Source organism: Crocinitomix algicola, assembly GCF_001661595.2.
GTDB lineage: Bacteria > Bacteroidota > Bacteroidia > Flavobacteriales_D > Crocinitomicaceae > Crocinitomix > Crocinitomix algicola.
Map to the genome: position 1 here is coordinate 230,685 of NZ_LYPF02000001.1, position 115,343 is coordinate 346,027.

The following is a 115,343-nucleotide window of genomic DNA, read 5'->3' on the forward strand; positions in this document are numbered from 1 at the left end:
TTATTGCCGTTTTTTTTGTTGGGAAAAAACTGGCTAAAAATCGTGGTTGCAAATTTAAATAAGAAGCTTCTGCATTCGTAAAATTCGTCAACCTCACGCCTAAATTTAAATACCATTTCTTTGTTTTTATATGGTCTTCAAGATAAATAGCAGATTGATGTGCAATAATCTCAGGGATATCTTTATTGTCATAATAATTTTCAAAATCAAAATTATTTGTCCCTAATCCATCTCCTTGAATTTCAACCGTAGTATTTTGCTGAAAATAAAAACGTGGATTAAAATTCCTGTAATTGTACTTTAAGCCAAATCTTAGGTTGTGCGTTTTTGATGCAGTAAAATCAAAATCCGCCTTAAATCCATAATCGTAGTTGTCAGAACGGTTATCAATAACGAACAAATCGTTGTTATAATTTTCATCATCCCTGAACTCAAATTCATCGAGCGAAGAGAAGCGATGTTTATAGTCACTGTAGTTTAAGGTGATGTTCATGAATAAATTTGTTCCAAACAAATGGTTCCAACGAATAGAGGCAAGTGTGTTTTCCCAACCTAAATCAAACTTAGAGTAGGTACTGTTATATTGGTCAATATTTCTCAGAGCAGATTGATAAACGATATCTTTTCCATTAAAAAAACTCAGGTATAAACGATCTTTTTTGGAGAATTTATAGTTCGTCTTGATGTTTAAATCATAAAATTTAGTTACTAAATCATCGACTGTATTTTCAAAATACATTCGGCTAAAAACTGGATTAAAAAAATAAGCAATCGGTGAATATCTGCCGGCTATTAAAAAAGAACTTTTTCCTTTGTTTAATGGCCCTTCAATTGATATTGCCGCATTTAAAAGATTAGCTTCCGCTGTTCCTCTATAATTATTAAGATCCCCTTCCCGCGTTTGAACATCCAATATGGATGAAACAGCTCCACCGTATCGCGCTGGGAAATTCCCTTTGACCAGTTTCACTGTCTTAACAGTTTCTGGATTGTAAGTAGAATATAGTCCTAATAAATGATAGGGAATGTATATTGGAGATCCATCCAGCAGCATTAAGTTTTGGCCGGATTCATTGCCTCTTACATTAATTCCTCCAAATCCATCGGATTGAGCTTGAATACCAGGTAGCATTTGTATCGTCCTTACATAATCGGTCTGACCATTTAAACTAGGGGAGAATTGCGCTAAACGTTCTGAGATTTCGATTATATTATCTTGATCCATTGAAACAGAAGAATATTCTAAAAATTCAGTACTATCTTTGAAGTCTATAACTACGATTGGAAGATTATCAACTGGTTCTAAATGTATTCCAAAAGGTCCGAAAGGCAAGTCTTGAGTTGTTAACGATTTTGTCTTATAGCCAACCGAGCTAATGTAGATTTTCTGTGAAGAAACTGGAATTTTTAAACTGAAAAATCCGAACTCATTTGTAATTGCGCCAATTTTTCTATTCGGTGTGTAAATTCGAGCTGCAACAAGACGTTCACCTGTTTCAACATCTTCAATATATCCTGAAATTGATTTTAATTTGGTTTCGTCTATAAACAACAAAACTCGGTTATCACCGAGCATCTTATAGGAAATAGTTGTTTCTTGTAGTATTTTATCGAGTACGTGCCGAATAGGTTTGTCTTCCAACCTTAGATTCACTGGCCTAGCGTTAGCGAAGAATGATGGGCTATATGCTATATCTAAATCTGTTTGTTGGGCGAGTTGGTCAAGCGCTATTGGAATAACCACTTCGTTGACTGAGAAACTGATTCTTTTATCGAGTTGATTTTGACTACTTGAAGTGATCGCAATCCCCAGAAAAAAAAGAAAACTTAAATACTTAACTATTGACATCCTCCTCCTACTAGTACATAATTATCTTTCGATTCTTCTTGAATTGAAACATCTAGTACAGTGGAGATAGTGTTTAATACGGTGATTAATTTTTCATCCTCGAAATTAGCAGTGAAAGGACAATTGACCAAACTTGGATTATCTACTTTAAAATTAACATTATAATACACTTCCAAATCCTCTAGCACATCTGAAAGCAATGTGTTTGAGAAAGAAAGTTTTTTAGTTAACCAAGAAGATTCATTTGGACTTGAATTCTGATCTTCCTTGAGTAGGTTTCCGTTATCACGATTAACGCGAACTTTTTCGTTCATTTCAAGTTCAGACTGATTTGATTCTGATTCAACACGAACTTTTCCACTAATTACAGCAACTTCTGTATATGTTTCATTTTCTAATGCTCGAACATTAAAACTTGTTCCTAAAACAGTGATGTCTTCGTACTGGGTACGAACAACAAAAGGGTGATTAGCATCTTTTGCAATTTCAAAAAATCCTTCACCTCGCAGTCTCACCTCTCTGGTGTCATCAGAAAATGATGTAGGGTAGGTGAGTGTACTGTTTGCATTCAGGTGGATTACAGAACCATCAGCTAAAACTATATTTTCCGGTTGATTACCTGTCTTAAATTCGACTAATTGATTGGATGAAAATCCATCATAAAAAAACCAGGTCGACGCCAATCCAACAACCATCGCAAATCCGGCAGCAATTCTCCAGGCTTTTCTTTTCAATGGAACAACCGGTGTTTCGTCGTGCTCGTCCAATGATTGAATGCGATCTTGTAAAAATTTGAATTCTTGATTCACATCAATATTTCCAGCTAAACCTTCAAGGTCTTCATCTGATATATCCGATAAATTCCAAACTGCTCGAATTGTTTCAGCTGTGAATTTATTTTCTTCATCTTGCTGAATCCAAGCGTTTAAGGCCTGCAATTCATCCGAACTAATCTCTTGAGATAGTTCTTTGTGAATTAATTCTATGTAATCAAATTGGCTCATTATAGCTTTACGCTTTTTCTTTATAACAATATAGGAGGCGTAATCCCCTAAACCTCATTGAGTTTTTTTAAATATGGTTCTAGCTCTGCCTTTAACAGTTTTACTGCGCGAGTAATTTGGTTTTCTACCGTTTTTGGAGAAATATCCAATTTTTCAGCAATTTCTTTTAAAGACATACCTTCTTGCCTTTTTAATATAAATATCAATCTTGCTTTTTCTGGTAAATTATTTAAAGCAAGATCAATTCTCTTTTTTAATTCTTCCGTTTCAAACGCTTTATCTGGCGTCAATTGAGTCCCTTCAGTTTCTTCGAGAATTTCATCTGACGTAAATTTCGAATTGTATTTTATTTGATTTAAACAGCGGTTGATAACTGCTCTTTTCAAATAATTACGAATAGAGATTTCCGTACTTAACGTTTCTCTATTTTTCCAAAATTGAAAGAACACTTCTTGTACAACTTCTTTAGCTGTGTCGACATCTTTTGTAATATTAATGCCTACACCCAACATCAACTTATAATGGGTATCATAAATCTTTCGGAACGCTTTTTCCGACCCCTTACTCACGGCTAATATTAACTCCTTATCTTCCAAAAAAATGGCTAATTTCAGCGAAGATAAAGCAAATATGCAACTTCTACAAAAACCTAAGATACATTTCTATCGAATATATACAGGTCCTAATGTTTAAAACTTATTTCTTTTCTTCAAAATATCCACGCAAACTTCCCTTTAACCTCGAAAATAGTATTTTGATGTGGTAATGGATCCAAGCCGTGTTTGTTACGTGATTTCCATTCTTTTTTTGTTAAATCATAACCTAAACCAATCTCTCCTCCAACAATAAGACGTTTGTAAAGAATAAAGCGTGGCTCTATTTTTAATCTTAAATTTAAAAAAAAATTCCTAGAGCTATTTTCTGCTTGTCTTAAAAAAAGCCAACCGGCGTCTGTGCCAATACAGATAGGTGTTCCAAAAATTAAATTTCCATTGTTTTTACTTCCATCAATCCACCTTATACGAAATGATTGCCATGGAATTCCTAAATATCCGCCATACAATTTTGCACGAATCTCTTTATTCGATAAAATGACACGAGGTAGGTAAAAGCCAAGGTCAAAAAAGAGTTCACGTTTCCCTGATACCGGTCCAAAAGTTTGTAAATTAATCGTCCATAATTCTCCCTTAAAGTCTAAATAACCTGAGCTGAAACTCGAGGTCAAAAACCGTGACTGACCTAAAGAAAATCCGGCCGCCCACCAATTGTCTTCTGTCATTTGAGCTTTCACATCAGCGTGATTCAGTAACGCGATATAAAAAACAAGTTTAATTAGTCTTACAATTGACATTTTACGAGGTTTCATAAATCTTCAACCATTTTTTAGCTTTGCTAATATCTGAAAACACTTTCATTGGATGTTTATTCTTTGAACTTAATAAGTGAAAGCGAACCAATAATCGTTGTGCTAAGGAATTAAATATAAATGCTTCGGCTTTTGCTTTTACCGGTACTGTTAAAGCATATTTTCTAGCATCTAGGGTTGCGCTGCAATAGGGTCTAAATTCGTGTATAACTAATTTTGATATTCCTTTTGACCATTCTTCATATTGTTCAAAATTCTGACTTAAATCTTCAATTGTTAAGACGGCCTCCTCTTTATAAATAACATGAAAAATAGAATTATCTATTATATGGATTGTAGAATTTTTATTTTTGATAATGGAATTCAACAGCAGTATTATTAGTAGGACTCGAAAATAAAAAGTTTGGTCCAATTACCCCAAAAAGACTTGACGGAATAATATTTTTTTAGTTAACATGTAACTTTTAAAGGTTAATTGACACTTACAGAGTAACGTCTTAAAATTTAAATGTCAAAAACAAAACAAATAGCTTTTCTTAAATTGTACGAACCGGTTCATGAACGGTTTGAACGTTTTTGTAGAGTTCGAGTTTATGGTGATGGTGATTATCGAGATTTGATGCATGAAACATTGCTCAAAGCGTTTGAGAAATTTGAAACTCTGAGATCGGAAAAGGCATTTCTTTCATTCTTATTCAGTATAGCAATTAGAATTTTATCAAATCAAAATAGAAAACGCAAAGTTGGACGTTGGGATAGTGATGAAGAAGCTAATCGAATTATTGATTGCAATGCCGATTCTTCTCAAAGACTTGAATTAACTGTGTTTTATGAGATTCTCGGTAAGCTTCCAGATGATCAAAGAGAATCATTGATTTTGTTCGAAATAAGCGGTTTCTCTATACGTGAAGTGGCAGAACTACAAAACTCTTCAGAATCAGCTGTAAAACAACGATTGCGGAGAGGACGATTAAAGTTGAAAGAACTCTATTCAACTAAATATTTAACAATAGATAGCGAATGAAGATGGACGATGAATTGAAAAATATTGAAGATTTATTTAAAGATAGTAAGGGAGATGCTACGGAATATCACTTCCAAGAGCTGCGTGGCGCTTTTATGGAGATGACAGATAAAAAAGACAGTAAAAAGAAATTTTCTAAAAAAATTAAAATTTTAATTATGCTAAATGTATTTATCGGGACAGTCATTTTGGTTGGAAGTTTGGGACTTTCTTCAGAGTCAAATGGAGCTAAAAGTAAAATTGGTGCACAGGTCTATAAAAATAAAGACACCCAAATCAAACATCCTGTTTTAACAATTGAAGAGTACTCACAAGAATCGGAGTTGTACGAACCAAGTACTCAGCCGCTTTTTATTGATAAAATAGCTTCTAAGCCAATACCTAATCTACAACAAACTAAAAAAGCTGTTGGTTTTAAACAGAAAAGACCAGGGATTATTGCTTATAGTCAGCGTTTTAAAATAAGTCGACAAACGAGATTAACAGAACTTGAACAAATTAAACTTGATGCATGGAGCAAAGGCATTTTATTCGATTATCATGCTTTTATAGAGAATGATGAGTTAGTCAAGTTGAACTATAGCCTAATAAAAGCTCAGTCAACAAATTCAATTCCATTACCTAAACAAACCATAGACTTGCAAAAAGGGGTTGAGCATTCATTCGGTTGGCTCGTAAAAGAGGACGGAATAGTGGAGTTGAATCATGATGTTGATCATGTCACAGCAATTGAAGACAGTCTTAAAATTCAACCCGTTTTACCTTACGCTCAAAAATTTCAATTTTATAAAAATACGAGTGAGAAGGAATTAGAGCGGATTAAAAATATCGCTTTGAAATCGGGAATAAATTTCAAGTATAAACGGAAATTCGAAAATGACAGTTTGACTTATGCACTAATTGAAATGAGTTTGAAAACTGTTGAAATTAGTACCGTTACTAAAATTGAATTCGAGTATCCACAGGATGATCATGATACCACTATATTTGGTTGGTGCAATGATGAAAATGGAAAATTTGTCGAATTCAGGGTTGGAGGCGATGAGGAGTATAAACAACAAAAGAAACACTTTACAGTAGATAGCGAAGATTTTCCTATTAAGCACTATATCACCATAAATACGACCAAGTCTGAAATTGAGGAGATTATGGAATTGGCGAGGTTGGCGGGATTAGATTTGAAAATTGATGCAAAATATCGATTTAACAAAATGAATTCAATCAATATTGTAATGAAGAGAGGCGAAAGCTTAAATAATAAATCCAGGTATAAACGAATAGTCTCAGGGATGAAGGAAGAAGATTGTTTCGTGATAATGTGGAAAGAAAACCGGCAACGAAAAGCAACTGATTTTCATATTGATTTATGTGAAAACTTAAAATAAAATGATTAATCCATACGAATAGAATTCAACCAATTTTTGGCTTCATCCACAGACGAAAATGCTTTCAAAGGGTGAGTGTTTTTCCTTAATTTTACAAACATGTTGAACATGATGCGCTGTGCTAAACCTGAGAAAACATGTGCCTCCATATCTGCAGGTAACATTTTTGACTCCAAGGTTTTTCTGGCATCAGCGTCAATCGAAAAGTACTTTCCGGCAACGATTAATTTTTTGAAATGTTTACGTTTTCCTAAAAGCAATTCTTGATCAGCAATCATCTCCAAAACATCCTCACTGTTAAGATGTTGATTATCGGGTATTTCGAATGTGATAAGTTTTAGTTCTTTATCATATTCTACAATGTACTTGTCCCGTACCCATTTATTTTCCGCTTTAAGAATCATAGTTGTAATTCTTTGAAAATAATAAAAAGTCTCAACATAAACAAAACATTTAATAGAATAGGAGAGGGGGGCACTTTATGAATGAACGGGGAAAAGTCATTTAATTTTAGTTAAATACAAAAGGGAGATTCATTTGAACCTCCCTTTATAGTTTAAAATATCGTAAGGCTTAACGCATGAATAAAGCAGCAATAAACCCTCCAATAAAGGCGACTATGTAAATAGAGAGAAATACTATTAAAAAGATTCCCAAAAACTTATAATGAGATTTCAAGTTTTCAAAGCTTTCAGTTAAGCTAGTGTTACTTTTTGATTTTAACGCGAACTTCATTTTGGTTCCAAATTTATACAAGTACATCACCGGAAAGAAATAAATTCCTGCCATAATGATATATATAAATCCAATAGAAGTAGGACTTAAACCACCTCCGAATGTTTTCATACGAAAATTAACGTTACCCACTACAAAAAATAAGGCGATCAACAACATAAGTCCTATACCTACAAATCCCAGAATTGCAATAAAATTGGCCCATTTAGCCGTTTCTTTTAAATAATTAACAGCGCTATTTGATAAGCTTAATTCGGTTTGTATTTGTTGTTCGTCAATTAAATCATTTTCCATAAATCTTGTTTTAGTTTTGGCCGAATATAATAAAAGTAAGTTGAACAGAATAAGACACTTCGTAATTCAGCAAGCAGGCATTTGAAATTAGAAGTCAATGTAATCTTTGGATGTTATATTTTATAAGGTGTTAGTTTGGAGGTGTATTCTGATATGATAATTAATCTTGTTATGTTACTTAGCTTGGGTTGTGTGTTGGGAGTGTACGGACAACTGCCGACCTCGTTGTCGGGCAGTAGTATTTCAGATTTATTTGTATTTTGGTGGGATGATAAAAGGGGATACTTACGAAGTGCTTATTCAAAAATTATTAGACCAATGCAAAAAATGGTCTAAAGGAGACAGGGTAGGTCGTCTATATGAAATAGGTCAATTTGAATTTGCTAAAGATTACACAGATATAGAATGTGAAATACTGTTTGATATAGCGATATCATCTGAGATGTTTGAAACTTATAAAAAGGAAACTAAATACCGTAACTCATTAATTAAACTAACAAAAGAAGGGTATAAATGTATTTCAAAAAACGACTGGAACTATCGTAAATATTTAAAATCTTTAAAAAATGAAAAAAGGGATATATACCATAAATTGTTACTATTGTTTATTGGTTTGTTAGCTGGAATAGCTACCAAAGTAGGAACAGAGTATGTATCAGAATTAATAAAACACAAAAAGGAAACACCAAGAGAATACAAAAAAAAGTGTTCCTTTCAGTATAATGAAGTTCACGATACCACTTATATAAATTCCGAACCCAAGCAATCGGATTCAGTTTCTTATTAATTTATAAGAGGGTAGCTGACAAGATGTAACGCTTTGTAATCTATTGCCAATAGCATACCCTTAGTGCGCTTGGAAGTAGGTCTATTTAACATAATATCGCATTATATTTGTGTTTCGTAGAAATGAATATAATGGCTTATTATGTTACTTAGCTTAGGTTGTGCGGTGGGAGTGTACGGGCAACTGCCGACCTCGTTGTCGGGCAGTAGTCAATTGCTTTTGTTTTGTTGTAATTGCTATATTTAGGGTATGGAAAGAAAATCAAAAATAGTTAGGGTTAAGCATATTCATGGACATGATGACAAGAATAGTTATTACGAATATGAATTAATGCCGTTTAGTGAATGGATACGTTTGGATTCTAGTACTACTTATGGATTGAAATCTATAAGATACCCATATAAATGGTATTCCATAAAAGTTCTATGGGAAATACCAACTTATCTACTTCTACGGTATTCTACAAAGCAAACCAAACAGATTACTAACAAGCAACCTTTTATTATCATAAAAGCTATGTTTTCTATCATGGAAATTGTTTTAACAATTGTTGGCGTATACCAATTATTTCAATAGGACAATTAAACTCTTCACCCTTAGTGCGCTTGGAAGTGGGGCTATTTAACATAATATATATTATAAGATTCAATTCAATTTCAAAAATCTCTAAGATCCATCATTCTAATTTGATATTTAACACTTTTATTCAACATTACCTATTATGGCTATAAACCAATTCCTAATTTAACAGAACTAAGAATCATTTAATATTCTTTTTAAATAGTTAGTAGCATTAAGCGGACCAATAATATCTGAATAAATAAGGAGTTAAAAATACGAGATAATTATTGAAACAACTTCCTTATTTTCTTAAACTGTTTTATATCAATTTTTTACTATCTTGTTTTAAAATAAAGCTATGAAACGAATATTACTAATATTGGCTATGCTAAATTTCATTTGTCAAAGTCAAACCTCATTACACTGTTATGTTTACGGCAACCCGTCGAATGTTTTTGAAGCTTCTAATACAAAATTTTTAGTCAATGAAAGTTTATTTGGGGGTGAATACAATGCTTGTGGTACTTCACCTGCAATAATTGTTGCGGTAATTGAACCTAGTCTATCATTTGAGGAGTGTTTGACATGGGGAACATATTATGAGAGTGATTCAGTTATTTATAACATCGAACATAACTTTGGAAATTCCAATAATAACGGTGGTTGCAGAGCAAGAGTGGAGAATCACTTTGTATTTTATCAAGATGATCATGTACAGATGGATTCTTTGATAAGCTTGTTAAAAACTAAGATACCTAATGCGGCTCATGTTTTAGTCTATTCATGGTATAATTTGGACCCTGAGACAATTGAAGAATTATCACCAGAACTTATTGATACCTTCCACGAACTTGGCTGGACTGATTTCAATTATGACCTAGGTAATATTCCATTTATCTTGTATTCAGAAATTGGCAGTCCCCTATTCGCTCAATCAATTTATGGTGTAGATGCAGAAGATGAAGTTTCACTGGATATAGATTTTGAATGTGATCTTATTTCTTATTCAGATACTATTGGTGTTGATGAGCCATCTGATGATGATTCTACAGTTACAGATTTAGGATTTAAAGATAATGTGTTAGACTTTAAATTCTTTTGTGATGAACAGACCATTTTTATTAAAGGTGTTGAAGCAGGACAATTAGAGGTTTTGAATTTACATACGTTGCAAGGCAAAGAAATATCTTTTACCACCATAGTCAATACAAACTCTATTCAAATATTTCCTTTAGAAGAAATTCCAAACTACGTAATTATAAGTCTAATGAATATGGAAGGAAGTCCAATCCGAAAATTAGTGACCAAGTTATAAATGATATTTAGTGATTTTGGTTCAAAGCTCCACTAAATTGAAGCTTGTTTAAAGATTTTTAGTTAAGAAATTCATTCTTAGCTAAAAATCAATTAATTAGAATTAAACTTAAGACTATCGTATAAATTTCAGCTTATTCTATGAAGATATGGATTTGAAATATTTTAAACGAATCTCGTGGCTTACATTATGTTAAATAGAAGTTTTAGAATAAAAGGATAAAGTGTATCAAAAATAATTATAAATTTATAGGCAAGTAAAAAGACGATTTGATATGAAAAGGATTTTTTTCCTAGTAACAGTTGGTGTTTTTGGACTGACTGCCTGTAAAACTGAAGGATGTACAAATCCATTAGCTTCTAACTTCAATGCTGATGCGGAAAAAGATAATGGCTCATGTACCTATGAAAGTGATATATTAGTTTATTTAGATGAAACGGACGCAAGTTTGTATCAGGGCGATCATCCAGACATGGATCATATTAAAATATTCTTGGATGGCGCCGAAATAGGTAAACAATCAATATTTAAATCGAAAACCCTTTTTCCAGAATGTGGGGATACTGCTTGCTTTAATCATAAAGTTCAACTTAAAGATGTAACAGAAACTGGATTTAGAATTGACTTTGTTGATAACTTAGATAACGAGCGTGGAGGAATTACCTTTAATTTAGAAGCCTCGGAATGTAAAGTGTTTCGAATCAATTACGTAGATTAAATTTTGACTTATTAACATGAAATAATTGTTAATCTTTAAATAATAAGTTGCGCCCTCGAATTAATAACTATCTTTGCGGGCTGAAAAATACGTAACTTATTAAAAATGAATAGATTTTTCTTCATTAACCTCATACTATTCTTTTCACTTTTATCGTGTAATAAAGATCAAAAAGTCACCCATCGCTTGGAAGGATTATGGAATATTACCTCAATTGAAAAACGAACTTTTGATTCGAATCATACTTCCGTAAATTTAATGGAACGGCAAAAAATGAGTATTACACTTGAATTTGGACCTTGTCATCAAAATGATCATCAAGATTGTCAAAGTTTTTATCGCGTTGTAGACTCATCGGGTTATGTTCAAGAGATGAACTACAATTATTTCGTGAGTGAAAGTGGTAAATATTTAAGTTTTAATCATGAGTTAGAGGAATTCGATCATAATTATCATATTATTTATTTGAAGGATGACTTATTAAGACTGGAGGAAGAGAAAGAAAATGAAAAACTTTTTATGGAATTGGTTAAAATGTAAAATTTAATCAATAGAAGGTTTCTTCCTTAACTCTTTTTTTACACTGTTTTTTTGTTTTGATCCTTTTCTTTTTGCGATAGATCCTTTACTCGGTTTAGTAGGTTTCCGAATCTTTTTTACTTGAATCGCTTCATTAATAATTGATAAAAACCGGTCTTGAACAATTGTCTTATTTTTCAATTGACTTCGAGATTCATCACAATTTAAAATTAAATCTCCTTGTAGATTAATTAGGTTTTTAAGCTTCTCTTCTACTCTACTTTTTTCATTTTCAGTTAGACCAAGGGAGTTCCTCACATTAAAAAATAGATAAACTTTAGATTCAATTTTGTTCACATTTTGACCACCAGGGCCTGAACTCCTCGCTGTTTTATATTTTAATTCTGTCAATAAAACCTCCTTTCGCATACTTAGCAAACGGTTAATTATCAAAAAGGTTGTGAAAATAAAGGTCGAGATTTATAAATTGAATTTCAATAAACAATCTCGACCTTATTTTAACGAACATCATAAGGTTTAAATCCTATAGATAGCACCAAAATTTCTTCGAACAATTTCTCTTTTAATTTCCCTGAGCACTAGCATAATAAGTAGAAGCGATAAAAGTCCAATTATTAGAACTCTTTTTATGTGATCATTTGGATTTGAATAAGTCGGAAAAATAGGCAAACCTTCATTCCTTTGTGGGTCAGCCTCTACTCTATTCATAAGACTCGGATCATCTAATTTATTGTAATACTCTTTGACATAAGGCTTATATTCAGATGCATTCCAAGCTGTCAAATCTTCGAGGTTTTCTAATTCATCTACTCTTCTTTTTACTACTTTCACACAATATTTTTGACCTTCTTCGCAGGTAACATCACCTTTATAGGCATTAGTGATAATATATCTTCCTTGAAAATGCTCTTTGTTGGGGGTAACATGGAATAAAAGATCTTGAGGATGAGTTTCACGGGCATAACGAAGATGTAAACGTGTAAAAAACACATCATTACTTGCTTGGTTGGTTCGATTTAGTGCCCAATCTACTCCAGCTTCTTTTAAATCAGTAAAAATTGGTGGTGGCCCAACACAAGGATCACATTTCATTCCTGTAAATTGAGGGCTAACATTCCATGCATACTCTAAGAATATCGCTTCTTTTTTCTCTTCCTTATGCGCTTTTTCGAATAAATCGACGTAAAATGAACCAAATTTTTGACGCACAAATTCAGGAATCATTTTATTGGAAGGAATTTTAGTTGTTCGATAATTAGTACTTTCCACTCTACCTTCTTTCGTAAAAGCATATACTACCATATCTTGTTCACCCGTTGAATTCGCCATGCCTAAACGAATTGGCAACATAAATTTGTCAGAATTATAGGTGATTTGCAACGGTCTTAAGTCTTTAACATCATCCATATTAGGATCATCAATATACTTCTTCACTTTATTCATACCTGACATTTGTGCCATTTTATCAGCATTTACTTTCACCACGAAAAACTTCATATTATTCTTGATATAAGGCTCTAAAACTTCATCAGCTGCAGTTGGAATTTTATAATCGTTTTGAATTAACCAATCACGTAGCCCCGTTGATTCTTTTGCGGACAAAATCAAAACATCATACTCTTCAATTTCATATTTCGCTTCAATTTTAACCCCGTAATCCTGCATTGTAGGCATTGCGGTTAACTTTTCACTAGTGAAATCGGCCCTTGTTGTTACAGATTCTGCATAATTATAGAACACTTCAGGTTGATAACATGGTGCTTGGTCGTGATATTCTACTAGCCGTGGTCCGGAATAAGCATCAAGTTTAGAGAATAGTGAGCTTGGAACAACACGAATATCTTCTTGACTCAATACTTCAGGAACTGGTATTACCATAGCAAAATCTTTTACATTTCCTTTAAAATCATTTGACATGGTCACTGTTGTTTTCTGGCCATCTCTTACTAAAATTACCTGAGAAGTTTTATTAAAAAGTTTGGTGTCAGCTTTTGCTACATAAAAACCACAAAAACTCAATCCCACACTCGACATTCCTGCGAGCACGAGAACGGATAAAAATTGTTTCATCATTGTTTAAATTTTAATTATTAATTATTGATTTTTTCAACCATTCAAATTTCTTTGCTGGATACACTTTATCCAATAGAACAGTTAATGGCGTCATAAAAAAGAGTACCCAAATTGGTGCAGTATAGATTTGCATGAAATTGCTTAAACTAAAAGTGAGGAGCGCTAAAATTATTGCCCAAATAACCCTAGATTTTTTGGCATTGGGTATTGTCATGGGGTCAGTAATCATGAAAAAAGAGAATAACAATAGAGTACCATTTGAGAATTTGTGAAGTAAGACATCCATCTCCCACCCCTGATAAAGGTACATTCTACCAAATTCGAATAGAAATAATGTTCCTAAAAAGACCACTGATGTTTCCAATCGTCCTACTTTATGAAGAACAATTCCTCCCAATACGGATAAAGTAAATAGGAACACCGCATTGCTACCCCATTGTCCCGGAGAAATCCATGCATCACCTATAAATAGAAGGCTAAAAATAATGCCAAAATTTGCAGGATTAAATAGGTGTTTTCCTTTTATTCTAATCAAAAATTTACTCGATATCGCAATAACCACTGCAAGGGCAAGCGTTAGAATTGAGGCCGATTTAAGTATTAAACAAATTCCTAAAGCAGTTATCAAAGCACTTTTTAAACTATGTAAAGGTTTTTCACACCATTTCAACCATAAGAATTGAGTGATAAGTGCCAAACCAATTACAACAATTAATTGAAGATTGGAAATTTCCCAATTTAATTGAGTGATACCAAAAATTAAAAAACTTGCTAAATATAAAATTTGATAATTACGAGCATCTTTAAACACTCGCCATCGACTAATATTTATACCAATTTTAAAAGAAGGTTTCATAATCTTGTTTCGGATCATAATCTTATTTTTTTTGAACTGTACAATGACATCCTGAAAAGGTTCATTATTTTTGATTAGCAGAATTATCCAAAGAATATGAATAGATGCCTTATTTTCACTTTGACTTTGAATTTGATTTTTACACTCAGTTGCACTGAAGGTGAAGGACCTACCTCTCAAGAGTTGGTTTCAACAAAAAAAGAAGAAGCGAAAAAGCTTTTCGAATCATTTTACGCATGCTACGAGATAGCTAAAGACACTCCTCCATTTCAAACTGATTTTATAGATTACCCTGCGCAGGATGTTATTGTAAATTATCCAGAGAGTAATGTTTATCAAATTGGTTTTGAAAGTTTTAAAGATTTATCTCTTCCATTATTGATTGAGCTCGATGGAACGAGACGAAGGGAGCATGCCGATATGGCGCAATTGTTTAAAATTGATTTATCTGGATATAAAGAACCGCATAATTATCCTCTTAATGAAGGCTATTCTTATCATTCACATGACCTAGATGGTGAAACGATTTGCAAAAATGCTATTCTTCATTTTTTAAACACAAAGTACTTACTTATCAATCGTGTTCAAGAAAGTTTAATTCCACATGTATTCAATGACAATCAGTATGTTCAGGGATATTCAATCGGCGATGTTTTAGTTTTTAACCTTGAGACAATTGATCTCATAGGAGGTTTTACATTTGACGTGAAAAGTCCTGAGAGTTATAGCTTGAAGGAAGGACTTGATGCAGGCTCTAATCTAAAGGCAGAATTAACGATGAGTGTGTATAATAAAATTAAGTCGAAATTTAAAAAGCTGACACCATGTATACCAAGTAATCAAGGATTCGAATTTTAATTTCTATGCACGCAATAAAACATATTCTCATTTTTCTTCTTGCAGGGGTTACTTTTGGACAAAATGCTAATGAATTATTGGATGAAGGAATATTACTGAGAAAATCAAATAAACGGCAAAAAGCGATTCAAAAAATAGAAGAAGCATTGGAAGTAGCAATGGAAACAAAAGCAATTGATATTGCCATGGAATGTCACGTAAATTTGGCAGAATTAAAGGATAATTTGGTTAATTACAAAGAAGCGATGGATCATTATCGTTCTTATTTTAAACTCTTCAAACAACAATCCGATCAAAACCAAAAGGAATTAGTGACTTCTGTTAACGCATTGGAAAACTCCGTAAAAGATCACCAACAAGTAATTGCGAACAAAGAATTTGTTCTCGACTCATTAACCAATGAAAACCTAAAATCAGAATTAGAAATAAGAAAATTAGAACTCGATAATCAGCGAAAAAAGTTTGCTGCTGAACAAGATGAAAATCGTCGGAAAATCCTCTTGTTTACAGTTTTATTATTCGCAATTGTAGCTGGTTTTATGGCGAGAAGTTACCTCAGAAAAAGGAGAACAAGTATTTTATTGAGTGAGAAGAATAAAATTATTAGCGAGGCAAAAGAAAAGTCGGATGAGCTTCTTTTAAATATTTTACCAAAAAAAGTAGCGGAAGAATTAAAAAATAGCGGAAAGACAAGTTCATCTTTTTATGAAAATGCAACAGTAATGTTCACTGATTTTAGCGGGTTTACTAAATTTTCTGAGCAACATAGTCCAGAAGAACTTGTTTCAATTGTTGACTTTTACTTCAGTCATTTTGATAAAATAATTCAAGAGCATGGAATTGAAAAAATTAAAACTATCGGTGATGCCTATTTATGCGTGAGTGGCATCCCTACAGAGTTGGATAATCATGCGCATAAAATGCTTGATGCGGCCAAAACGATAATTGCTTTTGTAAACGATACGAAGAATGAAAAGGAAAAAAAGGGAGAGCCATTTTTAGAATTAAGAATAGGAATTCACTCAGGGCCTTTGGTAGCAGGTGTAGTTGGTTCTATAAAATTTGCTTATGATGTTTGGGGAGACACTGTTAATATCGCCGCTAGAATGGAACAAAGTGGACAAGTCGGTCGAATTAATGTATCGCAAAGTGTATACAACATGACAAAAGATGCTTTTGAGTATGAAAACCGTGGAAAATTAGAAGTTAAGAGTAAAGGAAAAATGGCGATGTATTTTCTACGGTAAACAACAGTAATGCATTAAATTACGTTAAAATATAAAAATCAATAAAAAAATGTTAGATATTCGTAAAAATGATATGACTTAATTAACCTATGCCGACACAAAATTTAACGCAACCTTTTTCATGTACTTATAGTCCAAACGTACCTGAGTTACTCCAGAAGCTGGACTGTTCAATTGCTATTTCGACATATCAAGCGGGTAAACTGGTGTTTATTTCACCGGTTGACGATGAAAAATTAGTTCAATTGCCTAGAACTTTTGAAAAACCCATGGGGATAGCTTATGATTCGATCAATCAAAAAATAGGATTAGCCTGTAAAAGTACAGTTGAAATTTTTAGAAATTCGGATGAGTTAGCGAAGTATTATCCTAAAGCACCTAACCGATACGATGCACTTTTTGTACCACGTTCAACTTTTTATTCAGGAGCGATAGACATTCACGACTTACGATTTGGAAAATCGGGCACAATATTTGGTGTCAACACCTTGTTTTCTTGTTTAGTAAAAATTGATGATGATTATAGTTTTACTCCTTATTGGACTCCTCCATTTATCGATGATATGGTATCAGAAGATCGATGTCATTTAAATGGAATGGCTATGGAGAATGGCTTACCTAAATATGTTACGATGTTTAATCAAGGTAATAAAAAGCAAAGTTGGAGAACTCGGATTACCGAGACCGGTACTTTGATGGATATAACAACAAATAAAGTCTTAAATGAAGATTTAGGTATGCCTCACTCCCCATTGATAGTTGGAGACAAGCTATTTTTATTGCAATCTGCTAAAGGAAATCTTGTTGAAGTTGATCGGAAAACAGGTGAAATCACAGAAATTGTAAATTTGAAAGGCTTTGTAAGAGGCATGGCCTATTATAAAGACTATTTGTTTATCGGTTTATCTAAACTTCGAAAAAACTCGAGCACATTTGCTAAGCTACCAATTGCAGATTTAGCCAACCATTCAGGCATTGCAATTGTACATGTTCCAACAGGGGCATTCTGCGGAGAAATAAAATACCACACATCTGTCGATGAAATTTTTGATATTGAAATATTCCCCGGTTTTAAACGCCCGAATATTTTGAATAAAAATAGAGAAGAAAGTCAATTAGGAATATCCATACCCCAAAAAACATTTTGGGCCGTAAAACAATAAATATGAAAAAGAATAACCAAATCGCCATGAATGATTTCAAAGCTGTTGCTAAAGAAATCAATCTTCACATTAGAACGGGAACGTGGAAGGAGCTTTCCAACACTGTAAAAGACAGACTTTCAAGTCGTCTTTCAAATTTATACTACCGTCTTAAGCACTACTTTTCAAAAGAAACCTTATTCAAAACACTAGGTGCTGCAATTTTCTTGATTTCTGGCAATTTAAATGCCCAAACTTTTGCTCCGCATATTGCCAATCCATTTGGTATCGAAGAGGTCTCGGCGTATTTTCATCAACCTGAATTTGTTGATTTAGATGGTGATGGTGATTTGGATATATTAACTTCAACTGCAGAATCAGAATCCTTTTTATACCAGGAAAATATTGGAGATAATTTAAATCCTGAATATGCAGAAGGCGTTTTAAATCCATTCGGACTTTTACCTTCTTACTACACTTATACTCCTAGAGCGGTTGATATTGACGGAGATGGAGATCTCGATATATTTTCAACCGGAGATTATGGTGAGTATACTTTCTATGAAAATATCGGTACAGCGACTGAACCAGAATTTGCAGCAGAAGAGTTGTCCCCATTTGGAATGAGCGATACGTATAGTTTTTTAGTTGGTATTGTTGATATGGATAATGATGGAGATTACGATATTGTATCTACAATGATAGAAATTGAAGGGTATGCTTATGATTTTGGTGTTAAGTATTATGAGAACACAGGATCAGCTACTGCACCAATTTTCGGGGAGATAGAAGGTGTTATGGATGCTTTTGGTTTAACCCCTACTCCTTCTGAATATATGTTGACTTTTGGAGATTTAGTTGATTTTGATGGAGATGGTGATTTTGATTTAATGCGTGTTGATTTTTATGGTGACAAAATCTATTACCATGAAAACATTGGCACTGCTGAAGAAGCTGAATTTGAAGGTGGGGATGGTATAGAGGATCCTTTTGGTTTAGATGTTGATTTACCTGAATCGTATACTTCAGGTGTAACAATGGTAGACATTGACGATGATAGCGATCTTGATGTGTTTTTTACGGACTACTATGGTGGAACTCACTTTTTTGAGAATAAATCAATAAATATTGGAATTGATGAAAGTCCTGAGTCACTGAATTTGACAATATTTCCGAATCCTGCAACTCACACAATACAAATCGATGGAGATATTAATAGTCAATCTATAGAACTAATCAATGTAATGGATTTAAATGGCCGTACTATTCTAACATTTGACAATAAGTCGCCTTTAGTAAATGTATCAAGCTTAAATTCCGGAACCTATATTCTTGAAGTTCAAACAATAAACGGAAGAACTATCACTGAAAAATTCAATAAGCAATAAAACTAATTCATTACGGAATTGGTTCAACCGATTCCGTAATGATTTCTGATAATAATTTTAAACTATCCTTCTCAAATAATAAAGGTAATTCAGCTAAGGGTTTGCCAATTGGAGCTTCATAATTTAAGTAGTCTTGAAATCTCATTTTACCAATCATGCGCGAATTAAAAGCTGATCGGAATCTCACCCCTCCTCCATTCGTACTGTATTTGTAGGCGATAAAATCAACCTGATTTGTATTCTGGTTGATCCAATAATAAAACACATCATCGAAATCAGTTCCGCCACCCTCTTCATCAAAATGTACACTAATCGTAGCATAAACAGATTCATTTATTATACAATCATCCAATTTAGTTTTATTCGCTGCGGGATCTTTAAGTTTTAATGGAAGACAAACAAAGTAAATCACAGAATTTAAGGATTCAGCATATTTTGCTTCCTCTTCTTTTGACAAAATTAGTCTAGCTCCATCTGCATAACGAACAAATCCATTATTCGTAAGCGTATCTCTTAACAACTTACCCGACTTATTTGATGATTTCGAATATATATAATTACCCTCATTGAATTGGAAACTATATTGATCACCCCTAAAAACAAACCTATAATTGCCTAACTCACCATGAGCGTGATAAACGCTATCCAATAATGAATCTACTGGTTCAACTGTGTGGTTGTTTCCAACCGTTTTTTCACCATTAATACCAGAATTACAAGCACTAAATACACTTAAGGCCAATGTCAATCCAATTATTATTCTCATATCCTCTTGATTTGACCGATGGGTCAAAAAGTTTATCATTAAGCCTTATCAACCTTGACAGCAACAAATCCTTTAGGTCCTGATTCTATCTCAAAGCTAACTTTATCACCTTCTGCAATCGGTTCGTTTGTATTATTGACGTGCACAAAGTAACTTTCTTGCGAATTAGAATCTTTTATAAAGCCATAACCTTTCTCATCATTAAAAAAGCTTACTTTACCTTGATGGATTGGATCCTCTTCAATATCCTTTTTTTTAGGAACTCCAAGGACTATATTTGAAGCATCAATTTCTTTCTTCTTTTTTGTTGGATCCGGTGGAGTATCTGTAATCATTCCATTTTCATCAACGTAAGCAATCATATCGTCAAGGCTATTGCCTCCCGATTTTTCTTTTCTGGCTTCTTTCTTTGCTTGTTTCTCCTTACGCTTTTGGATTTTTTTCTTCTCTTTTTCTTTTTTGTTAAATGTTTCGTTTGATCTTCCCATTAAAATATTTTCATTAATAATTCAGTCTATTACACGGAGCGGTTGCTATTGTGTTAAAAGAAAGACTTGAATTAGGAAGCGCACACCCCACTTCAATCAAAGATTTGCTAGAAACAATAACGACTGTCTTAACCCTGCAAGACTTTACAAAGTTAGGGCATTTAAATCCTAATCCCTAAAAAAAATGAATAAGTTCTGAACAAAACTGTTTTTCGTTTGAATCTGAATCAAAAGCGAATGGACACTGAAAATTCTGAATAGACATATTTGCCCTGATGTTTTGCCGGGAACCAATTGGGCATTTCTTCAATAACGCGAACAGCAGCTTGATCTAAATCTGGGTGAATTGAATTAGAAATTTTTACCTCTTCTACTTCACCTTTAGGGTTAATAAGAAAAGAGACCATAACAGTTGGGTCACCAATATCATTAGCAACATTAGGTATTTCTAAATTTGAATTAATGTAGTTACCAAGCTTATTTGATGCTTTCACATCGTTGTATTTATGTCCAAATCGTGACATTCGTTTGGCTATTGAATAAACCTTTTTACCTGACTCGCTGAAATAGTACTGTGCAAGCATTCCCTTTCTAGGATGGTAAAATTCGGCTCGTTGAAACTCATTTCCAATATCGTAAAATTCAATCCATCCATCTAGTTTTCCTTTTTTTAAAGATCCTGATTGATATTTTGCTCCATTATCATGATAAACTTCAAAAGGACCACTGAGTTTATTTTTGGTTAATTCGATTCCTCCGCATTTTTTTAATGAATTCAAACTTATTATTTCAACAGTCAATTCTTTTTTTGACTGCGGAATGATAATATAATATTCCGCTAATTCCGATGATGGGACAATGTTCATTTCCTGTGAAAAATAGACGGTATCCTTTTGGGCATTACCGTGGAAATTATGAACTAAAAAGAAAGTTAAAAACAATAAATATCGCACAAAAAGTAGTTTGTCAGAGAGTAGTTCCATTTGAATAACGTTATACATCTATTTAAGTCACAAGAATATTTCTTTAAAACTTTGATTTTACAAAGATAAATATCATATTGAAGAACTATGATTACAAAAGAATTATTCATTTACCTTTCTAAACTAGAAAAAAACAATAATCGTGATTGGTTTAACAAAAACAAAGCGAGTTATCTTCAATATCATGCAGAAGTTAAGAATCTCTTTCAAGACGTGCACGATCAATTAGCCAAACAAGATCAAATAGAAAGTCATAAGTTGATGCGAATTTATAGGGATATTCGTTTTTCAAAGGATAAGACTCCCTTTAAGCCTCGTTTTGCGGGTAGTTTTAAACGAGCAACACCTGCTTTAAGAGGTGGGTATTTTTTAAACATCCAGCCTGGAGCCTCTATTGCCGGTGGCGGATTTTATGGCCCAAATCCTAAAGATTTAAAAAGAATTCGTGAAGAATTAGAGATGGATGCAACACCTCTCAGACAAATCATCAATGAGCCTAAATTCTCTCATGTTTTTGGATCATTACTTGGAGAAGAGGTAAAAACTGCTCCTAGAGGATTCAGTGCAGACCACGATGCTATTGATTTGATTCGTAAAAAACAATTCTATGTAATGCACCAATTCACGGATGAAGAGGTCATGTCGCCTGATTTCAGTAGTAAAGTTGTAGAAGTATATAAAACGATTCTCCCTTTTTTCGATTATATGAGCGAAGTGCTTACAACGGATTTAAACGGAGAATCGATTCTTTAACTTACCTAGTACCAAAAGAGATTTCTGTGATTAGTTCTTCTTTAGAAACCTGCGATGGGTCATTCATGTATCGCTCGAATGGAAAGTACTTTTTATCCGCTTTAAATTCTTTGTTTCTACTCATCATTTGTTGTAATGTCCATGCATTTCCCAAATGATCATAAGGTCCAGTATGGCGAACAGTATGTAAAGTAGATTTTGGCAATTCTCCAATATAGAATGGTGCGTCAATTTCAGTTTTGCTGTCTACAATTACTCCAACGGCATATCCCACTTGTCTATTTTTAATATCCCATTTATGGTACACAGAAACAACCTCCCCTGCTGGTTTGATATTTTGTTCATGAATATAACGCATCAATTTTTCAATGTTTTGAGACATATCCTCTCCCATATTATCAATACTTGCAGACCCTTTTAAGCCAATAAAATTTTCGCCTTCAAACTGTTGCTTACCAAGTATATCGAGTTTCGAATTTACGTGACCTACTTCTACATATTCTTTTAAGAGTTTAAGACCTCTTTCAAAATCCATTCCAATGAAAGCCGACATTGCTTTTTTCATCCAGAACATAAAAAATGGTAAGCTACTTTCCATTTTCCAGGCTACCGAAGTCCCGTCATGTTGTTCGGTTAGCATTAAACTCACCTTTGCTTTCGATTTGTAAGGCTTGAGAAAAGTTAAGTCAATATCTACTTGTTTATCCTCAATTTCATTGGTAATCTGCATGGTACCAGAACCTATCCTATTCCCCTCCCAACTTTGAAATTTTCCATTATCCTTTACCTCTACTTTAACACCATCTTCTAATATCATCCATGGCGACCAACTCCCCCATTCCCCTAGATTATTGATTTTTGGAAATATATCAATTGGTTTCGCATCAATGTGTATTGTGCGTAAAACTGTCATTTTTGGCATAATCAATCGTTTAAGTTCAATAAAAAATAGTGAAAATATCGATTTTCGACTATATATTAAGATTAAATCTTTTAAAAAGAGAAGTATTCCAACATGACCGAACGAGAAGTTTTCGTTTGATACTCTTCAAGCAATTGCTGAACAATAGGTTTTTGAATGATATGGTCAAATGAATGAACTACCTGATTTAAGTTGCGATCCTTAAACCTACAACACTTTTGATAAGTTTTTAGTATATCAATAAACTCAGGTTTGTTTTGTTTCTTTAAACGATTATCTAAGGTTAAAAAGAAACTAGTGCCACCCCAATAAAATGAACTGTATTTATGATGCGTCATTAAACTATCTGAAACTTCAATAAAGGTTTTCGTTGTAGATTCATAATACGGTTGAGTTTCTTTTATTTTAGCTCTGTACAACGAATCAAATGACTTCTCAGTGATATATCCCATATTCATGAGTATTTTTCGACTCAAATAGGTCGCAAAACCTTCTGTGAACCACTTATCTTGTTTTCCAATAAATGGCATTGCTAAATGACTAAATTCATGCGGCGCTGTCCAATCTTGTTTTAATTCTTCTAGTGTCGCATTTGGATTAACATATAGTTTAATGCTACTTTTCTTATTCTTTCGACTAGCTAAACCAAAAGAAACAGGTGTTGAACCTTGATCTGATCTTAAAAAGTTTACATGTACTTCAAAAGGATACCTTCCAAGCGTATTTTCTGTGGCACTGTAAACGGTTTTTATCCATGTTTCTAATTTTTCTTTTTCTGATTCGGAAAATGAATCTTTCCAGTTAAAAATAAGTCCTTTTTTTGAAAGAATTGGCGCTTTATTATTCATGGTTTGATCAGTCATATTCTTCTGATCATTTTTACAGGAGAAAAATAATATAACAAAGAATAAAAATATCATTGAATGACCAATGTTTTTCATACCCATATCCATATGTTCGAATTTAGACAATTGGAATGAATTGTTGGGATGGAAATTAAACTTATTTTATATTTAACAGTCAAAGGATTAAAACTGAAAATTTTATGCGAACACTTTTTACTTGTTTTTATTTGAGCATGACGATGGGGTTTTCTCAATCATACTATTTTCCGCCTATCGATTCGGAAGAATGGGAAACAATAACCCCTTCTGACTTGGGCTGGTGCACGGAAGGATTTGAACCCTTGCGTGATTATCTTCAAGAGAAAAATACAAAAGCGTTTCTCATTCTTAAAGATGGGAAAATGGTTTTTGAAGAATATTACGAAGGATTTCATTCAGACAGCCTTTGGTATTGGGCATCCGCAGGTAAATGTATAACAGCTAGTTTAGTTGGTATTGCTGAGCAAGAAGGAGATTTAACGTTAAGTGATAAAAGTACGGATTATCTGGGGGCTGGATGGACGGATCTTTCATTAGAAGAAGAAGAAATGATTACAATTTATCATCAACTGACAATGACAACGGGATTGAACGATTCAGATGATTTGGATTGTACTGATCCAGAATGTTTAACTTATTTAGCTGATCCGGGAACTAGATGGTCTTACCACAACGCTCCCTATACTCTATTGGATGAAGTTTTGAATTCTGCTACAGGATTAAGTTTAAACCTTTATGCTAACTTGAAATTGGAGGCTATAACTGGAATGGATGGATTATTTATACCACTTGGTTATAATAATGTATATTTTAGTGTACCTAGAGACATGGCTAGATTCGGTATACTCATTAATAATAATGGGACATGGGAAGATTCTGAGGTTATTAATTCAGGTTATGTAGATGAGATGACCAACACCAGCCAAGAACTGAATAAGTCTTATGGTTATCTATGGTGGCTAAATGGTAAAGAGTCTTTTATGATTCCACAAACCGAAGTGGTATTTGACGGTCCAATTGCGCCAAATGCACCTGATGATATGATTTCTGCACTAGGAAAAAATGGTCAAATATTAAATATTGTTCCTTCTCAAAACTTAATTGTCGTTCGTATGGGAGAGGAACCCGGAGGTATTGAAAGTTTGGTACCTACAATTCTAAATGATAAGATTTGGGAATATTTAAATGAAATAATATGTGAAACCGCTTCTATCAATGACAATGATTCTTTTGACTTAGATGTTTATCCAAATCCTACCAACGGTAAAATTCAAGTTAACCACAATAGTCCAAACACTTTAAATTATGAGTTATTCGATCAATACGGAAGACTATTAATGCACGGTGTTTTGAATGAATCGAATACAATCGATTTAACGTTATATGCAAAGGGAAGTTATTATATCCGATATACTGATGGGCAATCCATTCATACATCTTCTATTGTTCTAAACTAACAAGAAAATAGGTTCATAAAAAAACCCAGTCACAAGTGACTGGGTTTTTAATTTTAAAATTGTTTGCTGTTATTGGATAGCAACTTTTTTGCTTTCAACAATACCATCAACTTCGATAGCAACAACATAGATTCCAGGAGCTAAATCATTAATAGCAACTGAAGAAGTTCCTTGAGCCATTACTAAATTTTCAGTTTGAACAGTTTGACCGTTCATGTTAATGATAGAAACATTTGCCATTTCTGAACCGTTTGTTCCTTCGTTTACAATTACTAATTCATCTCCTGAAGTGTAAACTTGAGAAAGTGATAATCCTAACTCTTCAACACCTGTGTGAACTGGTAATTCAGCAGTAAAACAATCTAAGTTGTTTGAAGTATCATCATCACCAACAATAATATCTTCGATTGTCTCACCATCTCCTGAGAAAGAAGCGATTCCGATTCCGTAAACAACCACACAAATTTCATAAGAAGTTGCAGCGTCAACACCAACCCAATCAATTCCAACAGTAGGAACAGTGAATGTACCTCCTGGAGCGATATCATCAGCAAGGATGTATCCATTAACACCACCAGCAGCTAAATCTAAACCTACAATAGAACCTTCAATTCCAAGGCTGAACCATAAAGTATCTCCAGCAGAATAAGTATTATCACTCATGTTCTCAGCTTCGAAATCGATCATTAAAGGATCTGAAGTTGAAGTAGAACCTGAAGTTGGGGTAATTAAGTTAGCAGCCCAATCATTTTGTGCACCTGCAGAGAAAACCATTGCTGTAGCAGCAATTAAAGTGTAAATTTTTTTCATACTTGTTTTTTATAAAATTATTAATGAACCAAATGTAGTAAAAAAAAAGCGGAATTCTTTGGGCGTTTTTAATTATAAGAGGGAAAAGGTGTTAAAAATGTAGCAATTTATTAACACTAAAATGTGATTTTTTAGTTATTGTCCAAAACATAAAAAATCAGAAAACTAACTTTGACGTAAATGTTCGACCATTAACACTTATACTCACAATGTACAACCCTTTGGTTGAAGTCGGAATTTCGTACCAAAGGACAGAGTTTTGAACCATTAATTCGGTTTTAACAATTGATTTACCTTGCAAATCATAAACCTCAATATTAACGAGACCTAACGATTCATGATCATTTGAAGAAAGTTTGATTCTATTTTCGAAATTAATCATTTCAACAGATTCTATTGAAACCTCTTCAAGAGAAGTTGTATAATCAGGTAAAACAGCTGTAAGACAAGTTTTATTATTGAATGAATTATAGTCACCAGTATAGAAATCTACCAAATATGACTCTATTCCTACCCCATACACTACTGCACAAACGTCAATAACTTTACCAGAGCCCCATAAGGGCCATTCAAAAACATTTCCTATTACAATTTCTTCTCCAGAATTTAGGGGTTCGGTAAGAATCATTCCGGTATAATATCCAACATTTAATCCGATATCATAAGATAAATCATCAATTATATATCCGTACCATATGGTGTCATTCTCAGGAATTGTATAATCACCTTCGTTAATAATGGTAAACGATCCATTAAACGGAGAGTCTTCTATGTAAGTCCCCTCTTCATAAGCGTTCCAAGTTGCGGAAAGATCATATTGTGCTTTAGTATACTTAAAGCAAAAAAGCAAAATCAGAAAGATGTAAAAGCTATTTCTGTTCATTTTTTTTATATAAACTGCAAAGTTAAAATTAATTCAGTTAACATCATTTAATTAATTGATAGAAAGCAATTTTCCCGCCTTTTCCTGTTAAAATCATATTTGTTTCTGAAATAGAACACGTATAATAACCTTCAATGGTTAGGCGTATCCATTCTTTCCCTTGATTTTGGGAATAAAAAGTTCCATTTCTTCCTGTTGCAACGATTAGCGAACCGTCATTATTTGAATGGATGTTCGAACAATACCCGGCTAATCCTTTGGATCTATTTTTCCAGGATTTTCCATAATCATCAGTGAAATAACAAATTTTCTTATTGTAGGTAGAATCTTGATAACTTCCACCGATTATCATTCCTGTAGAATCATTCCAAAAATCTATTGAATATATACCAAAACTTTCATCGCCAGAACGCACAGGAGTCTCTATAGATTTCCATGAGTCGCCACGATCTTTGCTAAAAAACAATCGAGCTGTTTCACCTAATCCACTTGCAAAATATACGATAGAATCCGAAACTGTTACAATTCCTGAACCAGAAGCAGCAAACCCCGCTTCATTTTTCAATACTTTCGGTCCATTTATATAAGTCCAATTACTACCACCATCACTTGTTCTTGCTAACATGAATCTATCTGATACAGGATCACCATAAACAATCCCATTCTGCTGATCCCAAAACGCGAAGCCATCCCAGAAAACGTTAGCTGTATCTACAACAATTTTGTTAACTCTACCATCATATTTGTAGATCTTACCTTGATTCCCTGCATTCATGAAAAGAATTGATTTTTCGTCCAAAATTTCTAAATCCCTGATATCTTCTACTCCTCTAATTTTGGATGACTCTCCTGTAATTAATTGACAATTCTCAATTTTGAAAACGGAAAAGTAACCTTCCAAACCTCCCATTACAATGGTTTTATTTTTAATCTGAACAGCTCTAGAACTTTTGCTATTTGAACCAACACCGTTATAAGTTTCGGAAAAAACCCTTGAATGGTCTTGGCTGCATCCATTTATCAAGAATAAAGATGTGAACAAAAAAATACTAGAAAAGACTTCCTTGACTATCGTCTTCGTCATCTTTAATAGGTTTTGATTTTTTTGTCTTTTTTTCTTCATTGATATCCCATTCCATTTCAACTGGACTGTCATCTGCTACACCTGTGTCGACAGGTTCGTCCGTTTCAACCTTTTCTTTAACTTCTGGTTTTGGCCAAGGTTGATCTCCTTCTATTGGGTGCATCAACTCTATCTCTTTTACTTTCAGTTTTGTTAACTGATTACCTTGAGTTTTCATACCTTTAACATCAATGAATTCATTTAAATTCACTTCCTTATCCGGCAAGTTCTTCGTCTCTTTTAATCGTTTATTGTAAACGATTTTAGCCATTGGTTGATAAGCTGTTGAAACGACTTCTAACCTCGAGTTTTCAGCTTCTGAAATAAAGGACGTTTTTTTATCCGATTTTATATCAACTAAGAAGCGTTTGACAAAATACAGCTCTTTTTCACCATCATAATAAATTGTGCTAATCGGATGATCAGGGTGCCATTTTTCAATATGAATTAAATCATCGGCGAAACGATTGGAAATATCAAAATTCGTTAAGCGTAACTCCCCAGAATTATATAGGGTTAATAGCTTATCATCTCCTTTAAAAGAACCTAAGAATTTTCCGCGCCCTTCAACATTTAGACGACTTACAGTGTCATCCCACCATATTTTTCGTGCAGCAAGAGTTGATTCTCCAACTTCTTTTTGAACAATTTTGGATACAATTTCTTTTGTTGCAATATTTCCGCCTGCTCCACGACCTTTAATAATTAATTCTCCAAAGTCAATATCAAATCTGACTCTTTTTAAATGAGGACGTGGCCTTAATTGAACATTCACAATTTCTCGCTCGCCATTCGGATGAACAGAAAAGTAATAAACTTTAGAACCTTTGGTGTTTTTAGTAATTGGGTATTCCTTATCTCTTGTTACGCTCTTGACAGCGAACCTTTTCATATAGGTTGGTCCACCTTCTGGGCCATCGCGGTATATTAGATGATAAATTGTACGAACATCTCCTTTTTTCCATATTCCGCAGTACATGATGTTTTTACCAACGAATTTCTTATCTGCAATTCGTGTAACCATAAATTTACCCGATTTAAAAAAGATAATCACATCATCTAAATCACTACAATCCGCAATGTATTCAGCTTTTTTCAAGTTGTAACCGATAAATCCTTCTTTCTTATCAACATACAATTTTTTATTTGCTACTACTACCTTTTTCGCAGATATCGTATCAAATGCTTTAATTTCAGTCTTTCGTTCTTTTCCTTCTCCAAACTTCTTTTTTAAATCTTTAAAATAATCGATTGCGAACTCGATTAGGTTAGCCAAATTCTCTCGAATTTCTGCCATTTCATCCTCTAAGGAAGCAATGTGATTATCAGCCTTGTCCGCATCATGTTTAGTGATACGGCGCATTCTAATTTCTAGAAGTTTCTTTACGTCATCATCTGTCACCTCTCGACGTAAATGCTTGATATGGGGTTTTAGTAATTTGTGGGTAACATCAATTGCTTCATCATATGTTTTTCCGTCAAATTCGATATAAATTTTATTCTCTATAAATATTTTCTCAAGTGAAGCGAAGTGCCAAGATTCTAATAATTCATTCAAACGAATCTCCAATTCCAATTTTAATAATTGAACGGTATCGTTAGTATTGATTTTTAAAATCTCATTGACACTTAAAAAGTGAGGTTTATCATCTAAAATCACCGAACTATTTGGTGAAATAGACATTTCGCAATTCGTAAACGCATACAAAGCATCTATTGACTTATCAGGTGACACACCAGTCGCAAGATAAACCATGATTTCAACTTCAGCGGCGGTATTATCTTCAACCCTTTTAATTTTAATTTTACCTTTATCGTTTGCCTTTAATATTGAATCAATCAAAGAAGAAGTTGTTGTACCAAATGGAATCTCAACAATTTTTAAGGTTTTGGAGTCGACTTTTTCAATTTTGGCTCTTACTCTAACCTTTCCACCTCTTAATCCTTCATTGTATCCAGAAAAATCAGCTAGTCCACCATTTTGAAAATCGGGCAAAATATTTACGCTTTTCCCTCTTAATACATCAATTGACGCATCAATTAGTTCATTAAAATTATGAGGAAGAATCTTGCATGCCATTCCAACCGCTATACCCTCTGCTCCTTGTGCTAATAAGAGCGGAAACTTCACTGGTAGCATAACTGGCTCATTATTCCTACCATCATAAGAAGGAATCCATTTCGTTGTTTTTGGGTTAAACACAACGTGGCTTGCGAACTTAGAAAGTCTAGCTTCAATATATCTTGGTGCCGCTGCAGAATCACCGGTTAAAGTGTTTCCCCAGTTTCCTTGCATGTCAATTAGTAAATCTTTTTGTCCCATTTGGACTAAAGCATCGCCTATAGAAGCATCCCCATGAGGGTGATACTTCATGGTATTACCAATAATGTTAGCAACCTTGTTATATCTACCATCATCCATTTCTTTCATGGAATGAAGGATTCTACGTTGAACAGGTTTTAGTCCATCTGTTAACGCGGGTACTGCTCTTTCAAGAATTACATACGATGCATAATCTAAAAACCAATCTTTATACATTCCTGATAAGGGAATGATTTGATCGCCATTGTCATCTCGCTCAATTCCTTCCGAGTCTGACGAAAATGCGTCATTATTTTGTTCTTCTTCTGGTTCTTGATTCTCTTCTGACATAGATTAACTTTCTGCGATTAACAAAAATAATCAGAACTTAGAGATGTTTTTGCACTATTTTTAGGGAGTTATTAACATTCAGATTTTAAATTAGTTTCCTGCAGAAAAAAGACCATTAAGTAATAGAGAAAATCATGGTTCGATAGAATAACATTCTTCAAAAGAATTGATGGCGCTATTTTCTTCTACAACGTAAATTCCTAACTCAAAACAGTAGGTTGAATCTGCGCCAACATAAGGTAAGTCAATGAAGCCTTCATAATCTCCATTGATCGCCTGTGGAAAATCAATTAATTTGGTATCTATTGATTTTCCCTTTAACTGTAAAGTAATATTACTTGGTTTTAATTCTGGTACATGCTCTTCAGGAATAACAACTTTAGCCCTGGCTTTATTTTGTCCAATTTCATTAGTGTATAGCAAAGTCTCATCAATGACAAACCATTTCTCACCGATATAGTCTCGATCAAAAATATTAGTATTGAGAGTATCAACTTCTTCAAATTTTTTGAAGCACCCCAATAAAATAAAAGCCATTAAAAGCAATATGTAATTAAATCTACCCATTATAAATGAATTGCAAATGAACATCCTAAAGGATTGATATTTAACGAGTATTTATCTTCAAAAGGACTTTTTTTTGAATAGGTCGGCTCTTTATACGTTTTTTTAAATTTACTATATGACCAAATTGTACCTCCCAAAAGTGCTAGAGTTAAACCCGAATTAATATAAAAACCAATGCGTTGCCTATTGTATTTTTTATTGTTTGTGGCAACATTATTTTTGAGATCATCAATTTCTAGTGTGTATGGTGATTTATTATAGAGCAGCAAATCCGAATTGATTTTCTTTTTCGACGAATAAGCGTTCACCATAAAAACCCCAGTTGACAGTGCGCTAGCCAATGTAATCGATGCTGGAATTGTTAGGTGTTTGTGAAATTGATTTCTATATTTCGAATAATCCAATTCATACTGTATGAAATCATTATTCTTGGCCATCTCAATATGTTTTTCTGTTGTTTGACCAGGTAATACCTCGAATGTAAAGCGTTTTAGAACATAACCGGGCGACCATACTTTTGCTTCATAGACGCCTGCTGGTAGTGTATCTTTATACCTCTTTAGCAGTAAAGTGTCATTTATTTCAATTTCAAAATATCCGTTATCAACTTCAACAAAAAATCGAACCACTCCTTTGTCTTGAGCTTGTATATTACTTATCCAAAACGTGAGTAAAACAGTTAATAAAATACGATATAAATACATTTCCAAGTTTTGTTAATTATTGAATTTAGTAATTTATAACTATCGTGATTTCAAATTCATTTCAACTGTATGATATACTGATTAATCCGTTTAGGCAACTGCATCATCGAGCTTAAGATTATCTATAATGAATTCTTGACGATCTTGAGTATTTTTTCCCATATAAAAAGTTAACACATCTTCGATTTTAGCATCCTTCCCAATCAAAACTGGATCAAGTCGCATATCTTCTCCAATAAAGTTTTTGAATTCGTCTGGAGAGATTTCCCCTAACCCTTTAAATCGTGTTATTTCAGCTGATTTCCCACACGCCTCTATCGCCTCTATTCGTTCTTCATCGGTGTAACAGTAATAGGTTTCTTTTTTATTTCGCACTCGGAACAAAGGTGTTTGCAGAATAAAAACATGCCCATTACGAACTAAATCTGGAAAAAACTGAAGAAAAAACGTTAGTAGTAATAGACGAATGTGCATACCGTCTACATCGGCATCAGTTGCTATCACAATATTCTTATACCGTAAATCATCAATACCATCTTCAATATTCAAAGCGGCCTGTAATAAATTAAATTCTTCGTTTTCGTAAACCACTTTTTTAGTTAAACCAAAACTATTTAACGGCTTACCTCTTAAACTAAAAACAGCCTGAGTATCCACTCTTCTCGATTTTGTAATAGAACCGGAAGCAGAATCTCCCTCCGTAATGAATAACGTTGTCTGATCATTCAACTCATTCTTCGATTTGTCATTGTAATGTAATCGACAATCCCTCAATTTTTTATTATGTAAACTTGCCTTTTTAGCCCTATCTCTAGCTAGCTTACGTATTCCAGATAATTCTTTTCGCTCCTTTTCGGATTGTTTGATTTTTTTCTCGAGTATTTCAGCCGTTTCCGTATTACGATGCAAATAATTGTCCAGTTTCTCTTTCAGAAAGTCATTCATGAATGCACGCATTGACTTTCCACCTGGGGCGATTTCCTGAGAACCTAATTTAGTTTTAGTTTGAGACTCAAAAACGGGTTCCATCACCTTTACAGCGACTGCAGCTACTATTGATTGACGAATATCTACGGCATCATAATTTTTACCATAAAAATCTCGAATCACCTTTGCAGCGGCTGCTCGAAACTCAGTCAAATGCGTTCCACCTTGTGTAGTATGTTGTCCATTTACAAAAGAATAGTAATTTTCGCCGTAAGACCGAATATGTGTTATTGCAACTTCAATATCTTCTCCTTCTAAGTGAATTATAGGATAAAGCGGATCGCTCTCCATATTGTCTTCAAGTAAGTCCTTTAAACCGTTTTCAGACACCATTTTCTCCCCATTGAAATAAATGGCTAAACCTCTATTTAAATAACAATAGTTCCAAAATAATTTTTGAAGGTAAGGGATCTTGTAATTGTAATTCTTAAAAATATCTAAATCCGGTGCGAATTGAATATAAGTTCCATTTCGTTCAGTAGAAGGCTCCACTGCTTTGTCGTCGATTAAATTCCCTCTTTCAAAATAAGCAGTCTTTTTCTCCCCATCACGAACAGAACTAACGGTAAATCGTTCACTTAATGCGTTTACAGCTTTTGTACCAACACCATTTAAACCGACCGATTTTTTAAATGCTTTTGAGTCATATTTCCCACCAGTATTAATTTTCGAAACACAATCCACTACTTTCCCCAAAGGAATCCCTCGGCCGTAATCCCGCACTGTGGCTACGCCATCTTTTATTTTTATATCGATACGTTTTCCATTCCCCATGACAAATTCATCAATGGAATTGTCAACAATTTCTTTCATTAATACATAAATCCCATCATCTGCAGCCGCTCCATCACCTAATTTACCAATGTACATGCCTGGACGCATTCGGATATGCTCTTTCCAGTCTAATGATCGAATATTATCTTCGGTATAATTTGTTTTATTTTCTTCCATACTTCCTCTAAAAAAACGCTTTAAACAAAAATAGAGTTTTTAATGCTTTCTATTACGATAGAAATGAACAGAATATCAACATTATTCCGTGAGTATCTCTTCCTTAATGATGCCATCATAAGGGATGATGAATTTCAACTTAATAAGCTTCTTAATTTGAAATTGGCAAGGATTTAAAATAATATTTAGCGATTTACGTTTTGGTTCAGACTGAATTTTTAATTTTGGCACGTTTTGAATAATTGGAAAAAATATTTACTTCTCTTTGCTCTATTGATTATACAATTTGGCTCTTTTAGTCAATTGGTAACAATCTCGGGAAAGGTTTTTGATGAGGACGGAAAACCTTTAAGTAAAGTAAAGATTAAAGTAGAAGGCGATAAACAGACTTATTATTCGAATGATAATGGCTTTTTTACACTGCAAGTTGAGGGTAACGAAACCTATAAATTCAAGTTCAATTATTTCAATCAAAACCACAAAGAAGAAATAAAAGTTGCGAGCTTTGATGTAAGTGGGTTAAAAATTACCCTGTACAACAATGTGCTTGGACGAGTTACCGTTGAAACGACTAGGCCAAGGGAATTTATTGATCAATTTCCACCAATCGAATATTCAAGAATTTCAAGTACCACTGGAAATTTTGAAGATATTATAAAAACAGGAGGTTTAGGGGTAAACTCAAATAATGAATTGACCGCAAATTATAATGTTCGAGGTGGGAATTATGATGAAAATTTAATTTACGTAAATGGCATTCAAATTTATCGACCATTTTTAGCCAGATCGGGGCAACAGGAAGGACTAAGTTTTATCAATCCGGCGTTCGTTGAAAATATTAGTTTTTCGGCTGGAGGTTTTGATTCGTATTACGGAGACAAATTAAGTTCTGTACTCGACATAAAATACCGAGACCCTGTCAAATATGGTGGTTCCGCACAACTCAGTTTCATGGGAGGCAGCGCGCATATTGAAGGAACTTATGGCGGTTTTAGAGGTAGCTTTATCACGGGGGCACGTTATCGTGCTAATTCATACTTATTAAACAGTTTACCTACGCAAGGTGATTATAATCCGACCTTTTTTGATTATCAATTTTTAACGAATTTTTATCTCAACTATGACAATGAGAATAATTACGCAAAGTGGTTTGCACTTGGTCATTTTTCTACGAACAACTATCAATTTGAACCAAAGACAAGAACAACCTCATGGGGAACAGTGAATGAAGCTTATCAATTACGAGTTTTTTATGAAGGTCAAGAGGAAACAAAATTTCAAACAATTACGGCGGCAACTGGATTTGAATCGAGTAAAAAAAGGAAAGGAAAAGGTACTCTTAAAACATCATTTGTAACGTCTGTATTTCGATCGGTTGAAAGTGAAAATTTTGATATTTTGGCCGAGTATTGGATTAACGAACTGGAAACTGATCCCTCGAAAGAAGAATTTGGAGATTCTACTAGCAATGTAGGAGTCGGCGGCTTATTAGATCATGCCAGAAACAATTTAGATGTTTGGATTGGAAATGTTTACCACAACGGTAGCTATAATTTCATTTCAAAAACAGACTCGGCAAGGACAAAATTAAGAACATCGGATTTATATTGGGGAGGCAAATTACAATTCGAATCCTTTTCAGATCACTTGAGCGAATGGAGCTTAATTGACTCAGCTGGATATTCTATTCCACAAGGTTCAAGTGAAGTCGTGGAACTGAAAGAATTGATAAAACAAGATAATTATGTTGAAACATACAGAGCCAGCGGACATCTCCAATACACCTATGGAATTGTAAAATATAAATCCAAAATTTTAAATTTAAAACGTAGCATTAAAACAGACTCAAGTCAGTACGATATTATTTATCAAGACACGATTGCAAAAAGTCCTTCCAAACTGGCGTTGACCTTAGGAACAAGAGCTGGATATCGTACTTTAAGTGATGAATATTGGGTAACACCACGCGCTAATATTACTTATACGCCAAGATCCTATTTTATAGCTAACGACAGTACTTTGAAGCGCCGTTATGTGAAATATCGTGCAGCAAGTGGTTTGTATTATCAGCCACCGCTTTATAGAACGATGCGTGGTATAAATGGCGAATTGAATTCAGAAGTTGTCGCACAAAAATCTTGGCACAATGTAATTGGCGCAGATGTTTTCTTCAATTTATGGGGTAGAGAATTTAAATTTATTTCCGAAGCATATTATAAATACATGTGGGATATCGTTCCTTACGAAATTGACAATGTAAGAATTAGATACTATGGAGAAAATAGTGCAGTGGCATACGCTTACGGTGTTGATGCAAAGGTAAACGGGCAATTTGTTCCGGGTGTTGAATCGTTTTTTAGAATAGGATATCTAAAGACAGAAGAAGACATCTTAAATGATTCATATTACATCTACTTAAATTCGGATAATGATACCATTTCGCCAGGGTATACTTTTAACAATATTCCAACGGATTCAATCTATCAAGAACCAGGTTACATTCCGCGACCGACGGATCAGCGATTAACATTTTCATTGTTCTTCCAAGATCGAATGCCAGAGAACACAAGCATCAAAGGGTTTGATAACCTAAGAGTCTCTGCGAATCTAATTATGGGAACAAAATTGCCCTATGGACCACCGACTTATGAGCGATACAAAGATATTTTAAGAACTAAATCGTATTTGCGGTTGGACCTTGGGTTTATGTATGATATCATTAATCCTGAAAAACTAGAAGACTATAAAAACAAAAGAGTATTAAAACATTTTGAGCAAATGACATTGAGTCTGGATGTTTTTAATCTATTAGGCGTAAACAATATAATTTCATACCAATGGCTCCAAGATATTGCTGGTCGTTATTACGCTATCCCTAACCATTTAACTGGAAGAAGAATAAATTTAAGATTTATTGTTAAGTTTTAATTTATATTTGAGCGAAAGTATTTTCAACCCTTTTTACTATTTTTAACCTTGAAATGAATGAAATATGAAAAATAAACTATTTGGTACGCTAACGATTCTTGGATTAGGAATTATAGCATTAACAGCAAGCTGCAATAAAGATAAGAAACCGGCGGTTACAATGACCGGTGAGTATAGAGGCTCATTTGAAGGAACATACTTGGAGCATGACACGTTAACCTCAAGTGGTTATTTCGTTAAAGTTACCTCTGAAAGTGACAATAAAATAAAAGTAGAAGGAAATGATTTTGAAACATTTACCGTACTAGTAACGGCGGATGGCGTGAATATCGAAGAAGTAACTAAAAGTGATGAAAGTTTGGTTAATTTTATCTACATCGGAGATGAGAAAAAATTAAAATTCACCTACAATAAAGACGAAAATGAAGCCGAATTTATTGGAATTAAACAATAGTGATTTTAACTATTAATTCGGTTCGGTTAAACTTGCTACAATTTCTTTAATCGGCCGAATTGATTTTACATATTCAATCGTTGGTCCCGCACACCAAACTGTTTTATAAGTTGCGCTAAAAGCTGATTTTTCTAAAGCTTTCATGCCCTTTACAAAGGTCAGCATTTTCACCCATTTTTTCAATCGTTTATTCTTACTTAGCAGGCGTTCGAACCAATTTTGTTTGGTTCCAATTTTTTGTACGTAAGGTGTATTGATAACTGTACAAGGTGTTCCTGAAACTTTCGTACTCATCACAATATCTTTTGCCCCATAATCTACACACGCTTGTTTATATTCTTCCGAAACATCTGCTTCCTTACTAGCAATAAATACACTTCCTACTGAAGCTCCACAAGCTCCTAATGCTATAACTCTATTTAAATCTTCAGCATTCCCTACTCCACCGGCTGAAATAATAGGAATAGTACATTCTCGTGCTAAAAGTGGGATTAACTCTTCACGCGACATTGGCCCAGCATGACCACCCGCTTCTTTATTCACAGCGATAATTGCATCGGCTCCTAAAGATTCTACTTTTTTAGCGTATTGAAGATCTACCACATCACAAAAAACTTTAATTCCTTTAGGTTTACAAGCATTAATAACACTTTTAGGATTCCCCAAAGAAGTAATGATATAATCGACGCCCATTTCCAAACAAGTTTCTAATTGTTTATCTAATTTAGGGTTAGATTTATTGACAATCAAATTAACTCCAATAGGTGCGGTAGTTGCATTACGAACTTCTTTAATGGCTGCTCTAAAAGCCTCGTCTGTTCTGTAATTCAAAGCAGGAACGGCTCCAGTAATCCCACTCTTTCCAGCCTCAATCATCATTTTCGAATTTGAAACTAAAAACATTGGAGCCATAATAATGGGATATTCAATGTTTAGGATATCTGTCAATAACGTTTTTGTTGCCATAATATTTTAGTTTCTAGTTATCGTAATTATTTCTCCTCTAATTTAGTTATTTATATTATGCGCACATAATAAAGTCATAAAATATTTCTTCCTATATTTAGCGCATGAAAGCATCTAATCGCTTATTTCTATTAATCGCCTTACTTGTAAGCATGGGTTGTGAAAACAATACTCAGCAAAAAATTTTAAAAGATAATTATCGTAAAGTAGAAGACAGTTTACATTCTGAGGGCTACATACTTCATCAAAATCTTCAACCCCAATATTTTCATAGAGCCATTTCAGATACTTTAATAATTGGAAACCTCAGTTTTTCAAATCGCCATTATGGTGACACGATAATTCGTCCCAAAACACTTACTATTCGCGGATTTAAATTTAAAAAAGTAAATCAACCTTCAATCGAATTATATCAATTTCATTTTTTGGATTCAAACGAAAAAAAAGCATTCGATACTTTCATTCCTTATTCTTCTTTTCATTTAAGCAATGTGAAAACACCTGGCACCTATTTTTATAACGGATCTATATTATATCTAACATTACAGCCCTTTCCATAGCGGTTATAAATAATAATAATCTTCCTCTCCTTTTACCTCAATCTCGGTGCTACCAGGCCCGAAACCATCCATCAAAACGCTTGCCTTTTTAATGGTTAAGCTTTCTTCTACCTCAAATTTCGACTTTGTTACATTTCCATTTTCATCACATCGTTCTTTTTGTCTCGAATGATAACCGTTCAATTTAACCAAGTTATAGGTGTAAGTTTCTGTAAAATCACAATTGGAAAAATAGACCAAAGTCGCAATCGCTAACTTCCATTCATCATCAATCAGTCTAAATTCGTGAGTATACGACCATCTTTCCACAGATCCTCCAAAATGATTTACGATAATTCCCCCACCCGTCACTGTCATTTTCTCAAATGGATCACCCATTGTTCCACCCGATTGACTAGGTAAAACCGGTCCTATTGCTTTATGTGACAAAGACCAAACACCATCCTGGTTAAAGTAAATCCTTAATTCACGCTCTTTTCCTTGCGCTACTTCCCTATCCGTATCAAATACTACCACTTTTTCATTGATGCCATCCCCATCTAAATCTCCTTCATCCTCACTAATTATCATGTAACCGTCGGGTATTTCAACCTGAGGCAAGCTTTTTAAAGTGCTTTCTTCTAAGCTATCAATTAACGCGATAGATTCTTCTAAACGATCATCTACCTCCGTTTTTCGTTCATTAGATTCTTCCTCTCCACCACAACTTAATAATCCTAGAAAGACTAGCATCAATAAAGTTTTATTGGCACTACCGATTCTATTTTTTATTTGTGAAAATTTTAATCTTCGGTTCATATATAATAAGGTTTTTGGTTGTGTTTTTTGGCGAATATACACCACACACTTAAATTACAAAAAAAATCAATCCTTTATTCTTAATATTCTGCTTTTTTAATCGGCTGCCTTATCCCACTTTCCGTTTTAGTCTTCTATCTAAACGCTAATAATTGCTAACTAAAACAAACGTTTGCTGAAGCTCCACGTTGTTATTAGCAAGCATTAATAACCGTTTATAAAGTAGCGCTATCACTTCAATTGGGGGCAGAACTATTCAATTGCCATCTGTTTTAAATCTTCTAGCCATATTTCTCCATCAAACCGACTTTTATTGGTGATTTTTATAAAATCATGATCCAAATAGGCCCGTGCTCCAAAACCGCAACTAAAAGAAGTTTCTGAAGCCCAAACATGCACTTTTTTCTCTTCAATTTCTAACCATATTTGACAGGTGTCACCTTCCATCACTTTAACGATCGAATGAAACAAATTGGAGCTTTTCCGAATAGCAATGCCGCTCGCTGATGCAAAATGATAAGTTGGTCCACACACCACATTGACATCAAATTTTAAAGAGTCTTCCCCTATTTGCTCTAAAAGGAGTGTTCCTCCATTGAACCCCATTTCAACGCTTGGCCTATCTTTACTATAGAACCAATCATTTATAAAATAATTTTGATTGCCATAACCACCATCAATATTCATGTCGCAACTTTGCGAAAATTCTTCCAAGGTTTTCACCTTAAAAAAAGTGGAATCCAGAGGACGGGTAACCAATTTCACTCGATGCGAACTATTTCCAGAAATCCAATAACCGGTAATTGAATCTCTATCGAGGTTTAAAAAAAACTCACCGGTCACTTCATTTTTAAAACGCTCTTCTAAATACATGCAATCTCCAAAAATTTGTCCTTTTAAATCCAAAAAATTATTTTGATTCTTGTAGCGATACCTGCCATTAACAACACCAGTTGAGTAGTTTAGATCACTAAAAACCATCGCAATAGGATATTTTCCAATCTCACCTTCCACCCTAACCTGACTATTTGCAGGCACTAACTTTGCAATGAAAGCACAAATGAAGAACAATCTAATTATCATGTCTTAAAAATAAGTAATGACCAACTAATTCCTGATTTATTAGGTTAAGTTTTTTTTAAGTTATTCGAATTTCGTTGAACCAATTACACCGCAAATAATAAGTTGTTGAATCGCAAATAACGTATTTCTCATTCAAAGAATCAATTATAATGTGGATTATAAAAACTTGAAAAAAAAAATAGATTTTCATTACCTGTAATAGTCTTGGCGTTATCAATTAAAAAAAAGTAATTAGCAGGTTAACAATTTCAAAAATTGAATACGAGTCGTGCGACGAGAAGTAATACTGGCCCACCACTATTTTCCAATGCAGAAATTTGCAAAAATATTACCAAGCAGCTCATCTGAAGAAATTTGACCGGTAATTTCACCTAAATAATGCAAGGTTTCACGAATGTCCATAGCGAGCAAATCTCCTGGAATTTGCATTTCTAAACCGTCTTTTACTTTTTGAAGGGATTGCGCACATTTTTTGAGAATCTCAAAATGCCTAACATTTGTAACAATGGTTTGGTTTTCTTCTCCTAAATCTCCAATCGAAGCTGAAAGTGTTAATATCAATTCGCTAATATTATGTTTTGTCTTTGCAGCAATAAACACATTGCTGCCGGAAATAGTTTTAAATTTATCTTCCTCAACTTCGTCTACTTTGTTAAGAACAGGTATCAAGACTTGTTCCTCAAAATCAATTAACTTTTCGAACGTTTTTTTCTCCTTTTCTATCGATTCAATATCATTTTCTTTTAAATCAATCAAGTGAATAACCACGGCCGCCCTTTTAATTTGTGCATGAGCTCGTTCAATTCCTAACGTTTCAATTTCATCAGTTGTCTCTCGAATACCAGCAGTATCAATAAACCTGAACTCGACACCATTAAGAATTATGGTGTCTTCAATTATATCTCTTGTGGTTCCTGCAATATCCGAAACTATTGCCTTCTCCTCATTTAGCAAAGCATTTAAAAGAGTAGATTTACCTGCATTAGGAGCCCCAACTATTGCTACAGGTACACCATTTTTAATTACATTCCCCAATCTAAAAGAAGACAACAGACTCGTTGTCTTAGCTTCTATTTGCTCAACCAAATTGTTAAGTTGTTCTCTATCTGCAAACTCAACATCCTCTTCACTAAAGTCAAGCTCTAACTCAACCAAAGAAGCGAAATCCATTAAACTTTGTCTAAGCTCATTAATCTCTTCGCTGAATCCACCGCGCATTTGATGCATTGCGACTTTGTGCGCTGCTTTTGAATTAGCACTAATCAAGTCAGCAATTGCCTCTGTTTGAGAAAGGTCCATTTTACCATTCATAAAAGCACGTAAAGAAAACTCTCCTGGACCAGCCATTCTTGCTCCCGATTCGACTAATAAATTCAATATTTCTTCTTGTATAAATAAAGATCCATGACAAGCAATTTCAACACTATCTTCTCCTGTAAAGGACGTAGGATTTTTAAAAACGGATACCAAAACTTCATCAATCACCTCATTTTTAGCGTTGACAATTCTACCAAAATGTGCCTTATGACTTGGTGAATTTGAAAGCTCTTTTGTGAAAATTTTTTGTACAATTGAAAAAGCATCTTTTCCTGACAAACGGATTATGGCAATTGCTCCAACTCCTGCAGCAGTTGACAAAGCACAAATTGTATCTTCTTGATTCATGAATTCCATAAGACAAAATTAAGTAGTTCAATTCAATCTAATTCAACTTTTATTGAAAAGATTTAATCCTGCAAAACGAACAGAATATTAATGAAAGTGTGAAGTTCTTAAAATGTTCTAAGAATTATCTTTGTTTTAACAATTCAAAACTATAAATTTGGACACGCAAAGCAAAAGAAAAATTTTATGTCAGTATTAGTCAATAAAGATTCAAAAATAATTGTTCAAGGTTTTACAGGTGGTGAAGGAACCTTCCACGCTGGACAAATGATCGAATATGGTTCAAACGTAGTTGGTGGAGTTACCCCAGGTAAAGGAGGTCAAACTCACCTTGACAGACCTGTTTTCAACACTGTTGAAGATGCAGTTAAAGAAACTGGAGCAGATGTTACCATCATTTTTGTTCCACCTGCGTTCGCAGCGGATGCAATTATGGAAGCTGCTAATGCTGGAATTAAAGTAATTATTACTATTACAGAAGGAATTCCAGTTGCGGATATGATTCGCGCTAAAGATTATATCTCTGCTTTTGATTGCCGTTTAATTGGACCGAATTGTCCAGGTGTTATCACTGCTGATGAAGCTAAAGTTGGAATTATGCCAGGATTTATTTTCAAAAAAGGAAATATTGGTATTGTTTCAAAATCAGGAACACTTACTTATGAGGCTGCGGACCAAGTTGTGAAAGCTGGTTTAGGAATTACTACAGCAATTGGTATCGGAGGTGATCCGATTATTGGAACCACAACGAAAGAAGCTGTTGAATTGTTAATGGCTGATCCTGATACTCATGGAATCATTATGATTGGTGAAATTGGAGGTAACTTAGAAGCCAAAGCAGCTGCTTGGATTAAAGAAAACGGCACAAAGCCTGTTGTAGGATTTATTGCAGGAGAAACAGCGCCTAAAGGAAGAACAATGGGACATGCTGGTGCAATTGTTGGAGGAGAAGATGATACAGCGGAAGCGAAAAAACGAATCATGCGTGAGTGTGGGATTCACGTGGTAGATTCTCCAGCTGAAATCGGAACAAAAATGGCAGAAGTTATGGGTGTAAACGCATAATTACAAACAACATACTACAAATAGCCTTTTGATTTAACAATTAAAAGGCTATTTTTATTTAACCCTACATGCAAAGAATAAGTGAATTAAAAGTCTCCAAAGAAATAACCCAAATTAAGCGGGATGCTCAAGGAAATGAACATCGTATTAATAAATCTGTCAACGTTCCCTTTCAAGTTAATACAATACAAGGCAGTGCTCGCTTTGGTCATTATTTGATTGATTTGTTTGTAATCATTTTAATTTCAGTGGGACTAGATTACGCAGGCATATCGGGCTTCACAAATATTCAAGTAAGTAACAATAGTTTTAGTTATTTTATCAATATTCATGGATATTTGTTGGTGTTCATTTATTATACTGTACTAGAATCTACGATGGGAAAAACCCTTGGAAAATTTGCTACTAACGCCATAGTTATAGATGATTTTGGCAATAAACCCGAAGTTGGCACGATTATGATTCGATCAATATCACGCTTAATACCTTTTGAAACTTTTTCATGTTTAGGTAAAAGAGGGTGGCATGATACAATTTCAAAAACCTATGTGGTAAACGAAGAAGAACTTGTTAGAATTAAAAGAGCTTTGGGCGAAAGTGATTTCTCAGATGATTATGAAATTTTAGATTAACACCTTGAAACAATACGATCCATATCAAGAAAATTTACCTATCGTTGAAGTATTCGACAGCATCAAAAATACTTTAATAGATGAAAACACCACTATCCTTGCAGCTCCACCTGGTGCTGGCAAGAGCACTCTTTTACCGCTCGCCTTGATGAATGAAAATTGGTTGAAAAACCAAAAAATTCTCATGTTGGAACCAAGACGTTTGGCTGCAAAAGGAATTGCGTCTAGGATGTCAACACTACTGGATCAACCTGTAGGAAGCACAATAGGATATAGAATACGGTTTGAATCCAAGACCAGTGAACGAACTAAAATTGAAATTTTGACTGAAGGAATACTGACCAGGATTCTCCAACAAGACTCAATTCTAGAGAATGTTGGTTTAGTCATCTTCGACGAATTTCATGAACGAAGTATACATGCAGATGTTGCGTTAACCTTGGTAAGGGAAATTCAAAAAGAATTAAGACCTGATTTGCGCATCTTAATAATGTCTGCAACAATTGATACCGAATATTTGTCAACTAAACTGAAATGCCCTACGATTGAAAGCATGGGTAGACAATTCCCGATTTCCTACTATTATGAGGGAGATTCAGACCTCGAATTTTTACCAGAATCAATAGCTAACACCGTAAAAAAAGCAGTCAAAGAGCACCAAGGTGATATATTATGCTTTTTACCTGGAGAAAGAGAAATTAAAGAAGCTGAACGAATATTGTCCGGCTTGACATTTAATCAAAGTATTGACATACAAACCCTTTATGGAAGGTTACCTCAAGCAAAACAACAGGCGGCAATTTTACCCAGCAAATCCGGAAATCGAAAAATAGTCTTAGCCACTTCAATTGCAGAAACCAGCTTAACAATTCAGGGGATAAAAATTGTAATTGATAGTGGTTATATGCGGAATTCAAAATATGATCCTCGATCAGGTTTAAGCATGTTAACAACAGAAAGGATTACCTTGGATGCCGCAAATCAGCGAGCGGGAAGAGCTGGTCGATTAACAAACGGTATTTGCTATCGACTATGGTCCAAGCCCACTCATTCTAAATTAATTCCGCATCGAAAACCTGAAATACTTGAAGCCGACTTAACGAACTTAGCATTAAGTCTATACAACTGGGGGAGCACTGATTATCAAGCCCTCACATGGATTGATGAGCCACCAAAACACTCAATGGAACTTTCAATTAATTTATTGAGTGATTTGAATGCAATTGAAAGTAATATCATTACCAAGCACGGAAAAGCCATGGCTGAATTGCCTACGCATCCAAGAATTGCACACATGCTACTTATGGCTATCGAAGAGAATCTTACCCCTCTAGCAACAGATCTTGCGGCCTTAATTGAAGAACGAGACCCTTTAGGCTCGGAAAATGGTATCGATATCACCCTTCGAATTGAAGCATTACGACGCTATCGGTCGAACAACAAAAAAGGAGGGCGATTTGGTAGAATTGAAAAAATCGCAAGTCAATATCGAAAACTCATGAATGTGGATCCAGACAACTCTGCATTCGACCCATATGAAGCCGGCCTATTATTAGTTCATGCTTATCCAGAACGAATAGCGTTTGCACGGCCAGGAAATAATGCGCAATTTCAACTTTCAAATGGAGCTTATGTTAAAACATCGCATAAAGATGATTTAGCCCATGAACCTTGGTTAGCTGTTGCTAACATGCACGACAATCCTGGTGGAACGGGTCGAATATTTTTAGCTGCACCGTTAAACCCTAAAGACTTGGCACCATTTGTAAAAGAAGTTAAAACGTTTGATTGGAATATAAAAAAGGGTGGACTGAAAGCGTTAAATGAAATTCGTATTGGCAGCATCACTTTAAGGAGTACACCAATTAAAGAATTTACTGAGCAAGATGTTATAAATGTGTTAGTACCAGTATTAAAAAAAGAAGGAAGTCATCTCTTGGATTTTAACGAAGACGTTATTAACTGGCAGCATAAAATAGAATCATTAAAAATTTGGAGGCCAGAATTAGATTTGCCAAAAACTTCAACCGATTTCTTATTAGATAATATCGAAACTTGGCTTCTACCCTACTTGGTAAATATGCGGAAAAATGCAGATCTTAAAGCTATAAACCTCCTTGAAGCTCTTCGATACAGCGTTCCTTTTGAAATACAAGAACTGATTGATAAACTTGTACCAGCAAGAATTACAGTACCAAGTGGTTCACAAATTAAAATAACCTACCAGCCAAAAGGCAAGCCCCCAATTTTAGCAGTTAGATTGCAAGAAATTTTTGGATTAACAGAAACGCCCAAAATTAACGAAGGTAGACAAGAAATTCTCATGCACATCCTATCTCCGGGATACAAGATAGTTCAAACAACGTCTGATTTAAAGAGCTTCTGGCAAAATGCGTATCATGATGTTCGTAAAGAATTAAGAATAAAATACAAGAAACACTCTTGGCCAGAAAATCCGTTTGAACAATCTCCCGAAAAAGGGGTTAAAAGAAAAAAATAACTAAATTGTCCTAAAATAAATCTTATGACAATATCAAGAATCAATATTATAGTTCTTCATTCTGTTTTTCTATTTTTCATATACAGTTGTAACAACTCTAAAAAAATTATCTCTGATAGCGAGACGCTTCAAAATTTCCAACTAAATGATACGGTCTCTTTTACTCTAGGAAAAACTTACCATTGTCAAGATGATATTGATCTATTTGTGTCATACGATTCTCTAATCTCTGATTCGAGATGCCCTATTGGTGCTGAATGCTTTTGGGAGGGTGAAGCCGAAGCAAAATTTAAAATCAATTATAAAAAACAATTGGACTATCTTAATTTAAAAACCAATAAACAAAATAACACGGTTGACGTTTTCGGATATAAATTTCAGCTTTTAGAGATCACTCCTTACCCTGGCTCAAAAAATGAAAATTCAGAATTAGAACAAGCCGTTCTAGTCATAAAAAAATAGAATCTAAGTATTTATACTTAAACACTAGGTTTTTTCACTCTATATAGAGTAAAAATTACCATTCGTCGATATTGTTCAAAATCGTTGAATTTATTAATGTACATTTGCTTTATTAAATTTTTTGATAAGTTCTTAAGTTGTAACCTCATAAGTACATATACGTACTACAGCTGAACTTAATAGGTTTAAACCATGAAAAGCAAGATATATAGTTTATTTTTATTTGTTCTACTGTTTTCTACACAAGAAACAAATTCGGCATACGGTCAGTGTACTATTACTGTAGAATCGACTGATGATTATGAAGTAAACATTGAGATTACGATGACTGGAATTGATGCTCCAGCATCATGTACCTGGGGCTATAATTACAATGTAGAGTTGGATTATTCTGTAACAATAACCGGTCCCGATGCTCCCGGCAGTCTATGGACTTTGCAAGGGAACATTGGTTGCAATAGCGATAATAACTTTTTTTCACTGCCGAATAGTGGTGGAACAGGCTCGCTTACTACAGGTAGCAACCCTTGGCGCGGTTCTTCAGATTGTGCAATTGCAACTCCTGAGCAGTTAGGCTGTGATGTAGCACGAATACAAATATATGGTCCTGGCATACCAAATCAAGTTATCGAATGTACCTTTGGTAGCCCCTTACCAATCGAGCTAATCTCATTTAAGGCAACTCCTGAGAATAATTGGATTAATTTAGAGTGGATCACTGGCTCAGAATTGAATAATGACTTTTTTACAATCGAACATTCAACAGATGGAATAAATTGGGAGAAAATTGAAGAAATAAAAGGAGCAGGGAATAGTAACAAACGCATCTCCTACTCTACTTACGACTACAATTCGGTATATGGAACAAATTATTACCGGTTAAAACAAACGGATTATGATGGAAAATTTGAGTATTCGGATATTCAAGCTGTAAACTTAAATTCATCCAACGGTTCATTCATGGTATATCCTAACCCGGCGAATTCAATAATTACGCTTTCTAGTGAAGACAATATAAATCATATTGAAGTATACAGTGCATTGGGAGAATTGGTCATGATTCAAGATTTTAACGGATATTCATCACAAAATCGAATTGATATTTCTTCTTTAGAAAATGGACTTTACATTATAAAAACCAATATTGGCTCTCAAAAATTCACAAAGAACTAGAGAACTTTCCTCTTATCGGCTTTAATAAATACTCAAGTCCATTTAATTTTATCTCGTAAATTGATGACAATAAACTCCCAATTTTACCAGGAGGAAAGCCTTTTGCGTGATACCATGATAAATAAGGTTCGGGCAAATCGCAAAGTAATCGACCTTTGTATTTACCATAAGGCATCCTAGTTGTTACCAATTCAATTAAATGCTTGCGCTGCTCTTCTTGATTCATTGCTCAAAAATAAGCATATTATACTCATTTAATAGGAATATTGTAACTTTACTAGACCGACAAAATTGGCATTATGGACGAAATCATCAAATTTAAATCAAGTTTAAAACTCGATGCTAATTCATCACTAAAATGGAATTATAGAATACCCGTTCCCAACAAAATTTCCGAACAGTTTAAGCAATCTGATAAAAGAATAATTTATTCAATAAACAATGATACAAAAAGTATTCATGCTGCATTGATGCCCGACGGTTCGGGAGGTCATTACCTCATGATCAATAAAGATTTGCGAAAAAAAATGAGTCTGAAAGAAAACGATTCTATCGAAATAACAATTTCCAAGGACAATAGTGCTTACGGTACTTTTGTACCCCATGAATTTAATGAAGTAAACGAACAATATCCTAAAGGATCTAAGTATTTTCACTCGTTAACGATTGGTAAGCAACGAACATTATTACACCTAATTGCAAAACCTAAATCAGAAGAAAAAAGAATTGAAAAAGCCATTATTATATTCGAGTATTTGGAAACGGCACATGGTAGTCTTGATTTTAAAGAGCTAAATGAGGCATTCAAACAAAGTCGGTTTAAAAAAGATTGATCCCTCTACCTCAAACCGTTTAAAAATTCTAATGAGAAGGTGAATGTAAGTCTCAATCGTATGTTTATATTTGTAGTGATAAAGGAATTAAAAATAAACAAACCCCAACCATGAGACTTGCTCAAATTGCACGTAAAGTGGGCATGACCCCTTCAGATATTCAGAAATTTTTAGAGAAAGAATTCGAAGTAAAAATTGGTAAAGAGCCTAATTATAAACTTAATGAAGAGCAGTTGTCTGCGGTTTTGGAAACCTATCCTGAAATAGAAGAAAAAGAAGTAATTACGAGAAAGGAGCCAAATAACACGCTTTCTGAAGTGATCCAGAACGAACAAGAGTTAGCTAAAGAGGAGCTTGACAACACTCAATCAGAAGAAGTTCCGAAGGAAGAACAAATTGAAGATGATACCCAAACTAAAGAAATCATACAAACCAACGAAATACCTGAGATAAACGATCAAAACGCTGATAAGAGCAATGAAATCAAGGAGGAAATTAAAGAAGAAGAAGAGTTTATTGAGGTAGAAGTCGATCCCGATGCGGAATTAATTCAGGCCCCCAAGATTAAGCTAGATGGCTTAAAAATATTAGGGAAAATAGAGTTACCAGAAGATAAAAAAATTGAAGAAACTCCTGAAAAAACTGATGAGGAAATTGCGGCTGAAGAAGCGGCTGAAATTGCTCATTTGGATGCTGCAATGCAATCGCAGGCTCAAGATATCAAAAATAACAAGGATAATCAATCGACTGTGTCCTCTGAATCGGAATATAAAGATGCCAAGGGTATTTACCATTTTAGTCACACACAAAAAGAAAACAGAGCTAAGGCTTTAATTGAAATAGAAATAAAAAGAAAGGCAAAAGCGGAGAAAGAGAAGAAAAAACGTCATTATGAGAAATTAATGGCTGATAAAGCTACAACTAAAAAGACGACTCAAAACCAAGAGAAGAATGCTCCTTCAAAAAAGATCTCCCAACCAAAAAAGAAGAAAAAGGTTGAAAAAAAACCTAAAAGTTTATGGGGAAAATTCTTAAAATGGCTGAACGACTAGCTTTATAGAAGCAAGAACAATGTTTAAAGTAAAAAAAATGCTTTACGTTGATATTTTTGGTATTTCATCTTACTTAGAGCTAGACTTCTAAGTAAATCCCTTACATTTGCTCAGTTTATAATTCGAGAAAATGAAACTGAGACACATCATCATACTTGTAATTTTTATCCTAGTCAACATTTTAATTATCAACTCATTAAACTTTGATGCTGGTAAAAAGAATGTAGAGAAGAACTCAAAAAAAGACTTCTACCCTAGCTTAAGTGCCACCGTTGCTAAAAATGAATTAGATACGTTAAAAGTCGTTGGGTATGGAACAGCCTCATCTTTTAACGCTCTCGACATAGCTAGCGAAGTACAGGGTCAACTAAAAAAAGGGAAGTACGACCTTAAACCTGGAGTGAACATTCGTAAAGGAGATTTGCTTTTTAAAATTGATGATACAGAGGCACAATATAACTTAAGGTCTCGCAAAAGTAATTTCATTAATATTCTTGCAGCATTATTGCCTGATATTAAGATTGATTTCCCTGATGAATTTAATAAATGGCAAGATTACATTAACAACATAAAACTGAATAAAGACTTACCGCAATTACCCAACTGGAATACGAATAAGGAAAAAATATTTTTATCAACAAGAAGTGTATTAACGGAATATTTTACAATTAAAAGTTTGGAGACTCAGACAAAAAAATATGCTGTTTATGCTCCTTATAATGGAGTTATCACAGCTGTATATTCAACAGACTTTGCAGTTGTATCGCCCGGAACACCAGTAATTAGAGTTGTAGAAACCAATAATTTTGAAATTCCCGTTGCCATTTCTGTGGATCAAAGTGATGCAATTAGGATAGGAACCAATGTTAAAATTTACGCTACAGATAATGAATTGAAAGGGGTTGGCCATGTCGTAAGAATATCTGATGTTATCAATAAAAACACCCAGTCAATAGAAGTCTATGTTCGCCCAAAACCCATAGAAGGTAAAATGTTTACTGAGGGTGAATATTTGAAAGTTGAGATTAACGAAGAAGAGATTCATAACGGTTTGAGAATTCCGAAAAAAGCAATTCATGAAAATTCAGTCTACCTTTTTCAAAAAAATGATTCAACCTTAACGAGGCAGCCTATAAAATCATTTGGCTCCAATGAGCTCGGTACCTTTGTGGTAGGCATTCCTGATCATTCGATTGTAATTACTCAAGAAGTATTGAGTTATAGTGATTCAACAAAATATCAAATCGTTCTTAACTAAATACAGATGAGAAATTTGATACAATTCTTTATTCGTAAACCAATTTGGGCAAATGCCTTAATTGTTGTAACGGTTTTATTTGGTGTTTTTAATGTACTCACCATGAATCGTTCATTTTTCCCAGAATTAGACCCGCGTATGATTCTGGTCAACGTGGCCTATCCTGGAGCTTCACCCGAAGAAATGGAAGAAGGTGTGACGATTAAAATTGAACAGGCATTGAGAGGGATAAATGGTGTTGAACAAATCAATTCTACGTCGGCAGAAAATATTGCCACTATAACAATTAAAGGATTTGAAAACGCTGATATGGATGAAGTTTACAAAGATGTAGACAATGCCGTAAACAGTATTAACTCGTTTCCGCAAGGTGCAGAAAAACCAATTATCAATAGACTGAAATCCAATCCAATATCTGAAATGGTTGCAACTATTGGTTTAAAGGGCAATAATGATCTTTGGGTACTAAAAAAAGAAGGCGATAAAATTGAAAATGACCTGTATGCATCAGGATTAATTTCAATTATAGATTTACGCGGTTTTCCTGAACCTGAACTAGTCGTAAACGTTAGAGAAAATGATTTATTGAAATATAATATCCTAATTGATGAAATCTCATTGGCAATTCAACGGAATAATCAAGATTTAACTGGAGGCATTTTAAGGGGTGAAAATGAAGATTTAATTATTCGATCAAGGGAAAGGTCTACCAACCCTGAAGAGCTTGAAGCAATTGTGTTAAGAACAACAATTGGTGGTCAAAAAATTACAATTGGTGATGTTGCCGATGTTAGTTTTGGGTTTTCCGAAGATTCGTACGAGGTATTTGCTAATGGAATGCCAGCAGTTTCAATCGATGTTAAAAAAACACCAGATCAAGACTTAGGAGCAATTACAGATTATATTAAAAATTATATTGAATTGTATAATGCTCAAGGTAATCCTGCTCATTTATCATTAGAATACGAATTTGCTGCATCGCTTCAAGATAGAATTAACTTGCTAACTTCCAATGGTTTTGTTGGATTAATTTTAGTGTTAATCATGTTAGGCTTATTCTTAAGCGTTAGATTGTCACTTTGGGTGGCTTTTGGAATACCATTCTCTTTCTTAGGAATGTTTATCATCGCTAATATGTTAGGATTAACAGTGAATATGATTTCTTTATTTGGAATGATATTAGTGGTTGGAATATTAGTGGATGATGGAATTGTGATTGCTGAAAATATCTACGCGCATTTTGAAAAAGGTAAAAGTCCTTTTAAAGCAGCCTTAGATGGTACCTTAGAAGTTGTTCCTTCTGTTTTTACTTCTGTGTTAACAACAATGGCCGCATTTTCTATTCTTCTTTTTATTCGGGATATGGAAATGATGAAAGAAATGCCGATTGTTGTAATAATTGCCTTGGCTTTTTCATTGGTAGAAGCTTTTATTATTCTTCCAGTTCACCTAGCAAGTGCTAAAGTTTTGGCTAAAACTGAACCGGGAACGAGACGCCATAAATTTAGATCTTTTATCACAAAAGGAACCGATTATCTTAGAGACAAAATTTTTGATGATGTTCTTGGATTTGTAACCGAGCGTTACAGAGCTTATGTATTATTACCGCTTATTTTTACCTTCGCAGTAATTGTTTTTAGTTTGAATGGGTGGATTTCTTATACTTTTTTTCCTGAAATTAAACCGGATAGAATTTCTTTGGAAATCGCATTTGAACAAGGAACAGGTAAGTCAATAACAAAAAACTGGCTCAATCAAGCGGAAAAACTAGTCTTAGAGGCGAACGAAGAACTCCGTGAAGCTACCGGAGAAAACTTACTTTCTGAGTATTCAATAATGCTTGGTAACTCCCAGTCAATTGGTGAAACAGGCTTTCATACTGGGGGAATTACGATGATTATCGATGCAGAAGGTAAAAAAACTCCTGTTGATTCACTCATGGCAAGAATTCAAACAAAGGTTGATCGAATTAAAGAAACCAAATTGGCGTCAAATTTTTATTTAGGTGGAGGAATTCATCAATTTGGAAAACCAATTGAATTTTCGGTTTCAGGAAATAGCGAAAAACAAATTTCGGATGCACGCGATAAATTTAAATCTTATCTGAATGACATACCTCTGGTTAGTAATGTAAAAGATAATCAACCCGTAGGTAGAAAAGAAATCAACTTAAAGATGAAACCTGAAGCTGATTTTCATGGGTTAGGGATATTTGAGGTTACAAAACAAGTTCGCCAAGGTGTCTTTGGACAAGAAGCTCAACGTGTAATTGTAGGAACAGATGAAGTGAAAGTGTGGGTGCGTTATTCGAAAGAGGATCGTGAGGATGAGTTTGATATGAATCAAATAAAAATTAAAACGACTGACGGCAAACAAATTCCATTAACTGAATTGGTAACGTATAATATTCAACGTGGACCAGTGAGCTTAAAGCGACGAGATGGTCGACGGGAGATCATTGTAGATGGTAGCGTGGATAATCCAGATGAAATTGGGGCAATAAATACACAAATAATTAACGATATTATTCCCAAAATAAAAGCAGAGTTTCCTGCTGTTGACATCATACAACGTGGACAAGGGGAAAGAAGTTCCAAAGCACTAGCGTCAATGGGTTTCAACGTTTCTATACTTATTATCGTGATGATCATCATCATGTCGCTTAATTTCGAATCAGTTTGGCAAGGGTTATTAATACTCCTCGTTATTCCTGCCGGAGTTGCTGGTGGAATTTTAGGGCATTCCATTGTTGGAATTCCTGTTTCCATGTTAAGTGCTTTTGGTATGATTGCACTAATAGGTATACTTATAAATGATTCGATTGTTTTTTTAGACACTTATAACCGTAATTTAACGGAAGGCATGACAACGCACAGCGCCATTAGAGAAGCGGCTAAATCAAGGTTCCGCCCTATTCTACTCACATCCATCACAACCGTTGCGGGGTTATTACCGTTAATTCTTGAAACTTCCTTTCAAGCACAATTTTTAATTCCGATGGCAGTTGCGATTGCTTTTGGGTTGATTTTCGGTACAATCTTTATTTTATTTTTCTTTCCAGCGATTGTTTTAGTTCAAAATGATTTAAGAAGAGCTTGGCATGCGATACATAATAGAGCGGAGCTATCGAATAAAGACTATCATGTTAAAACAGGTCTTGTTCGTGAACTAAAAGCGGTGTCTTTTGGGTTCCCAAATTTTCTGAGATTCTTAGCCTCTTTTTACCTTTATATAATCGCGTTTGTTATGTTGATAATAGGCGTTATGATTCTAACTTCTTCTTTTACCTCAAATGAGGAGCTAAATATAACAGCTATAATAGTTAGTCTATTCTTATTATTTGGTTCGATTGCTTTACTTGTTGTGTTTCCTAAAAAATGGTTTGATGGAATTCTCAAAAGAATATGGCGAAATGAGACAATTGTCGACCCAAAAATAGTTGAACCGGTGCTCATGAACAAAAAGCACCAAGAAGAACGTGAAACATATTAGTATGAAAAATATATTATTTACATTCTTGGCTTTTATATGTTTTCAAGGTTTTAGTCAAGAAAAATTAACTGTTTTCCAAGCTATCGAAAAAGCTTTAAAAAACAATTTTGATATACAGCTTATAGAACGGAATTATGAAGTGAGTAAGTTGCAAAACTCATGGGGACAAGCCGGAATGCTTCCAACTTTTTCAATAAACGTAGCTAACACTGCGACTTTACAAGACAATACAAATAATCCAGCTACCTTTTTTCCTGGGGTTGTGTTTAGCGATAACTTGCAGCCTTCTTTAAACATGAATTGGACAGTTTTTAACGGTTTTGGAATTCGTATTAATAAACAAAAATTTGATCAATTAGAAGCTCAAACTAAGGGGAATGCTATAGTCATTATTGAAAATACGATCTACGATGTAATACTGGCTTACTACACTGCTGTTGTGCAAGAAAGAAAACTATCAGTTCTTGCAGAGTTACTGAAATACTCTAAATCAAAATTGAATTACAACCAAGTTAAAAGCAATATGGGAGTTGGTACGAGTTTCGATTATTTAGAATTCGAAAATCAAGTGTATAATGATTCGTCCAACTATTTATTGCAAGAACTTGCTTATTATAACGCGCAAAGGAACTTAAACTTAATTTTATCTGAAGCTCCTGATGTACGTTATGAGTTTACCGATTCATTGGAATTTAATTCACAAGAAACCACTTACCAAGAACTTTTAAATAAAATGGTGAGTAACAATCAAAACCTAAAGAATCAGTACATTAATTATGAATTACAAGCCTTAAACCTTAAAGCTAAGCGAAGCGCTTACTATCCTGTTGTATCGTTAAGTCTGGGCTCAACACCTGCGGTTGGTTATTTTAGACTATTTGGTGATGAAGGCTTTTCATCATCCACTAATTCTTTAACATACAACGGTTCTATTAATTTAAAATACGACATTTTTCAAGGGTGGAACCGTAAACGAAACACAGAGATAGCTGCTATACAGGTAGATATAGCGGAAATTGAAATTACACAATTAAAAAACAATTTGGAGCATCAATTAAGTGGATTTTTTGATTTGTATCAAACCAGAACAAAAGTGGAAAAAATGGCCTTGTTACAAGTTGGAAATGCCAAAAAATTATGGAGACTGGGAAAAGATAAATACGATTTAGGATTAATCAATATTTTCAATTTGAACGATATTAAATTAGCATACGAACAAGCAATTCTCTCTTATTATGATCGTCTTTTTGAACTTCTAGAAAGTCATTATAATCTTATGAGAATTTCTGGAGATATCTCGCAAGAATTCAATATACCTGCTAATATTGATTAGGATAGGTTTCTTTGGCTAATTTCTTTGTGAATTTCGATTCAGCCTTTATTTTTGCAAGAATGAAGCTCGCGTTAAAATTCATACTCCTACTTTTTCTGATTCCAATCTTTGGACATAGTCAAATCGTAAATATTGAAAACAAGCGCCTATCTGCAAAAAAAGAAGGATTCTCAGGTTCGTTAGATGTACATGGGAATTTCACTGTAAATACCAAAACGCTACTGCAATTCGGTACAGCAGTTAAACTGGCTTATTTAAAAGGTAAACATTACGCCCTTATCCTTGGTGATCAAACCATTGTAAAATCGGGAGACGAATCGTTCATAAATAAGGGGTTCGAACATTTAAGGTATAATTTTCAATTCAAAGATTCAGGACGCGTTGTATATGAAGCTTATCACCAGGGACAGTTTAACAAAGTGCAACGAATAAATATGCGATTATTATTGGGTACGGGATTTCGTTTTTTAGTACTTGATCAAAACAATTATCAACTAAATTTAGGTTCAGGTTTTATGGGAGAATATGAAGAATTAATTGAAGGTGGCAATAGTACTGATATTTTATCCGCGAATTATATCTCTTTCGACGGGCAGTTTTTTGATAATTTTGGTATGAATACAATCACCTATTTTCAACCCAAATTAGCCGATTGGGGGAACTATCGTATCTCCAATGAAACCTCTTTACGTTTTCGGTTTAATCAGCATTTAACCTTTAAACTTGTTTATCAACTAGCCCATGATTCTCGCGATATTGAAGGAGTAAGAAAAACGAATTATGCGATTAAAAATACCTTGAGTTTTAATTTTTAAGTTCTAACTTAAGGTATCTTGATGTTTCAGTTTTATATTTTTCAACAAATTCTTCAGGTGTTCCTGAACCAACGATTTCTCCTCCATGTCTACCACCATCAGGACCGACGTCAATAATATAATCAGCCACTTTAACAATATCCAAATTATGTTCAATAACTAATATTGTATTACCTTCATCTGCTAAACGTTGCAGAACATTTAACAGCATTTGAATATCATCAAAATGCAATCCTGTCGAAGGTTCATCTAAAATATAAATGGTTTTACCCGTGCTCTTTTTCGATAATTCCGTAGCTAATTTGACACGTTGTGCTTCACCTCCTGAAATTGTTGTTGAAGCTTGACCTAGTCTAATGTATCCGAGACCTACAGAATTTAAGGTATCTAGTTTTCGTTTAATTTTTGGGATATTTTCGAAGAACACTGCGGCATCTTCAATTGTCATTTCAAGCACATCATTGATATTCTTCCCTTTATAGCGAACTTCTAGTGTTTCACGGTTATAACGTTTTCCTTGACAATCTTCGCATGAAACATAAACATCAGGAAGAAAATTCATTTCAATTACACGTAATCCTCCTCCCTTACATGTTTCGCAACGGCCCCCTTTCACATTAAAACTGAATCGTCCTGGTTTATAACCTCTTATTTTTGATTCATTAATGTTTGCGAATAAGGTTCTTATTTCAGTAAAAAGACCTGTATAGGTTGCCGGGTTAGATCGTGGGGTTCGTCCAATTGGCGATTGATCAATATCAATCACTTTATCTACGAATTCAAGTCCTTTAATCTTTTTGTAGGGTAATGGCTTTTTTACTCCATTATAAATATGAGCATTTAAAACAGGATACAAGGTCTGGTTGATTAAAGAAGATTTACCACTCCCTGAAACTCCAGTAACACATACAAATTTACCTAATGGAATCTTTAAATCAACTGACTTTAAGTTATGTCCACTAGCTCCTGTTAGCTCTAAAAACTTGCCTGATCCCTTTCGCCTTTTTTTGGGGACTTCTATTGATTTTTTTCCTAACAAGTATTCTGCCGTTCTACTCCCATTCGCTTTTAGTTCTTTTAAAGTGCTAGCCGCAACAATTTTTCCACCATGAATTCCGGCTTTTGGACCAATATCTACAATGAAATCTGCAGCCTCCATCATTTCTTTATCATGTTCCACCACTATTACAGAATTTCCACCATCCCTCAAACGTTCTAACGAATTAATCAACCTTGTGTTGTCCCTTTGATGCAATCCAATACTCGGTTCATCAAGTATATATAAAACATTGACCAATTCTGAACCTATCTGCGTCGCAAGACGAATTCGTTGTGCCTCTCCCCCGCTCAAACTCGCTGATGACCTGTTCAATGTTAGATAATGTAAACCAACATCCATTAAAAAACGAATTCGATTATTTATTTCTTTAAGAATTTCACGCCCAATCGTAAGTTGCTTGTCTGATAATTGGTCATTTAACTCTTGAAACCACACTTGTAAATCAACGAGGTCCATTCCTGCCAATTCACCAATACTTTTTTCGGCAATTTTAAAATAATCAGCTTCAGATTTTAACCGTGTCCCATTGCATTGGTCGCAGACGATTTTATTCATAAAATTATCTAACCAACGCTTTGCAGAAGGACTAGGAGAATCAGTATAATGTCGACTTAAAAAATTCGCAATACCTTCAAAAGAAAAATTTTGATTTTTATCGTCAATCACCAAAACTTGTTCAAAACCAAATAAAATCTTATTTAAAACTTCATCATTCAATTTTTCAATCGGATCAGTCGTTTTGAATCCAAAGGCATTTAATATTGTCTCGATTTTATTTCCAACCCAGTCATTTTTTAGTTTTCCCAAAGGTTCAATCCCTCCTTTTTTTATGGACAACTTAGGGTCTGGAATCACTTTCTCTATATCAATTTCAGAAATCATTCCCAAACCATTACATTTTGGACACGCTCCGTAAGGCGAATTAAAAGAAAATAGATTAGGTTCTGGTTCTACATACGAAATTCCTGTTGTAGGACACATTAAAAATCGACTAAACTGATGGATTTCACCCGATTCGTAATTTTGAACCATCATCACATCTTGGCCATACTTTAAGGCAACTTGAACAGCTTGAGCTACTCTATTCCGATGATCATTTGTGACATGTATACGATCAATTACAATCTCAATATCATGTATTTTATAACGGTCAACCCGCATTCCAGGAGTTATATCAAGTAACTCACCGTCTACACGAACTTTAGCAAATCCAGATTTACCAATTTGTTCAAACAGTTCTCTGTAATGACCTTTTCGACCTTTAACTTTTGGGGCAAGAACAATTATTTTTTGATCTTCAAATTGCTCTAGAATTAAATCAATAATTTGCTGATCAGTATACTTTACCATTTTTTCGCCCGTATTATACGAATACGCATCGGCAACTCTGGCGTATAGTAAACGCATGAAATCGTAGACTTCTGTAACAGTTCCAACCGTTGATCGAGGACTTCGATTGACCGTTTTTTGTTCGATTGAAATAACAGGTGACAATCCTCTAATTTCGTCAACATCCGGACGCTCTAAACCTCCTAAAAACTGTCTTGCATATGCCGAAAAGGTTTCTAAATATCTTCGTTGACCTTCGGCGAAAATGGTGTCAAAAGCTAAAGATGATTTTCCCGAACCACTCAATCCGGTAAACACAACCAGTTGATTTCTTGGTATTTTTAGGTCTATATTTTTTAGATTGTGCACTTTTGCACCATAAATCTCAATAAATTCTTCTTGTGATAAGTCCTTCGCCATGCGCTTCAAAATATGGCTTGAAATTAATCATAATCGGATGAATGAAGGGACAGAAAGGTGTTATTTTTTTCGTTTTTTGTCCTTTGGAACTAGTTTAAAAATAGTTAGTAGGATTGTAAATATATATATCCATACCAATACCAGTGCAAAGGAGTTTTTAGGAATATATTTAGCAACATTTAAGGAAATTAAGCATGAAATAATTCCGAGAATAATAAAAACATAAGCAACTTGTCGATCACTAAAACCCTTGTAAAATAAAGTGTGGGTGGTATGATCTTTACCTCCGACGGCAGGTGACTGGCCTCTTCGGACTCTCCTTATTACTACAAATATCGTATCGATAATTGGAACCGAAAAAGTAATTACTACTAATGTAAAATTAGAAACAATAGAGTAATCGTTAACGTTAATACCATTGTTCCACAATAGTTTTATCGAATAGTAAGCGAGAAACATGCCTAAGAATTGTGACCCAGTATCGCCCATGAACATTTTAGAAGGGTTCCAATTGAAAATTAAAAAACTACACAATGAGCCTAAAATAGCGATAAGAAGGAAATAATCAACATTATCCAAGAAACTAAAAGGAACAGCTATTCCAATCATTGAGAGAATGATAAATATACTCGCAACAGTAGAAATTGCGTCCATATTATCAAGCATATTAATTGAATTCATAATTGCCACTACCCAGAAAACTGTTGCGAAATAATTGAACCATTCCCATGGAAACAAATCAATTTGATTATCTGTAAAAATTAATAATACACCACAGGCTATTTGCGCCAAGAACTTTATTTTAGGCCTGGTATCGTAGGCGTCATCAGACAAACCAAGAAGAAATGCCAAAGACATTGCGCAAAACACTCCAAGTAGAGATTTATTTTGGAAAACATCAGACTCGCCAAAAATAATAGCATAGAGCATAAAGCTCATCAGATAAGTAATATAAAAACTAATACCACCTAATGAAGGTTTAGATATGCTACTCCATCGAATTTCAAGGTGATTTTTGTTTCTTATTCCTAAAGTTCGAGAAAACCTTAAGAAGAAGACATTTATAATTAAAGAAAGTAAGAATGCACCTCCAAAAAACAGTAAAATATTGGCAAAAGACAATAGCATTAAGTATAGACTTAGAAAGGTGATTTAAACTCTTTGAAAGGAATTTCAACTTTATCTTTTTCAGACAAAATAGGTTCTGAAACAATTCCCCAATCGATATTTAAGTCTTGATCGTTCCAATTTAGCCCGCCTTCACTTTTTTGATCATATACATTTGTACATTTATAACTGAAAATGGTGTCATCTTCTAATGTCAGAAAGCCATGGGCAAATCCAGGGGGTATCCAAAACATCAATTTGTTAGCTTCAGTTAATTCCACTTTGACATATTTACCATACGTCCTTGAATTCTTCCTGATATCAACAGCAACATCCAAGACTGCACCTTTTATAACACGAACGAGTTTACCCTGCTCAAAAGGTGGGGCTTGAAAATGTAAACCACGTAAAACATTTTTTTTAGAGAAAGACTCATTATCTTGTAAAAACCGTACATTCAAACCGAACAGGTCATTAATCTTATTTTGTTGATACGATTCAAAAAAGTAACCGCGTTCATCCTCAAAAACTCGTGGTTTGATAAGCATTGGTCCATCAATGTCAAATGTTTTTTCTGTAATCATTTTTTCCTAATGCGACCAATAAGGCCTTTTTTTGTGGGTTCCTCCTGTTCGTAATAATATCCATAGCCATAACCATAGCTACTTTTGTTTGCTTCAACACCGTTGAGAACAACAAATAATTTTGAAATCATTTTGGTATCCAATAACTCTGCTACTCGTTCAGTAAAATTACGTTTTGAATAATTTGCCCTAAATACATAGATTGGACAATCTGCTTTATTCATAATTAAAGTTCCATCAGACACCACTCCAATAGGAGGATTATCAATTAAAATCAAGTCGTATTCTGTTTTGAACTCTTTTAATAAATTATCCAAGTCACCTCGAATTATAAGCTCTGAAGGATTAGGAGGAATTGGTCCGGCGGTAATAAAATCAAGACCTTCCAAGTCGCTATTTCTCAAACCTTCCTTCCAAGGTAGTTTACCTGCGAAAATAGAACTCATGCCAACATCATTATCGACATTAAACCCGAGATGCACCTTGGGTTTTCTCAAATCTAAATCTATCACCAGTACTTTTTTACCTGATAGCGCAAAAATTCCAGCTAAATTCAACGCTACAAACGTTTTACCTTCTCCGGAAATTGAAGATGAAATCGCAACTACATTGGATTGATCTTCTTTGAGAATAAACTGCATATTTGATCGAATATGCCTACAGCTTTCAGCTAAATTTGATTTTGGCTCATTACCTACGATCAATGTTGAATTTTCAATTTCTGTTTTAACTTTCGGAATGATGCCTAAGAAACCTGCCCTATTTGGTAGGATCTTTTTTAATTCATCTGGACTTTGAATATCATTAAATCTTAAGTATTTAAACAAAATAATAATTATACCTACCAGCAGGGCCATGACGAATAATCCGACATAAACTAGCTTTCTATTCGGCGATATCAAGTTCGCTGTAGACGGTGCTTGAAGAACCATATTATTCGTAGTGTACCCGGCCTTCGAAATAGAGTATTGCGTTTTCTTTTCAATTAATAAGGAATAATACTTCTCGTTTAAATTAAACATTCTGTTCAAACGAGACAATTCCATTTCTTTCTCTGGAATACCGTACAGTTGTGATTCTAACCCGTATATTCTATCTTGTAAACTAGATTTTTTAAATCGTAATTGCTCTTTAATAGAGGCGATAGAACGATTAATGTTTTCTGATTTTGTCTCAATCTTACGATTAAGCTTTTTAATACGGTCATGCTGTCCGGTTAAACCATAGGAAACATCCTCTCTTTCAACTAATAAATCATGTAAGGCATTCAATTCAACCAATATTATACTTTCAAAATGAGAACCAGAAACTGCAGGCATTAGCTTGTATATTTCTAATCTTTCATTTTTCTGAATAGTCTTTTCAACCTCAGAAATCAGCTCATAATCTAAGTCGACCTCCAAAAGATCATTTTGCAATTCAGTAGTTTGTTGCAAGATCCGCTGTGAAAATAAGGAAGGGTCCCCTACTTTATTACTATCCTTGAAGGATTGTATTTTAAATTCAGATTCTTTTAATTGAATAAACGCGGTGTCTAATTGTTCATTGATGAAATTCAAGATATTCGCCGAACTTTGACTTTTCTTGTCCAAATCATATTCAAAAAAAGTACGAATTACGGAGGATACAACATCTGAGGCTAATTTTGGGTTATTACTCTTAAAATCAATTTTAATGGTCTTCGCTTCTCCGTTTAATATATAAACATTAAGATTAGCGTGTAATCGTTTCGTTAACGATTCATAATCATTTAGTACAAAGTATAACGTGTTTTCATCAATACTTGAGTTAAATTGTTCAGGTTTATCGATTTTAAAGATCAGGCTAAAATCCTCATTAGCCACTGGTTCATCTGGTCGTAACTCCATTTGATGTAGTTCGCCCTTATGCTGATAAGAAATAACATATTTATCATTGTTTTTTTTAAGATAAATCGGGGTACTAATTAAAGTAGAGTCATATAGTTCCAATAATGTAATGTGGTAAGAGGAAAGTAAGTACTTCTCTTCAGTTAATATTTCACCTTCAGAATAGTATGAAATATTTAAATTGAGGTTCCTTAACGCTTTCTCAAGTAAAAAAGTGGAACGCAATAATTCGACATCCTCAGACAAACTCCCTTCTCTCTCAAACCCTTCGATATCTAACACCCTTTTACCTTCATCTTGCGAGCTCCTTTGAATGGTTGCGTTTGAAGCAAAAACTGGTTTTGTATAGCGTAGGTACAAATATCCCGAAGATATCGCAAGTACCATCAATAAAGGGAAAACAAGCCAATACCTTTTTAATACACTCCATAAAATAGAAGAATCAAACTCTTTATTTAAGGCAAACTTTTTGGTATTTAGATGGTTTTCTTTCAATTCTTTCTTTTATTGTAATGCATTAATTACGGAAATTACAATTGCAGCACTCGAAATTAATGAAACAATTGGAGCAACTTCCTCTAAAATTTCTTTTCCAATCTCTGGTACAGGCTCAATATAGATATAATCATTCCCCTGTACAAAAATATCGGTATATTCTAAACCTTCAATAGTCGAAAGATCAATATTGTAAACTTCTCTTCTTCCCTCTTCATTCTTTCTCATCAATTTGATTTTTGAAGCACGCCCTCTTTCTGCAATTCCTCCAGCAAGAGCAATAGCCTCCATCAATGTCGTATTGTTATTTGCCAAATAAAGAACACTTGCATCTCCACCGTTACCTGGAAAAACAATCACTCTTTTGTTTGTTACTGTAATTTGAACAAAAGGATCATTGTATAAGGTGCCATAAGCCTCCACCAAATAATTTTCTGCATCACGAACAGTCATTCCAACCAAGTTAACCATTCCTACAGAAGGTAAATTTACAAGGGAATCTTTTTGGATCACATAATTCAACGTATTATTTAGGTTTAACCTACGATTTTGGCCATCCTCATCTGGCATAGTGAGATCAAGGATAACTTGGCCTTTATTTGTAAAAAAACTAAATTGTATGATATCATTTACATCAAGGCGATACTCATCTTTTGTAGGATTCAGACTATCGATATTGGCAAATTCATAATCCTTTTGTGTCTTCAACATCAAATTACTATTCACTCCGCAACTCTGAACCAATGCCAAAATTATAATTGATGTTAGTATAAAAAGATTTTTTCTCATGCTTATTTTTTTTTTATTCAATAAGTCCCTGTACAGGACCTCCATATCTTTACAAAGTCGGTTGTAGTGAAACTTTTGGTTTACATTTTCCCAACCGTTTTCCGCCATCTCCTTTCTTAATTCTTCATCCTCTACAAGCAAAAGTAATGCTTTTGCGTAATTTTCAGCGTCAAACTCTCTAGTTATTATGCCGGTCTTTCCATCCTCAACTATATCTCGCACACCTCCAACATCTGTGGACACAACAGGAACACCGGATGCTTGAGCTTCAATTAGACTTACGGGTGTTCCTTCATTAAACGAACTAAGCGCAACAATATCCAATCCTGGTAAGACTTGTGAAACATCTTTAATCCATGAAGTAAAAACAAAACTAATGTTCGAATTGTCTGGAAAACATTTCACTTTAGTTTGAATTGAAGCTTTTAATTCACCATCGCCGATAAAAAAAACTTTAATTTTTCTTTTTGTTAACTCAGCTAAAACTGCAATGGAATCAACAAATCCGTTATGATTTTTAATTGGTGCAAACCTGCCAATTAAACCAATAGCAATAACATCATCTTTGACATCATAATGATTACGAAAGTTACGCCGTTTTTCGTCTTTATTTTCATTGAATTTATTTAAATCGAAACCCAATGGAATAACTTTTACTTTTTCTTTTTTTACAATGCGATGCGTCTCTGACAACTCTTTCGATTGTAAATGAGAAATGGCAACAATAGCATCAGATTTTTTTGCTAGATATCGTTCAACTAACTTATAGATATTTGTTTTTATACGCCCAAAATAGGAATGAAAAACATGGCCATGAAAAGTATGCACAATGACTGGAACATTTTCTTTATAGGCTGCATATCGTCCTATTGCTCCAGATTTTGAAGCATGTGTATGAACAATGTCTGGCCGATAAGCCTTTATGATTCTTCGAATTTCTTTGTAAGCTTTTCGGTCAGATTTAAAATTAATTTCGCGGACCATCGTATCGACTAGCTCCGGCTTGAGTCCATACTTTTGGGGAATAAACAGCGCATCGCCCTCGTGCTCCTCTTTCCCTCCACCTATCAATTTTGTCTCAAAATCTTCTGCTAAAAACTTGGATAAAAAAGTAACGTTATATGTTGGTCCTCCTAAGTTAAAGCGATTTATAATGCGCAAAACTTTAATCATTTTTTTTCGAAATAAGCAAATTAAAACCCAAAAATAACATTATTGCTTAATTATAAACTGTTGGTACCAATGTTGAAATACAATTAATGACCAAACTAAGTAAATTCGATCTCCAAAGTCTTTACTTCCCCACGTTTCTTTTAATTCGTTAATTTTTGCATAATCAAATAACCCTTGTTTATCTATAAAGCTAGCAGTAAACAAATGGCCATTTAATATTGAACTAATCTCTTCGTTTAACCAAGCTTTTATAGGAATTTCGAAGCCTTTTTTTGAACGATTTAGAACTGAATCTGGAAGTACATCTTTAAAGGTTTCTTTTAGAATATGCTTGCCTGAATAATTATTAAATTTATACTCTAAAGGAATACTATTTGCTAAATCAACCATATCCCAAGACAGAAAAGGCGTTCTAACCTCTAATCCGTGAGCCATGCTCATCAAATCAACTTTTTTCAACATATCATTTGGCAATACCAATTTTTGATCTGCTTGTAAATGAGCATCTTCTTGTCCCCAATCAACAGAATAAGGAAATTCAACATGTTGAAACTCTTTTAGTAGTTCTTTTCTATCCGTTTCACTAATAAAATTACACCAATTCCAATAGCGTTGAGCCGAAGTTAAATTCAATCCATTATTAAATTTCTGAATTTTGCGATTTAAATCACCAATTTTATTAGATCGATTGAGAGGAAGTGGCTTAAGAAAAGTTGCAAGAAGGTTTAAGGCCAGTTTTTCACTTTTCTTTAAATTTTGCATTCGATATTCTGCAGAATGTTTGCGATATCCGCCAAATAGTTCATCAGCACCATCTCCGCTTAAAGCAACTTTAACTTCACGACTTGTTTTTTGGGATAAAATATACATGGCGAAAGCTGAGGAATCAGCAAATGGTTCATCAATAGAATTTAAAAAAGAAGTGAAATTTTGTTTAAAATCATCCTTGGATAATTTAAATACAGTGTGCTGACTACCAATCTTTTTAGCTACATCATTTGCATAATTAGTTTCATCAAAATACGGAACATCAAATCCGACGGAAAACGTTTTTAGATCTGGTTTTAATTTAATCGCAATCGCAGCAATTATCGAAGAATCAATCCCCCCGCTAAGAAAGCATCCAAGTGGAACATCTGCAATAAGTCTATTGCTTACACTTTTTGTTAAAACCGACCTTAATCGTTGACTATAATCTTCAAAACTCAGAGAGTTTGGATGATTATTTCTTTCTTTAAAGAAGAAACTACAACTCTCCTCCTTATTTAACAAAATTGCTTCTCCGGGAAAGACTTTTTTTACTTTAGATAATATTGAATAAGGAGCTGGAATATAGGTCAAACCAAAGTAATAATTAATAGCCTTGTGGTTCAGGTCGATCTCAGTATCAAAAGAGAACAAAGGGGAAAGTTCAGAACTAAATATAAATTTGTCCTCATCTTCATAGCAGTATAATGGTTTGATACCGATCCCATCACGTGCAACGATTAATTCGTTTGTATAATGATCATAGAAAACTAGCGCAAAAAAACCGTCAAGCATGTTCAACCCTTTTTTACCGAACTTTATTAAGATATGCAGCAGTACTTCAGTATCTGCGTCAGTTTTATAATCAATTTGCGGTAACTTATTCCTTAACTCTCTGTAATTGTAGATTTCACCATTGAATATCAAGGCGTAACGACCGTCATTCGAACAAAAAGGCTGATTGGCTCGTGGATTTGGATCTAAAATTGAAAGACGAGCGTGACCTAATTGAACATTGGCATAAGTTTTGAAGCTTAAATTATCTGGGCCTCTATGTTGCATGACATTTAATGCACTATTCATCTGATCGTCTGAAAAGACATTCGATTTATTTTTAGCCCATATTCCTATTATACCGCACAAAGTAATTAATTTTGAACGCAAATATAATTGAATCGCCATAGCTCTACATTAAATGAAAAATATATTCCAATTTTTTTTAATCTTTTTAATAAGTTCTACACTCTTAGCTCAAGTCTCAACCGAACCTAATAATGAAATACATAACTATGCTAAATCATTAATAAATAAAGAACATTTGCAAGGTGCCGCCTTTAGCTTTTATGTAAAAGACTTAGAATCAAACCATGTAATCGCTGATTATAATGGATCAATGATTATTCCTTCCGCATCAACTATGAAACTAGTTACAACGGCTACGGCTTCAAGAATTTTGGGCAGTAATTATCGGTTCGAAACGAAAATCATGTATTCTGGTGAAATAGATTCAGTTACTGGGCAGTTAAACGGTGACTTATTTTTAATCGGAGGCGGAGATCCAACTCTTGGTTCGAAATACTTCAATGATGAAGGGAAAGAAAGAGAGTTTTTGAGAGAATGGGCCGATACGATTAAAGCTTATGGTATAAAATCGATTAACGGTAGAATTATTGCTGATGCCTCTAAATATGAATATAATGGTGTTCCTGCTGGTTGGGTATGGGGAGACATGGGTAATTATTATGGAGCAGGTCCAAGTGGTTTAACAATTTTTGACAATATGTGTAAACTAGAATTTAAAACTGGGCAAAATGCTGGTGATTCAACTCAAATCATATGTATAGAACCATATATTCCTGGATTAACACTTGAAAATCGTGTAACCTCTGCGAACTCGAGTCGAGATAATGCCTATGTATATGGAGCCCCCTATTCGGACGACTGGTTTGTGGAAGGTTCAATCCCAAAACAAAGAGAATCATTCATTGTAAAAGCGAGTATTCCCGACCCTGAATATTTAGCTGCAATTGAATTACATCATGCAATAGAAAACGCTGGTATTCCAGTAAAATATAGAGCTACCACTAATCGTGAATTGAATAAGAACAAAAAATTCAATCGTCCAAAACTGAATTTAATATACACCAATCTTTCTCCCAGCCTAGCTTCTATTATGAATTGGGTGAATCAATATAGCATCAATCTTTTTGCCGAGCATGTTTTATGTGAAATATCCTATAAAAATAATGGATACGGTTCTACTTACAATGGAGCAAATTATTGTATGCGTTATTGGAAATCAAAAATAGGTGGCGGGCTATTTATGACAGATGGCAGTGGCTTATCTCGGTCGAATGCTGTATCCTCTAAATTCTTAGTAGAATTATTAGCTTATATGAATAAATCAAGCAGTGATCGTGTTTTTAAGAAAACGTTGGCCATTGCCGGAAAAAAAGGTACAATGAGAAGTATTGGTAAAGGGACATCTGCCTCAGGAAGAGTTTATGGGAAAAGTGGGACAATGAATCGTATTAAATCATATGCAGGTTACGTAGACACTAAATCTGGAAAAAAACTAGCTTTTGCTATGATTATCAACAACCACAGCTGTAGTAATTCACAAATGAAGAAATATTTTCAATACCTAATGGTAAAAATGGCCAATTATTAAGCTTTAGATAAACTTACTTCCACAAATTTTGAAACTGGCGTATTACTTCTTTTTGCTGTGCTATTAACCGGCACTAATACATTTGCCTCAGGGAAGTATGTTGCGACACATCCACGGGCAATATCGTACTCAATTACCTTGAAGTTCCTAGCAATTCGCTCACCATCTTGAAAATGGCTGGTAATATGAACAACATCCTCAGTTTGAAGTCCTTTTTCTGCCATATCAAATTTATTCATAAGTAAAACTCTTCTCTCATTAAGAATTCCTCGATACCGATCATCCATTCCATAAATTGTCGTATTGTATTGATCATGGGTCCGTATGGTCATTAAAATTAAATTACCATTGGCAACCTTCTTCCTAGGAACTTCATTAATCGTGAAGTTCGCTTTACCATTTTCTGTGTTGAATTTTCGTTCACGAGCACCATTGGGCAAATAAAAGCCCCCAGGTTTTCTTACACGTGCATTGTAATTATCAAAACCATCTATTGTCTCTTCTACTATATCCCTAATGTAATCATAGTTGCTTACAAGCTTCTTCCAATTCACGACATCATTGCCGAATGTGTATTCCCCCATAGCTGCAACAATAGCTGGTTCACTCATTAAGTTCTCAGAGGCATTGTCTAGCTGACCATAGCTTTTTTGGACAACCCCCATAGAATTTTCTATTGTGACAAATTGCGCAACTCCATTTTGTATATCTTTTTCAGAACGACTAACACAAGGAAGGATCAAAGCTTCTTTTCCTGTCACTAAATGGGAACGATTCAACTTAGTAGAAACCTGAACAGTCAAATCACAATTTTGTATTGCTTCTCCTGTAAACTGACTATCAGGTGTTGCTGATATAAAATTACCTCCCATAAAAAAGTAAAACTTAACTTTGCCCTCTTTACAAGCTTTTATTGATTCAACTGCGTCGTAACCGTGATCTCTTGGAAATTTCATTTTGAAGCGCTCATCTAACCGATCTATAAATTCTGATTTAGGTTTTTCCCATATATTCATTGTTCGATCACCTTGCACATTAGAATGTCCTCTAACAGGACAGGTTCCTCCTCCTTCAATTCCTATACTTCCCTTAAGCAATAAGATGTTCACTACTTCACGAATATTATTCACACCATTTTCATGTTGTGTTAACCCCATAGCCCAACAAATCACGATCTTTTTCTTCGCGATAAATAAATCTGCAGCTTTCCGAATATCTTCCTCTTCCACTCCACTTTCTCTAACTAAATCATCAAAATTTTCTTTTCTTATCGAATCTATTAACTCATCATAACCTGCGGTATAGTTTTGAATGAAATCATGATCAAAAACCGAGTTCGGGCGCTTATCTTCAGCCTGCAACATTAAAAGCATAATTGCCTTTAATAGTGCAACATCGCCATTTATTTTAACCTGTAAATACAGATCATCCAATTGCGTTCCACCTTTCACTATTGAAAGCGGATTTTGAGGATCTACAAAAACATTATTACCAGCTTCAGGTATTGGATTTACACTAATTATCTGACCATTATTCTCTTTACACTTTTCCAAAGCAGCAAGCATTCGAGGATGATTGGTGCCCGGATTTTGTCCCATAACTACAATTAGTTCCGCTTTATGCAAGTCTTCAAGTGTAACTGAACCTTTTCCAATTCCTACTGTTTCACTCAGTCCAACACCACTAGATTCGTGACACATATTAGAACAATCAGGCAAGTTATTAGTTCCCAATTGCCTTGCAAACAACTGATACAAAAATGCAGCTTCATTACTTGTCCGTCCCGATGTGTAAAACACCGCTTCATCAGGACTATTCAGAGATTTTAGTTTTGAAGCAATTTTATTAAAAGCTTCTTCCCAACTAATTGGTTGATAATATGAACTCCCTTCAGGCAAATAAAAAGGCTCCGTTATTCGTCCAGATTTACCCAACCAGTAATCCGTCTGTTTACTGAGCTCTTCAACTGAATACTTCTTAAAAAAATCACGGCCCACTTTTTTAATTGTCGCTTCTTCCGCGATGGCTTTAGCCCCATTCTCACAATACTCACCTAGAGAAGAACGTTTTCCATCAGGATCTGGCCATGCACATCCTGGGCAATCAAAACCATCCTTTTGATTCATTTTATTCAGCAACTTAATTCCTCGCCAAAGTCCTAATTCACTGCTAATATGACGCATCGAGGAAATAATGGCTGGAATACCAACTGCCTTCTTTTTTCTTTGTGTCAAGGTGAGTCCTTTTTGACTAAACTCTTCTGGTGGTACAATTTGTACTGCTCTTTTTACAGTCATAATTATGCTTACTTATAAACTACGATAAATCTAATGAATATAAATCAATTTTAATGTGTGTAGCATCAAGGTATGTTGCAGTACATAGATGCTAACGAAAACAAATAGCATTTATTAAACATCCTATAATTCTCAAATACAACCAAATAATGATTTGTTATTCATGCAGATAATAATTAAATTGTCGACTCAAACCTAGCTATGAAAACAAATTTATTTTTGACTTTATTTCTCATCTGTTCATTTAACACGATTGAGGCCCAATATATCTCACCAACTAATAGCGTTCCTGAAGGACCGTCAGTTGCTCCACTTGGTTGGTTCATGACAGGATCAACGGATGTTTCTAATCAAGATTACTGGGCAGGATGGGCGGCTTATCCCTGGGAAGGCGTAGTGGATAATCCACCAAACGGACACACAGTTTGGCTAACTGGTTTCTATAGCGAGACGGCATGGACAACAATTACAGGCTTAACTCCAGGAGATGTCTACACCTTTAATTTTTACATGTGTGAGCTACGGTCGAATGCGGGAGGCGCGGTTTCGCTTTACGATGGCACCCTATCCGTAACTGTTGCAGGTGTTGAAACGCTTTATCCCTTTACTGGTGGAGCAGATAATAGTTGGTCTGCCGAATCAATTACTTTTACTGCGGGGGCAGCAACTGAAAATATTACATTTAAATATCAACCACCCGGTTTAGTAAATGGGAATTTTTGGAACATTTCTTTCAGTGAAGAAGATGTTGAATTAGCTTGTGACCAGCTGTTAACCGAAGTATCTGACACGCTTCTCTGTTTAGGGGACGAAGTTACTTTATCAGCTGAATCTATTCATGGTGGAACGATTACTTGGGATGGAGGAATTAGTGATGGAATCGCTTTTGAACCTCCATTAGGCACGACGCTCTATACCGCAACCAGTGATTTAGAAGAGGATTGTGAATTTGAAATTGAAATTGTAGTGAACGATTATCCCGAAGTCGACATTGTGATTGATGACACAGTAATATGCGATGGTGATTCCGCGTTAATAAACGTTAGTGGTGAAGCAGAATCTTACTCTTGGGAACCGGAGGACATAATTCCTGGGGAATATTATTTTCCCGAAATAGGTATGACAGAGATAACGTTGGTTGCTGCAAATGGGGTTTGTGAAACGACTTCAGAAACAACTTTAACTATGCATGAAAATCCAATTGTCGATGCCCTTGTAGATGATGATATAATATGCTTAGGTGAATCATTTATATTTTCAGGAGAAGGGGCAGATTATTATGAATGGGATTCAGGTATAATTGATGGAGAACCATACACTCCTGATGAAACGGGTGTTTTCGCACATTTTGTAACTGGTTATAATGAAACAACTGGGTGTTCTTCATCAGATTATATCTATGTTACCGTTCAAGCCAGTCCAGAAGTGGAAATTATGGATATAGACACTGAAATTTGTGAAGGTGAGTCTATTACATTAACAGGTTCTGGAGCTGCAACTTACGAATGGGACATGGGTGTGGAAGATGGTGTCGCATTTGAACCACCTGTTGGCACCACAACATATACGCTTACAGGAATTAACCTTGGTGGTTGTGAAGGTTATTCAAGTATTGAAATAACGGTATATGAAATTCCTGACGTTTTAGCAAATGCTTCAGAAACTACTATTTGTGAAGGTGATGAAATTACATTATACGGAACAGGGGCTGATTCTTATGTATGGGATATGGGGATTGTTGATGGAGAACCTTTTACACCCGATTACCCTGGAGGAACATATACAGTAATTGGAAGTTCTGGACCTGGCTGTATCGCTGAGAACGAAATAACTATTACTGTAAATCCATTACCAGAAATTACGGCAAACTCGAGTTCTGAAGACATTTGTTTTGGTGATGAAGTAACCCTTTTTGGTTCAGGAGGTGACACTTATGAATGGGAGGATGAAATAATCGACGGTGTTCCATTTGTACCGCTAACAACTGGTTTAAATGAATATACCTTAATTGGTGTAAATGAGTTAACGGGTTGCTCTAATGAATCAACTGTAACCGTTGAAGTTCATGAGAGTCCTGAACTGGAGATTTTAGCATCTTCTTTAGAAATTTGTTTTGGTGAATCCGTTGTTTTGTCGGGTTCAGGAGCCAGTACTTATATATGGTCTGACGGAATAGAAAATGGAGTTCCTTATTTCCCTGCAGGAATTGGAACGTTTGAATATACCTTAATCGGTGTTAGTGAATTTGGTTGTGAAAGTACACAGTCAATAACAATTCACGTTAACGATTGTGAACCAGTTTTGGCTGGATTCGAATTACCTAGTTCAATTTGTGTTAACGAATGTATAACTTTAAACGATACTAGTCTTGGTAATCCTGTAAGTTGGGAATGGAACTTTGGAGGAGCTACGGAGCCAAATACGTCGATTATTGAAAATCCTACAATATGCCTAAACACAGTTGGAACATATACAATAACCTTAAATGTAACGAGTGCGACAGGTGCTAGTTCAGTTGTAAATAAAGAATTTACAGTTAATCCCATTCCTACAATTGAAACTAAACTTGATACGATTATTAACTTAGGGGGAACAGCATCGTTAATTGCGAATGGATTAGGTGAAGGAACTTACTCGTGGGCACCTGAATATGGAGTCAATTGCTCAACGTGTTCAAGCACTCATGCATCGCCTACTCAAGATCAGGTATTTATAGTCGAATATATTGATCAGAATGGCTGTATTGTAAACGATTCAGTAAATGTTCTTGTTAATTATGTTTTAAGCATTGGAGTACCTTCTGCTTTTTCTCCGAATGGCGACGGGAATAATGACGTTCTATATGTAAAAGGCAGCGGTATAGAAGCCATAAGTTTTGAAGTCTACAATCGCTATGGTGAAAGGGTATTTCTATCAACCGAACAAAATATAGGCTGGGACGGTAGTTATATGAACAAACCAGAAAACCCAGGTGTATTTACGTGGGTCTTATTCTACACAACTAGCTATGGTAAGAAAGGAAAATTAAAAGGAAATACAACCTTAATAAGATGACCTAATAATTAAAAATCTAGATCATCTAACACATGATAAATAGGATTCAACACTGATTCACCTAGTAGAATAGAACGCTCAGCAGACCAACCGTACAATGGATCTGGCAAATCATCATTGTCTTTAAACGGCATTTCAATTGTAAATGAAAGGCATCCGAATTTTTCAGCAATGGCATTGGAACATACTGTTAGGTTTGCCTGCCCAGGCTGATCCGGACCATAATTATGTTCATCCTGAAAATCCGGACAAATGTCCATCCAATGATTTTTAAACTTCTCTTCTAAGTTTTTCAAGCTTAAATTGTAACTCGGAATTCCTTCAGAAGCTGCAACGAAATTATAAGGTATAGCTTCATCACCATGAATGTCTAAAAGGAGATCAACTCCGACTTCCTCCATTCGTTTTAAACAATTAAAAACTTCAGGACTCCGTTCCATGCTTGGTGATTGCCATTCTCGATTCAAGTTAGCACCTGCAGCATTTGCTCTGAGATTACCTGCAATTGAACCATCTATATTCATATTAGGAATAATGTAAAAACAGCATCTTTCAAGTAATTTTTGCGCAATAGAATCACTTTCATCTAGCAAGCGGTCAATAACGCCATGAATAAACCATTCTGCCATACTTTCTCCTGGATGCTGTCTTCCAATTATCCAAACATTATCACCAACACCTTCATCTCCTATAATTAGCATATCTATATCTCTTCCTTCAACGGTTTCTCCTATCACTTCGGTTTGACATAAATCAGATAGTTGTGCATTATGCACTAGCTGTAAATGCGATTCGTACGAATAAGGCGCAAAATAAGCAAAGTAGACACTATTATTGGATGGCATATATTCAATGGTAAGAACACCATTTTCATATGTAGTTGGAACTCTAAACCAATCAACTCGATCATAAGAAACGCAGGCATGATAATTATCCCAACCTTCAGGATAGGTTGATTCACCGGCGTTCAAAATATTAATGGTACATGCAATATCAATAGCTTCAGTCAATCGGAAATGAAACCACTGAAAAAAATCGGAGTTTGTATCTTTCGGGATTCTTAAGTTAATGATTCCATTTTCTTCAATTGATACAACTTCTATATTTCCACTATCAAAATTTGAACTGATTTTCATACCTTATACTTTTTAAGTAAAGGTAGACAATACTGGAGAAGAATTTCGTTTTAATCCAATAATTTTAATGTCCCTTGTTTGACTTCAGTAAATCTGGATATTTTGATTGAAATTTCTTAAGCCTTGGGATAGATACTGTTTGTATATAACCTTGATTTGGATGCAGTTTTTCATAATCTTGATGATAATCCTCACCCATCCAAAAAACATCAAACGGTATCACTTCAGCTGCAACTGTATAGCCCTCTTTCTCGAGTTGTAATATTTTTTTATCAATAATTTCTTTTTCTGCCATATTCTGATAAAAAACTATACTTCGATATTGACTTCCATGATCAGGCCCTTGTCCGTTGACTTGTTCTATATTTTGACTCCCAAAATAAACATCAACGAGTTGATTAAAGCTAATTATTGTAGAATCATAATATACTTCAACTGCTTCAGCGTGACCCGTTGTTCCTGTATTTGATAGTTCGTAGGTTGGATTTTTTGTGTGACCACCCGAATAGCCATTGTACACTTCCTCTACTCCTATCACACTCTCAAAGATTGCTTCAACACACCAAAAACACCCACTAGCGAAGTAGGCTTTATTCAATTTTTTTAAATCTTTTGGTTTGTCCTTTTTCAAGGTAATATTTTGTTCGTTAATATTTTCCTTGTCCGATGCACCTCTACCTTCGCAAGCTGATGTTACAGATATGATTAATAGAGATGGTAATAATACAATTAATAAATTTCTTAACATTCGTTCTTTTTTTCATTTTTAGTTCGTAATAAGCCTCAATTGCTTACAAAATAAAAGTACTCGAGTTCAGTAAAAATACATATCTTAACCGAAGAATATGAAATTTACTGAATTAGAACTAAAAGAAGGGCTCTTAGAAGCTTTATCATACATGGGCTTTGAAACGGCAACCCCAATTCAAGAGAAAGCCATACCAATTATCTTAAAAAATTACGACCTAATTGCCTGCGCACAAACGGGTACTGGTAAAACAGCAGCCTTTGTCCTACCCATATTAAATAAGCTTATAGGTAAAAAAGACACATCAATAGACACACTAATTATAGTGCCTACGCGAGAATTAGCGATTCAAATTGAACAGCAAATTCAAGGATTATCTTATTTTCTTTCTGTTGGGTCGAAAGCTGTTTATGGAGGTGGTAGCGGAAAGGATTGGGAAGAGCAAAAAAACGCCCTGAAAGAAGGAACGGATATAATTGTTGCTACTCCTGGAAAACTTCTCTCCCATCTAAAAATGGGTTATGTTAATTTTAAAAACGTCAAACACCTTATTCTTGACGAAGCTGATCGAATGTTAGATATGGGTTTTTTGGAGGACATCACCGAAATTTCTTCTCATTTACCAAAGAATAGACAGACGTTGATGTTCAGTGCGACGATGCCGACTAAAATCAAACAGTTAGCTCGAAAAATTTTAAACGATCCAAAAGAAGTATCGTTGGCAGTGTCAAAACCAGCTGAAGGTGTTACACAGGCTGTTTATTTGACATTTGACAATCAGAAAATCCCAATCTTAACACATATTCTAAATCAAAGAAAAGAATACGATAGCATTATTATATTCACTTCTGCAAAAGCCAAAGTTTCAGAAATAAACAGAAGTTTAAGAAGTGCCGGTTTTAAATCTAAACCTATTTCCTCAAACCTAGACCAAGATGAACGAGAAGAGGTCTTAAGGCTTTTTAGAGCAAAAAAGGTTAGGATATTGGTGGCAACAGATGTAATGTCTCGAGGAATTGATATAAAAGAGATTAACATGGTTGTAAATTTTGATGTTCCGCATGACGCAGAGGATTATGTGCATCGAATTGGAAGGACGGCAAGAGCTAATACCAAAGGAGAAGCGTTCACATTGGTCAATCCAAAAGACTTTCATAAACTTTCAAAAATAGAAAGGCTTATTGACGCAAAAGTTACTCGACTAGAGCTACCAGAGGAATTTGGTGTTGGACCAGAATGGAAATCACCAAGTAAAAAGAAGAAAAACAAGCCATACTATAAAAAAAGAAAAAATTTCACTAAAAAGAAAAGCAATAAATAATCCCGGTCAACTTGGCAATGACCGGGATTCCATGAAAAAGCTATTATTTAGTTACGCTTACTTATTAAAATAATAGACTAGTTCCGTCTAAAAATTAGGACGGTTATTAATAAGACACAATTATTTCAAAAAAGTTACACCTTTTTCGAAATTATTCTTTAATAAATTTAGCGCGATATATCTTTCCGTCCTCAACTACCTTTAAAATATACCATCCAGAACTTAGAATTGAAACGTCTAATCTGTTATTATCAAGTTTAATTTCTTGGCATTTACCATTTATGTCACAAATCATAACACTCGAAGACTCTTTAAAATGATTTTTCAAATAAAGTATATCATTTACTGGATTTGGAAAGATTTTGAGTTCTTCAAGATAGGGTAAATTTTCGGTTTTGGAGCTTAGGTCCGGTTGTACATAGTTTACGTTAAAAACTGGTGAAAATTTAGGATTTTCACTTCCTGTAAATCTTATAAAATTACCTGCTCCTAGATTTGCGTCTAGTTTAAATTGTATAATATCTGATGTCTCAATTAAGGGTAAAAACGATTCGTCAAGATCAATTCTTAACCAATTCGCACTATCTAAACTGGCATTGAAAACGCATGCTAATGAACTATAGTCCCCTGAATCTTCAAAATCGTCAGAATCGACTCCCTCATCTATTCCAAAATTTCCAATTTTAATTGTTACTTCAATATCATCATCAATAGTGAATTCTCCATTTACAGAATCAAGTCGAACGAATAAACTCGCAGATTGTAAATTCGTATCAGGTAATTCGGTTGTATTAAATGATATTAAAGTTACATAATCATCAGATAGAAAGTTTCCCATAATTAAATCATCACGAACGACCCCAGATGAAGACACTGAGCCTTCCGATAATTCATCTGACAAAAAATAAGAATCATCCATCAATAATTTGTGATATAAATTTTCAAATTGGTAATCAATCATGTACTCATACCCTGATACGGATAAATGAAAACAATCAATAAAAAAACCGTAATTTCTCATACTTATTTTGGGTGATGGATAAGTTATATCACCATCTGGTAAAGGTTGGTATAACTTAGGATAAGTTCCTCCCGGAGCCACACCTAGCGGTTCTTCTTGACCAAAAATGTATTGCATATAACCAGGAGCATACACAAAGTCAACATAATCAAGTCCTGTTGAGTAGACGAGCATTCGTGTTGAAAACGAATTGAGTAAACCATTTAATTCTTCAAAGGTTGGAAACCCCATATCCGCCCATGTATCATAAAACGGATGAGATTCTTCAAAAGGAGCTGCATCATTTATAATTTCCTCAAAATTAGCATACATGTAACCGCTAAAAACAATTTGAACATCTGAACGTACGGCGTGAATAAAATCAACAATGGTTTCGACCTCTTCAAACGTTTCATCCATCAAGTTTTCTAATTCCTCCTCCGTAAAATCAATATTCCATGTTCCCAAGAAATCGTTACCTCCCAAACTTATATGAACAGCTTTCAGTTCTGGTTTGTTAAGTAGTTGCTCCTCTATTTCATCTAACTTTTCTACTGTCAAAAAGTCTTCTGTTCTTGCCCCATTAACAGCCAATTCGGAATTACTGAAATATTGTTGATTTGAATGCCCCCAATTCGACATAACTTTATTAAAAGTTTGATCGGCATGCATAAAAAAAGCCCATGAATCACCAATTAATAAAACGGTTGAATTATTCTCTTCATCACATTGTCCAAAATTATTGAGAGAATTTAATAGAATTAGTAGGAATAATAATCTTTTTATCATGGGGTAAGGTCTAATACTTTTATAATCATAACGTGCTACATTATTATTGGTTGGTATGGGTGTGATAAACGTCCACAGCAATACCTCTATACTCTGGAACTCGCTTTTTAAAAGTCATTCCATTATTCAAGGCTACTGCTTTCGATCCAATATTTTCTGGATGAATTATGGAATGAAATTCTTTCGCATATCCCCTTTTAAATCCTTCTTTTTTACAACCAATAGCTGCTTCTGATGCGTATCCTTTTCGCCAATATTGAGGTAAAATAGTATAGCCAATCTCTATTATTTCTTCACCATTAAGGTCTTGAATTAAAATTCCGGCTTGTCCAATAATTTGCTCATCAATTTTGGAACACAAAACGTTCATACCTCCCAAATTATTCTCATATCTATACATGGCCTTGTCGAACCATATTTGACATAATTCTTTTGGACTTAACATTGGGTCGAGAGCTAAGAATTTAACAGCTTGATCATTCTCAAAAACCGCTATCCAATCTTCAAAATCTGTCCATTTTAAAGCCCTAAAAAACAATCGTTCAGTTTCAAAATCGAATAATGTGAATTTCATTGCATTAAAACATTAATTTAGAGAAGAATATTTAAATATACTTAAAAAGACAAATCAAACACTCTTCTCCTTGGAAATTACTAGATAGTATTCTATCTTTTACCGTTTAGATTTAACAGAATAAAAATTTCATGGATTTCAACGAAATAAAATACAAAAAACCATTTTATAAAATTAAGCAACCCCTTAGAGAACATTTAAGACAATATTCGCGCCTTGCACAGTTTCCTATTTCTTATGATGATTTAGCAAGTCATGGTGAAATAATTCCTTTAACTGATGAAAATGGAAATTCCACGTTTTGGAATGCTGTTTTATTCAATCCTAGTGATATTGATCAGATTTATTCAGATCTACTCAATCTATATCAAATGCTTTACGCAGATGGAAGTCCAATAGCTTATATTAAAATAGGAAGTGTTGATTTTTGTTCTTATGGTAATTCAAAGCCCTTTAGGATTAAAGTTGTAAACGAAATAAATGATAATCACGATTATTATTACATAAAGAAAGCAGACGCATCTCGAATTTACGGCTTAGAATTGGAGCATATTTTTTCTCCAAATAAAATGAGTTATTTAGTCGATAAGCTCACTTTAGTTGAAGAACATGTAATAGGCATTCCGTGCGATGAGTTTATCGCAAAAAATAATGGAAAAAAGGTTGAAAACCGTTTAAGACTGGCGAAAGAATTCGTTAAGTTTAATGAACGTTGCTTTGTACAGCTATTGGGTGATATGCGAGCATATAACTACGTTGTAGAGATTAATCAAGATTTCGATAATATTCAATATCGCTTACGTGCAATGGATTTTGACCAGCAATCATATGAAGGCCGAAAAAACATGTATTTACCGCAATTCTACAAAGATAATATTGAATTGGTAAATTTAACACAAGAAGTAATGTCTTTTGAAACTGCCGGTCAATACGTACTTCAAGAACGGGCAGCAATGAAAAAGCGATTCTTATCTGCTAGACAAAGAACAAAAAGTCTCTTGCGTAGAATGCGAAACGACCGAATATCTACGGATGCAAACGTGAAGCAGCTCCGAGAAGATCTTTCAAAATTGTATAATAATGAAGCTTTTTTGGAATGCAGAACAATGGGACAAATCCTAATTCTTCATATTGAGTCTAGACTTGGAATAAAGATTTTTTAATTAAAGGTCTGATGCGTTAGCAATAAGCTCGGCAATATCCAAAACTTCGACTTCATTTTCCTTATTAAAATTCTTTACACCATCCGTCATCATTGTATTACAAAAAGGGCAGCCGGTAGCAATAATATTTGGACTTTTTTCTAAAGCCTCTTCGGTACGTTCAATATTTATTTCTTTATTACCGTTTTCGGCTTCTTTAAACATTTGCGCTCCACCTGCACCACAACATAATCCTTTTGCTCTGCAACGTTTCATTTCCACAAATTCTGCATCAAGCTTTTGAATTAATTCCCTTGGAGCCTCGTATACGTCATTTGCTCTTCCAAGGTAACAAGGATCATGAAATGTAATTTTTTTACCTTTAAATTCTCCCCCTTCTACCGTTAGTTTTCCCGACTTAAATAAATCTTGAATGAGCTGAGTATGATGAATTACTTCATAATTCCCTCCTAATCCAGGATACTCATTCTTTAATGTATTAAAACAGTGCGGGCAGCCAGTTACAATTTTCTTTACTTCATATCCATCCAGAACTTGAATATTCATCATAGCTTGCATTTGAAATAAAAATTCGTTTCCTGCCCGTTTAGCCGGATCTCCTGTACACGATTCTTCTGCTCCTAGAACTGCAAATTTCACCTCACATTTATTTAGTATTTTAACTATTGCTTTGGTGATTTTTTTTGCACGGTCATCAAAACTACCTGAACAACCCACCCAAAAAAGGACATCTGGTTTGTCACCTGTCGCCATCATCTCCGCCATCGTTGGTACCTTTAAAACACTCATCTTAATTATTTATATTTTGTAAACTAATAATTCTATACTATGAAAACTAAGCTTCATCTTTCCAATTTAATCGATCTGAAGGTGAAAATTGCCAAGGAGCTTGATTGTTTTCAATATTTGTATTCATTGTTGCCAATTCAGAAGGCATTTTTGATTCTTCCATCACCAGATATCTCCTTAAATCAATTATAATTTCTAAAGGATCAATATTCACTGGACAGGCTTGAACGCATGCGTTACAACTTGTACAAGCCCATATTTCTTCTTCTGTAATATAATCTCCAATCAATGACTTCCCATCATCAAATTTATCACCTTCTTTCCTAACCCCTTTACCTACTTCTTCTACTCTATCACGCACATCCATCATAATTTTACGTGGAGATAATTTTTTACCAGTAATATTTGCTGGACATTCGGATGTACACCTCCCGCATTCGGTACATGTATAAGCGTTTAAAATATTAACCCAAGTTAAATCTCTGACATCCTTAGCACCAAATCTTTGTGGCGTTGCATTTGGATCTACTTCAGGAACAGCGTAAGGATCAGCATTTGGATCTAACATAAGCTGGACCTCTGATTTAACGCTCTCCATATTGGTAAATTCTCCTTTAGGTTTCAATTTTGAAAAATACGTATTTGGAAAAGCCCAAATGATATGTAAATGTTTAGAATAAGGTAAATAACACAAAAATGAAAACACCATTAATATATGTCCCCACCAACCTATTCTTTCTAAAACAACAAGTGTATCCATGCTCAAGGAATCAAATAATAATGGCCCCATCCATGAACTAATTGCAAACCCATAAGATTCTCCATAATTCATTCTGTGCATCACTTCATCCGTTCCGTTCATAGTAAAAATACATACCACGAGTACAAACTCCAGGTATAAAATGATGTTCCCATCTAGTTTTGGCCATCCTTTCATTTCTGGCTTTACAAAACGGGGAATTTTAAGAAGGTTTCTTCGTGCTAAAAATGAGAAAGTAGCAATTAATGCAAGCAAAGACAGGACTTCAATTAAACTTATTGTAAAAGTGTATAATCCTCCTAAACTTTCATAAAAAAAACGATGTGTTCCGAAAGCACCATCAATGATTATTTCAATCAACTCGATTTGAGTTATAACGAAGGCAACATAAATAAAGATATGGAGAATCGCTGCAATAGGACGAGCAGTCATTTTTGATTGTCCCAAAGCAACTCGAATCATTGTTTTCCAACGTTCCTTTTTCTGATCAGATCGATTTTCTTCACGACCAAGTCGAATGTTTTGAATTATTTTGCGAACGTTATAAGCAAAAAAGCTACCCGATCCAATTAAAACAAGAATAAAAACAATATTACTGATTTCCATCTAACACTAAAATTAATAAAATTGAAAAAGATTTTCCCCTATGAATTTAATTCATTTTGGTTTTTCTACCAAATAAAGAAAAGTGAACATATTTATTTGGATTTGCTTCCATATCATCCAATAAATTTTGAAGGGACTGATTGGTTTCTATAAGTTCATTATGTAAACTATCTGTATGCAATAACATACCTAAAGACCCTTCCCCATTGTTTACTTTACCTAATACACCATTAAGCTCTGCCAGTGTGTTTTTTGTCTCAATAATAACAGACTTTATTCCTGAATCTTTTAGTGTGTCTGATATCGCAGATATATTATCAATTGTATTAGATATTTGCTCTGATTTATTTGCTAGATTATTTGTTACTTCGCCGACATCGTTTAGAATTTTATCAACCATATCAGTTTCTTTTTTAATCAGCACGCTTAAATTATTCGCTAAATCTCCAAATGTACCAACAGCAAAACGAACTTCATCTAAACTTTCATCGATGGTATAGGCTGCACTAGTATCCCAAAACGCACCAACTGAAACGATAATAGCATCCACTGAACTAATTAATTCTTCCGTCTTTTTCTTAAGCGGTAAAATTTCCTCATTAATTTGCTCCTCGAGTGACTGCGCGATAGTACCCTTCAATGTATCTCCCGTTTCATAAAAAGTTAATTCGGAACTGTAATCATTATTTAACGTTAAATCCAATGCTTTGGTTCCTAAAATATCAGAGCTTATCAACTCTATCTTGGATCCAAAAGGAATCAAAAGTTCCTCATTATCAACTGAAAATTTAACTTGAATAGTATCAGCGTAAGAAGGGTGTAATCCAACAGAAAGCACTTGTCCTACTTTTAGCCCGTTTAATTGTACCTCGTTCGAAACTTGCAAACCTGAAGAATTCCCAAAATTCACATAAAATTCTCGATTTTTGCCAAATAGAGGTCCACCTTTTAAGAAATTGACTCCAACAAAGAGTAATAACAACCCTAAAACGACTAGTAATCCAACTTTAAATTCCTTTGACACTCTCATTTCGACTTAAATACGTTTTTCTATAGTTTGGAATTGCTTTGCAATAGCTCGCTAATTTAATGGAAAAAATCGTTGACGCTTACTTTTTCGTCAAATTAATTGCTTTTTCGATATTAATCCTCTGCTCACCTTGAAATGCAACAACAAAAGCATTTTCAAATCCTTTTCTTCTCATTTCAGCTTTTAATTCTTTTGCTTCTTCGACATTATCATATAGTCCAACTGTATATTTATGTAGACCATTTCCTTCGTACTTCCATACGGGCATCCCTAAAAATCGAGGATCGTTAAGACTTAGTAAATCTGAGGTTGTTGCAATTTGAACCCGAAACACAATTTTATCTCTATTTTCATCAAGTTCTAAAGCTTCCTCGTTCATTCCATAATCAGGCGGCGCACTCGATTCAAAAGTTGTTGATTGATCCGCCGATTCGTAGTACATTTTATACTTTTCGAAAGCAGTAAAAATTGAACCCGCCATTTTCGTTTGATTAGCTGTATCGCGTAAAAAATTTTCTTCTTCAACGTTGGTAAGAAATCCGGTTTCAATTAAAACACTCGGCATAGTTGTTTTATAGAGCACCAAAAAACCGGCTTGACGAACACCTCTATTTGCACGTCCAAGGCTAACAAATTCATCCTGAATTCTAGCCGCAAACTCAATACTATGATTTAAAAAAACGCTGAGTTGAAGTTGTCTAGCGATTATGGCGTCCGCTGATAATTTTTCATATTTTTCATCACTATTTGCCTCGAATTCGATTGCCGAGTTTTCTCTTTCAGCAATCTCACGTTGTGCTTCCGTTTTGTGCAACCCCAAAACATAAGTTTCTGCTCCAAACGCTTTAGATGGCCCGGCATTTGCATGAATACAAATAAATAAATCTGCATTATTTCTATTGGCAATAGCCGCACGCTCATCCAATTCAATAAAAACATCTGTCGTTCGGGTGTATATCACTTTAATGTCTGGAAAATGTTTTTCAATAAATTTCCCAAGTTTTAACCCAATTGCCAAAGTTACCTCTTTCTCTTTCGAGTGTTTACCGTGACAACCTGGATCTTGACCGCCATGACCAGGATCAATAACTACGGTATGTATTCCTCTTAACGCTGCATCCATTTGATTAAACGCATTTTGCGAAAAAAACATGAAGCAACACAATATAAAGCGCTTTGAAATGTTATATGCCTTTGTATTCATCTGACTTAAAAGTTATAGATTTGTCTTTTTTTTTAATCTATATAACAAAGTTAAGACCAAAAGTTGCGTAAACTCTTAAACATACGGTTAGTTATCAATTTTTCATTGTTGATAATTGCAAGCTTTTATAGTCTTGCTAGCTTTGGACAAACTGAAGTCAAGAGTGGAAGTTCTAATGCTAATGGATTAAATTCACCCGTTGATTATCAAGCACGTGATTCAATTGTCTCTAATATTCCAAATCAAACCGTAAAGCTATACGGTGAAAGTGTTGTTACCTACGAAGACATAGAGTTGAGATCGGATTATATTGAGATTGACCTAAAAACCAATGAAATTATTGCAACCTATAGCCTTGACAGTGTCGGAAACCCTATTGGAAAACCCGTATTTGTAAGCGGAGGTGAAGAAAGTGAATGCGATTATATCAAATATAATATAGAGACTAAAAAAGGGATTGTAAAAGAAGTTAGAATGCAACAAGGTGAAGGCTACATTCATATGGCAGAATCAAAAGTTCACCCAAACGAGCAAATTCATTTTAAACATGGTAAATTCACAACTTGCGAGAATGAAGAGCCGCATTTTCACTTTAATCTTTCGCGGGCAATAGTTGTTCCTGAAAAGCGTATTGTTACTGGCCCAGTTTACATGCAAATTCTTAAAGTACCAACTCCACTAGCTGCACCTTTCGGTTTTTTCCCGAATTCTGAATCAAAAAAGGCTGGAATTATTTTACCTGATTTCCAAAATGGTAATTACGGATTTGGACTTGAAAACCTAGGTTACTACATACCATTAAACGATTATTGGGAAACTTATATGTACGGAAGTATATTTACGACTGGTAGTTGGGCGGCCCAGAACATGACGAATTACTATAGAAAATATAAGTATCGAGGAGGATTTAGTCTGCGATTTGAGCAATTTCGCGGAAAGTTTTATGACGATTTTGATACCAGAAATAAATGGACATTAAATTGGAATCACAGTCAAGACGCAAAAGCTCATCCTACTTTAAAATTTTCAACAAACATAAACTATGTCTCAGACAATACCGCCCAAACAAGTTTAGATGCGATAAACCCTAATTTTTATAATAATACATTCAACTCAAGTGTTAACATTAGTAAGTCGTGGAAAACGAAAAAATTTAACGGAACAATGGGGATGTTAAATTCATTACAACAAAACTCACAAACTGGTAATTATGCATTAGAATTACCTCATTTAAACCTTTCAGTTAGTCGTTTTGATTTAGGTGTATTACGTAAGAACAAAATTGGAAAAAAATGGTACGAATACATTACGGTAGTGTACAATATGAACGCAAAAAACTCAATCACTGCGCCTGATAGTATATTCAATCCTGACGACTTAGGATTAGTAAGAGAATATGCTTTAAATGGATTAGAACATCGAGCAACTGTTCAATCAAATTTAAGAACTTTTGGTGGCAGAATAGTTTTAACCCCTTCTGTGAATTATCGTGAAATATGGAATTTTCAGTACGAGGAGCGTTCATGGAATGAAGATTTACAAAAAGTCGACACTACTGAATTCAATGGATTTAAAAGCTCAAGAGATATCGCGTTTGCCGCATCCGCCCAAACCAATTTTTATGGCTACTACAAAATGAAAGGAAAACAAGGCGTAAAATTCCGTCATGTAGCTTCGCCAACTTTAAGTTTTTCATATCGACCTGACATAGGACTTTATGAAGAAATTCAAACTGACTCTTTAGGAAACACTAGATACTATTCGCCTTTTGCACTAAGTAAATACCGAGAAGTTTCAAACGGATCTTCAGGTCGAATAAATTTTGGGATAAACAATACGTTAGAAATGAAAAAACGATCTCGAAAAGATACAATTAATGATACTTTTCAATCTTATAAACTAATTGATGCCTTCTCAGCAACTGGGAATTACGACTTGTTAAAAGATTCAATGAACCTGAGCAATATCGCCTTGGCCTTTCGTACATCGAAGTTTTTCAACATCTTCAACTTCCAAACAAACGCTACCCTATCACCATATAGTTGGGTTGATTCTACAGGCTATGCAATATCAACTTACGCATGGCAAGATGGCAGAGGTTTAGGTCGAATTACCACCGCTAAAGGTGTAATAAACGCAAATTTTACAAATAAAAAAGGAAGAGAGAAGCAAAAAGAAGCCGATGAAGCGACGAAAGATGATGCTATAAAAAATGGCAATGCAACGGATCCTAAGTCAAAAAATTATTCAATTCCATGGGTGCTTAATTTAGGTTATAATGTGAATTATTCGCAACAATCCTTATCCAACGGATTTGGTTCCATTGTTGACAGCTTTAGCATTGTTCAGACCATAAGCGCAGATGGAAATGTTAACTTGAACGATAAGTGGAAGATTGATTACTACTTTAACTTTGACATTGAGGAATTGTTTTTAACCAATTTTACAGTGGGTTTATGGCGCGATTTACACTGCTGGGAAACGAGTTTATACTTCCAACAATTCGGTCCGATGTTTCCAGAAACGGGAATATCAAATTGGAGTGTTCAATTTAAAATAGGTGTAAAAGCTAGCATGTTCCAAGACATCAAGTATGATCATACGTTTAGAAATCCAGGACCAATATTCTAATAACTAACGAAAGACCACAATAAATCCTGTATGTTCAAAAACTCGATCATCTATTAAGTCTCTTGCTTTTAAATACCAGGTGTATACACCATCCTGAACGACAGTATTATTCGGACCATTTCCATTCCATTTTTCTTCAGGATTTCGTGTTTCCCAAACCACTTCACCCCACCTATTGTATACTTGTAGATAAAATTCATCTAAATTAAACCCTGAAACATATACACTCCAATCATCATTGATTCCGTCTTGATCAGGCGTGAAAGAGTTAGGAGCTATTACATAATCATCCTCTAAGACTAAAACTGCCAATGAATCTTTATTTATACAGCCAAATTCATCTTCTACCGATAAATATACTGTGTATTCTCCTGTTTCAAATTCTGGATAATTTACATCGACGTAGGTATCACTTTCTGATGTTAGAGGAGAACCCAATGGAAAATCCCAATAATAATTGCTACTTTCTTCAGGATAAGAAATAGAAAATCTGAATTTTGATTCAAAATAGTGAGTAACAGTTCTGTCAACGTAGAACTCAACACTCGGTAGATTTCTGATTGTCAAAAGCCGAACCAACGTATCTCGGCAGCCTTGTGTGTTTTCCACCTTTAATGAAACAACAAATTCTCCTGCAGTTAAGTATTCATGTGTCGCATCATAAATATTTAATTCATCTGATGCATCTCCAAAATCCCATAAAGAGTTTATGATTGAAGATTCATCTGACGTAAACGAATTATTTACAAATTGCACCATTTCACCTATACATGCATCTTCCACGGCGTAATCAGCTGTAATTTGATTAACATATATCTGTTTTGAAACACTATCTATACATCCCGCCTCTGAGCGAACCAGAAAATGTAAATTATATACACCGGGTTCTGTATAAATATGTGTAGGATTTTGTACATTACTCATACCTCCATCTCCAAATTCCCAACTCCACAAATCAAAAGAAGGGGCTCCATCAATACTAGTTAAATCGTTAAAATTTAAACTATGATTAGCACAGACAACCCAATTAGTTCCTCCGTCAAGCGAACCAATGCTCTCAATTTCGAAATCAGCCTCTGGTCTTGGAAAGATAGAAACCTCATGCATTGTTGTATCATAACATGACTCATCTTCACTGAATACAATCAATTCGACCTCATAAGTTCCTGGCGCCTCATAGAGATGTACAGGATCGAACAATAATGAGATGTTGGTATCGTCAAAACCCCAAACCAGGCCAGAATCTCCAACGCCTGTTGAAAGATTTTCAAAATAAACTTCGTCACCAAAACAAACGTTTACAAAATCAAAATCTGCAACGGGAATTGTCGGTGACTGATAAGAAACCCTTTTACACCCCTCATCATAGAAATATACAGCAGTAAACTCCCCTTCACCATAACTTATTGGATTTATTGTCGGATCTGTTTCCCCCGGCAGTGCTTCACCATTCTTAAACCATTGCCAATACCCTCCATCGTCAATTGTATTTGCCGTTAATTGAAGATCACCACTACACCACCCTCCAGTTGTTTCTATTTCTCCCAGTAAAAATGACTCATTAAGAATTAGCTCATCAAAATAAAAATAAGAACCATCTGTATCCCCAATATCACCGCAGGTACCGCCAAAAGCAATTGCTTCAAGGTTTACTAGCGGGGTAAAAGTAACCGATACAACTTGCCAAGCCCCATCCATTGAATAAGTAATATTCTCGGCCGCAAGCAATTGCCAACTGTCTATTCCTTCAGGGCAAGTAACTCCTGTCCATGGTAAATCCATACAATTTGGTGTACCGTATATTTCCAATAGTAACTCATCTTCATCTCCATAGGCGTAGGCCGTATGGAAAGTTAAAGTATACGAAATACCGGCTAATAATAGATCCTCTGTACAAACTCCTACATATTCTCTATAAGGTGTAGAAAAATTATATAAACCAATAAATCCATCCCCACCTCCAGGCAAAGGTTCCAACGGGGGAATTGCGCCATCCAGCATTAGCTCTGATAACCCACATAAGTTATAATAATCTGAAGTCGCATCTGAAGCCTGAACCCAATCATTTGCACATACTAACATTGCTTCAGTTTCAGGACAGCAAAGTGACTCTTCAAAGGACGGGTTAGGAATAACACTGAGGTTAATTAAATTATCACAATCACATTCATTATCATTTAAATCAACCAAACCATCCCCGTCATCATCAATAGCATTATCACAAATTTCCTGAGAATATACCGGAAATACAACACCTATAAGACATAAGAAAAAAGTGGTTTTCAGAATTAAATTCATTTTTTAGCTACAGGTTGGTCGTAAAACTCTAAACTTAATCTAAATTGATTGATTTTCAAAGAATAATAAAGATTTTTTACAGACTTCTAATAATTCCCCAGTCATTTCTTTATTTTCCCATGGCTGTTTGATTCCAAAAGTATGACCAGCACCTTTTATTATTTCGATTTCCGTGTCAGACCAACTGGCAAGTAACTGACCTTCAGAAATACTCACCACCAAATCCATGTCTCCATGAATTTGTAAAAAGCGATTTTCCCGCTCTTCTAATGCTTTTTCAATGTTTAATCGTGACTTGTTATTTTGATAATCATCATAGAATGAAATATTATGTGGCATTTCTTGTTTTGTCCGATTGTTTGGTACAAAGTAAACACCTTCTCTCTTCCATACATCAAAATCCTCTCCTTTCGGGAATCTTGTCTCAATATCACTAATCCCTGCCAATGAGATAACACTTGAAACTTTTGGATTTTGTACACCTGCCAAAATTGACACTCCTCCACCCCTACTATGGCCAATTAAATGTAACGGGACATTTAAATTACATTCTTGACTTATTAAGCGATCAGCCTCGTCTATCATTATCTGAAGGTCTTTCACTTCGAACGAGAAACAGTTTTCCGAAAACGCTTTTAAATCTGGAAAATCTATCGGGTTTTCTACTGTTCCACCATTATGTGAAAAATTGAATTTCAAAAAACCATACCCTGCTGCAACAAAATAATCTTGAACTAAATTCCATGCTCCCCAATCCTTATATCCCTTGTATCCATGACTAAAAATTATCATTCCTTTCGGGTTGAATGGTATTGTACAGTCGTATACACTTTTCCTACTCTTACTTCCTTCGAATATTTTATTTTTAAAATCAATAAGCATTCCTGATATTTTTAATTGTAGAACTTGTTATCTTTACGGTGAAGTTAATTAAACGAAAAGAATCTGAAAATAATCACAACAATAAAACACTCCACCTTATTTTCATTGCTGATTGCAGTCGCGGGATGTTCTGCATCGTTTGGAGAAAAATATACATACAAGCAATTGGAAATATATTATACACCTCCTGCAGTCAATGAAAGGTATGTCGAGTCTTTAGCTCAATATTTCGATCAAAACAATTTATTACTCGAAAAGAAGCACTCAATCCAATTAACATCTGACCAAGAAAGTTACGTGTTAAAAATGGTATTGAATAATCAATTCAATAAGTTTCCTGAAGAGAAATTAGATCAAATAAATGGACTTGAACAAGACATTAAAGAGAAGGTGTTTAACGGATTGAATTTCAAGATTATAGTTTGCAACGAAAATTTCATCCCATTAGAAAAATAATAAAAATCCAATGAAAATTTCGGCCTCCATATATTCAGACAAAAATAATAATATTGAAGAGACTATTCAGGCATTAAACGATTCTCACGTGGATATGATTCACGTAGATTGTAATGATGATTTAAATGTCTTCAAAGACATTCAAACTATTCAAAATCATTCAAATATCCCCATAGATCTACATATTATTACTCCGAAGATTGAACGTTTTTATCCGGCATTAACAGAATTTGATATTGAGTTTGTAACCATTCAGTACGAAGATCTTTTAGATAAAACATTAAAAATCCCTAAAGAATTCTGTGGTCAACTCGGACTTTCTATTACTTCGAATACACCTATCGATGTTTTTGATCAATATGCAGATGAATTCGACTTTATATTGTTTATGGCAACAACGCCTGGTCAAAGCGGAGGAAAATTTGATTCAATTAATTTTAGAAGAATAAGGAATTTCCAAAAAAAATACCCAAACAAGCGTGTCCATGTTGATGGAGGTGTAAACGGAGAAGTCTCTTTTGTCTTAAGGAATATGGGGGTATATGCATCAGTTTCTGGATCATACTTATTCAATTCCTCAACCATAAATACAGCACTGTTAAATTTGAAATTGAACGAAATAGAATCAGGTTTTTTGGTAAAGGATTTTATGCGAGATCTAAGTGAATCTCCCACAGTAAATTTTGAATCTTTGGAATTAGCAAACATTTTAGACGCCATAGACAACGGACAAATGGGGTTTACACTCGTATTAGCGGAGGACAATAAATTAGAAGGAATAATTGGAAATGGAGATTTAAGAAGGGGATTAAAAGAAAACCTTCCAAATCTCTCGGATATAAACGTTCAACGCTTAGTAAATAAAAATCCGATAACAGTACCTGAACACTATACTGTATATCAACTATTGCGTTTTATAAAAAAAGAAAGTCGACCGATATTGTATTTACCGGTTGTTGATAAAGAAAATAGAGCTGTGGGAACAGTTAATTTTATGAATTTAATTAAAGGAGAATTATGATCATCCACTTAAAAAAAGAAGTTGGACGCGAAAATGCTGAGCAAATTGCAAAAGAAAATAACGCATTTATTTTTGAAGAAAAAGAACAATTTGTTCTAATTAGTTCCTCATCACAGAAAGAAGTGAATCCTAAGTTTAATGATAGCATTCTTGAGACTTTTGTATTTGACAATGACATTCAGTTAGCGAGTAGAAAATACAAAAACACGACGCGCGAGGTAAAAATTGGAAATGTTACAATTGGTGGTGAAACAGGTAATACATTAATGATTGCTGGTCCATGTTCGGTAGAATCAGAAGAGCAAATCCAATCTTCTTCAGAATTATTAAAAAAACTTAACCTAACCACCTTGCGAGGGGGGTGTTATAAACCAAGAACGTCCCCTTATAGTTTTCAAGGTTTAGGTTTGGAAGGACTCAAATTATTAAATAAGATGAAAGAAGAACATGGACTCAACATTATTACGGAAGTAAGAGATGCTACACATGTTCAAGAAGTCATCGAATATTCAGACGTTATTCAAATCGGTGCAAAAGCAATGTACGACCAAGGAATTCTTCGAGCTTGCGCGAAGATTGATAAGCCCGTTTTAATTAAGCGAGGTTTTGGAACGACCTTACAAGAATTTGTGCAATGTGCTGAATTCGTTCTATCTGGTGGGAATCCCAACGTTATCTTATGCGAAAGAGGATTACGGACATTTGAAACGAAAACAAGGTTTACCCTTGATTTATGTGGCGTAGCCTTTTTAAAAGAACACACGAATTGCCCAATTGTATTAGACCCTAGTCATGCAATGGGACATGCCTACGGTGTTCCAGATTTAACCCGTGCATGTGTCGCGATGGGAATAGACGGTTTATTAATTGAAGTACATCCAGACCCCAATGTGGCCAAATCAGATGCATCACAACAGTTGAATCATTCTGAATTTGAAGAACTACTTCAAACTTTACATCCAGTTGCGGCAGCTGTAAATCACCAAATCATCTAAGCAGAATCCTATGAATGTCTATAACAAAAACATTGATTACCTCTGTGATCAAAGAAATATGTCACTTTCAGAATTTGAACAGATTATCTATATTCCGAAAGTTAGAATTATGGAGCCAACACCTGATGAGTTGGTGAAAATTGCTGATTATTTCAACCTAAGTATAGACATCCTAATAAAAAAGGATTTAAAGCATTATGATACATCTAAACATATCAAGATAAAACTAGTTTTAATTGATGTAGACGGAACAATGACTGACGGAGGAATGTATTTTACAGAAAACGGAGATCAGATAAAAAAATACAATACAAAAGATGGAATGGCGATTGGTAGAAGGGCAAAAGAAGGACTTCAATTTGGCATCATATCACATGGACATAAGCTTAATATGGTTCAAGATCGAGCGGATTTATTAGGGATACAACATGTTTACGTTGGACAAAAACCTAAAACTGATGTTTTGCATGATTGGTGTCAAGCGCTAAAAATTGTTCCTACCGAAGTTGCTTTTATAGGTGATGATATCAATGATATTGAAATTATGAAAACGGTTGGATTATCTGCTTGCCCTGCTGACGCAGTTAATGATGTGAAAAAAGTCGCAAATATCATTTTGAAAGCAAATGGCGGTAAAGGTTGTGTTAGAGAATTTATTGATGAGTGGATTTAATTAAAAAAGATAAGACATTAATTGTAATTGTTGGACCAACTGCTATTGGTAAAACAGCTTTAAGTATAGATTTAGCACAACATTTTCTCTGCCCTATTCTTTCTTTCGATTCACGCCAATTTTATCGTGAAATGAATATTGGAACGGCAAAGCCAACACTTGATGAATTGAATCAAGCCGATCATTACTTTATCGGTAACCTTTCTATTCATGATCATTACACGGCCGGCATTTATGAAAGACAAGCGCTAGAACGACTCGATTTACTTTTTCAACAACATGATTATTGTGTTGCTGTGGGAGGGTCTGGTTTATATATTGATGCTTTAGCCTATGGCATTGATGACATTCCATCCGACGAAGAAGTCAGAAAAAAACTTCAAAAAAGATGGAAAGAGGAAGGTTTATCCGCATTAAGTGAACAGGTTAAATTGATCGACCCGAGTTTTTATGAGGCATCTGATATGCAAAATTCGAGACGTGTAATTCGCGCCCTAGAGGTTTATGAAATCACTGGAAAAACTTATACCGAACTAAGGAAAAAAACACCAAAAAGTCGTCCATTCAACATTAAATGGATTGGTTTAAATATTGAAAGAGAACTCTTATTTAACCGAATCAATAAGCGCGTTGAAAACATGATGGAAATGGGGTTATTACAAGAAGTTGAGCAGCTATTAGAGCACCGCGAAGTAAAAGCTTTAAAAACAGTTGGATATCGTGAATTTTTCGGTTATTTTGATGGTGAGTATAGTTTAGATCACGCTATAGCTCTAATACAACGAAATACGCGACATTACGCAAAACGACAAGTCACTTGGTTTAAAAAGAATTCAGACGTTTTATGGTATGAACCACAAGACTTCAATAAAATTCTCGAAGAAATTATTAAATAAATTTCGCTTTCTGCATTTAAATTATAAATTTGTAAAGCATTAAAATAAAACAGGTAAAGATGAATGATAGAAATGATGAAGTATTCTCGAAAAGAGTAAAAGCAGGAAAAAGAACATATTTTTTCGATGTAAAAACAACGAGAGGAAAAGATTTATACTTGACAATTACTGAAAGTAAAAGAACGGGAGACTACGATGGGCAGCCTGAATATGAAAAGCACAAGATTTTTCTATACAAAGAAGATTTCGAAAAATTCACAGAAGGAATGGGAGAAGCTTTAGACAAAATTAAAAGTCTATGGGAGACTGGAGAATACAAAACTCCTGAAGAAAATCCTGAATACGAATCAAGAGAGGAAGTAACATTTGACGAATTATAAATTATAATTTTGCAACTTATTCAAGCCTTCAACATAGTTGAGGGCTTTTTTTATGTTTTAATACCTATAAATAAATACGTATCTTTGCGACAGATATGAACCAGTATAAAAAAGTCGCGTTTTACACTTTAGGATGTAAGCTCAATTTTTCTGAATCTTCAACGATTTCCAGAAATTTCGAAGAGGAAGGCTATGCAAAAGTCGATTTTAATGATACACCTGATATTTTTGTGATAAACACTTGTTCTGTCACAGAAAATGCAGACAAAAAGTGTCGCAGTGTGGTGCGTCGTGCTTTAAAAATAAATCCAAATGCATTCATCACAATGATTGGGTGTTATGCCCAACTCAAACCAACAGAAATCAGTGAGATTCCTGGGGTAGATCTGGTTCTAGGTGCAAATGAAAAATTTAACATCCTCAATCATATTGATGAGCTAGAAAAGAAGGAAACACCAATTGTCAGTGCTACAAAAATTAAAGAAACCAAAGACTTTGTTCCTTCTTTTAGTATGGGCGACCGTACCCGTTCGTTTCTCAAAGTGCAGGATGGCTGTGACTATTTTTGTACGTTCTGTACCATTCCACTGGCACGTGGAAAAAGTAGAAACGCAAGTATTTCAGAAACAATTGAAGAAGCAAAAGAAATCGCTAATTCGAACTTTAAAGAAGTTGTATTAACCGGTGTAAATATAGGAGACTTTGGACAAGGAAGTGATGAGAATTTCCTAGAGTTAATCAGAGCTTTGGATAATATTGAAGGAATTGAACGATTTAGGATTTCATCAATTGAACCAAATTTGTTATCAAATGAGATTATAGAATTTGTGGCGAAATCAAACCGCTTCGTACCACATTTCCATATTCCATTGCAATCAGGTTCTAATACCCTTTTAAAAGCAATGCGCCGTAAATATCTACGGGAATTGTATCAAGAGCGTGTTAAAAAAATTAAATCACTGATGCCGCATGCGTGTATTGGGGTCGATGTTATTGTTGGTTTTCCTGGGGAAACTGAAGAAGAATTCTTAAAAACGGTAAATTTTATCAAAGAGCTTGAGGTGTCTTACCTCCATGTGTTTACGTATTCTGAACGTGCTAATACGACTGCAAAAAAGATGGAAGGTATCGTTCCTGTTTCTGTAAGAAGAGAAAGAAGCAAAAAACTTCAAATTCTTTCCGAGAAAATGAAACGGAAATTTTATGAGGAACAACTCGGAACAAAAAGCACTGTTCTATTTGAAGCTGATCAGCAAAACGGTTTTATGCACGGGTTTAGTGAAAACTATTTGAAAGTAAAGGTACCTTTCAACCCAACTTTAATTAATCAAACAGTAGCTGTAGAATTTATTGACATCAACATGGACACTACTGTTAACGTTAATTTATTAGAAAATATAGTTGTGGTATAAAAAAATCCTCCCATAAAAATGAGAGGATTTTATCAAAATAATTAAGACTGCTTGTTTATTTCTTAAACTCAGCCATTGTCTTATCAATTATCGCAACACAATCCAATAACTGTTCTTCAGTCATAACTAAAGGTGGTGCAAATCGAATAATATTTCCGTGAGTTGGTTTAGCTAGCATACCATTATCTCTAAGTTTCATACAAATATCCCAAGCTGTCGAACTATCTTCTGTATCGTTAATTACAACTGCGTTCAGCAAACCTTTCCCTCGAACCAGTTTTAATAAATCATATTTATCAACAAGTTTTTGAACTTCCGTTCGGAACAATTGACCTAAACTTTCAGCTTTATTAGCCAACTCCTCATCTTTTATCACGTTTAAAGCTGCCATAGCAACTTTAGCCCCAACTGGATTCCCTCCAAAAGTAGATCCATGTTGTCCAGGTTTTATAACCATCATAATTTCATCATTCGCTAAAACAGCCGAAACTGGGTAAGCTCCACCAGAAATGGCTTTTCCTAAAATTAGCATATCCGGCTTCACGTTTTCATGGTCAACAGCCAGTAATTTACCGGTTCGTGCAATTCCTGTCTGAACTTCATCTGCAATAAATAAAGCTCCATTTTCTTCACACAAGGCTTTAGCTTTAGTTAAATAACCTTCGTCCGGAACAAAAACACCCGCCTCACCCTGAATTGGCTCAACTAAAAAACCAGCAACATTAGGTTCTTTTAATGCTACTTCAAGCGCTTCAACGTCGTTGTATGGGATTTTGATAAAACCAGGTGTGTACGGACCGAAATTCTTTCTCGCATTCTCATCATTCGAAAAAGAAATAATTGTTGTCGTTCTACCATGAAAGTTATTCTCACAAACAATTATCTTCGCCTCATTTTCTGGAATTCCTTTCTTTTCGTATGCCCATTTCCGACAAATTTTAATGGCCGTCTCAACTGCCTCAGCCCCTGTATTCATTGGTAAGACTTTGTCAAAATCAAAAAACGAGGTTACAAACTTCTCGAAAACTCCCAATACATTATTATAAAACGCTCTTGAAGTTAATGTTAACGTTTGGGCCTGTTCGGTCATAGCTCCAACAATTTTAGGATGGCAATGCCCTTGATTTACTGCTGAATATGCCGATAGAAAATCATAATATTTTTTCCCTTCGACATCCCAAACATGAACTCCCTCACCTTTCTCAAGTACAACTGGTAAAGGGTGATAATTATGCGCTCCATGAGCATCTTCTAATTGAATTAAATCCTGTGATGATAGTTTGTCAATTGTTTCCATTTTTTTAAGATTTTAGAATATTTTAAATAAGCTCATCACGGAGAGTACTCATCCTTTCCTCGTTTAAGGTTTATCAGCAAAACACTGTTTAAACCCGGAGAGAAATCATCCTTAACAAAGTTAAAAATTTTAATCGATTGCGAAAAAATTATAACCTATCAATCCTAAATTCTTTTATGAAAACAACTAATCCATTTCTATTTCTCCTCCAAAACTTAAATGAGTCCCCCCCTGCCCTTTTTTCTTATCATTTAAGCGGGATTTTAACCCTGTTTGAATTTTTGTTGCCGTCTCTTTACTTTTCTGTTTAATTTCTGATAATTCAAAAACACAACCATATTTATGGGCAATCACTTCTAGTGCTTTTTTCGCTTCAACTATGGCTTTATTAGATAATCCCGGTTCTGAAAACACTCCTACTTTGTATGACATTTTAATTGGTATTTTTTACTTTAAACAAAATTAAACGGTTTATTTATTACACTTTTAGTAATTTCACAAACCTTACCGGTATCTAAACAAACTAAATAACACATAAAAACATGTAATTCAATTGTTTAATACACAAGTTTATACAATACCTAAATCGATAAACATGGCACATAACGAGGACTGTTCACTCCACACCCTTATCAAAACAATGTCAAAATCCGAAAAAAGGCAATTCAGAATTTACGTCCAACGCTACAACAGTAATACTGATGCAAAGTTTCTAGCATTATTTGATTGCCTGTCTAAATTAAAAAAGTACGATGAGCATTATATCCTTGCCAACACTTCCATTTCCAAGCGTCAAATCGCAAACGTCAAACAACATCTCTACAGTCAAATTTTAAAAGCTTTAAGCACTGTTTCTCAGCAAAAAAATATAAAAATAGAATTACGTGAACAACTCGATTTTGCAACTATTCTCTACAATAAAGGTCTATATAAACAAAGTTTAAAACTACTCGATAAAGCAAAAAATAAGGCATTAGAACATTTTGAAAACACGATTGCTTTTGAAATTGTTGAATTCGAAAAACTTATTGAATCACAATTTATCACTAGAAGTCTCTCTACTCGGTCGGACGACTTGGCTATAAAAGCTAAAGAATTAAGCATGTCGAACGTTCTAAACAGTAAACTTTCAAATTTATCGTTGCAACTATACAGTTTCTTTTTAAAGTTTGGCTACGCTAAAAGTGAAGAAGACCTCATTAAAGCCTCATCATACTACTACAAACATCTACCGAGTTTTGAATATAAACAACTGGGATTTCGAGAGGAGCTTTTCTTATCAATGTCACAACTTTGGCATAGTTTAATCATTCAAGACTTCGTCGGAGGCTATCGTAATGCAACTAGATGGGTGAATTTGTTTGACAAGTACAGCAATATGAAAAAGCACTACCCTGTTTTTTATTTAAAAGGTGCAAACTACTTGCTCGAATCTTTGTATTTCCTTAGATACAAATCTATGTTCACAGAAAAATTAAACGAATTTTCTCTGACCATTCATAACAGCAATTTCCCAAAAAACGACAATATAAAAACACTTATATTTTTATATGAAAATTATCATCAGATCAACCTGCATTTTTTAACTGGGAAATTTGAAAACGGAATTATATTAATTCCTGATATTGAAAAAAACCTTGTTACATTACAATATAAAGTAGACGAACATCATAAGATGGTATTTAATTACAAATTCGCTTGTTTATATTTCGGTAAGGATGATCACGAAAACTGCATAACCTATTTGAACAAAATTATCAACAACAAACAGTTAGGGATGCGCGAAGATTTGTTGTGCTTTTCAAGAATTTTAAGATTAATCTCGTATTATGAAGCTGGAAGAGATGAACTACTCGAGGTTTACATCAAGGACACCTTTCGCTTTTTAATAAAAATGAATGACCTTCATCTAGTTCAAAAAGAAATTATCTCGTTTTTAAAAAAACTGAACAAAATATACCCCCATGAATTAAAAAATGCCTTTAAACATCTGCATCAAAAATTAAAGTCAATTGAAAATCACCCCTTTGAAAAACGCCCATTTTTATACTTGGATATTCTTTCTTGGTTAGAAGGTAAAATCAATAATAAATCTATTCAGACAATTGTTCTAGAAAAAGTTAAAAATATGAAGTAAGCATTAACTTTGCAAAAATGGTAACAGAATACAACACGATCGACAAAGTAAGTGAAGGTGAATTTCGGGATAGAGGGTCCAAATTTTTAGCTTATGCCTTTCCTTGCATTGATGCAGATGAAGCTAAGGCTAAAATTGAAGCGCTTTGGAAAGAGCACCCAAACGCTTGTCACATTTGCTTTGCTTGGCGATTTGGTGTTGAACGATTTCAGGATAGGTATTCCGATGACGGAGAACCAAATAACTCAGCAGGAAAACCAATTTTTGGGCAAATTTTATCTTTTGAACTAACAAACATAGCTATAGCAGTAGTTAGGTATTACGGAGGGACTAACTTAGGTGTAGGAGGATTAGTAACAGCCTACAAAACAGCCTCTAAAGAAGCTTTATCTAAAGCAAAAATTACGATAAAAAAAATACAAAATTATTATTCTTTAAGCTATAATTATGAGGAAACTGGAGTAATTATGTCGATCTTAAACAAATGGAATACAACTATCATTAACCAAGGATTCGAACATAATCAACCCATCATTAATTTTAATATTCCTATTATATCTGGGGACTCGATTGAGCAAGAATTAAGTCAACTTAAAACAACAAACCTAACACTTATTAAAACAGTCTAAACAATGTTAAAAAACACAGAACTACTTCAAACATTAACATCCATTCCAGGAGCTAGCGGTGACGAAGGCAAGGTGAAAGATTTTATCGTTAGATATGTCGAAACTCATAAAAACGAATGGAATACAATCCCTACACTTTTTCATGGCAGTGAGTTTCAAGACGCCTTAATTTTAGTTTTCGGTCAACCTAAAACAGCTATCTTCGCGCATACTGACACAATTGGGTTCACAGTTGGGTATCAAAATAATCTAATAAAAATTGGAGGCCCTCGCCTAATCGACGGGATACAACTTGTCGGTGAAGATTCTCAAGGAAAGATTGAAACAGAGCTCATGATTATTGAGAATGAGAATGGAGAAGTTCAAACTAAATGTGTTTTTGATCGTATTATTGATCGTGGAACAAACCTGACTTTTAAACCAGAATTCAATTTATCGGAAGATTTTATTCAATCACCATACCTCGACAATAGACTTGGTGTTTATGTTGCGTTGCAGGTTGCTGAAACAATAGAAAATGGAGCAATTGTATTCTCAACTTATGAAGAACATGGCGGTGGTTCGGTTGGATTTCTTGGTCGTTTTTTGTTCGATAAATACAATTTAAGACAAGCATTAATCTCAGATATTACTTGGGTAACAGATGGTGTAAAACATGGTAATGGAGTTGCTGTTTCTATGCGAGACCAAGGGATCCCTAGAAAATCTTACTTAGATAAAATAATCAATTTGGCCAGGGATGCAAAAATAAAATTCCAATTAGAAGTTGAAAGCGCGGGCGGTAGCGACGGAACAATGCTTCAAAATAGTGATTTACCTTTCGATTGGTGTTTTATAGGTGCGCCAGAAGATAATGTTCATACTCCTAATGAGAAAGTTCATATAGATGACATCAATGAAATGATTAAATTGTACCGACATCTTATGACATTCTTGTAATCTTTTGAGGTTTGAATGAAATATATTACATTCAATCCCTCCAGCCCTGCTCTTCTTGGTTTTAGTTTATAATTTTTGTACATTGAGCTACCAACCAAAGTAATGACTCCATGAAGTATACGCAAACCTTTGCCTTCATTTTATTTATATTCGCCGGTTATTCGCAGAATAACAATCAATATTTGGGTGGTGGAAATTCAGATGGCATAACAGTCAGCACCAGTAGTAACTCGCAATTGTACGATGGTGTATTTAAAGCGACTGGAGCCAAAACAGTAGATGGCTCTGGTTTAATCGCAAAAAAAATGGAAGCTGTTCGATTCTTAGCTCAAGCTACTTTTGGGGGAAGTGCTGAATTAACTGACCATGTTGTAAACATTGGAATAAATGATTGGCTTATTGAACAATATGAAGCTGAACCTAATTACCTCGGAAACGCTACACAAGAGGTCTACAATACGATTCTAGCCACGCACATTGCTGAAGGTGGCGATTCCTCCGATTTTAGTATTCGTCCAAATTCGGCTCATGTAGATTATGCATGGTGGGATAATATCATGCGCGGTAAAGATTTATTGCGACAAAGAATGGCATATGCTCTAAGTGAAATCTTTGTTATTTCTTTAGAATCTAATATTGGAGGCTACGGTTTAGCGGTAGCAACATATTACGACCTGTTAATTAAAAATGCATTTGGAAACTATAGGGATTTAATCGAAGATATAACAAGAAACCCCGCTATGGGAGTTTACCTTAGCCATTTAAACAATGCTAAAACAGACCTTGAAAACAACACAAATCCAGATGAAAATTATGCCCGCGAAATCATGCAGCTATTTTCTATTGGATTGCATGAATTGAATCAAGATGGCACTTTAAAGTTAAGCGAAACTGGCCAACCCATACCCACTTATGACAATGAAGACATAAAAGAGTTTGCTAAGGTATTTACAGGACTTGGAATTGGAGCTCGCAGAGACACTATTGAACCTGAATTTTGGCATAGCTTATATTTTGCTGATGTTACAGTTCCTATGAAAATGTACGACGAATATCACGAACCAGGAGAAAAAAAATTGCTGAACGGCTACATAATTCCCGAAGGACAAACAGGAGACCAAGACTTAACAAATACCCTAGACCACCTCTTCCACCATAACAATGTCGGCCCTTTTATTTCTTCCAGACTTATACAACACTTTGTAAAATCCAATCCATCTCCCCAATACATTGAAGATATATCGGCAATTTTTGAAAATAATGGAAATGGCGTTCGTGGAGACCTATGGGCTGTTCTGAAAGGAATTTTACTTCATCCAGAAGCAAGGGATTGCGATTGGCTGAACGACCCTAGTCAAGGAAAATTAAGGGAGCCCATCATACGCTACACTACCGTTGCAAGACATTTTGGTGGATATTCTCCATACGAAGGAAGGTTTTGGAACCATTCATGGTCATTCTTAAATGACGTTGACCAGCACCCGCTTCATGCTCCAACTGTTTTTAATTTTTTCACTCCTGACTACAGTCCTAATGGACAAATTGCTGATGCAGGTATGGTTGGTCCGGAGTTCCAATTGCACAACTCTCGAACTGGTATTAATTACGCCAATCGAGTTTATTACTGGATAGAATATGAATACCTATTAGCCTGTAGCTCAAACGATGTACCTGAAGGAGTTAGTAATATAACTGAAACAAATATCACAAGTCTATTTGAATATTCAAAAGACGCGGACGCACTACTTGATCAACTTGACCTTTTTTTATGTCACGGTCAACTATCTGATCGCACAAGAAACATCATTAAAGAAGCTATTAATGAATTTCCTGTTACTTCTTCAGGTTTAACATCAAGAATTGAATTAGCAGCCTATCTTATATTAGTGAGCCCCGATTATAACATACTCAAATAAGCAATTAAATGTGTAAAGAATTTGAAAATAGCAGACGAAAATTTCTCAAACAACTGGGGGTTGCTACAGCTCTAGGTTTCACTTCGCCTTTATCTTCGTTAGCGAAATTTAAAAGTATCAACTCAATAATGAGTTCACCTCCTCCCCCACCTTTCGGAGATTATAAAGCAATTGTTTGTATCTTTTTACATGGCGGAAATGACTCTTACAACATGCTTGTACCACGAAGTTTAACCGAATACGATCACTATAATGCAACACGATCAAATTTAGCATTAGAACGAGAAGATCTTTTATCGATTGAGAGTGGCGACTTTGGTTTAAACCCATCAATGAGTGCATTGCAATCGATGTACAATGATGGAGATTTAGCATTTTTAGCCAATATCGGAACCTTAGTAGAACCAATCACCGTAGCTGATTATTATGCTCAATCGAAACAGGTACCTCTCGGCCTTTTCTCCCACCTTGACCAATATAAACATTGGCAATCCTCTCGACCTAATGAACGAGTAACAAAAGGCTGGGGTGGTTATATGGCTGACTTACTTGGCTACACCAACAGCAACGATAAAATATCGATGAATGTTTCCTTGTCGGGCACCAATATTTTTCAAAATGGTGTAAACACTACTCCATTTGCCATGAACAACAATGGACCAACATTACCCGTAAATTATTATGCCGAATATGGACATAACCCACAAAGACGCGCAGCCGTAGACAGCATGTTAAATTACACATTCGGTGATCCGTTTCAAAACACCTATGCGAATGTGTTGCACGATTCTATTTCTGCTGGAGTCGAGTTCAAAGAAGCAATAGACGAAGTTCCTGAATTTTCAACCGTATTTTCACCTGAACGATTATCCCAAGAATTACAGATTATTGCTAAAACGATTGCAGCCAGAGAGACTTTAGGATTTGAAAGACAAATTTTCTTTGTACGATATGGAGGGTGGGATCACCACGACCAATTAATTACCTCTCAAGGCTACCAACTGAGTGTGGTTAACAATGCGATGGCTGAGTTTAGAAGCGTTTTAAATGAGATTGGAATGTTCGATAATGTTACAACTTTTGTAGGTTCAGAATTTGCTCGAAAACTATTATCAAATGGTAATGGAAGTGATCATGGATGGGGTGGTAACACTATGGTTATGGGAGGCAATGTGAATGGTGGTAATATTTTTGGAACGTACCCAAGTTTGGAAATTGATGGTCCAGAATATTTATACGGAGGAATAACCGTTCCCACGACTCCAATTGATTCAATGTACGCAGAGTTAGCGCTTTGGTACGGCTTATCACCTAGTGATTTAGGTTATATTTTTCCGAATTTAAGTAATTTTCACACGCTAGGAGACCTAAGCACTGATTCACCGCCTATTGGATTTATGAACATGTAGAATTATGAGAACATTTATTACATTTATAATATTTCTGTTTTATCTGAATAATGGAATAGGACAATGCTATCCCGATCGGCATAATACGTCATGGTTTGATGGTTGGATATCCTGTGATAAAAGTGAAAACCCCAACAATAAAAGGGAAGAAAGCCATTGGATTTCTTACGATTTTGGTAAACCATATCAATTAAACGAGTTAAAAATATGGAACATCAACGACCCTGACCTTGTAGATTATGGGGCAAAAACAGTTATGATTGACTACTCGGTTGATGGATTAAATTGGATTGAGCATGGATTAGAAACATTCCCAAAAGCCCCTGGAAACAGCAGGTATGAAGGAAGTCAAATCACCCATTTCAACGGAATAAAAGCACGTTTTCTTTTAATTACAATTGTTGATAATTATGGTGGGGATTGTACAGGTTTTTCAGAGTTACGTGTCGAAGTTGATACAGCTAAAGATGAACAAGAAGATATTTGCATTATAGCTGACATCTACCCCAACCCTTTTGAAAGCACGTTTACAGTCTTTCTTGAAAAAAAATGTTTAGGAGAAGCCTTCATAGCAGTTGAAGATGTTTCTGGTAGGACGGTTATTGAAGAAAGCGTAATTAAATTATACGATTCTAAAAACATAGACGGACAGCATCTTTTACCAGGAATTTATTACGTTTGTCTGCGAAACGGTGAAATTAAAGAGCGATACAAAATTGTTAAACTTTAAAAATGCGGAAAGTTTCAAATGCTTCGGAATATGTAGCATCCCAAGATAAATGGAAAGAAGAAATAATTCTTTTGCGTGAATTATGTTTGCAAACAGAATTAGAAGAAACTATTAAATGGGGAATTCCTACTTACACCTACCGTAATAATAATATAGTTGGTATAGCATCGTTTAAAAATCATTGTGCACTATGGTTTCATCAAGGTGTATTTTTAAAAGATCAGAAAAAAATTTTAATTAACGCAAATAAGGAGCAAACCAAAGGGTTAAGACAATTACGGTTTAAAGACAAAAGTGAAATTAATCCTGAAATCATTTTAGAATACCTCAAAGAATCCATCCAAAACGAAAAAGAAGGCAAACGAATAAGACCACAAAAAACTGCAGTTTTAACGTTACCGGAAGAACTTTCAAACTTTTTTAAAGAAAACCCCAGAATCAAAGATCAATTCAACCAATTAACAGCATATAAACAAAAAGAATATGCTGAATTTATCGGGTCAGCTAAAAAACATCCTACAAGAATTAAGCGATTGGAAAAATCCATTCCTTTGATTCAAAAAGGACTTGGCTTGAATGATAAATACAGAGATTAAACCAACGACACATTGTGATTCTGCGTTACTTTGACAAACGTGGCTTATGCAAAGTTCAATCCTTTTTAACATCCTCCCATTACTACTCCTTCATTTAAACACTTTATCACAAGCATCCCCCATTTATTTTGAAAACACCCCAACTTGGTATGGTGAAGAGTATGTAGGACCTATGGTTGCCGATGACATGATAGGATGGATAGACGAGTTTACTTACAAGTGTGACGAGCCACAAATAGAACTCGGAGAAAATGATTACCACATTATTTCAAAAAATATTTGTAGAAACCCAAATATTGGAGGACCAGAATCATAACATGAAGTGGAAAACGATTTTATTTTTTACGTTCGTCAAGAAGGAAGAAAAATATATTCATATACCGATGGTCAAGATTCGTTATTTATCTCGTATGAGTTAAATGTAGGTGATCATTTTGGAGGTCAATTTGGAGCAATACATCCTGAAATGACTGTACAAAAAATTGACTCTATTTTAGTTGGTGATGCCTATCGAAATCAATTTTTTACAGATACTTTAGATGATGAGTTCCCAGACGCACATGTATTAGAAGGGATAGGGTATTTTGGCTATACAAATGATGAATATAATGTTTTTTTTCTGAGCGAAATCACTTCGTATGGTTCGTTTTGGGATTTGGATTTTGCATATTACCTCAATTGTTATGGAGAACTGGATGAAAAAAAATGGCCGTCAGACGGGCCTGCAAAATGCGCGCTTAATTTAAACCTCAATGAAGAAAAGCATACACTATTAAACATCCATCCTATTCCTGCAATAAATCAATTAGAAATCAACTCGCCTTTTGAAATTCGACAAATCACACTATATAATCAAAGTGGATTTTTAATAGCGAACACAAACTATTCGTCGGTAAATAATGTAAATTTACCATTAGTTGGTTATTCTCCCGGAATGTACTTTATTGAAATTCAACACTAGGGCGGCTTCACGGTTCGTAAAATAATCATTCACTAAAAAAGCACTCCTATTTCTAGAAGTGCTTTAGTATTAAATACCCTATTAATCCTCTATTTTGTAAACAAGAGTTCGCGTAATTTTGGTAATGGCCATATATTGTCATCAACCATTATTTCCAATTTATCTGCATGGTAACGAATATCATCAAACTTTGCTTTCACATTATCACAATAGGCATAAGCTTTCTCGCGCGCATCTTCGATTAAATTAGCTTTTTTACGTTCTTCAATCATATCATTCACCTTGTCATTCAACCCATTAATATGTTTAGAAATGGATTTAATAAAGTTTATTTGAGTTCGTGCAGCTTCCTGTCCTTCTTTTCCACCAACCACTTCCATTACACCGCGCGCATTATCAATCAGCGTATTTTGATATTTGATTGCAGCAGGCATTATGTGATTTTTGGCAATATCCCCCATAATACGCGCTTCAATTTGAATTTTCAGAATATAATTCTCTAATTCTATTTCGTGACGAGCCTCAAGTTCTACTGGAGATAATACCCCCATAGTATCAAACAATTCTTTCACTTCTTTCCTTCCAAAAACATCCAAAGCTCTTGGAGTATCTTTAAGGTTAGACAAACCTCTTTTTTCAGCCTCTTTAACCCATTCATCACCATAACCATTCCCTTCGAATCGAATTTTCTTAGATGCCGCGATTAATTTCTGAAGTTCTTTTAAAATTGCCTCATCTCTTTTATCTCCACTTTCTATTCTAGCGTCAACGTTCTGTTTAAATTCTTCGAGTTGTTCTGCCATTATTGTGTTTAACACAGTCATAGCTTGAGCACAATTCGCTGTAGAACCAACAGCTCTAAATTCAAATTTATTACCTGTAAAGGCAAATGGAGAAGTTCTATTTCTATCTGTGTTATCTAAAAGAATTTGAGGAATCTTACCAATGTTTAATTTAAGTTCAGTTTTTGCTTCAGGAGTCATTTTACCTGCAGAAATACTTTTCTCCAAGTCGTCTAACATTTTTGTCAATTGCGAACCGATAAAAACAGAAATAATCGCCGGAGGTGCTTCATTGGCTCCTAAACGATGATCATTTCCCGCTGAAGCAATTGAAGCTCTTAACAAATCTGCATTCTTATGAATTGCCATAATTGTGTTAACGAAGAAGGTCAAAAACCTCAGGTTAGATTTCGGGTTCTTGCCAGGCTGAAGAAGATTGACACCAGTATTTGTTCCTAATGACCAGTTATTATGTTTACCCGAACCATTTATACCGGCGAATGGCTTCTCATGTAAGAGTACTCTGAAATTATGTTTCGCAGCCGTTTTCTCCATTACATCCATTAATAACAGATTGTGATCATTGGCTACATTTACTTCTTCGAACATTGGGGCACATTCAAATTGATTCGGAGCAACCTCATTATGACGTGTCGTTACTGGTATCCCTAACAAGTGAGATTCATATTCAAAATCCCGCATAAACGCTGTAACACGCTCTGGGATTGATCCAAAATAATGATCATCTAATTGCTGTCCTTTAGCTGGAGAATGCCCAAACACCGCTCTTCCCGTCATCATAAGATCCGGTCGTGCGTTGTAAAGCGCAGTATCAACAAGAAAATACTCTTGTTCCCACCCTAATGTAGCTTTCACATTTGTTACATTCTTATCGAAGTATTGGCAAACATCTTTAGCGATTTTCTCTACAGCAGAAAGCGCTTTAATCAATGGCATCTTATAATCTAAAGCTTCTCCAGTATAAGCAATAAAAATAGTTGGAATACACAATGTCTTACCGATTACAAAAGCAGGAGAAGAAGGGTCCCAGGCTGTGTAACCTCTCGCCTCAAAGGTATTTCTTATTCCGCCATTGGGAAAAGATGAGGCATCTGGTTCTTGCTGAACCAATAATTCACCTTCAAATCTTTCTATCGCTTTACCCGGACCAATCGGCTTGAAAAAACCATCATGTTTTTCTGCTGTTGATCCTGTCAAAGGCTGAAACCAGTGCGTATAATGGGTTGCTCCTTTAGAAATTGCCCAATCTTTCATTGCAGTAGCAATTTGATCGGCATGCAAGCGATCTACAGGTGTTCCATGTTCAACAGCTGACTTTACGACTTTATAAGCCTCCTCTGTTAAACATTCCCGCATTTTATCTAAGTGAAACGTATTTTCACCAAAATACTCTGATACGCGTCTTGAACCCGTATCAACATGATTTGCTTCTCTATGAAGAACTTCATCTAAGGCACTCTTTCTAGAATTTGACATAAAAATATTTTTTTTGCAAATATATATGAAAATTTTAGGGGTAACATTAAAAAAATGTAAATTATCATCAATCAACCCCTATAAAAAACAGGGTTAAATATCAAAACATGTTGTTTTTGGATTTTAATGATGTCTAAAAGGCATTAGATTGATTACAAAAAAATAAAGTCAAATTGTCAGCACCCACGTTATTAACCTGTCAAAAAGTCTTGATTGTGTTAATTTTATTCACTTGGTACTTAAATTGAGTATCACAATTCATATTACTCTAAAAATAAAAATTATGACAATTATAAAAAAGAAACAAGAGTTTCCTGTATTTGGAGACGTATTAAGTAATTTATTCGAAGAACGATTTTTCGAACCGTTAAAACAGGCAAATACACGCAAAACTCCAGCTGTTAATATTTTCGAAAACGAAACGGAGTTTAAAATTCAATTGGCTAGTCCAGGAATGAAAAAATCAGATTTTGATGTTGATGTGACCGATAGCCAATTAACGATATCAGCCGAGATAAGCAGTGAAAAAAATGAGCAAGAAACAAATTATTCATTGCGTGAGTTTAATTACAGTAAGTTTAGTAGAACTTTCACCTTACCAAAAAATTGTAAAACAGAGGAGATTGGCGGTCAATATACCGACGGAATACTAGAAATAACAATACCAAAAATCACAGACTCAGCGAAGGGAACAAAAAAAATAGAGATTAAGTAGGATAAAAAAAGGGGCTGCAGTATGCGGCCCCTTTTTTTATATTATTCGGTGTAATTCTTAATCACATCGCTGCCTCTTCTAATTCAGCCTGAATATCTTGTGCTTCTTGTGTTTGCGGACGCTCCTCTGTCAATGAAGAAATTACTTCGGTCAAAATACGCAAAGCGTTCTTGGAAGTGTCCTTAAATTGAAAAGTCAGCGAAGCATTTTCAACATCACCAGCCCCCTTCAAATAGTCCATCATTTCAATTAAGATTTTTTCTTGTCCCATATCATCCATTGCCGCAACTTTATTAAAGTCTAAGAATAATCCCAGTGGTTTATCTCCCAGCACACCTTCTTTATCCGTGATTGTTTTTGTTGCACCAGACTGAAAAGCTACAGTCCAGGCGCTGTCATTAGATGCAAAGAATACCCCTTCTTTATATGATATATACGCATCTCCATTTTGACGAATGCCATTTCCTAAATCATTAAAATCTGCCAGCAAGGTTGGAAGTAATTCATCATTATCAATTTTAGCAATAATGGAAAAAACCGGTTGCGGCTCATGAGATACATAAGGCTCTCCATATCCCCAATCAATAACCTCTTCTTTCACTTCAATACGGTCGATAACAAATAAGATATCTCCATTTAGTATCTCTCCTGCTTGATTCAATGTCAAACCAAATTCTTCAAGCTCATTTTCAATATCCTTTTCATTCATTAAGGCATCTTCAGCCTTTAAATTCGAAATAAACTTGTCAACATCAACAGCATACCCCAATTTAAACATTGGGTCTGAAGACCAACCGTATTTTAAAAGATCGTTACTAATACCCCCTTCTTTCCACAAAACCATTTTTTCCTTCATTTCGTCAGACAAATTTGAAGTCATATCAAAAACAATGTTCCCATCATTAAAGGAAATGAATAGATCCCCATTACTTTCTTCAATCATTTCTTTACTCTTTTTAAGCTCCTCTTCATTACCCATAGCCATATTTTCAAGGTATGAATAAAGTCCCTTTCCATTGATCTTCATCCCAATATCTGCAGAGTTTTCTAGAAAATCAACATAAGAATCATCCTGATCGCCTCCAGTAGAATTAATTATATTTATTAAATTATCAACTGTCTTCTTCCCTTCTTTCTTCATGTTCCCACTCATCATTGCTTGCATGCTCATCGTAATATTGGAAGCCATTATAAACTCCTCATTCCAAGCAACGGCATACATATCATTTTCTTTAATAAAATATTTAAAACCATCCTTCTCTTCCACTTTACCATTTAACTCCACTTCCACCAACTCAATAAATGCTTCTTCATCTTTTAAACTTGATATGCCATAAAAATTCGGCAAAAATTCAGAACCCTTAGCAATAACAATTTGACTTTTATTTTCGAAATCTATCCCCGTTACCGAATCGTCTAAAAAGAAACCAAGTAGCATATTTTGCGTAAATGGCAACGCTCCATCCAAAGCTCCAGACTTATCAATTAAACTTTGCGGACTAAAATTGACCACCAGCATTGGGTCATCTATGTTATTAATAAGTGTAGAAACTTTTGAGCTTCTATTTTCTTCTTTACCACATGAACTAATCAAGAAAATGAAAAGCCCAAAAAACATAACTACTTTAATTATTCTCACCTTTTTCATAATTTATTTTAATTGCCGGTAAAGTTAATTAAATCTTCTTTCGTTCGGATAAAAATCTACTTAACTTTGCATTATGCACACCATTGAACCTCATTATAATTGGCGTGGTTTTTATATAGCGTCAGAAGACATACAATCACCTTTTTACGGTAGGATTTACAGTGAATTCGAATTTACTGATACCATATATAATTACTGTATTCACCCGCAGTGGGATAATATTGATTCTCCTACCTTATTTCTCAAAGTACTTTACACAGATTATGAAGCTGGATATTCCATAATTGAATTGTTTGGGGAATGGAATGATGTCATTCAGAATGATATTATGTTAATCAAGCGTAATTTAATAGAATCGCAAATGGAAAATGGAATTCATAAATTCATTCTTATAGCAGAGAACCTTTTAAATTTTCACGGTGAAACTGAAGATTACTATGCAGAATGGTTTGATGAAGTTGAAGAACATGAAGGATGGATTGCTTTGGTTAATTCCCGTGAGCACGTAAAAGACGAACTTAAAAATTACGATCTGGATTATTATTTTTTAATGGGTGGAGATTTAGAAGAAATTGATTGGCGAACAACGACACCCTCACAATTTATACATCGTATTGATAGTTATGTTCAAAAGCGATTAGTGTAACACTTTAAGTATACTCTCCAGTAAAACGTATAAAACATACATTTTAACACCAACTAATTCAACGCATTAAAAAGTTTCAATTATTTAGGAATACAATAATATTAATTTAATGTTGACTTAAAGTTTTCTTTTCAATTCATTTATTAAGTATATTTAGCTCAACCAAATAAAAAATAATTTATGACAAAAAACAGACTTATTCTTGGAGCATTTGCTCTTGGTTTATCAGCAAACGTAATGGCACAGCCAGAAAAATTTGCAGTAGTAGAAGAAAAAACAGGAACATGGTGTGGATGGTGCCCTTACGGTACAGTTCAATTAGCAGCGTTAGAGGAATCTGAACCTAATTTCATTGGAATTGCCATTCACAATGGAGACCCAATGGCTAACGCCTATTATGATGATGCCTCAGATGTATTACCAGGATTCTCAGGTTACCCATATGCAGCAGTAGATAGAGTTGTCGGAGATCATGCATGGTATGCACCAAATGGTGTAACAGAAAGATTAGCGGAAACGCCTGTTGCGTCAATCGCAGTTGGAGGTTATATCGAAGGTGGTCAATTAGAAATTAGAATCAAAGCTAATTTTACTGAAGCAGTATCTGGAGACTGGAGATTAGCTGCGGTGGTAACTGAAGATCATGTAACAGGAGGATCAGGTTATGCACAAGCTAATTATTTTGCACCTGGTGTTGCAGAACCAGATGGTATTCCGTTAAGTGGGGCAGGTCATGTATGGAACGAGGAGCCTCATCCAGTACCAGCTTCGGACATGGTATATGATCACGTAGCGCGTGTAATTGCTGATAATTCTTTCGGTGGTGTTGAAGGTTCATTACCTGAAACTATCGAAGCAGATGTAGATTATTGGTACTCTTATTATGTTGATGTAGATGGTTCTTGGGATTTAGAAAACATCTCTGTTGTTGCAATGTTAGTGGAGCCTTCGGGAGCAATTAATAATGCAGGAAAAGGAAGAGCATCTAAGAACGAAGTTGGAACAGTTGGAATTACTGAGCAAGTAAATAACTTTGCTGTAAAAGCTTATCCTAATCCAACTGCTGGAAACTTAAATGTTGCAATAGAATTGAACGAAGCTTCAACTGTTAGCATGGAAGTAGTGAACATGCTAGGTGCAACAGTTCGAATGATTGAATCTCAAAACTTAAGTAGTGGAACTTTCTACAACGAGTTTGATATGTCTGATTTAACTGAAGGTGTTTACTTTGTTAAAACTACAGTTAATGAAGCGGTTGAAATGACAAAAATCGTGGTTAAAAAATAAGATTTTAGATCGATGTTCAAAAGGCCGCTTCTCGAGCGGCCTTTTTTTATGTCTTATTTTCTCTTAAAGCGTTTACCACTTTCTGATCTACGGGGAATGTAAAGTCCGAAGCATCTATTTCACTGATAGCCACCCAATAAAACTCTTGATTCTCTTCGGCATGTATATTATCCAACCATAATTCTTTATCTAATCCTATTTTTTTGATGGGATGTACTAAATAATAAAAACTTATCAGTTGATCTTCTTCGTTGAATGCTGAAACTTGTAAAAAATCATTCACATAAAATAACTTGCCGAGCATTATTTCTATCCCTAATTCTTCCTTAAACTCTCGTAAAACGCAATCGGCTATGCCCTCCCCTTTTTCTAATCCTCCACCAGGAAACTTAATCATCTCCATTCCAAACCTTTTTTCATTTGAGACTAAGACAGCCCCATCATGTATAATTAAACCATAAACGCGAAGGTTGAATTGTTTTATCATAACGTTCTGTAATTACTAATTAAATTCTACTCATTTGCACTCAAAATAGTATAAAAACAAGGTTCAAAATTGTATATTTGAATTCAATTTTCAAAATTAATATAGATGGCAGTAAGCAAGCAAGAACTTGAATTTAATAATAACGAGGATAAGATGCGCCTGAAGAT

Annotated in this window: 100 protein-coding genes (2 of these 100 cut by a window edge); 51 read left to right on the forward strand and 49 right to left on the reverse strand. The window is 34.6% G+C overall.

Features of this window, described 5'->3' with window-relative positions; translation table 11 throughout:
- The 5 genes from A8143_RS00965 to A8143_RS00985 all read right to left on the reverse strand — a co-directional run.
- Positions 1-1,849, reverse strand: the 5' portion of a protein-coding gene (locus A8143_RS00965; protein WP_070137099.1) for a TonB-dependent receptor. The gene continues 809 nt to the left of window position 1, outside the view; only the first 1,849 of its 2,658 coding nucleotides appear in the window; its start codon is at positions 1,847-1,849; the stop codon falls past the left edge of the window.
- On the reverse strand, positions 1,840-2,853 hold the full coding sequence (locus A8143_RS00970) for a FecR family protein (RefSeq protein ID WP_070137101.1): 1,014 nt from the start codon (positions 2,851-2,853) through the stop codon (positions 1,840-1,842). Before A8143_RS00970 ends, A8143_RS00965 begins: the two co-directional genes overlap by 10 nt.
- 47 nt (positions 2,854-2,900) lie before the next feature.
- The gene (locus tag A8143_RS00975; protein ID WP_070137103.1) at positions 2,901-3,449 is read right to left on the reverse strand and encodes an RNA polymerase sigma factor; all 549 of its coding nucleotides are present in this window, start codon (positions 3,447-3,449) and stop codon (positions 2,901-2,903) included.
- A gap of 113 nt (positions 3,450-3,562) precedes the next feature.
- Positions 3,563-4,204: a hypothetical protein gene (locus A8143_RS00980; RefSeq protein ID WP_139134227.1), complete on the reverse strand. Its 642-nt coding sequence runs from the start codon at positions 4,202-4,204 to the stop codon at positions 3,563-3,565.
- Position 4,205: 1 nt separating this feature from the next.
- Complete coding sequence (locus A8143_RS00985) at positions 4,206-4,586, reverse strand: DUF7793 family protein (protein WP_070137107.1); 381 nt, start codon at positions 4,584-4,586, stop codon at positions 4,206-4,208.
- Positions 4,587-4,727: 141 nt separating this feature from the next.
- Between A8143_RS00985 and A8143_RS00990 the strand changes: the two genes are divergently transcribed.
- The gene (locus A8143_RS00990; protein WP_070137109.1) at positions 4,728-5,243 is read left to right on the forward strand and encodes an RNA polymerase sigma factor; all 516 of its coding nucleotides are present in this window, start codon (positions 4,728-4,730) and stop codon (positions 5,241-5,243) included.
- Complete coding sequence (locus tag A8143_RS00995) at positions 5,240-6,628, forward strand: hypothetical protein (RefSeq protein ID WP_139134228.1); 1,389 nt, start codon at positions 5,240-5,242, stop codon at positions 6,626-6,628. Before A8143_RS00990 ends, A8143_RS00995 begins: the two co-directional genes overlap by 4 nt.
- Before the next feature lie 5 nt (positions 6,629-6,633).
- Here the strand turns inward: A8143_RS00995 and A8143_RS01000 are convergent, their stop codons facing one another.
- Positions 6,634-7,032: a DUF7793 family protein gene (locus tag A8143_RS01000; RefSeq protein ID WP_070137113.1), complete on the reverse strand. Its 399-nt coding sequence runs from the start codon at positions 7,030-7,032 to the stop codon at positions 6,634-6,636.
- Positions 7,033-7,201: 169 nt separating this feature from the next.
- The gene (locus tag A8143_RS01005; RefSeq protein ID WP_070137115.1) at positions 7,202-7,657 is read right to left on the reverse strand and encodes a DUF5362 family protein; all 456 of its coding nucleotides are present in this window, start codon (positions 7,655-7,657) and stop codon (positions 7,202-7,204) included.
- A 268-nt stretch (positions 7,658-7,925) separates the two neighbouring features.
- Between A8143_RS01005 and A8143_RS01010 the strand changes: the two genes are divergently transcribed.
- The 4 genes from A8143_RS01010 (at position 7,926) to A8143_RS01030 (ending at position 11,578) form a co-directional block, all read left to right on the forward strand.
- Positions 7,926-8,444 carry a hypothetical protein gene (locus tag A8143_RS01010; protein WP_070137116.1) on the forward strand — a complete coding sequence of 173 codons (519 nt, stop codon included), beginning with the start codon at positions 7,926-7,928 and terminating at the stop codon, positions 8,442-8,444.
- A gap of 919 nt (positions 8,445-9,363) precedes the next feature.
- Entirely contained in the window at positions 9,364-10,320 is a 957-nt protein-coding gene (locus tag A8143_RS01020; protein WP_070137120.1) for a hypothetical protein, read from the forward strand.
- A gap of 274 nt (positions 10,321-10,594) precedes the next feature.
- A complete protein-coding gene (locus A8143_RS01025) occupies positions 10,595-11,038 on the forward strand; it encodes a hypothetical protein (RefSeq protein WP_070137121.1) in 444 nt (147 codons plus the stop codon).
- A 105-nt stretch (positions 11,039-11,143) separates the two neighbouring features.
- Positions 11,144-11,578 (forward strand): hypothetical protein, encoded by a 435-nt coding sequence (locus A8143_RS01030; RefSeq protein ID WP_070137123.1) that lies wholly within the window; start codon positions 11,144-11,146, stop codon positions 11,576-11,578.
- Positions 11,579-11,581: 3 nt separating this feature from the next.
- Here the strand turns inward: A8143_RS01030 and arfB are convergent, their stop codons facing one another.
- The 3 genes from arfB to A8143_RS01045 form a co-directional block, all read right to left on the reverse strand.
- Positions 11,582-11,986, reverse strand: a complete 405-nt coding sequence (gene arfB, locus A8143_RS01035; protein WP_070137125.1) for an alternative ribosome rescue aminoacyl-tRNA hydrolase ArfB — start codon at positions 11,984-11,986, stop codon at positions 11,582-11,584.
- Between the two features lie 108 nt (positions 11,987-12,094).
- On the reverse strand, positions 12,095-13,651 hold the full coding sequence (locus A8143_RS01040; RefSeq protein WP_070137127.1) for a DUF2330 domain-containing protein: 1,557 nt from the start codon (positions 13,649-13,651) through the stop codon (positions 12,095-12,097).
- A 10-nt stretch (positions 13,652-13,661) separates the two neighbouring features.
- Positions 13,662-14,525 (reverse strand): RnfABCDGE type electron transport complex subunit D, encoded by an 864-nt coding sequence (locus A8143_RS01045; RefSeq protein WP_217494769.1) that lies wholly within the window; start codon positions 14,523-14,525, stop codon positions 13,662-13,664.
- 78 nt (positions 14,526-14,603) lie between these two features.
- Between A8143_RS01045 and A8143_RS01050 the strand changes: the two genes are divergently transcribed.
- The 4 genes from A8143_RS01050 to A8143_RS01065 all read left to right on the forward strand — a co-directional run bounded on the left by A8143_RS01050 (position 14,604) and on the right by A8143_RS01065 (position 19,142).
- Positions 14,604-15,365, forward strand: coding sequence for a hypothetical protein (locus tag A8143_RS01050; RefSeq protein ID WP_070137129.1), 762 nt, complete (start codon positions 14,604-14,606; stop codon positions 15,363-15,365).
- 5 nt (positions 15,366-15,370) lie between these two features.
- Positions 15,371-16,612, forward strand: coding sequence for an adenylate/guanylate cyclase domain-containing protein (locus tag A8143_RS01055; protein ID WP_070137131.1), 1,242 nt, complete (start codon positions 15,371-15,373; stop codon positions 16,610-16,612).
- Positions 16,613-16,701: 89 nt separating this feature from the next.
- Positions 16,702-17,775 (forward strand): TIGR03032 family protein, encoded by a 1,074-nt coding sequence (locus tag A8143_RS01060; protein WP_070137133.1) that lies wholly within the window; start codon positions 16,702-16,704, stop codon positions 17,773-17,775.
- A gap of 2 nt (positions 17,776-17,777) precedes the next feature.
- Complete coding sequence (locus tag A8143_RS01065) at positions 17,778-19,142, forward strand: T9SS type A sorting domain-containing protein (RefSeq protein WP_070137136.1); 1,365 nt, start codon at positions 17,778-17,780, stop codon at positions 19,140-19,142.
- A gap of 10 nt (positions 19,143-19,152) precedes the next feature.
- On the opposite strand, the gene A8143_RS01070 is transcribed toward A8143_RS01065, so the two are convergent.
- The 3 genes from A8143_RS01070 to A8143_RS01080 form a co-directional block, all read right to left on the reverse strand.
- Positions 19,153-19,908, reverse strand: coding sequence for a DUF6503 family protein (locus tag A8143_RS01070; RefSeq protein WP_139134229.1), 756 nt, complete (start codon positions 19,906-19,908; stop codon positions 19,153-19,155).
- 38 nt (positions 19,909-19,946) lie between these two features.
- On the reverse strand, positions 19,947-20,396 hold the full coding sequence (locus A8143_RS01075) for a cold-shock protein (RefSeq protein ID WP_070137140.1): 450 nt from the start codon (positions 20,394-20,396) through the stop codon (positions 19,947-19,949).
- Between the two features lie 227 nt (positions 20,397-20,623).
- Positions 20,624-21,397, reverse strand: coding sequence for an energy transducer TonB (locus A8143_RS01080; RefSeq protein WP_070137142.1), 774 nt, complete (start codon positions 21,395-21,397; stop codon positions 20,624-20,626).
- Positions 21,398-21,466: 69 nt separating this feature from the next.
- Here A8143_RS01080 and A8143_RS01085 point away from each other — a divergent pair, with 69 nt between their 5' ends.
- Positions 21,467-22,132, forward strand: a complete 666-nt coding sequence (locus tag A8143_RS01085) for a DUF2461 domain-containing protein (protein WP_070137144.1) — start codon at positions 21,467-21,469, stop codon at positions 22,130-22,132.
- A 1-nt stretch (position 22,133) separates the two neighbouring features.
- Here the strand turns inward: A8143_RS01085 and A8143_RS01090 are convergent, their stop codons facing one another.
- Together A8143_RS01090 and A8143_RS01095 are read right to left on the reverse strand one after the other, a co-directional pair.
- Positions 22,134-23,054 carry an SRPBCC family protein gene (locus tag A8143_RS01090; protein WP_070137146.1) on the reverse strand — a complete coding sequence of 307 codons (921 nt, stop codon included), beginning with the start codon at positions 23,052-23,054 and terminating at the stop codon, positions 22,134-22,136.
- Between the two features lie 71 nt (positions 23,055-23,125).
- Positions 23,126-24,025, reverse strand: a complete 900-nt coding sequence (locus tag A8143_RS01095; protein WP_139134230.1) for a hypothetical protein — start codon at positions 24,023-24,025, stop codon at positions 23,126-23,128.
- A 74-nt stretch (positions 24,026-24,099) separates the two neighbouring features.
- Here A8143_RS01095 and A8143_RS01100 point away from each other — a divergent pair, with 74 nt between their 5' ends.
- The gene (locus A8143_RS01100; protein ID WP_070137150.1) at positions 24,100-25,395 is read left to right on the forward strand and encodes a serine hydrolase; all 1,296 of its coding nucleotides are present in this window, start codon (positions 24,100-24,102) and stop codon (positions 25,393-25,395) included.
- 69 nt (positions 25,396-25,464) lie between these two features.
- Here the strand turns inward: A8143_RS01100 and A8143_RS01105 are convergent, their stop codons facing one another.
- The 7 genes from A8143_RS01105 to A8143_RS01135 form a co-directional block, all read right to left on the reverse strand.
- Positions 25,465-26,205 carry a T9SS type A sorting domain-containing protein gene (locus tag A8143_RS01105; RefSeq protein ID WP_070137152.1) on the reverse strand — a complete coding sequence of 247 codons (741 nt, stop codon included), beginning with the start codon at positions 26,203-26,205 and terminating at the stop codon, positions 25,465-25,467.
- 157 nt (positions 26,206-26,362) lie between these two features.
- A complete protein-coding gene (locus tag A8143_RS01110; protein WP_070137154.1) occupies positions 26,363-27,088 on the reverse strand; it encodes a T9SS type A sorting domain-containing protein in 726 nt (241 codons plus the stop codon).
- Between the two features lie 43 nt (positions 27,089-27,131).
- Positions 27,132-28,172, reverse strand: a complete 1,041-nt coding sequence (locus tag A8143_RS01115; RefSeq protein ID WP_139134231.1) for a WD40/YVTN/BNR-like repeat-containing protein — start codon at positions 28,170-28,172, stop codon at positions 27,132-27,134.
- Complete coding sequence (locus tag A8143_RS01120; RefSeq protein ID WP_070137158.1) at positions 28,138-30,864, reverse strand: DNA gyrase/topoisomerase IV subunit A; 2,727 nt, start codon at positions 30,862-30,864, stop codon at positions 28,138-28,140. The genes A8143_RS01115 and A8143_RS01120 overlap by 35 nt, the downstream gene beginning before the upstream one ends.
- Positions 30,865-30,996: 132 nt before the next feature.
- Positions 30,997-31,431 (reverse strand): hypothetical protein, encoded by a 435-nt coding sequence (locus A8143_RS01125; protein ID WP_070137160.1) that lies wholly within the window; start codon positions 31,429-31,431, stop codon positions 30,997-30,999.
- Positions 31,431-32,135: a hypothetical protein gene (locus A8143_RS01130; protein WP_070137162.1), complete on the reverse strand. Its 705-nt coding sequence runs from the start codon at positions 32,133-32,135 to the stop codon at positions 31,431-31,433. The genes A8143_RS01125 and A8143_RS01130 overlap by 1 nt, the downstream gene beginning before the upstream one ends.
- 90 nt (positions 32,136-32,225) lie before the next feature.
- Positions 32,226-34,073: a DNA topoisomerase IV subunit B gene (locus A8143_RS01135; protein ID WP_070137164.1), complete on the reverse strand. Its 1,848-nt coding sequence runs from the start codon at positions 34,071-34,073 to the stop codon at positions 32,226-32,228.
- A gap of 234 nt (positions 34,074-34,307) precedes the next feature.
- On the opposite strand from A8143_RS01135, the gene A8143_RS01140 reads away from it, so the two are divergent.
- Together A8143_RS01140 and A8143_RS01145 are read left to right on the forward strand one after the other, a co-directional pair.
- Positions 34,308-37,001: a TonB-dependent receptor gene (locus tag A8143_RS01140; RefSeq protein WP_083261165.1), complete on the forward strand. Its 2,694-nt coding sequence runs from the start codon at positions 34,308-34,310 to the stop codon at positions 36,999-37,001.
- 64 nt (positions 37,002-37,065) lie between these two features.
- Positions 37,066-37,455 carry a hypothetical protein gene (locus A8143_RS01145; protein ID WP_070137168.1) on the forward strand — a complete coding sequence of 130 codons (390 nt, stop codon included), beginning with the start codon at positions 37,066-37,068 and terminating at the stop codon, positions 37,453-37,455.
- 12 nt (positions 37,456-37,467) lie between these two features.
- On the opposite strand, the gene A8143_RS01150 is transcribed toward A8143_RS01145, so the two are convergent.
- Positions 37,468-38,421: an NAD(P)H-dependent flavin oxidoreductase gene (locus tag A8143_RS01150; protein ID WP_070137170.1), complete on the reverse strand. Its 954-nt coding sequence runs from the start codon at positions 38,419-38,421 to the stop codon at positions 37,468-37,470.
- Positions 38,422-38,525: 104 nt separating this feature from the next.
- Here A8143_RS01150 and A8143_RS01155 point away from each other — a divergent pair, with 104 nt between their 5' ends.
- Positions 38,526-38,981: a hypothetical protein gene (locus A8143_RS01155; RefSeq protein WP_139134232.1), complete on the forward strand. Its 456-nt coding sequence runs from the start codon at positions 38,526-38,528 to the stop codon at positions 38,979-38,981.
- Between the two features lie 3 nt (positions 38,982-38,984).
- Here A8143_RS01155 and A8143_RS01160 read toward each other — a convergent pair whose 3' ends face one another.
- The 3 genes from A8143_RS01160 to mnmE all read right to left on the reverse strand — a co-directional run bounded on the left by A8143_RS01160 (position 38,985) and on the right by mnmE (position 42,527).
- On the reverse strand, positions 38,985-39,779 hold the full coding sequence (locus tag A8143_RS01160) for a hypothetical protein (RefSeq protein WP_139134233.1): 795 nt from the start codon (positions 39,777-39,779) through the stop codon (positions 38,985-38,987).
- A gap of 252 nt (positions 39,780-40,031) precedes the next feature.
- On the reverse strand, positions 40,032-40,862 hold the full coding sequence (locus A8143_RS01165; protein WP_070137176.1) for a hypothetical protein: 831 nt from the start codon (positions 40,860-40,862) through the stop codon (positions 40,032-40,034).
- Between the two features lie 297 nt (positions 40,863-41,159).
- Positions 41,160-42,527: a tRNA uridine-5-carboxymethylaminomethyl(34) synthesis GTPase MnmE gene (mnmE, locus tag A8143_RS01170; protein WP_070137407.1), complete on the reverse strand. Its 1,368-nt coding sequence runs from the start codon at positions 42,525-42,527 to the stop codon at positions 41,160-41,162.
- Between the two features lie 186 nt (positions 42,528-42,713).
- Here mnmE and sucD point away from each other — a divergent pair, with 186 nt between their 5' ends.
- The 5 genes from sucD to A8143_RS01195 all read left to right on the forward strand — a co-directional run bounded on the left by sucD (position 42,714) and on the right by A8143_RS01195 (position 48,359).
- Entirely contained in the window at positions 42,714-43,592 is an 879-nt protein-coding gene (sucD, locus tag A8143_RS01175; protein WP_070137178.1) for a succinate--CoA ligase subunit alpha, read from the forward strand.
- Positions 43,593-43,660: 68 nt separating this feature from the next.
- Entirely contained in the window at positions 43,661-44,224 is a 564-nt protein-coding gene (locus A8143_RS01180) for an RDD family protein (protein WP_083261166.1), read from the forward strand.
- Between the two features lie 4 nt (positions 44,225-44,228).
- Positions 44,229-46,724, forward strand: coding sequence for an ATP-dependent helicase HrpB (hrpB, locus tag A8143_RS01185; protein WP_070137179.1), 2,496 nt, complete (start codon positions 44,229-44,231; stop codon positions 46,722-46,724).
- Positions 46,725-46,748: 24 nt separating this feature from the next.
- The gene (locus A8143_RS01190; RefSeq protein WP_070137182.1) at positions 46,749-47,186 is read left to right on the forward strand and encodes a hypothetical protein; all 438 of its coding nucleotides are present in this window, start codon (positions 46,749-46,751) and stop codon (positions 47,184-47,186) included.
- A 192-nt stretch (positions 47,187-47,378) separates the two neighbouring features.
- Positions 47,379-48,359: a T9SS type A sorting domain-containing protein gene (locus A8143_RS01195; protein WP_070137184.1), complete on the forward strand. Its 981-nt coding sequence runs from the start codon at positions 47,379-47,381 to the stop codon at positions 48,357-48,359.
- On the opposite strand, the gene A8143_RS01200 is transcribed toward A8143_RS01195, so the two are convergent.
- Positions 48,346-48,585, reverse strand: a complete 240-nt coding sequence (locus tag A8143_RS01200; RefSeq protein ID WP_070137186.1) for a DUF3820 family protein — start codon at positions 48,583-48,585, stop codon at positions 48,346-48,348. The genes A8143_RS01195 and A8143_RS01200 overlap by 14 nt on opposite strands.
- A gap of 73 nt (positions 48,586-48,658) precedes the next feature.
- On the opposite strand from A8143_RS01200, the gene A8143_RS01205 reads away from it, so the two are divergent.
- From A8143_RS01205 to A8143_RS01230, 6 genes are all read left to right on the forward strand, one after another.
- Positions 48,659-49,192 (forward strand): DUF1905 domain-containing protein, encoded by a 534-nt coding sequence (locus A8143_RS01205; protein WP_070137188.1) that lies wholly within the window; start codon positions 48,659-48,661, stop codon positions 49,190-49,192.
- Between the two features lie 110 nt (positions 49,193-49,302).
- On the forward strand, positions 49,303-50,244 hold the full coding sequence (locus A8143_RS01210) for a hypothetical protein (RefSeq protein WP_070137190.1): 942 nt from the start codon (positions 49,303-49,305) through the stop codon (positions 50,242-50,244).
- 130 nt (positions 50,245-50,374) lie between these two features.
- Complete coding sequence (locus A8143_RS01215; protein WP_070137191.1) at positions 50,375-51,502, forward strand: efflux RND transporter periplasmic adaptor subunit; 1,128 nt, start codon at positions 50,375-50,377, stop codon at positions 51,500-51,502.
- 6 nt (positions 51,503-51,508) lie between these two features.
- Positions 51,509-54,994 carry an efflux RND transporter permease subunit gene (locus A8143_RS01220; protein ID WP_070137192.1) on the forward strand — a complete coding sequence of 1,162 codons (3,486 nt, stop codon included), beginning with the start codon at positions 51,509-51,511 and terminating at the stop codon, positions 54,992-54,994.
- Between the two features lies 1 nt (position 54,995).
- Positions 54,996-56,327 carry a TolC family protein gene (locus tag A8143_RS01225; RefSeq protein WP_139134234.1) on the forward strand — a complete coding sequence of 444 codons (1,332 nt, stop codon included), beginning with the start codon at positions 54,996-54,998 and terminating at the stop codon, positions 56,325-56,327.
- Between the two features lie 59 nt (positions 56,328-56,386).
- Entirely contained in the window at positions 56,387-57,142 is a 756-nt protein-coding gene (locus tag A8143_RS01230) for a DUF481 domain-containing protein (RefSeq protein WP_070137198.1), read from the forward strand.
- Here A8143_RS01230 and uvrA read toward each other — a convergent pair.
- The 6 genes from uvrA to asnB are packed head-to-tail and all read right to left on the reverse strand — an operon-like array spanning position 57,132 to position 67,896.
- Positions 57,132-59,951, reverse strand: coding sequence for an excinuclease ABC subunit UvrA (gene uvrA / locus A8143_RS01235; protein WP_070137201.1), 2,820 nt, complete (start codon positions 59,949-59,951; stop codon positions 57,132-57,134). The genes A8143_RS01230 and uvrA overlap by 11 nt on opposite strands.
- A 60-nt stretch (positions 59,952-60,011) precedes the next feature.
- A complete protein-coding gene (locus A8143_RS01240) occupies positions 60,012-61,079 on the reverse strand; it encodes an MraY family glycosyltransferase (RefSeq protein WP_070137203.1) in 1,068 nt (355 codons plus the stop codon).
- Between the two features lie 11 nt (positions 61,080-61,090).
- Positions 61,091-61,642: a dTDP-4-dehydrorhamnose 3,5-epimerase gene (gene rfbC / locus A8143_RS01245; RefSeq protein WP_070137205.1), complete on the reverse strand. Its 552-nt coding sequence runs from the start codon at positions 61,640-61,642 to the stop codon at positions 61,091-61,093.
- Positions 61,639-64,005 (reverse strand): exopolysaccharide transport family protein, encoded by a 2,367-nt coding sequence (locus A8143_RS01250; RefSeq protein ID WP_070137206.1) that lies wholly within the window; start codon positions 64,003-64,005, stop codon positions 61,639-61,641. The genes rfbC and A8143_RS01250 overlap by 4 nt, the downstream gene beginning before the upstream one ends.
- A 9-nt stretch (positions 64,006-64,014) precedes the next feature.
- Positions 64,015-65,967, reverse strand: coding sequence for a glycosyltransferase (locus tag A8143_RS01255; RefSeq protein WP_070137207.1), 1,953 nt, complete (start codon positions 65,965-65,967; stop codon positions 64,015-64,017).
- Positions 65,968-66,006: 39 nt separating this feature from the next.
- Entirely contained in the window at positions 66,007-67,896 is a 1,890-nt protein-coding gene (gene asnB / locus A8143_RS01260; protein ID WP_083261167.1) for an asparagine synthase (glutamine-hydrolyzing), read from the reverse strand.
- Between the two features lie 13 nt (positions 67,897-67,909).
- Here asnB and dacB point away from each other — a divergent pair, with 13 nt between their 5' ends.
- Entirely contained in the window at positions 67,910-69,385 is a 1,476-nt protein-coding gene (gene dacB, locus A8143_RS01265) for a D-alanyl-D-alanine carboxypeptidase/D-alanyl-D-alanine endopeptidase (RefSeq protein WP_070137208.1), read from the forward strand.
- Here the strand turns inward: dacB and A8143_RS01270 are convergent.
- Positions 69,382-71,682 carry an FdhF/YdeP family oxidoreductase gene (locus A8143_RS01270; RefSeq protein WP_070137209.1) on the reverse strand — a complete coding sequence of 767 codons (2,301 nt, stop codon included), beginning with the start codon at positions 71,680-71,682 and terminating at the stop codon, positions 69,382-69,384. The two genes, dacB and A8143_RS01270, sit on opposite strands and share 4 nt — an antisense overlap.
- A 201-nt stretch (positions 71,683-71,883) precedes the next feature.
- On the opposite strand from A8143_RS01270, the gene A8143_RS01275 reads away from it, so the two are divergent.
- The gene (locus A8143_RS01275; protein ID WP_070137210.1) at positions 71,884-74,736 is read left to right on the forward strand and encodes a T9SS type B sorting domain-containing protein; all 2,853 of its coding nucleotides are present in this window, start codon (positions 71,884-71,886) and stop codon (positions 74,734-74,736) included.
- Between the two features lie 8 nt (positions 74,737-74,744).
- Here A8143_RS01275 and A8143_RS01280 read toward each other — a convergent pair whose 3' ends face one another.
- Both A8143_RS01280 and msrA read right to left on the reverse strand, forming a co-directional pair.
- Positions 74,745-75,872, reverse strand: a complete 1,128-nt coding sequence (locus A8143_RS01280) for a M14 family metallopeptidase (protein ID WP_070137211.1) — start codon at positions 75,870-75,872, stop codon at positions 74,745-74,747.
- A gap of 64 nt (positions 75,873-75,936) precedes the next feature.
- Entirely contained in the window at positions 75,937-76,620 is a 684-nt protein-coding gene (gene msrA, locus A8143_RS01285) for a peptide-methionine (S)-S-oxide reductase MsrA (protein ID WP_070137212.1), read from the reverse strand.
- Positions 76,621-76,717: 97 nt separating this feature from the next.
- Between msrA and A8143_RS01290 the strand changes: the two genes are divergently transcribed.
- Positions 76,718-77,941 carry a DEAD/DEAH box helicase gene (locus A8143_RS01290; RefSeq protein ID WP_070137214.1) on the forward strand — a complete coding sequence of 408 codons (1,224 nt, stop codon included), beginning with the start codon at positions 76,718-76,720 and terminating at the stop codon, positions 77,939-77,941.
- A gap of 151 nt (positions 77,942-78,092) precedes the next feature.
- Here the strand turns inward: A8143_RS01290 and A8143_RS01295 are convergent, their stop codons facing one another.
- Positions 78,093-79,730 carry a T9SS type A sorting domain-containing protein gene (locus tag A8143_RS01295; RefSeq protein ID WP_070137215.1) on the reverse strand — a complete coding sequence of 546 codons (1,638 nt, stop codon included), beginning with the start codon at positions 79,728-79,730 and terminating at the stop codon, positions 78,093-78,095.
- Between the two features lie 43 nt (positions 79,731-79,773).
- The gene (locus A8143_RS01300) at positions 79,774-80,304 is read right to left on the reverse strand and encodes a GNAT family N-acetyltransferase (protein ID WP_070137217.1); all 531 of its coding nucleotides are present in this window, start codon (positions 80,302-80,304) and stop codon (positions 79,774-79,776) included.
- 131 nt (positions 80,305-80,435) lie between these two features.
- Between A8143_RS01300 and A8143_RS01305 the strand changes: the two genes are divergently transcribed.
- The gene (locus A8143_RS01305) at positions 80,436-81,467 is read left to right on the forward strand and encodes a hypothetical protein (RefSeq protein WP_070137219.1); all 1,032 of its coding nucleotides are present in this window, start codon (positions 80,436-80,438) and stop codon (positions 81,465-81,467) included.
- Here the strand turns inward: A8143_RS01305 and A8143_RS01310 are convergent, their stop codons facing one another.
- The 4 genes from A8143_RS01310 to A8143_RS01325 form a co-directional block, all read right to left on the reverse strand.
- Entirely contained in the window at positions 81,468-82,256 is a 789-nt protein-coding gene (locus tag A8143_RS01310; RefSeq protein ID WP_070137221.1) for a (Fe-S)-binding protein, read from the reverse strand. It lies immediately after the preceding gene.
- Positions 82,257-82,302: 46 nt separating this feature from the next.
- Positions 82,303-83,622, reverse strand: a complete 1,320-nt coding sequence (locus tag A8143_RS01315) for a (Fe-S)-binding protein (RefSeq protein WP_070137223.1) — start codon at positions 83,620-83,622, stop codon at positions 82,303-82,305.
- Positions 83,623-83,668: 46 nt separating this feature from the next.
- The gene (locus tag A8143_RS01320) at positions 83,669-84,652 is read right to left on the reverse strand and encodes an MlaD family protein (RefSeq protein WP_070137225.1); all 984 of its coding nucleotides are present in this window, start codon (positions 84,650-84,652) and stop codon (positions 83,669-83,671) included.
- A 79-nt stretch (positions 84,653-84,731) separates the two neighbouring features.
- Complete coding sequence (locus A8143_RS01325) at positions 84,732-85,775, reverse strand: N-acetylmuramoyl-L-alanine amidase family protein (RefSeq protein WP_070137413.1); 1,044 nt, start codon at positions 85,773-85,775, stop codon at positions 84,732-84,734.
- A 144-nt stretch (positions 85,776-85,919) separates the two neighbouring features.
- Between A8143_RS01325 and A8143_RS01330 the strand changes: the two genes are divergently transcribed.
- On the forward strand, positions 85,920-88,487 hold the full coding sequence (locus tag A8143_RS01330) for a putative LPS assembly protein LptD (protein ID WP_175437456.1): 2,568 nt from the start codon (positions 85,920-85,922) through the stop codon (positions 88,485-88,487).
- A gap of 3 nt (positions 88,488-88,490) precedes the next feature.
- On the opposite strand, the gene A8143_RS01335 is transcribed toward A8143_RS01330, so the two are convergent.
- Both A8143_RS01335 and A8143_RS01340 read right to left on the reverse strand, forming a co-directional pair.
- Positions 88,491-90,785, reverse strand: coding sequence for a PKD domain-containing protein (locus tag A8143_RS01335; protein ID WP_070137229.1), 2,295 nt, complete (start codon positions 90,783-90,785; stop codon positions 88,491-88,493).
- A gap of 39 nt (positions 90,786-90,824) precedes the next feature.
- Positions 90,825-91,667, reverse strand: coding sequence for an alpha/beta hydrolase family protein (locus A8143_RS01340; RefSeq protein WP_070137232.1), 843 nt, complete (start codon positions 91,665-91,667; stop codon positions 90,825-90,827).
- A gap of 105 nt (positions 91,668-91,772) precedes the next feature.
- On the opposite strand from A8143_RS01340, the gene A8143_RS01345 reads away from it, so the two are divergent.
- The 7 genes from A8143_RS01345 (at position 91,773) to mtaB (ending at position 97,500) form a co-directional block, all read left to right on the forward strand.
- Complete coding sequence (locus tag A8143_RS01345; RefSeq protein ID WP_070137234.1) at positions 91,773-92,123, forward strand: hypothetical protein; 351 nt, start codon at positions 91,773-91,775, stop codon at positions 92,121-92,123.
- A 10-nt stretch (positions 92,124-92,133) separates the two neighbouring features.
- A complete protein-coding gene (locus A8143_RS01350) occupies positions 92,134-93,144 on the forward strand; it encodes a CBS domain-containing protein (protein ID WP_070137236.1) in 1,011 nt (336 codons plus the stop codon).
- Positions 93,141-94,139, forward strand: a complete 999-nt coding sequence (gene aroF, locus A8143_RS01355; RefSeq protein ID WP_070137238.1) for a 3-deoxy-7-phosphoheptulonate synthase — start codon at positions 93,141-93,143, stop codon at positions 94,137-94,139. Before A8143_RS01350 ends, aroF begins: the two co-directional genes overlap by 4 nt.
- Positions 94,140-94,149: 10 nt before the next feature.
- Positions 94,150-94,812, forward strand: coding sequence for an HAD family hydrolase (locus tag A8143_RS01360; RefSeq protein ID WP_217494770.1), 663 nt, complete (start codon positions 94,150-94,152; stop codon positions 94,810-94,812).
- Positions 94,803-95,708 carry a tRNA (adenosine(37)-N6)-dimethylallyltransferase MiaA gene (miaA, locus tag A8143_RS01365; RefSeq protein WP_070137240.1) on the forward strand — a complete coding sequence of 302 codons (906 nt, stop codon included), beginning with the start codon at positions 94,803-94,805 and terminating at the stop codon, positions 95,706-95,708. The genes A8143_RS01360 and miaA overlap by 10 nt, the downstream gene beginning before the upstream one ends.
- 59 nt (positions 95,709-95,767) lie before the next feature.
- Positions 95,768-96,088: a DUF3276 family protein gene (locus A8143_RS01370; protein WP_070137242.1), complete on the forward strand. Its 321-nt coding sequence runs from the start codon at positions 95,768-95,770 to the stop codon at positions 96,086-96,088.
- A 95-nt stretch (positions 96,089-96,183) separates the two neighbouring features.
- Positions 96,184-97,500, forward strand: a complete 1,317-nt coding sequence (mtaB, locus tag A8143_RS01375) for a tRNA (N(6)-L-threonylcarbamoyladenosine(37)-C(2))-methylthiotransferase MtaB (protein ID WP_070137244.1) — start codon at positions 96,184-96,186, stop codon at positions 97,498-97,500.
- A 55-nt stretch (positions 97,501-97,555) separates the two neighbouring features.
- On the opposite strand, the gene rocD is transcribed toward mtaB, so the two are convergent.
- Positions 97,556-98,797, reverse strand: a complete 1,242-nt coding sequence (gene rocD, locus A8143_RS01380; RefSeq protein WP_070137246.1) for an ornithine--oxo-acid transaminase — start codon at positions 98,795-98,797, stop codon at positions 97,556-97,558.
- 186 nt (positions 98,798-98,983) lie between these two features.
- Positions 98,984-99,229: a hypothetical protein gene (locus A8143_RS01385; protein WP_070137248.1), complete on the reverse strand. Its 246-nt coding sequence runs from the start codon at positions 99,227-99,229 to the stop codon at positions 98,984-98,986.
- 163 nt (positions 99,230-99,392) lie between these two features.
- On the opposite strand from A8143_RS01385, the gene A8143_RS01390 reads away from it, so the two are divergent.
- The 9 genes from A8143_RS01390 to A8143_RS01430 all read left to right on the forward strand — a co-directional run bounded on the left by A8143_RS01390 (position 99,393) and on the right by A8143_RS01430 (position 108,114).
- Entirely contained in the window at positions 99,393-100,934 is a 1,542-nt protein-coding gene (locus tag A8143_RS01390; RefSeq protein WP_070137250.1) for a hypothetical protein, read from the forward strand.
- Between the two features lie 17 nt (positions 100,935-100,951).
- The gene (locus A8143_RS01395; protein ID WP_070137252.1) at positions 100,952-101,563 is read left to right on the forward strand and encodes an IMPACT family protein; all 612 of its coding nucleotides are present in this window, start codon (positions 100,952-100,954) and stop codon (positions 101,561-101,563) included.
- A gap of 3 nt (positions 101,564-101,566) precedes the next feature.
- Entirely contained in the window at positions 101,567-102,502 is a 936-nt protein-coding gene (locus tag A8143_RS01400; protein WP_070137254.1) for a M20/M25/M40 family metallo-hydrolase, read from the forward strand.
- 110 nt (positions 102,503-102,612) lie between these two features.
- Positions 102,613-104,418, forward strand: a complete 1,806-nt coding sequence (locus A8143_RS01405) for a DUF1800 domain-containing protein (RefSeq protein WP_070137256.1) — start codon at positions 102,613-102,615, stop codon at positions 104,416-104,418.
- A gap of 8 nt (positions 104,419-104,426) precedes the next feature.
- Positions 104,427-105,827, forward strand: a complete 1,401-nt coding sequence (locus tag A8143_RS01410) for a DUF1501 domain-containing protein (RefSeq protein ID WP_070137258.1) — start codon at positions 104,427-104,429, stop codon at positions 105,825-105,827.
- A 4-nt stretch (positions 105,828-105,831) separates the two neighbouring features.
- A complete protein-coding gene (locus A8143_RS01415; protein ID WP_070137260.1) occupies positions 105,832-106,557 on the forward strand; it encodes a discoidin domain-containing protein in 726 nt (241 codons plus the stop codon).
- 2 nt (positions 106,558-106,559) lie between these two features.
- On the forward strand, positions 106,560-107,153 hold the full coding sequence (locus tag A8143_RS01420; RefSeq protein ID WP_070137262.1) for a YdeI/OmpD-associated family protein: 594 nt from the start codon (positions 106,560-106,562) through the stop codon (positions 107,151-107,153).
- A 46-nt stretch (positions 107,154-107,199) separates the two neighbouring features.
- Positions 107,200-107,469, forward strand: coding sequence for a hypothetical protein (locus A8143_RS01425; protein ID WP_070137264.1), 270 nt, complete (start codon positions 107,200-107,202; stop codon positions 107,467-107,469).
- Between the two features lie 6 nt (positions 107,470-107,475).
- Positions 107,476-108,114 (forward strand): T9SS type A sorting domain-containing protein, encoded by a 639-nt coding sequence (locus A8143_RS01430; RefSeq protein WP_070137266.1) that lies wholly within the window; start codon positions 107,476-107,478, stop codon positions 108,112-108,114.
- 89 nt (positions 108,115-108,203) lie between these two features.
- On the opposite strand, the gene A8143_RS01435 is transcribed toward A8143_RS01430, so the two are convergent.
- Positions 108,204-110,393 (reverse strand): glutamine synthetase III family protein, encoded by a 2,190-nt coding sequence (locus tag A8143_RS01435; RefSeq protein WP_070137268.1) that lies wholly within the window; start codon positions 110,391-110,393, stop codon positions 108,204-108,206.
- 283 nt (positions 110,394-110,676) lie between these two features.
- Between A8143_RS01435 and A8143_RS01440 the strand changes: the two genes are divergently transcribed.
- Positions 110,677-111,108, forward strand: a complete 432-nt coding sequence (locus A8143_RS01440) for an Hsp20/alpha crystallin family protein (RefSeq protein ID WP_070137270.1) — start codon at positions 110,677-110,679, stop codon at positions 111,106-111,108.
- Between the two features lie 61 nt (positions 111,109-111,169).
- On the opposite strand, the gene A8143_RS01445 is transcribed toward A8143_RS01440, so the two are convergent.
- Positions 111,170-112,756, reverse strand: coding sequence for a hypothetical protein (locus tag A8143_RS01445; protein WP_070137272.1), 1,587 nt, complete (start codon positions 112,754-112,756; stop codon positions 111,170-111,172).
- Positions 112,757-112,829: 73 nt separating this feature from the next.
- Between A8143_RS01445 and A8143_RS01450 the strand changes: the two genes are divergently transcribed.
- Positions 112,830-113,402, forward strand: a complete 573-nt coding sequence (locus tag A8143_RS01450; protein ID WP_070137274.1) for a hypothetical protein — start codon at positions 112,830-112,832, stop codon at positions 113,400-113,402.
- Between the two features lie 180 nt (positions 113,403-113,582).
- Positions 113,583-114,689, forward strand: coding sequence for a T9SS type A sorting domain-containing protein (locus tag A8143_RS01455; protein ID WP_070137276.1), 1,107 nt, complete (start codon positions 113,583-113,585; stop codon positions 114,687-114,689).
- A 46-nt stretch (positions 114,690-114,735) separates the two neighbouring features.
- Here A8143_RS01455 and A8143_RS01460 read toward each other — a convergent pair whose 3' ends face one another.
- Entirely contained in the window at positions 114,736-115,176 is a 441-nt protein-coding gene (locus A8143_RS01460) for an NUDIX domain-containing protein (RefSeq protein WP_070137278.1), read from the reverse strand.
- 105 nt (positions 115,177-115,281) lie between these two features.
- Between A8143_RS01460 and A8143_RS01465 the strand changes: the two genes are divergently transcribed.
- Positions 115,282-115,343, forward strand: partial view of an acyl-CoA carboxylase subunit beta gene (locus A8143_RS01465; RefSeq protein WP_070137280.1) — the start only. Its footprint extends 1,582 nt past the window's final position; the window shows 62 of its 1,644 coding nt (coding positions 1-62); it begins with the start codon at positions 115,282-115,284; its stop codon lies off the right edge, out of view.

What these genes read in the sequence shown, in the direction of transcription:
- A8143_RS01005 (WP_070137115.1), bottom strand. Translation starts at nt 7,657, where the DNA reads ATGGAAAATGATTTAATTGACGAACAACAAATACAAACCGAATTAAGC.
- A8143_RS01030 (WP_070137123.1), top strand. Translation starts at nt 11,144, where the DNA reads ATGAATAGATTTTTCTTCATTAACCTCATACTATTCTTTTCACTTTTA.
- aroF (WP_070137238.1), top strand. Translation starts at nt 93,141, where the DNA reads ATGATCATCCACTTAAAAAAAGAAGTTGGACGCGAAAATGCTGAGCAA.
- A8143_RS01435 (WP_070137268.1), bottom strand. Translation starts at nt 110,393, where the DNA reads ATGTCAAATTCTAGAAAGAGTGCCTTAGATGAAGTTCTTCATAGAGAA.
- A8143_RS01125 (WP_070137160.1), bottom strand. Translation starts at nt 31,431, where the DNA reads ATGGGTAGATTTAATTACATATTGCTTTTAATGGCTTTTATTTTATTG.
- A8143_RS00970 (WP_070137101.1), bottom strand. Translation starts at nt 2,853, where the DNA reads ATGAGCCAATTTGATTACATAGAATTAATTCACAAAGAACTATCTCAA.
- A8143_RS01385 (WP_070137248.1), bottom strand. Translation starts at nt 99,229, where the DNA reads ATGTCATACAAAGTAGGAGTGTTTTCAGAACCGGGATTATCTAATAAA.
- A8143_RS01230 (WP_070137198.1), top strand. Translation starts at nt 56,387, where the DNA reads ATGAAGCTCGCGTTAAAATTCATACTCCTACTTTTTCTGATTCCAATC.
- A8143_RS01415 (WP_070137260.1), top strand. Translation starts at nt 105,832, where the DNA reads ATGAGAACATTTATTACATTTATAATATTTCTGTTTTATCTGAATAAT.
- A8143_RS01460 (WP_070137278.1), bottom strand. Translation starts at nt 115,176, where the DNA reads ATGATAAAACAATTCAACCTTCGCGTTTATGGTTTAATTATACATGAT.
- A8143_RS01290 (WP_070137214.1), top strand. Translation starts at nt 76,718, where the DNA reads ATGAAATTTACTGAATTAGAACTAAAAGAAGGGCTCTTAGAAGCTTTA.
- A8143_RS01145 (WP_070137168.1), top strand. Translation starts at nt 37,066, where the DNA reads ATGAAAAATAAACTATTTGGTACGCTAACGATTCTTGGATTAGGAATT.
- A8143_RS01135 (WP_070137164.1), bottom strand. Translation starts at nt 34,073, where the DNA reads ATGGAAGAAAATAAAACAAATTATACCGAAGATAATATTCGATCATTA.
- A8143_RS01020 (WP_070137120.1), top strand. Translation starts at nt 9,364, where the DNA reads ATGAAACGAATATTACTAATATTGGCTATGCTAAATTTCATTTGTCAA.
- A8143_RS01370 (WP_070137242.1), top strand. Translation starts at nt 95,768, where the DNA reads ATGAATGATAGAAATGATGAAGTATTCTCGAAAAGAGTAAAAGCAGGA.
- A8143_RS01270 (WP_070137209.1), bottom strand. Translation starts at nt 71,682, where the DNA reads ATGACTGTAAAAAGAGCAGTACAAATTGTACCACCAGAAGAGTTTAGT.
- A8143_RS01295 (WP_070137215.1), bottom strand. Translation starts at nt 79,730, where the DNA reads ATGATAAAAAGATTATTATTCCTACTAATTCTATTAAATTCTCTCAAT.
- A8143_RS01325 (WP_070137413.1), bottom strand. Translation starts at nt 85,775, where the DNA reads ATGGATGCAGCGTTAAGAGGAATACATACCGTAGTTATTGATCCTGGT.
- A8143_RS01205 (WP_070137188.1), top strand. Translation starts at nt 48,659, where the DNA reads ATGGACGAAATCATCAAATTTAAATCAAGTTTAAAACTCGATGCTAAT.
- mtaB (WP_070137244.1), top strand. Translation starts at nt 96,184, where the DNA reads ATGAACCAGTATAAAAAAGTCGCGTTTTACACTTTAGGATGTAAGCTC.
- A8143_RS01010 (WP_070137116.1), top strand. Translation starts at nt 7,926, where the DNA reads ATGATAAAAGGGGATACTTACGAAGTGCTTATTCAAAAATTATTAGAC.
- A8143_RS01130 (WP_070137162.1), bottom strand. Translation starts at nt 32,135, where the DNA reads ATGTATTTATATCGTATTTTATTAACTGTTTTACTCACGTTTTGGATA.
- A8143_RS01085 (WP_070137144.1), top strand. Translation starts at nt 21,467, where the DNA reads ATGATTACAAAAGAATTATTCATTTACCTTTCTAAACTAGAAAAAAAC.
- msrA (WP_070137212.1), bottom strand. Translation starts at nt 76,620, where the DNA reads ATGTTAAGAAATTTATTAATTGTATTATTACCATCTCTATTAATCATA.
- A8143_RS01280 (WP_070137211.1), bottom strand. Translation starts at nt 75,872, where the DNA reads ATGAAAATCAGTTCAAATTTTGATAGTGGAAATATAGAAGTTGTATCA.
- A8143_RS01045 (WP_217494769.1), bottom strand. Translation starts at nt 14,525, where the DNA reads ATGATCCGAAACAAGATTATGAAACCTTCTTTTAAAATTGGTATAAAT.
- A8143_RS01060 (WP_070137133.1), top strand. Translation starts at nt 16,702, where the DNA reads ATGCCGACACAAAATTTAACGCAACCTTTTTCATGTACTTATAGTCCA.
- A8143_RS01155 (WP_139134232.1), top strand. Translation starts at nt 38,526, where the DNA reads ATGAAAGCATCTAATCGCTTATTTCTATTAATCGCCTTACTTGTAAGC.
- A8143_RS01350 (WP_070137236.1), top strand. Translation starts at nt 92,134, where the DNA reads ATGAAAATTTCGGCCTCCATATATTCAGACAAAAATAATAATATTGAA.
- A8143_RS00980 (WP_139134227.1), bottom strand. Translation starts at nt 4,204, where the DNA reads ATGTCAATTGTAAGACTAATTAAACTTGTTTTTTATATCGCGTTACTG.
- A8143_RS01180 (WP_083261166.1), top strand. Translation starts at nt 43,661, where the DNA reads ATGCAAAGAATAAGTGAATTAAAAGTCTCCAAAGAAATAACCCAAATT.
- rocD (WP_070137246.1), bottom strand. Translation starts at nt 98,797, where the DNA reads ATGGAAACAATTGACAAACTATCATCACAGGATTTAATTCAATTAGAA.
- A8143_RS01025 (WP_070137121.1), top strand. Translation starts at nt 10,595, where the DNA reads ATGAAAAGGATTTTTTTCCTAGTAACAGTTGGTGTTTTTGGACTGACT.
- A8143_RS01200 (WP_070137186.1), bottom strand. Translation starts at nt 48,585, where the DNA reads ATGAATCAAGAAGAGCAGCGCAAGCATTTAATTGAATTGGTAACAACT.
- A8143_RS01210 (WP_070137190.1), top strand. Translation starts at nt 49,303, where the DNA reads ATGAGACTTGCTCAAATTGCACGTAAAGTGGGCATGACCCCTTCAGAT.
- dacB (WP_070137208.1), top strand. Translation starts at nt 67,910, where the DNA reads ATGAAAAATATATTCCAATTTTTTTTAATCTTTTTAATAAGTTCTACA.
- A8143_RS01300 (WP_070137217.1), bottom strand. Translation starts at nt 80,304, where the DNA reads ATGAAATTCACATTATTCGATTTTGAAACTGAACGATTGTTTTTTAGG.
- mnmE (WP_070137407.1), bottom strand. Translation starts at nt 42,527, where the DNA reads ATGAATCAAGAAGATACAATTTGTGCTTTGTCAACTGCTGCAGGAGTT.
- A8143_RS01240 (WP_070137203.1), bottom strand. Translation starts at nt 61,079, where the DNA reads ATGCTATTGTCTTTTGCCAATATTTTACTGTTTTTTGGAGGTGCATTC.
- A8143_RS01455 (WP_070137276.1), top strand. Translation starts at nt 113,583, where the DNA reads ATGACAAAAAACAGACTTATTCTTGGAGCATTTGCTCTTGGTTTATCA.
- A8143_RS01195 (WP_070137184.1), top strand. Translation starts at nt 47,379, where the DNA reads ATGAAAAGCAAGATATATAGTTTATTTTTATTTGTTCTACTGTTTTCT.
- A8143_RS01405 (WP_070137256.1), top strand. Translation starts at nt 102,613, where the DNA reads ATGAAGTATACGCAAACCTTTGCCTTCATTTTATTTATATTCGCCGGT.
- A8143_RS01100 (WP_070137150.1), top strand. Translation starts at nt 24,100, where the DNA reads ATGCGAACACTTTTTACTTGTTTTTATTTGAGCATGACGATGGGGTTT.
- A8143_RS01090 (WP_070137146.1), bottom strand. Translation starts at nt 23,054, where the DNA reads ATGCCAAAAATGACAGTTTTACGCACAATACACATTGATGCGAAACCA.
- A8143_RS01315 (WP_070137223.1), bottom strand. Translation starts at nt 83,622, where the DNA reads ATGGAAATCAGTAATATTGTTTTTATTCTTGTTTTAATTGGATCGGGT.
- A8143_RS01340 (WP_070137232.1), bottom strand. Translation starts at nt 91,667, where the DNA reads ATGCTTATTGATTTTAAAAATAAAATATTCGAAGGAAGTAAGAGTAGG.
- A8143_RS01425 (WP_070137264.1), top strand. Translation starts at nt 107,200, where the DNA reads ATGCAAAGTTCAATCCTTTTTAACATCCTCCCATTACTACTCCTTCAT.
- sucD (WP_070137178.1), top strand. Translation starts at nt 42,714, where the DNA reads ATGTCAGTATTAGTCAATAAAGATTCAAAAATAATTGTTCAAGGTTTT.
- A8143_RS01165 (WP_070137176.1), bottom strand. Translation starts at nt 40,862, where the DNA reads ATGATAATTAGATTGTTCTTCATTTGTGCTTTCATTGCAAAGTTAGTG.
- A8143_RS01050 (WP_070137129.1), top strand. Translation starts at nt 14,604, where the DNA reads ATGAATAGATGCCTTATTTTCACTTTGACTTTGAATTTGATTTTTACA.
- A8143_RS01150 (WP_070137170.1), bottom strand. Translation starts at nt 38,421, where the DNA reads ATGGCAACAAAAACGTTATTGACAGATATCCTAAACATTGAATATCCC.
- A8143_RS01390 (WP_070137250.1), top strand. Translation starts at nt 99,393, where the DNA reads ATGGCACATAACGAGGACTGTTCACTCCACACCCTTATCAAAACAATG.
- A8143_RS01275 (WP_070137210.1), top strand. Translation starts at nt 71,884, where the DNA reads ATGAAAACAAATTTATTTTTGACTTTATTTCTCATCTGTTCATTTAAC.
- A8143_RS01335 (WP_070137229.1), bottom strand. Translation starts at nt 90,785, where the DNA reads ATGAATTTAATTCTGAAAACCACTTTTTTCTTATGTCTTATAGGTGTT.
- A8143_RS01440 (WP_070137270.1), top strand. Translation starts at nt 110,677, where the DNA reads ATGACAATTATAAAAAAGAAACAAGAGTTTCCTGTATTTGGAGACGTA.
- A8143_RS01400 (WP_070137254.1), top strand. Translation starts at nt 101,567, where the DNA reads ATGTTAAAAAACACAGAACTACTTCAAACATTAACATCCATTCCAGGA.
- A8143_RS01190 (WP_070137182.1), top strand. Translation starts at nt 46,749, where the DNA reads ATGACAATATCAAGAATCAATATTATAGTTCTTCATTCTGTTTTTCTA.
- A8143_RS01055 (WP_070137131.1), top strand. Translation starts at nt 15,371, where the DNA reads ATGCACGCAATAAAACATATTCTCATTTTTCTTCTTGCAGGGGTTACT.
- A8143_RS01410 (WP_070137258.1), top strand. Translation starts at nt 104,427, where the DNA reads ATGTGTAAAGAATTTGAAAATAGCAGACGAAAATTTCTCAAACAACTG.
- A8143_RS01220 (WP_070137192.1), top strand. Translation starts at nt 51,509, where the DNA reads ATGAGAAATTTGATACAATTCTTTATTCGTAAACCAATTTGGGCAAAT.
- A8143_RS01110 (WP_070137154.1), bottom strand. Translation starts at nt 27,088, where the DNA reads ATGAACAGAAATAGCTTTTACATCTTTCTGATTTTGCTTTTTTGCTTT.
- A8143_RS01225 (WP_139134234.1), top strand. Translation starts at nt 54,996, where the DNA reads ATGAAAAATATATTATTTACATTCTTGGCTTTTATATGTTTTCAAGGT.
- A8143_RS01305 (WP_070137219.1), top strand. Translation starts at nt 80,436, where the DNA reads ATGGATTTCAACGAAATAAAATACAAAAAACCATTTTATAAAATTAAG.
- A8143_RS01310 (WP_070137221.1), bottom strand. Translation starts at nt 82,256, where the DNA reads ATGAGTGTTTTAAAGGTACCAACGATGGCGGAGATGATGGCGACAGGT.
- A8143_RS01000 (WP_070137113.1), bottom strand. Translation starts at nt 7,032, where the DNA reads ATGATTCTTAAAGCGGAAAATAAATGGGTACGGGACAAGTACATTGTA.
- A8143_RS01120 (WP_070137158.1), bottom strand. Translation starts at nt 30,864, where the DNA reads ATGTCAGAAGAGAATCAAGAACCAGAAGAAGAACAAAATAATGACGCA.
- A8143_RS01040 (WP_070137127.1), bottom strand. Translation starts at nt 13,651, where the DNA reads ATGATGAAACAATTTTTATCCGTTCTCGTGCTCGCAGGAATGTCGAGT.
- arfB (WP_070137125.1), bottom strand. Translation starts at nt 11,986, where the DNA reads ATGCGAAAGGAGGTTTTATTGACAGAATTAAAATATAAAACAGCGAGG.
- uvrA (WP_070137201.1), bottom strand. Translation starts at nt 59,951, where the DNA reads ATGGCGAAGGACTTATCACAAGAAGAATTTATTGAGATTTATGGTGCA.
- A8143_RS01160 (WP_139134233.1), bottom strand. Translation starts at nt 39,779, where the DNA reads ATGAACCGAAGATTAAAATTTTCACAAATAAAAAATAGAATCGGTAGT.
- A8143_RS01360 (WP_217494770.1), top strand. Translation starts at nt 94,150, where the DNA reads ATGAATGTCTATAACAAAAACATTGATTACCTCTGTGATCAAAGAAAT.
- A8143_RS01215 (WP_070137191.1), top strand. Translation starts at nt 50,375, where the DNA reads ATGAAACTGAGACACATCATCATACTTGTAATTTTTATCCTAGTCAAC.
- A8143_RS01420 (WP_070137262.1), top strand. Translation starts at nt 106,560, where the DNA reads ATGCGGAAAGTTTCAAATGCTTCGGAATATGTAGCATCCCAAGATAAA.
- A8143_RS00995 (WP_139134228.1), top strand. Translation starts at nt 5,240, where the DNA reads ATGAAGATGGACGATGAATTGAAAAATATTGAAGATTTATTTAAAGAT.
- A8143_RS01075 (WP_070137140.1), bottom strand. Translation starts at nt 20,396, where the DNA reads ATGGGAAGATCAAACGAAACATTTAACAAAAAAGAAAAAGAGAAGAAA.
- A8143_RS01070 (WP_139134229.1), bottom strand. Translation starts at nt 19,908, where the DNA reads ATGAGAATAATAATTGGATTGACATTGGCCTTAAGTGTATTTAGTGCT.
- A8143_RS01115 (WP_139134231.1), bottom strand. Translation starts at nt 28,172, where the DNA reads ATGACGAAGACGATAGTCAAGGAAGTCTTTTCTAGTATTTTTTTGTTC.
- A8143_RS01395 (WP_070137252.1), top strand. Translation starts at nt 100,952, where the DNA reads ATGGTAACAGAATACAACACGATCGACAAAGTAAGTGAAGGTGAATTT.
- asnB (WP_083261167.1), bottom strand. Translation starts at nt 67,896, where the DNA reads ATGGCGATTCAATTATATTTGCGTTCAAAATTAATTACTTTGTGCGGT.
- A8143_RS01445 (WP_070137272.1), bottom strand. Translation starts at nt 112,756, where the DNA reads ATGAAAAAGGTGAGAATAATTAAAGTAGTTATGTTTTTTGGGCTTTTC.
- A8143_RS01320 (WP_070137225.1), bottom strand. Translation starts at nt 84,652, where the DNA reads ATGAGAGTGTCAAAGGAATTTAAAGTTGGATTACTAGTCGTTTTAGGG.
- A8143_RS01255 (WP_070137207.1), bottom strand. Translation starts at nt 65,967, where the DNA reads ATGATTAAAGTTTTGCGCATTATAAATCGCTTTAACTTAGGAGGACCA.
- A8143_RS01105 (WP_070137152.1), bottom strand. Translation starts at nt 26,205, where the DNA reads ATGAAAAAAATTTACACTTTAATTGCTGCTACAGCAATGGTTTTCTCT.
- A8143_RS01065 (WP_070137136.1), top strand. Translation starts at nt 17,778, where the DNA reads ATGAAAAAGAATAACCAAATCGCCATGAATGATTTCAAAGCTGTTGCT.
- A8143_RS01450 (WP_070137274.1), top strand. Translation starts at nt 112,830, where the DNA reads ATGCACACCATTGAACCTCATTATAATTGGCGTGGTTTTTATATAGCG.
- A8143_RS00990 (WP_070137109.1), top strand. Translation starts at nt 4,728, where the DNA reads ATGTCAAAAACAAAACAAATAGCTTTTCTTAAATTGTACGAACCGGTT.
- A8143_RS01080 (WP_070137142.1), bottom strand. Translation starts at nt 21,397, where the DNA reads ATGTATAACGTTATTCAAATGGAACTACTCTCTGACAAACTACTTTTT.
- rfbC (WP_070137205.1), bottom strand. Translation starts at nt 61,642, where the DNA reads ATGATTACAGAAAAAACATTTGACATTGATGGACCAATGCTTATCAAA.